The following is a 115343-nucleotide window of genomic DNA, read 5'->3' on the forward strand; positions in this document are numbered from 1 at the left end:
TCAACAAGGCCAGTACCGGCATCAGCATCATGACCGCACCGGCTGAGGCCAGCGCCAGGTTTGCACGGCCAAACAAATGGTCCATGATGAATTTGGCAGGTACCTCACTGGCTGTACCCGGACCACCCTGCGTCATCGCCTCAACCGCATCAAACAGCTTGACGACCGCCGTAGTCAGCAACAGGAGCACGGTCGCAAACTGCGGCATCAGCATGGGAATGATGATGGACAGGTAGACGCGCCAGACAGGTATCCCGTCCATGCGGGCAGCTTTCCAGATATCTTCATCTATACCGCGCAAACCGGCCAGCAGCATCGCCATCACCAGGCCGGACGCCTGCCATACCGTGGCGATCACGATGGTGTAGATGACCATGTCCTGATCAATGATCCAGTCAAACTGGAAATTGCTGAAACCCAGCTGCCGTATGCTGTTTTCCACGCCAATACCGGGCGTCAGTATCCATTGCCAGACCAGACCGGTAGCTACGAAAGACATCGCATACGGGTACAAGAAAACCGTGCGCAAAATACCTTCACCCTTGACATTCTGGTCGATAAAAACAGCCAGCAAAAAACCAATGAGCAGACAGGCAACAATGAACAGCACGCCATAGATCGCCAGGTTATTGAGCGACATGATCCAGCGTTCATTATCAAACAGACGGGCATACTGACTGAGTCCGATAAAATTATCGACTGGCAGCGTACGAGAACTGCTCAGCGATACCTTGACCGTCCAGGCTATCGTCGCCAGATAGGCAACGACCACTGTCAGGGTCATGGGCAGCAGCGCCAGGTGTGGCACTAGCCTGCTGCCCAACTTGCCAGCTTTGCTGATCATCTGCACGCCCGTCTAATTGCGCAATGCTGAAGCAATGCTCTTCTGTACTTTCTCTACCGGTATATTGGTATTCCAGTAGGCCGTCAATGCATCAGTCAGGGCGCCATTCTGGTCCGGCGTCAGATAGACTTCGCCAATGCCGACATGACGGGACTTGTCTTTCATGATCTCCATCCCTGTCCGTGCGCAGAGGTTCATTTGCGAGGCATCCAGATCACTGCGCACCGGAATCGAGCCCTTGAGTTTATTGAACTCCACCTGTACAACAGGGTTGACAAGTACACCGGCCAGCAATTTCTGCGACCTGAGCTGGTCAGCATTCGCCGTTTTCGGGAAGACAAAGACATCGCCCTGTATCAGGTAAGGAGCATTCTGCCCCAGGCCAGGTATGCAACCGAATTCGCGTCCGGCAACCTGCCTGGCGGCGACAAATTCTCCCATGACCCAGTCGCCCATGATCTGCATGCCAGCCTTGCCACTGATCAGCAAGGCAGTGCTGTCATTCCAGTTGCGCCCCGGCGAACCGGTATCGACATAGGACTTCAGTCGTTTGAAGCTGAGCAGGACCTTGCGAAAAGCTTCGGTGTTCATCGCTGCCGCATCCCTGTCGCGTATCACACGCAGGTACAAGTCCTTGCCGCCGACATTGGCCAGCATGGCCAGGAAGACGATGGTTTCCTGCCAGGGCTGGCCGCCATGTGCCAGCGGTATCAGGCCTGCTGCCTTGAGTTTGTCGAGGGCGGCGAACATCTCATCAGGCGTGGCCGGCTCCTTGTCTATACCGGCTTTCTTGAAAGCCGATTTCGAATACCAGATCCATGCAGGCATGTGGATATTGACCGGCACGGCGTAATAATGCCCCTTGATGCGTATGGAATCACGTATCGGTTCCGGCAATATCTTGTCCCAGTTTTCTTTGCTGGCAACCTCATCGACATTGCTGAGCATGCCCTGATCAACGATATCCTGGAACTGTCTTGAGACATTGAATTGCGCTGCCGTCGGCGGATTGCCGCCGACCATGCGGTTGATGGCCACCGACCTGGCCTGATCACCACCGGCAATCGCCGTATCTGTCCATATGCCACCGGCAGCACGATAAGCGCCGGCAAATTTTGCCACAGCTGCTGATTCACCACCCGAAGTCCACCAATGCAAGACTTCAGCCTTCTCACCTGCCGCGTGTGCAAAAAATGCAGGGGCAATCAACAGCGTGGCCAGCAAAGACCTCAGCACCGGTTTTTTGACCGGCTTGCGTAAAGAATACATCTTGTCTCCAGTATGGGTGCGCCACATGCAGTTCTTGGCCTGCTTTGCCTGGCTATTTTTTGTTGCGCACTTGTTTTCTCTGTTTGCTTCGTTGCGCTGGAAACCTGACCCCGGTCCAGCGTCATTCTATCAATGCCAGCCCTGCCTCACCGCTGGTTACTGCCAATTCATGCCGGACTTGTCCCACCGCAGACATGCAATACAACTGCTACTGCATTGCTACCGCACTCGACAGACACTCAATGAGTGCGGCCAGAGTGGAGCTAATTGATTGAACGGCAGTTCCCTGTTCCGGTTTCTTGCATTTTGAAATTTGACTACAATTGGAAACGTTACCAAATATGCCGGCCAATATACCACCCTGTGTTTTTGAGTGTCAACATGCACATTCAATAAATGATACACAAACTGTCGATGGCATATCAAAGATATGGATGGATTTCAGAGCGCAGCCATTTTTTCCCGCAACTGCGTGACGATAAGATCAACGAAGCTGCGCACCTTGGCAGAGGCATAACGGCTTTCCCTGTGGACGACATGGACTGGCAGAGCGGCGGCTTCATGGTCCTGCAGCAATCTTGTCAATTCCCCGCTTTGAAAGTGCGCGTTGACCTGGTAAGACAACAGACGACTGATGCCCAAACCGGCCAGGCTGGCAGCGATGGCAGCGTCATTACTGCTGACTGTCAACCTGGGTCTGACCTTGACAGCACTATTCTGGCCGGCATGAGTGAAGCGCCATTCCACCATGGGCGTGACACTGGTGGCAGCGATGATACGATGAGCGCTTAACTGGTCCGGCGTCTGTGGCGTTCCATTCTGTGTCAGATATGCCGGCGAAGCACAGAGTACCCTGTGTATCTGACCTACCCGTATCGCTTTCATGCTGGAGTCTGGCAACTCGCCTATACGCACGCCGACGTCAACGCCTTCTTCCAGTAGATTGACTACACGATCGAGAAACAGGGCTGACACGTCCATGTCGGGATAACGCTGCAGGTAGTCGACAATCGTAGGCATCACATACATCTTGCCAAACAGCACGGGGGCAGTCACCGCCAGATGGCCGCTTGGCTCAGCATTGATGCCGGCAGTTGCTTCGTCAGCCGCCTCGACATCAGCGATGATGCGGCGCGCATCGTCAAGATAGCGCTGGCCTGCCTCAGTCACCCGGACAAAGCGGGTGCTGCGGTTCAAGAGCTTGACCTTGAGTCGCGCTTCCAGCGCTGCAATTGCCCGCGTGACTGCCGGCGGCGACATGGCCAGACGCCTGGCAGCCGCTGCAAAGCCCTCTTCTTCAGCTACGGCGACAAAAACTGTCATCAGATGCAGTCTATCCATGTGCTCTTTCGTTGATTATTCCGCCATTCATAATAATCAATTGTAAATGACGGCTATTCTGGTGACCAGGGGAATTCTGTACAGTTCACTACGGATCATCTGAAAAGGAAGCATAATGAACACACTGGATAAATCTGAAGAAGTTGCCCGGCCGCCTTTGCCGCCGTTCTCGCTGGAAACAGCGATGCAAAAGGTCCGCATGGCAGAAGATGGCTGGAACACCCGCGATGCTGATAAGGTGGTGCTGGCCTACACCGTTGATACCATCTGGCGCAACCGCAATGAATTCCCGATGGGACGTGAGCAGGTCAGGGAATTTTTACAACGCAAATGGGCTGCTGAACGTGAATACCGGCTGATCAAGGAATTATGGGCCTTCTGCGACAACCGTATTGCCGTGCGCTTTGCTTATGAAAGCTGCGACCATGAAGGCATCTGGACGCGTTCCTATGGCAACGAGAACTGGGAATTTGCAGACAATGGCCTGATGCATAAGCGCTTTGCCAGCATCAATGACCTGCGCATCAGCACGGATCAGCGCCTGTTTCACTGGCCCCAGGGCCGCAGGCCGGATGATCACCCCGGGCTCAGCGCCCTTGGTTTGTAGGCGAAACCGGCATCAAGTCCAAACAAGGGGCGCAGCAGAAACACGCGGCGTATGATCTCGTAACTGAGGAAGCAGCCTGCGGCCGTCAAGGTAATCAACAAGATACCTTCCGGCAGAGCGGGCAAGGCCAGCGGTTTCATGCTGTGCGCCATGATGACGATATAAGTCTGATGCAGGATATACACAGGAAACACTGCCTGCGTCAGATAGCGTCTTGCCGGGCTATCGAAGTTCAGGTGCTGCTTTGCGTAACCACAGGCTGCAACAATTGCCGACCAGGCCATGCAAACCCATACGCCGCGCTGAAACATGATCAGCCATTTGGGCGTCGCATCATACTCAAAGCTGAAATAAATGATCAGAAAAAGCCAGCCACATGCGGCGATTCTGAGTGCCAGCCAGCGCATGCTGGCAAGCTCTTGCCAGAACGCCTGGGAATTGGCAATCAAGGCACCGAATGTAAAGATGAACAAATAGCAGGCGTGGTTATACCAGTCAGCCACAAGGCCATTATTGGGCGGGTAGGAACTGAACAGGCCCATGCGCAGCAGCGCCAGATACGCGACAGGCAAGACCAGAATGCGCCAACCCTTCATCTGCTTTTGCAGCCAGTTGCGCGCAGCCAGGAACCATGCCGGTTTAAAAGCCAGCCAGAACCACAGCAAAACACTGTATACCCACAGGTAAGCGACAAACCAAAGATGATTCCAGGTTGGCAGGTCCAGCACCTTGCCTTCGATCTTGAAGCCACGGTAGTGGTGCAGGTAGAGCTGCATGAATTCGCTGTAGCTGCCGGCGTAAGCCAGTTTCTCCACGACTTCGAGATAAGCCTGGGGCGGCACCACGAAGAACATGCCGAAGATCAGCGGCAACAAAAGACGCAGGCTGCGGCTGCGCAGGAATTTGCCGGTAGAGATCTTTTCCAGCATGAAGGCAGATGCCACACCAGAGATAAAAAACAGCAGGCTCAGACGCCAGGGGTTGGTCAGCATCATCAGTGGCTGTATCGCACTGCTGGCATGCGGGCTTTTGACGTGCCAGCCCCATTCCACATAGTACATGCCCACGTGATACAGGATCAGCAGGAAGAAAGCGATGATCCTGACCCAGTCCAGGAAATACAGACGCTGGGATGGCAAACCTGGCATTGCAATGCTTGAATTTGACATGGTTCTTTTTTCTGTCATTGATGAACACAGGCGCAATACTAGGAGCATGATCAAATTCACGCCAGAAAAATGTGGCGGACTGGATGTGAACAGGGGTGAAATGGAAAAACAGGCCGCTTCCTTAACTGGCAAGAGCTTGCACGACCTCATCCCTGTGCTGACGACTGCATGGCAGGCGCAAACCATCTTGCAGCACCAGTTCTGCATCGCCCTTTTGCGCTGGCAAAACCTGTGTGATCTGATCCAGTCTGACGATATGGCTGCGGTGGCAACGAACAAAGCCCTGTCCCAGCTTTTCCTGCAAACCCGACAAGGTCTGTCGCACCATGTGCTGCTGCTGGCTGGTATGGATCATGACATAATTGTCCGCTGCTTCGAACCGTATGATATCGGCCAGCCTGATGACGGTGACGCGGCCTTTTTCATTCAGCAGCAAATGCTGTTCTGTCTGGACTTTACTTGCCCTGCGCTCAGCCACTCTTTGCAGGGCACGCAGGAACCTGGCTTCATCATAGGGCTTGAGCAGATAATCTATCGCATTCGCATCAAAAGCCTGCAAGGCGAACTGATCATAGGCGGTGACAAAGATGATCAATGGCAGGGGCGCGCTCAATTGGCTGGCAACCGTAACACCATCCATTTCCGGCATTTGTATGTCAAGGAAAACCAGGTCGGGCTGCTGCACCCGTATGCAGTCCAGCGCCTCCCTGCCATCCCTGGCTTCAGTTACAGTTGCGCCAACCACGTGCTCGGCCACCAGACGCCGGAGTTTATCCCTGGCATAGGCTTCATCATCGACAATGAGGATTTTCATGCTCATGCGTGCCTCATTTCGAATGGCAGGCGCAACTCGGTCATGACACCGGCGGGTGCAAGATCACTGAGCCGCAAGCTGGCCTTATCCGCATACAAAACTTGCAAACGCTGACGCAGATTGCTGATACCTACGCCTGAGCTATGCCGTCCCTCGTCGAGATATCCTGCGTCATCCTGTATCCGTATGACTACCTGCCCCGACTCGATGCGGGCGTTGATCTGTACGCGGGTAAGCTGGCTGCGTTTTTCCACGGTATGCTTGAAACTGTTTTCCAGTATGGTTTGCAGGCTCATGACTGGCACTTTATTGTTCAGTACCTCATCAGCAATATCCCAACTGATTTCTACCCGGTCGACAAAACGCAAGCTCATCAACTTCGCATAAGCTTGCAGCAGTTTCAATTCCTCTGCCAGCGTGGTTTCACTATGTTGCCCCAGGTCCATGCTGGCACGCAAAAGCACAGCAACCTGGCTCAAAGCCGTATCCGCAACCTTGACATCGGTATACATCAGCGATGAAATGGTATTGAGTACATTGAACAAAAAATGCGGCTGCATCTGTTGCGTCAGCCTGTGCAGCTGTGCTTCACGCAACAGGGCCTGGGACTTTTCTGCTTTCTCTTTTTCTTCCAGCAAAGATGCATAGGCTTGCAGGCCAAAGATCACGACATAGAACATGCCGAAGAACAGGAATATCTTGCTGCACTCATAAAAGTACACCCTGATCCAGCCATCATGCTGATAGCTCAAGCCCAGCATCGCATACACTGCATGGCGCAGGCCATATACGAGCACCACGAATACGGTACTGAGCAAAGGCAGTGGCAGGATTTGTCGCCAGAACCACTTGGCCGGCGTCTGCAGCAAATGCCGGTCAGTCAGTTTACGCCTTTGCAGCAAGAGCAGGGCTGTGCCAACGAGCGCAGATGAACTTTCCCAGAATACCGGCTCCCATAGATGTTTGCCTCCACCTTTGAGGTGATCCTGCATAGCAACGGCCACCATCAATATCCAGAACAGGAACCAGCCTGCCAGTACCGGCTTTTTGATTTTGTCCCAATACGCCAGTTCTTCGATCATGGTGCGACCAGGTTGCGGGTGCCCAGCCATTTGCCACTAATGCTCAATTCCCGGGTCAGTTCCAGCACCAGTTTTTCGACTGCCATGGCAGCATTGGTCAACGGTATATTCTTTGATGCACACAGGGTCACGGTACGCGAAAGCTGCACATCGCTGATGGGGCAGGCACGCATTTCACCGCGTTCGATTTCTGCCAGCATGGGAGAAACCGGCAGGATGGTGGCTCCCATATCGGCCAGCAGAGCAGATTTGAGGATGGCGATGGACGTGATATCGATGACTTTCTCAATACGCAAACCCTGCTGCCTGACCACCTGCTCTATCCGGGGCCGAACGCCATGCTGGATGCTGGGCAGTATCAGGGTAGCCTGCAAGGCCTGTTCCAGGCTGATGGATTTGCGCTTGCAGGCAAACTGTGAATCGCTACGGGTAATGTACATCATCTGCTCTTCCACCAGGGGCCTGGTGGCAAAGCTGCCAAGCTGGCCATCATCAAACAGTATGGCCAGGTTCAGGCGACCAGAGCGTAATTGTTCGGTCAGGTTGCCGGTCAATTCTTCTGTCAGCTGGAACGCGATGTCAGGGTAAGCCGCCCGCACTGCCTTGAGCAAGGGAAAGGCCAATGCCCCAGATGCACTTTGCGGTATGCCCAGCGCCACGGTGCCTGTCGGCTTGTCGGTCGACTGGGCCACTGCTGACCTGGCGTCGTTGACCTGTTTCAGTATTGCCTGGGCATGTTCGTAAAACAGCTTGCCGGCATCGGTAGCCTGCATGCCTTGTGCTGACCTGTGCAAAAGCATGGCACCCAGCTCTTCTTCCAGTTGTTGCAATTGCTGGGTCAGGGCAGGCTGTACGATATGCAGTACACGGGCGGCACGCGACAGCGAGCCATGATCGACTATCGCAACAAAATAACGTAGCTGGCGCAATTCCATGTCTTTATTCCACCGGTTTGATGGCCCGTCTTTCTATGGACGAAGACAATATCAGTGAAGTCGAGGTGACGCCACAACGGGCCAGACTGGTAATCACCCGTTCCAGTTCGCGTACGGATGGCGCCACGACCTTGACGATGACACAGTCTTCACCAGTGATCGCATGACACTCCACCACTTCAGGCACCTGCTCGGCAATTTTCAGTACCGGGGTATCGGTGGCGCGGCTGGCAATACGCACAAAAGCGGTAATACCGTAACCGAGCGCCTCCGGGTTGACACGGGCATGGTAGCCGGTGATGACATGCGCCGCCTCCATCCGCCTGACCCGTTCCGCTACGGCTGGCTGGCTTAAATGAATACGCCGTCCTATCTCTGCCAGGGTCACCCTGGCGTCCGCCTGCAAAATGTCGAGGATTTTGCCATCCATCAGGTCCAGATCTATCTTCATGGGAAAAACCTCTATTTTCTGTGAGATTAAAAGAAATGTACCTGATTTACCTTTGATTATCCATTCAAAAGCGAAACTGACTAACATACACTATTGCCAGACATCAATGCATCCATGGAATGAACATGCGCCACCTGCCCCGCCAAGTCCTGCTCGCCTTACTGACCGTGTACATCGTCTGGGGCTCCACTTATTTTGCGATTCAACTGGCCTTGAAGGCTTTCCCGCCTTTCATGATGATAGGTACGCGCTTCCTGGTAGCCGGCGCCATCCTGTTTGCCTGGCAAAAATGGCGTGGTGCTGCCAACCCGACTTTGCGTGAATGGCGCGACGGCGGCCTCATCGGCATCCTGATGCTCGGTGGTGGTACCGGCCTGACGGCGGTAGCGCAGCAATATGTCTCTTCGGGACTGACTGCGGTTTTCATCGCCTGCTCACCGATGATCCTGTCCGGCTTGTCCGGCCTGTTCGGTGACTGGCCCAAGCGACGTGAATGGACAGGCATACTGTGCGGCTTTGTCGGCGCCATGCTGCTCGCCTCTGACGGACAGTTCTCTGCGCAGCCACTGGGCATACTGTTTTTGCTGGGCGCCATCCTGAGCTGGGATGTCGGTTCAATTTTGTCACAAAAGAAACTCAAGATGGCGGCCGGTGGCATGGGCTTTGCCAGTGAAATGCTGGTCGGCGGCCTGTTCCTGTTCATCATCAGCCTGTGCAAGGGAGAGCAATTGACCGGTGAAGTCACCGTCAACGCCGTTGCCGCCTGGGCTTACCTGGTGGTTGCCGGTTCCCTGCTGGCCTTTACTGCGTATATGTACCTGTTGTCCAAGGTGCCAGCCGGACTGGCTGCCAGTTATGCCTACGTCAATCCTGTGATTGCCGTCGCACTCGGAGTAGTGTTTGGTGGTGAGCACTTGTCAGGCAGGGAAATGCTGGCCATGGTCATCATCCTGGGCAGCGTTATCATGATGACCAACGCGCACAAGAAAAACCAGGAAAAAACCGCCAGCCAGGAAAACAATCAAGCCTTGCAAGCTGCCGATTAAGAAGCGCACGCAACAAAGCTTGCACAGACTGAAAAAATATCGCTCCGGTCAGCATGCTGCCGAAGCGATGTCTTTCAAGTGTTCATTAAAAGAATTCGGCCGTATCGTTGGATACTTCGGTCTGCAGGTCACCACTCGATACCAGAGATTCGTAATAGCAGGTACGGTTGCGACCATTGGTTTTGGCAAAGTACAAAGCCTGGTCAGCACGGCCAACAATGGCAACGGCTGGCTCGAACGGGTCGATACGGGCATAGCCTATGCTGATGGTCACCGTGCCCACCTGCGGGAAGTGATGCTGTTCGACATTTTGCCTGAAGCGTTCAAAGATGGTATGCGCGTCTTGCTGTGAAGTGGAACGCAGCAAGATAACGAATTCTTCACCACCAAAGCGGAACAGGCGATCAGAGGGGCGGAACGAACTACGTAACAGATTGGCAATCAGAATGAGCACTTCATCGCCATACAGATGACCGAACTGGTCATTGACACGCTTGAAATGATCGATATCAAGCACAGCCAGCCAATGCTGACGCTCGGGCTCGCGACTGCGGCGTTCTTCTTCCTCACGTTCGGCCTCGGTACTGGCTTGCTGCTGCAAGGCGCTGCTACGCAAAACTTTGGAAAAATTATCGTCAAAGGTCTTGCGGTTAAGCAAACCAGTCAATGAATCACGCTCACTGTAATCAAGCAGGTTCTGAAAATTGCGGTAGACAATCAACATGCCATTGACCACTTCCATGGTGGTGGCCGTGTAATTGGCAGGTTTGTATATTTCCAGACAGGTATGGAGCTTGTCATTGACCCAGATAGGCAGCCAGACTATCATGCCGCCCTCTATCTGCTCTTCTATCACCTGCTTCTGTTGCGCAATGCCTTCCGTCAGGCGCGGGTACAGGTCTATCGAGTCGCCCGGAGCAGGTGCAGTGTGCGTTTCATCAGCGATGACCACACCGCCGCTTTCTATACTGATATGGGGCTTGATAAACACTTGCTGGGCAACGGAAACCACATCAAGCACCCGAGCCGACTCTGCGTTGGTCAATTGACGCAGTGCAGTAATTACTGAAATATTCAGTAAGTCGTGGTCGCGGTGCCCGGTAATTTCTACCAGGTGTTTTATGATTGATTCCATGCCCTGTATTCCTGCATCTTCCTGCCGATTCCAGCCGATCCCTGCACAAATTACCCAGTACGAACGCTCAAGTCACAAATCTGCGTAATGGTGAAAAAATCCAGTACGGAATTGCCCTTCTACAATAGTATATCAAGTCGCGGCTGGCTTTACCTGATAATCTGCAAACAATTCTGAAACGAAATAAATTGGAAAAAAGACCAGGGGATTTAAATATCGCAACAAATTTAGCAGGAAATAAGTAAGGCGTTCTGTCTCTTACCGAACTAAAGTAATATAGAACGCAATTCATGTATCTTTTTGAGACAGGATAAATCATGCGCAACCAGGTTTTGCATTTTTATGCCCGTGCTCTGGCAGGTTTCGCTGCCATCTTGCTGGCCCCGGGCCTGGCGTTTGCCGATACCCAAATAAACGTCAGCGACAATGGCGGGCAAGCCGTACAGGACGCCGTGGTCTACCTGGAATTACCTGCCGGACCACAAACCGCCAAATCAGCAAATGCCGAGATCCAGCAAAAAGACAAGAAATTCATCCCCTTTGTCACGGTCGTCCAAACCGGCACATCCATTTCCTTCCCCAATAATGACACGGTCAGGCATCATGCCTATTCGTTTTCGCCGGCCAAGCCTTTTGAATTGAAACTGTATTCTGGCAAACCGGCTGCCCCTGTGATATTTGACAAGGCGGGTACAGTTATTGTTGGCTGCAATATCCACGACCAGATGGTTGCCTATATTCATATCGTCGATACCCCCTATTTTGCCAAGACCGATGGCAGAGGCATGGCAAAACTGCCAACCGTACCGACTGGCAAATATATACTGAAAACCTGGCACCCGAAACTGCCACCGAACACCACAATTCAGGAGCAAAGCCTGCAAATTGACGGTAATCCGGCAACAGTCAATGTGAAGCTCAATTACAAGGCAGGATAGACCCGCACTCATTTTCTCAACACACTTCAAGGAAAGCTCATGCGTTTGCATAGTTTGGAAAGCCGCGTAGTCACCTTGTTCATTGGTTTGCTTTTAACTGTACAACTCGCCAGCTATTTTGCCATTGGCAACGCCATCGACCAAAATGCGCGCAATTCGGTGGAAGACAGCCTGAAGATCAATGAAAAAATCCTGTTGCGCCTGCTTGATCAAAACGCACAAAAATTGATACAGGGCGCCATCGTACTGGCCAAGGAATATGCATTTCGCGAAGCCATCGGTACGCATGACACCGAAACCATCGTCTCTACCCTGTCCAATCATGGCAAGCGCATCGGTTCAGACCTGACCATGCTGGTCGGCCTGGACAGAAAGATCAGTGCTTTTGCCAAGGTGAATAATGCCAGCAATACGGTATCGGACGTCAACCTCAGTGACAGTCTGCAGCAATCGGTCTCTACGTTGATACAGACTGCAGAAAAATCAGGCAGCGCAGCCAGTACCGCCATCGTGGATGGCAGGCCCTACCAGATGGTTGTGGTACCGATAGAAGCGCCGGTTACCATCAGCTGGGTCGTCATGGCCATCCCCATTGGCAAGGATCTCGTCACGGACATGCATGAGCTGTCACGCATGCAGATCAGTTTGCTGACCTCGGAAAAATCGGGACACTGGACTGCCAATGTATCGAGTCTGGAGGATGAAAAAGCGGCGAAACTGGCGCAACTGCTGCCTGGTACGGACAAACAGATCAATTATCTGCCTTCACTGCAAATCGATGACGACCAGTATAGTGCCCGCATACTGAAGCTGGCGCAAAATGCACAATTCAATACCATCGCCGTACTGCAGTTATCAATCAGCCAGGCCGTCGCCCCCTACAAGGAATTGCAACGCAATCTGTTGATCCTGACCGTACTAGGTGCCGTGGTCGCCAGCATCATCAGCGCCATTACTGCACGTCGCATCACCGGCCCGGTCAGGCAACTGGCGGAAACCGCGCGCAGCCTTGGTGCCGGTGATTACACCGCCACCATTGATGTCAAACAAAAAGATGAAATCGGCGATCTGGCCCGTACCTTCATGACCATGCGTGATGGCATCGCGCAGCGTGAAAAAGAAATCAGTCGACTGGCCTACTGGGACACCCTGACCAGCCTGCCGAACCGCGCCCTGTTCACCGACATGCTGGAAGAAGCAATCACCAGTGCACGGGCACATGAAAAATCCTGTTTTGTCCTGATGATGGACCTGGACCGCTTCAAGCATGTCAACGATGTCATGGGCCATCGCTTTGGCGACATCCTGCTCAATCAGGTTGCCATACGCCTGTCTGCCGAATTGGGTGCCGGTGGCACCAAACCAGCCCGCCTGGGTGGCGACGAATTTGCCATACTTTTGCCTGATAGCAGCAAGGAAGATGCGCTGGATCTGGCCAACCGCATCCTGCGCTCACTGGAAAAACCGATTTCCATCGAAGACCAGACCGTTGATCTTGGCGCCGGCATCGGCGTGGCCGGTTTCCCTGCTCACGCAACAGATGCCCAGACCTTGCTGAGCCGGGTCGAAGTCGCCATGTATGCTGCCAAACTCGGCAATAGCGGCGCCATCCTGTATTCACCTGACATTGATAAATCCAGCCAGCAAAGCCTGTCACTGCTCAGTGAATTGCGCGCCGCCCTGGAGCGACAGGATTTCCGTCTGTATGTGCAGCCCAAGGTCGGGCTCGATAATGGCCAGGTGATTGCCGTGGAAGCACTGGTACGCTGGGCTCATCCTGAGCGCGGCTTTATTTTCCCTGACCAGTTTATCCCCTTTGCCGAGCAAACCGGTTTCATCCGGCAGTTGACCTACTGGGTCGTGAATGAAGCCGCGCGGGTCTGCCATCTCTGGAAGGAACAAGGCATACACCTGAAAATCTCGGTGAATATTTCCACCCGTGATTTGCTTGACCAGGACTTGCCAGCCAAATTCGAGCATATCCTGCAGAAGCATGAAGTCGGGCCTGCTTCATTTTGCCTTGAAATTACCGAAAGCGCGATCATGGACGATCCTATCCGTGCCTTCCAGACCCTGGACAAATTACATGCCATGCGCTTTGATTTGTCGATTGACGACTTTGGCACCGGCTATTCCTCACTGGCCTACCTGAAACGCCTGCCGGTACATGAACTGAAAATTGACAAGTCCTTTGTCCTGAAAATGGAGAAAGATATCGATGACACCAAAATCGTCAAATCGACAATCGATCTTGGTCACAATATGGGTTTACGGGTAGTGGCTGAAGGTGTGGAAAACATTGAAGTCATGAACTTGCTGAAAGAACTCGGTTGCGACCAGGCGCAGGGTTATTACATCAGCAAACCCATGCCCTCGACAGACTTACCCGCCTGGATTACGACCTGGCAGCAAAGCGTCCATGTTTGAAGGGTTACAGGAATTTTATATCTGCACCTGAAATCCGGGATGCAAGACCATGTCAGGCCAGGTGCACGATCCCGGCTTTGCGATCACGCTTGCGGTTATACATGCGGCTGTCAGCAATCTTGAGCAGGCGCACATAATCCTTGCCGTCTTCCGGAAAACAGGCCCAGCCTATAGAAACGCCAACACTGACAACAGCGTCTTCAATTGAAATTGGCTGCTCCACGATGCTGCAGATTTTTTCGACCATGTTATTGATATCGATGGAATTCCTTGTGTCCTTCAGCAGCAGGACAAATTCGTCACCACCATAACGCGCCACTTCATCCGTATCGCGTATGGCTGAACGCAGGCGGGCAGCAATGATTACCAGGACCTTGTCGCCAGCATCATGTCCATGGTTATCGTTGATGAACTTGAAACGGTCAAGATCGATGAACAGCAAGGTAAATCCTTCACTGCCTCCCGGGTTTTCCAGTGCCTGTTTTTGCAGGTAATTAATCTGCGTGAACAGCGATTCACGATTGGCGACCTGGGTCAACTTGTCGTAACGCAGTTTATTTTCCATCTCGACAAAGGTTTGCGCCAGAGTGCCTATCTCATCGGTACGGCGGATCTGCAGACTGGGCATGGGTTCACCATTGCCAAATTTTTCTGCCGCTGCCGTCAGTTTGCGAATATCACGAATGACGCGCTCAACGATGGTCAATCCTATGGTCAGTGCAAAGATGATGCAGGCCAGCGCAATCACCATACTTTGCAAAAAACCCTGGTTGATTGAACTCATGAAGTCGGCACGTGGCACCGCCACGACCGTCATCCAGTTCAGCCCCTGGCGATTACCCAGCGGTGATATTGCCACGTCTGTCGTGCCACTGCTCAACTCCATGGCTTGTGTCTGGGTTGCGGACAATTTCAGGTTGGCCAGTTTCTGGAATGTTTCGCTGATCAGCGGTGTCTTCATATCAACGGCACGCATGCGCTCAGGCACACCATTGACTGTTCTTTCAGGCAGTTCCTGCCCTGATGTCGCAATAATATAACCATCGGCGTCAACGATGTAGGCTACGCTGTTTTTACTGATTTCGAGCTTGCGCAAAAAGTTCGACAGCTCTTTCAACGTCAGATCGGTCGCCATGACGCCGGCAAATTCATGATTTTCCTGGTAGACCGCTTTGGCCAGGGTAATAGTCGGGTAATGGAAAGAGAAATTGTTGTATATCTTGGACCAGACCGGTTTTTCCGAATCCTGTGCAGCCTTGTACCAGGGGCGCAAGCGTGGATCAAAATCGTCTGTACGCAATACATTCGAACGGTCACCGACATGGTTGACGCGAAAAACCATGCGTTTGTTCCAGTCAGGTTCGCGCCAGAACAGTTGCACCATTTCCTTTGATATGCGGTAGACGCCGACAAAACGGCCGTCCCTGCCGCCAAAATACACATAATTGTTCACATCCATGAACAAGCCGCTGGCAGCCCAGAATTTTTCTTCCAGTGATTTCAGATCCGGCGAGAAAGCCTGCGCCTTGGGAAGATTGGTCGTACTCGGCGCAACGGACTCCAACGCAATGATGGCGCCGTCCAGGTGTTTTTCTGTCGCATGGTTGATGCGCATCACCATATCAACCAGAATACGCTGCGTCAGGGTGTACACGGCATCCGTCCCGGCCTTCATCGAGACCCATCCTATGGCGGCTGACACGCCTATCACCAGGACGGTAATAGGTATCACCAACTCACGACGCAAAGACGAACGACTCATACTATTTTTAGAAAATTCCTAGTGTCTATCGGTTCCACTATCTCAGCCTCACTTCAACTTGCTGTCAGCAAATACCATTCATATAGTGTGGCAAGGAAAAACCGGGGGGCTTTAGTATATACCGTTAAAAATTGTTAAAACAAACTTATGTAACAACATAGAAATTAAATCTTGCGTATTGTGGTAAGTGGAATAAGCAAACAGAACAAGATACCCAATATTGCTTGGTTTTTCATCCTTTCTTTTTTGAATCGGTTGCTTTGAAATGTTTCTTTTTGGCAACCAGCATACTATGGACTTATACGCCACCGATAGCGAAGTTTTGCAGTTAGAGCAGCGTTTAACCGAAATGGTGGCGCAGGAACAACTGAACGAACTGCTCACACTCGCCTGGCATCTGCGTCAGCGTGACACTGGGCGTGCATTGAACCTGTGCGAGCATATCAGCAAACTGCTCAATACTTCGACCATTTCGGACACCGATAAAGCCCTGGTCTATCTGCGCTTGCAATCGATACGTGCGGAAGAAAAATGGTTACATGCCGATCTTGATGCCGCCGCCGCCATCGTGCAAGCCATGCTGCGCCATCCCGACATTCATCTTGACCCGGCCTGCCTCAGTGACGCCCATCGCATGCTGGGTTTTATCCTCTCGGACCAGGGCAAGCATGTCGAATGCGATATAGAGATGGCGATTTCCATCGATGAAGCCAGCAAGGCCGATGACATCTTGCGCAAGCAATGTACTGCCGCCGCCTTGGCCAGAATTGCCGTGTTGCGTGATGACCGTCTGGCCAAATCATATTTCGACCGCCATTTTGAAGGCAGGAATGCCCCGCGTGACGTCCATCCTGGGCTGGCAGCACTGCTTAACGATTTTCTTGGTGTACATGCAGGTCTCAACGGGAATTATGACGAATCCGTGGAATTTCTCGCCAGGGCTTACACACATTGCCTCGAATCAGGACAGATACGCCGGGCCATATTGACCGCTGCCAATATAGGTTACACCTACAATAACACGAATGATTTTGAAGCTTCGCTGGAATGGCTGCATAAAGCCCTGAAACTGGCCAAGCCGACAGGGTGGGCGCCCAGCATAGGTAATTGCCTGACGCAGATAGGTGATACCCTGCGCAAGATGGGTTCACTCGATGCAGCTGAACATATGTTGCATGAAGCCTTGGAACAATTGTCCAAGCTGACCAATTCCCGCAATTATGCCCTGACCATCAGCGTGCTGGCAGACGTGGCTCTGGACAGGCGCGACTATCAGCTAGCGCTCAATCTGTTCACCCAGTTGGCCATGCTGCCTGGCGCGCAAGAACAGGCTGATCTGCAAGAAATATCTCAGGCTGGCCAGGCCAAAGCCCTGGCTAAATTAAAGTCCCCTGCACGCGAGCCTATCAGCAGGTCTGCATCCCCGCTTGTTGCAAAGCGTTAAACTCCCGTTGTTATTACCCGGTATTGGCTTGTATTGCGGCAATTTTGCTTGTATAAATTGAATAGCGACGACCTCTTTGTATCCCGTCGCAGAAATTACCTGATCAAATACACCCCATGCTGATCAAACAATGCAGCCTCTTTGCCAGCTTTGCTCTGAGCAGTCTGATGCTGACAACTACCTCCACGGCCCAGAACCTGTCCACACCTGATCAGGGCAAGCTGCTGGCCACCAGCGGTGTGAGTCAGGTCGAAGGAGCCGGCGGTGGCGGACTGACACCATGGGCAACCATTACCAGCTACGGCAGCGAAGACAGCTATGGCATGAATGCCCATATCACCCAGGTGACTACCCAGGATTATCGCTTGCAGACTTATGGTGTCGCCGTCGGTATCGCTGACAGGATCGAACTTTCATTGACGACGCAAAAGTTCAGTGGCAACCTGGCCCCTCTTGACAAACTGGTATTGCAGCAGGATATCGCCGGTATCAAACTGAAAATTTCCGGTGACCTGGTGACAGACCAGGACAACTGGCAGCCGCAGGTGGCGATCGGTGCCATGTACAAACACAGTCAGGCAGTAAAGGGACTGGAAGTCCTGGGTATCACCCATGTCAGACAGCTGGGGGCCAAGGATGACAGCGGCATCGATTACTACCTGTCCGCCACCAAGCTCATCCTTGACCACAGTCTGCTGCTCAACGGTACGCTGCGGCTGAGCAAAGCCAATCAGATGGGCCTGCTGGGTTTTGGCGGCGACATGCGCAATCAATATCAGGCCCTGCCGGAAGTATCAGCCGCTTACCTGATCAATCGCAAGCTGGTGGCCGGACTTGAATACCGCCACAAGCCGCAGAACCTCGCTATCGATAATGAAAAAGCTTATTACGACGCCTTCCTGGCCTGGTTCCCCAGCAAAAATGTTTCTGTAACCCTGGCCTATGCCCGCCTTGGTGATATCACGGTATTCAATCCCAGGAATCAACGCGGCTGGTATCTGTCGCTGCAAGTCGGCAATTGATTGTACGAAACGGTGACTGAGGAAAAGCCGATGAAACACCTGAAAACAAGCTGCATTTCAGCTTCGACCTTGATGCTGGTACTGGCACTGACTGCTCAGGCGCAACCTGCCAGGTCAAGCCTGTATGCCGACCTCGGCGGTGACACCGGTATCAGCAACATCATCGACGAAAGTGTGTTGATTTTCCTGCAGGATGCGCGCATCAGGGCATCGTTCAAGGAAACCAATATGCAACGGCTGGCGATTTTGCTCAAAGAACAATTTTGTGTCATCAGTGATGGCCCCTGCAAATACACTGGTGACGATATGAAGACCGTGCATCAGGGCATGGGGATCAATGCCGCACAATTCTATGCCCTGGCAGAAGATGTACAGATTGCCATGGACAAACTGGGTATTGCTTCATCCGTGCAAAACCGCCTGATGGCCAGACTTGCTCCCATGAAGCGTGACATCGTTCTGCCCAAGACCGTCAGTCATTAAAATCTCCAAATTTTGCATCCATACTGAATCCGGTTTTCAAATCCCTGCGTACAAGTAACAGTCAAGCGAACAGTTCCATCGTCACTGCTGCACAACGAAGAGGAGATACAATGCAAATCAGCAAGAAAATCATTAGCCTGGCCCTGCTCGGCAGCGCGACCATGCAAGCCGCCCAGGCACAGAGCATATTAACGCCCGACATGGGCAAGTTAGCCGCCACCGGCGGCGTCAGTCAGCTGGAGGGCGCCGGTGGCGGCGGTCTCACCCCCTGGGCACTGATTACCAGCTATGGCTCGCGTGACAGTTATGGTGCGAATGCCCACTACACCCAGGTCAATACCCAGGATTACAGCCTGAAAACCTATGGTGTCGCCGTTAGCGTCGCCGATCGCGTCGAGTTGTCGCTGGCCAGCCAGGAATTCAGCGGCAGCCTGGCGCCACTGAACGCACTCAACATCAAGCAGGATATTCTGGGTGTCAAAGTCAAGCTGGCTGGCGATGCAGTTTATGATCAGGACAGCTGGATGCCACAGATCGCCGCCGGTGTCATGTACAAGCGTAACAAGGGCATAGGCGGCCTGGGTGCGCTTGGTGTCACGAATGTCAAACAGCTCGGCGCCAAGGATGACAGCGGTGTTGACTACTACCTGTCCGCCACCAAGATATTGCTTGAGCAAAGCCTGTTATTGAACGGCACGCTCAGGCTGACTAAGGCAAATCAAATGGGAATACTCGGTTTTGGTGGTGACAAGAATGACGGTTACCAAGCCATGCTGGAGGCGTCTGCCGCCTACCTGGTCAATCGCAAGCTCGCCGTCGGTGTCGAATACCGCATGAAGCCACACAATCTTGGTGTCGACAATGAAAAGGATTACTACGATGCCTTTGTCGCCTGGTTCCCTAGCAAGAATCTGTCACTGACGGCAGCCTACGCCAGGCTCGGTGACATCACCATCTTCAATCCCAAGAATCAACGCGGCTGGTATCTGTCCTTGCAGGCAGGTTTCTAAATTTTTCTGAATCAGTCGTTCTCATTCATTCAGTTCAACAATCCCATACAGGAATCACAGATCATGAAGATATTTTCTTTTACCGGCAAAGTGCTGGCCGGCCTTGCCTTGTTTATCAGTCTGTCCGCCCATGCCCAGGGCAGCGACGACGCGCTGTACCAAAGCCTCGGTGCAAAACAGGGTATCAGCAATTTCGTCAATTCTTTTGTGACCATCATTCTTGCGGACCCTCGCATCAACAAGGCGTTTGACGAAACAGACATGGAAAGGCTGTCTGTCATGCTGACGGAGCAGTTTTGTCAGCTCAGCGGCGGCCCCTGCAAATATAGCGGCCGCAGCATGGACGATGTACATAAAGACCTGGCAATAACGAACATGCATTTCAATGCCCTGGCGGAAGACCTGCAAATCGCCATGGAAAAGCATCAGGTACCGTCATCCGTTCAAAACAAACTGATCGCCAGGCTTGCCCCCATGCAGCGCAACATCGTGACCAAATAAGCGTACCCCTGTTCAGGAACACAAAGTCAGACAATGACAGAATCGCCAGTTGCGAATATTTACTAGCTGCTGCCTGGCGATTGTCCTCATGAAACAAGTCAGGCTGGTTTGACCAGACCTTCCAGCCATTGCGCAAATTCCTGATCCATGCTGGTGCCCCATGAACGCACCAGAGACTGATAACGCGGATAATCACCGCTACGCGTCAACACCAGCATACGCTCAACTTCCGGCCTGTGCTTTTCCATCATGAAGCGCACGGCCAGATAGCCCCAGCTATAAATCCGGGTGACACCATTATTGCTTTCATAACCGGTATCGAACAACTGGCTCAGGGCAAAGCTTTTTTCGGCGGCAGCCTTGATGGCGGCAGGATTATCAGTACCTTTGGCCACATACTCGGCTATCCCTTCCGTCCACCAGACCAGGTAAGGTGTCAGTGGCGCAGGCCTGGCGCAGTTTTCCGGCGGTGAATGCGAGTCTTGCAAGTTCGCGCAAAAATCACCATAGAGATTGAAACGACCATCAAGATAGTGGATATATTCATGACCCAGGTTGTGAATGCTGCCATCTTTTCTCTGGTTGGCGACAAATTCTGCCTGGTTGCCTGGCCTGTCCGGCAAACCCTCCAGGTACATGCCGCCATTATTGGTTGGCATATCAAAATGCTGGCCCGCATATTTTTCGAAATCTTCTTTCGATTGATAGATATTGGCGCGCAGGCTGGTGTTGAAATCGTCTTTGACCGGCTTGCCGCCAGTGGCAAACATATCGTGGAATTTTTTCTCAAGCACACCCAGCATCTGGCAAGTCTGATTTTCCTGCTCATGGCTCAGTGCCTGTGAGCGCAGACTCAGACTGTTGCTGCACTGGTGTACATGGCTGAGTACCTGCTGGATTTTCTTGTCCTGTTCAGTTTGTACAGACGGCGGATTACTCGCACATCCAACCAGGTAAAGCGCCGAAGCGGCGACGACCGCCCCCCTTATTGTCAAACGCATCTCATTTTCTCCTTTTATTAATTAGCTGACATCAATGCTTGTCAGGCTTAATGCCAAGTTCGTTGTAAATATGCCGAATATATTTTATAAATATACCGTAAATATATTTAAATTGGTACATTTGAGTCCCGCTGCTTTTTGCATCTGCACTTTTCTTGCAAATCAGCCAGGGGATCAAGGCAAGGGACCAGGTATCACACCTGCGCCAGCACGGTGACCAATATCAAGCTGCCAAGCCCTCTGATCATATAAAGAGAAGGCCACCCGGTATGCCAATACCGGAGTCAGGCCCGGCAAATATCCATTTCTGTCATCAATACACGCCGAAATGGGGGGGGCTGTTCATTCGAGGGATTGGATAGCGAGACTGGGGGCAACCTCAAAAACTATGGAGCATATTTTGAAAAAATTACCCACAATGAAAAAATCCGCACTGGCAGTATCCCTGGCGATCATGGGCCTGCAAGGCGGATTCCAGAACGCCTGCGCACAAGACCCGGCACCGGTACAAAAAGTCGTGGTCACCGGTTCGAACATCAAGCGCCTCGACAGCGAAACTGCTTCGCCGGTGCAGATCGTCACCCGCGAAGAGATCATGCAAAGCGGCGCCAATACCGTCAAGGATGTCCTTGATAACCTGACCAATAACGACCATGGCGCAATCAGCGACCTTGGCGGCGCAAACTCCTGGGCCAGCGGTGCCTCTGGCGTATCGCTGCGTAACCTGGGGCTGACAGCCACCCTGACCCTGCTCAATGGCCGCCGCCTGTCCAGCTATGGTTTCGCTGACGGCTTGCAGGCAACTTTCGTCAATATCGACGCTATACCTGCCCATGTCATTGACCGTGTCGAAATCCTCAAAGATGGTGCTTCGGCGATTTATGGATCCGATGCCGTCGCAGGCGTCATCAACATCATCACCCGCAAAGACTATAAAGGCGTCACGCTCAACGCCAGCGCCCAGCAGTCCCTGCGCAACAGTTTCCTGAACAAGTCACAAACCGCATCGATCACCGCCGGTGCGGGCGACCTCGACAAAGACGGCTACAATGTCTTCGCCCATCTGGAAGCCTATCATCGCGGCGCTTACAAGGATCGTGATATCTTCCCCCTGCTGCCGGACTGGTACCTGAAAATGAATCCTGACCGTGCCGCACTGTCGACTGGTTCTTTCCCAGGCAACTACACCGGACGCTATCCGGCCAATTATGCCGACAAGACCCTGGCAGGCAAATCGTTCACAACAGCAGCCCCCGGTTGCGCACCGGAGCTGTTGATAGGCGGCCTGTGTCGCTATGACTACTGGAAAGACAGTGACGCCAATCCCGCAGCTGACCGCGTCGCCTTTTTCAGCATGGGACGGAAAAAATTCGCCGACAACCTGACTGGTTTTGCCGAAGTCAATTTCTCGAATACCAAAAGCACTTACTATACTTCCGTGCCGCGCAGCAATATCACTGGCGTGCCCCTGACCTGGTATGACTCCATCAAGGGCGAGATGCAGTACTTCACCGATCCGCAATTGCCGGTTGGTCATCCTTTCAACCCCTACTCATTCCCGGTGGGACTGAACTACCGTTTCTCTGACAATCCTGACATGTTCAAAAACGTCGGTGAATCCCGGCAGTACCGTGTCATGGTTGGCCTGGAAGGCAACCACCTGGGCTGGGAATGGGACAGTGCACTCGGCACCATGAGTTCAACCGCGACCCAGAAACAGCATCTTTATCGTGATCGCTATGGCTACTACAACGCCATCGTCAACGGTGAGTACAAATTTGGTCAGGTCAATCCGCAATCGGTGCTCGACAAGATGTTCCCGGAAATGGGTTCGCACGGTACCTCCACCCAGACCTTTTTCGATTTCAAGGCGTCGCGTGAACTGATGGCGCTTGGCGGCGGCCCACTGCAACTGGCGACTGGCTTTGACATACGTCACGAAAGCTTTGAACAAGCCAGCAGCGACAATGTATTGAATGCGCAGATTGTGCAATTCAGCGGTGTGTCCATCCAGGGATCGCGCAATGTAGCCGCTGCCTTTGCCGAGCTGAATGCACCATTCACCAAACAGCTTGAAGGCAGTTTTGCCCTGCGTGCAGATAAATCCGGCAAGACCGAGGCTGCGGTCGTGCCCAAGCTGGGCCTGTCCTACAAGGCAACTGACTTCCTCATGCTGCGTGGTACTGCGGCAGAAGGCTTCCGCGCACCGAGCTTGCCAGAAACCGGCAATGGCGGCGCCTCCTGGTTTAATAACGGTTATCTTGATCCCAAACGCTGCGCCATGGGCACCCAGATGTCTGATGCCTTGAAAAAGGGAAATGCCATTGACCAGTCTAACGCCAGCCTGGCATACAACCTTGGCTGCTCAGTCAGTTTCCCGGCACGGGTATTGCCGAACAAAGACCTGAAACCGGAAAAATCCAATAGCTACACCCTGGGCCTGGTCTTGCAGGTGACCAAGGACACCAGTGTCACCGTAGACTATTACAACATCAAACGCCGTGACGAAATCTCGGTACTCGGTGTTGATGAAACCCTCGCCAATGAAGACAAAAAAGCCGGTCTGGTCGAACGCGGTGTCATTACTTCGCAAGATATAGAACTGGCCCAAAGAGCCAGTGAACTGGCTGGAAAGCCGCTTGGCTTTACGGTTGGGCCTATCGCCACCATCGGTGCGCAATATGCCAACCTGACCAAGACCAAGGTCGCCGGCGTGGATGTGGATGTCAACAGCAAATGGAATCTCGGCAGCTGGGGGAAACTCAATACTGGTCTGGAAATGAATTACCAGCTTGACTACCGCAGCTGGAGTTCTTTCACCAATGACTACAGTGAAAACTATGTCGGTCGTCGCGGCGTGCCTAAAATACATGCAGTCGGCAAAGTCAGCTGGGATACCGGTGACTGGACCGCTGGTACACGCATCTATTACACCAGCGGCACAACACTGAGCTGGGGTGACCTCGACAGCGCCAATACAACGGAAGGCTGTAATGATCGTGGCGTCTCGGCAGACCAGTGCAAGATCGCGGCTGATACGACAGTGGATTTCTCGCTCAATTACAAGGGTTGGAAAAACACCTCAGTATCGATGAATCTGTTCAATGCCTTTGGTCGCGATACCGTCATGCAGATGCGCCCCGGCGGTCCACTGCCTTTGCGTGGCCGGGTGTTGAAAGTGTCACTGGAACACAAGTTCTGATCGGAACTTTGACCAGGATTTTGATCCATGCAGGCAGTACTACAATAAAAAACTGATCAACAAACCCTGATAGACCATCCCTGCCAGTGCACCGCTGGCAGGGATTTTTTATTTCCTGCCCCTCTTTCATCAAAAGGCTATGCCAATTTCGTCATGCCACCAGGCAGAAATCATCCAGACTGAGCAGTTTATTTATACTAAGCTGACAGAGTAAAGTTAATAAAGGAATGGTTTATGAGTTCAGGTATAGGTGGCTCCAGTGCAGCCGTGGAACTGGCAGGCATACAGGCCGACATGACAGATGTGCAACCGATCAGTAATGATGAACGCCGCAGTCGTGTGGAAAAAGCCGCCAGGCTGATGCAGGAAAACGCCGTTGACGCGATGATACTGACTGCCGGCAGCAGCCTGTATTATTTCACTGGACTGCGCTGGTACCCAAGTGAACGCCTGACCGCAGCAATACTGACACCTGACGCCCGACTGATCTATGTCTGCCCCGGCTTCGAAGAATCCAAACTGCGCGAGACCCTGGGCGACAGTGCTGATATCCGTCTGTGGCAGGAAGAAGATGATCCCTGCCTGTTGATCAGGCGCTGCCTGCTGGGCGACAGAAATCCGGCAAAGACCATCGCACTTGATGAGAGTGCGGCTTTCTTCATTTTCGACGGCTTGCGTCAGGCGCTGCCGTTGGCACAGATCATCAATGGTAGCCGCATCACGGCCGAATGCCGCATGCACAAATCAGCCACCGAACTGGCACTGATGCAAAAAGTCAAAAACATCACGCTGGAAGTGCAAAAGAAAGCAGCAAAGATCCTGCACGAAGGTATCTCTTCATTTGAAGTAACGCAATTCATCGACCAGGCCCATCGCGCCTATGGTGGCAGCGCCTCGACTTTTTGCATCGTCAGTTTTGGTATGCCAACCGCCATACCACATGGCCCGGATGGTGAACAGTTCCTGCGTGAAGGCGATATGGTCCTGATCGATACCGGCTGCAAACTGCATGGCTACAACTCTGACATTACCCGCAGCTATGTCTTTGGCCAACCCACGCAAAGGCAAAGAGATGTCTGGGAACTGGAAAAAGCCGCCCAGGCTGCTGCCTTTGATGCCGCCCAAATCGGGGTGCCCTGCGAACAGGTGGATGCAGCCGCCAGAAAAGTCCTGGCAGCAGCCGGCTTTGGCCCCGACTACCAGTTGCCTGGTCTGCCACACCGTACCGGTCATGGCATAGGACTGGACATTCATGAATGGACTTACCTGGTCAAGGGTAACCAGCGTCCGCTGGCGGCCGGTATGTGCTTCAGCAATGAACCGATGATCTGCATCGAAGGCGAATTTGGCATACGCCTGGAAGATCATTTCTATATGACAGAACAAGGTCCGCGCTGGTTCACCGGGCAGAGCCATGCGGTCGATGCGCCATTCGGTCAGCATTGACACCTGCTACCGGCATACAGAATGTCGGTAGCAGGTGCTCACTTACTGCTTATTTGCTTACCGCAGTGCTGTCTTTTTTCTTGACGGGTGCTGGTGCCTTGACAGCATTCTTGGATTTCAGGAATACCGGACCCCAGACAGGGTGGCCAATTTCAGCGGCCGAAAGGCTGAAACTCGGGTCCAGCTTCAGGGCTTTGTCGAATTGCTGACGGCATAACTGTGTCCTGGAAGTGACGCAATAACTGAAAGCCATGATCTTCAGCGCACTGATCTGCACGTCCTTGTTATGGCCATTCCAGATGTCACCGGCACCTGACAGCTTCTTGATCGCGCCATTGTAATCACCACCGTCATACAGGGCGGTACCATCTTTCAGGGCCTGTACATCAGGACTGACCACAGGAACGGCAGGCTCGACAGGTGCTGGCGGTGGCGCTGGTGGCGGCGCTTCCTTGGCTTTGACGACGGGCTTGGGTGCGGGTGCCTGCTTGGGCGGTGTTTCGCAGCCGAGCAATACGGCGCATACCATCACCAGACTGGTGACCGATGCAGGTTTAAATAGCTTCTTCATTTTTCTTGCGCTTTATTCGTGAAATCATATTCTATGGTCGCAGAATTACTTTTCCCTGCATCCACTTCGGTGACGAAATCAGGAAAGCCGGGATTCGTGACCCTGATCTTATGCTTTCCTGTCGCCAGACTGATCTGTTTCAGTGGCGGGCTGGCACCATGCTGTATGCCATCCACAAACACAGTTCCCCAGGGTTTGATGGCCAGTTTCAGGCTCAACTTGTTCTGCGCTTTTTCAGCTGCGGCTGCGGCCTTGGCCTGGTTGGCCTCCTTCAATCGCGCCTGCGCCGCCTCGGCAAATTTGCCAGCGGGATATTGTTTAAGATAAGCATTCAGCGCTTCAGGCGTAACATTGGCATCATCTTTCAATTTGTCCCAGGCCAGTTTTTCCTGCTCAGACTTGCTGTCAGACTTATTTTCAGGCTCGGTTGCCGCCACGGTCGACGCAGTGGCAGCCGCTAGCGGCACGGCGTCAGCTGCCTTGGAGGCAGATATATCCACCTGACTGCTGGCAGGACTGGCCGCTGGCCCGGCAGGTCGGCTTGCCGCCAGCCCGGTGGCGACCGGTTCAGTCAAGGCAGGGTTCTTGCTGAACTGATGCGTAGAAAAATACAGCGCCGCGGCTACCATCACCGTAGCAGCTATGCTGCCTATGACCAGCAAGGGCGAGAACCGTGATTTATCCCTGCTTTCACCACTTGCATCGACCTCTTTTTCCTCACCCTGCACCATTGTCCTGCTCTTGCTACCGTCAGGATTTCTGACCGTGACCACTTTTGCGGCGTCACCATTCTCAGCCTGCATGTTCGCGCTATGTTCATCCTTGCCTTTACGCGACTTGCGGGTCGAAGTAAAGGCGCTGATGCCCAGCAGGATGCGGAATTCTTCTATGCTTTGCGGCCTGTCCTGTGGCTGTATCGCCAGCGCCTGGTCTATACCCTTGAGAAATTTTGCGCTGAAACCAGGATGGTCACCGTCCTGCAAGGGTAGCATGGTGTCCCTGACGACACGGCCGACCGAAATCGGCGGCGGCGTCTTCATGATGGAAAAATACATGACCGCTGCCAACGAATAAATATCCGTCCATGAACCCTGTTGCTGTTCAGTATCGTCGGAATATTGCTCTACGGGCGCATAACCGGGTTTCAATATCACCGTCAGTCCCTGGGTCATGTCACCGATGATCTGGCGGGCAGAACCAAAATCGAGCAAAACCGCCACGCCGTTTTTCTGCACAATGATATTGTCCGGCGATATATCCCTGTGCAGTATCTTGGATTTGTACAGGGTATCAAGTGCTTCGAGTATCTGCTTGAAGATAAACTTCAGCCAGGCTTCAGTGACCAGTTTGGGGCGTTTGTTGACGATTTCTTTCAGGGTATGACCATCGTAATGGCGCATCACCATGTAGGCAGTCCGGTTTTCTTCCCAGAAACGGTAAACCTTGACCAGTGAGGGATGATCAAACTGGGCCAGCAGGCGCGCTTCATTGATGAAGCTCTTCAGGCCAGCTTCAAATGTAGCCTTATGGCGCTCTGACCTCAGGATCACACTGGTATCTGCCGAGCGACCAGCCAGTGCACCGGGCATGTATTCCTTGATGGCGACTGTGCGTTGCAGGGAATGATCAAAAGCCAGATACACAATGCCAAAGCCTCCCTCACCGAGGACGCCGGTAATTTCAAAGTCATTGAGCCGCGTACCGATAGCGAGACTGTTCTCGGTAGCTGTCAGGAACGTGGCTGGTGCTTCAGTGGCGAGTATAGGTTCAGTGTTCAAGGCTTACTCGGATAAGTGTTCTGGTACAACAGTATTTGCTCAAATTCTATTCGGGACGGGAAAACCCGGCGTCATTTGCAGCCGCGATCTTCCATGATTTCAGTTTTTTACCGCGTCTTCATGCACGCAAATGGCAAAAGCTGAGAAATTATCCCTGTTAATTGCTTTTGACGTACTAATATTTTTTTCTGCGATGGCGTTCATTTTACTCAACCAGGCCTCACTGCTGCCAGCCGTCGCCAGGCAAAATTCCATTTCATGCTCGTGTACCCATTCCCAAAACCCATCGGTACACATGAGAAAAGCATCGCCGTCACGTAATTCTATGGCTTCTGCCGTCACTTCGGGGCTGCTTTCACCTTCTGCACCGATGGCGGCAAACAGCATATTGCGCTGGGGATGGCGGCGTATATAAGCATAGTCGGCGCAACCGGCGTCAACCAGGCGCTGAGCCTGGCTGTGATCCTTGGAAACCGCCTTGATACGCCCCTGGCGAAACTGGTAAATCCGGGTGTCACCCATGTGCGCCCACAGGGCTGAGCGATTGCTCTGGTCTATCAGTACCGTAGCGATGGTGGTACTCATCAGTTTTTGGGCGCCGCTGATGCGTTTGCTTTCAGCGACTTTGACGATCGCCCATTCAAGGTAAGAACGCAGTGCACGGGCACTGAAAGAAGCATCCTGCACAAATTTCTCCATGATGGCATCAATCGCCACCTGGGCTGCCAGTTCACCACCGGCATGGCCACCGGTACCGTCAGCCAGCACAAAACAGGCGAGCTCATCCTCATACGCCCACGCCAGTGCATCTTCGTTGGTTTCTCTTGTGCCTATGGCAGTAAACTGCGCAGTATCCAGATGCATTTGTAATGGGTGATATAAGTTTGCACAAAAAACTAGCGGTTTAATTCTGCTTTTTCAACTTCTTTCTCATAAGCAAGGAGGAATTCCTTTCCAAACAGCGACTGGAACTCATCTTTCTTGCCAGCAGAAATAGTATCAAATAATTCACTAAATTGATCCCACATGGCAGCTTTGCGCCGCGCGGGATTAATCTGGTCCAGCAATCCGGGCGCACCCAGATGTGCTTCGACACTGGCAGGCTGCAAGGTTTTCAGGATGGATTCTGTTACCGCACGCGTACCGGCAGCCACCCCCATCTGGTGGGTGCGTATGTCAAAAAATGCATCTTCGATTGCTTCTGCGGGTGCCATAAAACCTGGCATCTTTTTACGCAGCATCTGGGTAAGGACGGTTTTGCTGTCAGGGAAAAATTTTAAGGGATTGTTTTCTCTTAACACAACCATCGTTACTTCTGCTTTCACTTCGCGCTTGAGCAAGGCCCGCTGAGACAGCTCATCCATTGCTCCCTTGACCGAACTGGCCATGAATTTACCGAGTGTTTCCATCAATTCCACGGTCAGGCCAGATGCCAGGTTAACCTGTTGTAAGCCAGCCCCTTGCAAAAAGGCCTGTACCAGTTCATTGGCATTGCTGAGCGGCTTGGCTGCTGCACCTGCTCCCGGCTGCACAGACGGCTCATCGGCGACCGTAGTGACAGGCACGGCTTCATTGTTGGTCTTGTCGGCAGCTGCATCGGTGGTCTTTTGACTGACAACCTCAGGGCGCAACAAGAATTGCGGCGGTTGCGGCCTGGGATTGATACGGCCAGGAATCAACCTTGCCGGAGGTTGAGTGTTTTCTTTCATGGCGTCGGTGTCTGGATCAGCAGTCGAATTCAGCGTCGACTCCATGGGGACTTGCAAGACATCTCCTGTCTCGCCATCTATCGCTTCTGCTCTCAACAAATACAAACCTATCTGCAACTGATCACCCGGATGAATTTCTGTTGCCACTTCCGCTTCGATTTCTTTGCCATTCACCAGGATAGGGTTGGCAGCACTCAAATTGCTGACAAAATGCTGGCCGCCAGTACTCCATGCCTTGGCCTGGGTACGTGAAACCAGATGTTTGGGGTCAGGCAGAACCAGGAAATTTTCTACGTTTCTCCCTATGCTTGCCGGCTCCGGGCCAAATACAGCGGCGCTTTGTTCGGCAGGTGCTTCATTATTATAAGAAACGACGACAATCTTTATCATTAGTGGCACTCCAAACCATTTTGTTTCGACTGTAAAAAATGTATCCTGCACAAGCAGTTTGAGATAATCTTACGACAGTGCTTTTTCTCTTGGCCTATTTTGAAATAAGTGTGAGGTTATTATCAACAAGGTTTAGGCAAAATTGCTACGGCATGATGACGGCACAAACTGCCGAACAGCATCCGCAGTTTCTCCTGAACCGGGAACAAGTTGAAATCTTGCCATGGGCTAGCAGCTTACCCGATTATCATCGAATCGGCGACCTGAGGAGTGCAAGTTTCCGGCTTTGCCGGGCAGAATCGTGCAAGCCTGCGACAAAAATGCCAATCAGGTAATAAGCTGACAATTATCGACAAAAAGCAGACAAATTTTGTTAGTAGCGGACTGTAGCAATGAAATCGAGAGTGAAGGACACCCAGTGAATCAGGGCAAAACAAGGTGCCAACAAATAAGCGCAGCTGTTGCGAGCACTTGTAACGCTGCCATGATATTCACGCACATGGCAGGCACTTCAATCTTCACTATTACAGTCCATTAGTACCAACATTTTGGCTGAACGCAAACTCCATGCCAGGCCAGATGACAATCAGTTGCTGCAAAGCATGAAGATATATGCAACTATTTGCATTCCGCTTTATTTTATGAAACTAGCATTTATATAGAGGCCTGAGGAAATGAGTGATTCTGAACGACGAGAATTGCCCCCGCCAGAAGTGACGGGAACATTTCATTATCAGCAATTAATTGAATCCCGTCTGGGACAACCCATTGCCAGTGACTTGCTAGATGCCGAGGTGGAAAGGCTGGCTGCCTCACCTGGCGCCAAGCTGGCGGCAGGTCGTAGCGCGATGGGCTGGACGGTTGAGCAGGTCGCTGCGCAGTTGAAGATGTCAACGCGCCAGATCACGGCGCTGGAAAAAGACGACTATCCTGCCCTGCCAGAGGCAGCGATAGTCAAAGGTTTCGCACGCGCCTATGCGAAATTGCTGAAACTGGACCCCGCCCCCATTCTCGCCCTGATGACAGCGCAAATGGAGGGAGCGGGGCTCAAGTCGGCCACCAGGCCTGCTGAAGGCAGGCGCAGTGTCCAAGGTAAAACAGGCCAGCCCGGCAGCAATAACAAACCTTTTCCACTGGGCTGGATATTATTTTTTTGTGTAGTAGCTGCCCTGGCTTATGCCTATTTCAACCTGCCACATTAAAGGCCAGTACACTGATTAAAAACTGTACGAACCTGTCATGTAAAAAGTACGGCCCAGCGCATCGGTATAACGACCGTCATAACCGACCTGATCACCGTTGCCTTCTTTCAATGACAACGGTGGATTGACGTTGAACAGGTTGTGTATACCAAAGCTCAATGCCATTTTCTTTTGCAATTGCACCCGGGTTTGCCAGTTGAAAGTCGTGTAAGACGCCACATCACGCTTGACCGTAACAAAATCGCCAAAGCTGCCATTGGCATTCACTTCACGCACTGAAGCGGAGGCATCGTGATAGCCAGAGCGGTAATTCATGCTCAGGGTGTGACTGAACATGTCGGAAGTCTTCAGGGTCGCCACCAATTTGCTGATGATACGGAAAGCCACAGCATTGTTTTCGTCATAGCGACCTACACTATGTACAGTGGGGCTGCCAGGGATATCAAGATCGGACATCAGCAGATAGGTGCCAGTCCAGTTGACGTTGAGCTTGCCTAGGGGGGTGCTGGTCTTGAAATTATGGTCCCAGTCTATGCCACGGTAGTGCGCGCTGGCGATATTGTAGGAGGGCAGGGTACCAACCAGAATATTGCCGCCCTGCCCTTGTTCGTAAAAAGTCGAAAACAGGTTCTGATAACGTTCCGGATGTCCGAACACCAGTGCTTCTGGCAACTGGGCGATCTGATTCTCCATCTTCACGTCCCACAAATCGAAACCCAGCGACAGATTGCTCAGCGGTTCCAGACGCATGCCCAAGGTAGCCTGCTTCGATTCTTCTGGCTTCAAGCCGTTTTCACCTGTCAAACGATTGCCACCGGTCAGCACATCATATTGCGTGGCTCCCATGCAGTTGACAGCACGCGGATCAGGCGCCTTGACCGGGCAGGGATAGGTGCCACCGGTATTGCCGCTATGTGTCAGCGGCGAAGTGATGTCACTCATGCTGGCCATCTTGAAGCCGGTGCCATACGAGCCGCGCAAGAGGAGATTATCGAATGCACGGTAGGCTGCTGACAGTTTGTAAGTCAGCTTGTCTGCCTTGTTACCCTGGGTGGCCGAGGCAATCGGTTTGCCCTGCTCATCAAAATTCGCACTATTGGTGACAGCACTATAATCATCGTAGCGCAGGGCGGCCGTGACGTCGAATTGCTTGCTGACTGGCAGCAAAAGCTCAGCAAAGCTGCCCCAGTTTTTGCGGCTGGCGGCAATCGGCAAATCACCTGGAGAATCGCCCAGCGGTGCATCCGTGTAATTTGGTTGCAGGGCGTTGGTACCCATTCCTATCGGTGTGGCAAAATAGTCATAGCGCTGCTTGCTGAAGTCCGCACCCAGGCCCAGTTGCGACTTGCCGCCACCCAGCTGGAATAGTTCACGTGAACCACGCAGACTCAGTACATCAAGTGTGCTTTTTGAACTGGACCAGTTTTCATGCAGGACTGCCGGCGCCAGAATCGCACTCGAAGAACCGGCGGGGGCGAATGGATCATACTTGCCACTGTCAACGATGGCATAGAATTTATCCTTGCTCAGAAAGCCGCCAGCGAAGTCACGGCTACGTTTGGAAATGGAATGCGTATACGACAGGTTGTAATCAAAACCAAATGCATTGCCGTCAGCACCCAGCACCAGATGCTGTGCTTCGGTCGTGTATGCGGTGTTGCGCCCACCTGCATCTGATATCCGCAAGCGCATGCGTGCTGAATCAAGATCGGCCGGATTGACACCCAGCGTGCCCAAATAAGGTGTCACGTATTTGGCAAACAGAGCGCTGTCCAGGCCCAGGCTCAAAGGCTGGGCTGCTGGCGCATAGCGACCAGTCTGTTTGAAGTTGGAAACCACTGCTTCTGCAAATAAATTAGTATCGCTATTGAGCCTGTAATTCAGCGAAGAAAACAGGCTGTCGCGTTTGGACTCAGGTATAAGTTGGACAGTCGACGCATAGTCAAAACGGCAGCGATTTTCCACTTGGAAGGTATTCGGCGCGCAAGTCTTGTCTTTCAGGTAGCTCGGTGAAAACAGGATGGGATCAGCACCGTTCTTGAAGTTCAGTTGCGCAATGGCGGGGCTGGAATTATCTGACAGGAACCAGGTCGCATAATTTTTTCCATTCGCTGAAAACCGTCTGACGCCCGTATCAGCAAACGAACGTTGACCCGCGTTAAGCATGCTCTGTTCGTCATGGCTATATGACAGTAAAACGTTATAGCCATCTTTTTCAAGCTCGCCAAAACCCTTGGACAAACCTATCCTGTAGGACTTGCCGCCAGACTCCTGTGGCCTGGCATAGCTGACGTCAATGGCGGCATCCGTCTGGTTCTTGCGCAGGATGAAGTTGACCACACCGGCAATCGCATCCGAGCCATACAAGGTAGACGCCCCGTCAGTAAGAATTTCTACCCGTTCCACAGCTGACAAGGGAATACTGGCCAGGTTGACCGTACTGCCTGCACCATACGAAGCCAGCCTGTGGCCGTTCAGCAGCACCAGGGTATAGGCAGCACCGATGTTATGGATGGATGCGGTCTGCAAACCACCACCACCGCCATTGATGGTCTGGTTGGCGGTGGCAAAACCCTGCATGCTGGGCAAGGCTGCGATCAGGCTTTCGACATTGGTCGCACCACTTTTTTCTATATCTGCACGTGTCAGGGTTTGCACCGGTAAAGCGGTTTCCTGATTGATCCTCTTGATTGAAGAGCCGGTCACTTCCACACGCTGCATGGCAGCATTGTCGGTCCTGTTGTCCTGCGCCTGAACGCCACTGATCAGGGCGAGGCTCATGCCACTGATAGACATCATTCTTAGCGAATGAGATAACACTTTTTCTTTCATTTTGTCTGCTCCGGAATGGATTTCATCATTTGTTTTTTTAAAGGCGAATTGATTACCGCCAGTCATCGTGCCTTGATTAATATGGGGAAAAAATCTATACATGACCCGGGCCAGGCCGATTGAAGTACCTGGGACAGGGCCGTCCAGATTACCCGGCAAATTGCGTTGCTTGAGTAACGGAAAACTTCACCGTACAAACAGAAACGCAAACACTTTCCGCGCTATTTTTTTTATGCATGACACCCAGAAATGCAGTGTCATTTTTAAATATATCATAAATATATTTTAAATATACGTATACTTTTTGCTGAAATTTTCAGCAAAAACACTGGCCGCTCAGGCTGTGCCAATTTCGATGAAAGAGGGCTTGTAAACCGTCAAGACAGTACCTGGCATGCTCACTAAGCTGGCGCTTTTATGGCAGGAGCATGCATGTACAGCGCAGCAAAAAAACCACACCAGGATGTCAATGCAGATGAAAAAAAACATGCGGTAAAGCAGGCCGTCAGAATCAATGCCTTTGCCAACTGGAAGCCGTCGCAACAGGTATTGCAGATCAATAGCCTGGACTGTCATACCGGTGGCGAGCCCTTGCGCATCATCACTTCAGGTTTTCCGGTATTACCGGGCAAACGCATCATGGACAAACGCGCCTACTGCAAGCAATACTATGATCACCTGCGCACCAGCCTGATGTTTGAACCACGCGGCCATGCCGATATGTATGGCTGCCTGATCGTGGCAGCAGAAAGGGAAGATAGCGACTTCGGTGCGGTGTTCATGCACAACGAGGGTTACAGCACCATGTGCGGTCACGCCATCATTGCCCTTACACGTGTCGCCATCGAATCCGGTGCCGTGGAATGTACAGGGCCACTGACCATGCTGAAGATAGATGTGCCAGCCGGGCAAATCACCGCCTATGCTGAAACCGACAACGGCAAAGTCACACGCACCTATTTCGATAATGTCCCTTCCTTTGTAGCAACCCGCAATGCCAGTGTGCATGTGGATGGTCTGGGCATGGTCAGGCTGAATCTGGCCTACGGTGGAGCCTACTATGCCTATGTTGATGCAACTGACATAGGCCTGTCACTTGATGCCAGCAACTACAAACACATCATCGCCACCGGTCGCCGCATCAAGGCTGCAGTACAGGCCAGCCTGCCCATACAGCATCCATACGACCCGGACCTGGGTTTTTTATACGGCACCATTTTTTCTGCCCCATCCAGTACGCCGGGCGTACACAGCAGGAATGTCTGCGTCTTTGCCGATGGCGAACTCGACCGCAGCCCGACCGGCAGCGGCGTCTCCGGTCAGGCTGCCATCCTGTATGCAAATGGGCAATTACGCCTGGGCCAGAGCATCACCATAGAAAGCATCATCGGCAGCCAGTTCAAGGTCAGTGTCTATCACCCGCAAAGTTTCGGCTTTCACCAGGCTATCATCCCGCGAGTGGAAGGCAGCGCCCACGTCACCGGTCGCAACAGTTTCTTCATCGATCCGGAAGACCCGTTAAAAGAAGGTTTTATCTTCAGATGAAAGCACAGTACGAACAAAGACTGGCCAAACTGCGTCAGCAAATGATCACTGACGGACATGATTGCCTGCTGGTATTTTCACTCGACAACCTGCGCTATCTCGCCAATTATTCAGGTGAGGCCGCCTGTGGCCTGATCACCGCAGAGCATGTTTACCTGATCACTGACTACCGTTTTGTCGAACAGGCGCTGGAAGAATGTATCAATAGCCAGGTCATTTGCCGTAACCGCGACAGACAAAGCCTGGGCCAGGCCATCCGGCAATTGTTGGAACAGGAACACATCACCACATGCGCATTTGAAACAGCACATATCAGCGTGCAGGCGTGGGCGGCCATACAGCTTGACCTGCCTGCAATCAACTGCCCTGCCTGTGTGGGGCTGGTGGAAGAATTACGCAAGATCAAGGACGACTGGGAAATCTCCCAGATCAGCATGGCAGCCGCCATCGCCGACCAGGCCTTACGCGACAGCCTGCCGCTGCTGACCATAGGCGTTACTGAGCGCGATTTTGCCGTAGAGCTGGAATACCGGATGCAAAAACTGGGGGCAGAAGCCCTGTCTTTTCCCAGCATAGTCGGTTTCGGTGCGCGTTCGGCATTGCCACATTGCATACCGTCAAACCTGTCATTGCGCCATGGCGATCTGGTTGTCATCGACTTTGGTGCTGTCATCAATGGCTATCGTTCGGACATGACGCGCAGCTTTGTCGCCGGCAAGCCCAACGCCAAACAGACTGCCATATACCGTACCGTGCAAAGAGCTCAACAGGCTGCGTTTGAGCAACTGCGTGCGGGCCAGGCAGCAGTCGACGTCAGCAGTGCGGCGGCAGCAATCATACGAGATTCGGAATTTGCGGCCTTCACCAGCACAGGATTGGGCCACGGTGTTGGCCTGCAATTGCATGAACCACCTTTTATCAGCCCTGTCTGCCAGGACATCCTGCAGCGCAATTATGTCGTCACCATCGAACCCGGCATTTACATCCCTGGCTATGGCGGCATACGCATCGAAGACGATGTCGTCATCACCGGCGACGGCTACTGCTTCCTGACCCATGCCCCCAAGGATTTTGAACTGGCCGTCTGAATACCTCACTGCAAAACACTATGTCAATATCCACTTCTACACCCGGCCGCAGCCCTTTTCATAGAAATTTCTATGTCGCCAACAGCATGGAAATTTTCGAACGCCTGGCCTGGTACGGTTTCTTTACCCTGTCTTCACTGTATATGACCAGCCCGCGATCACAAGGCGGTCTGGGCCTGAATGACCAGGAACGTGGCTTCTTGCAGGGCATGATCCCCTTCCTGCTATATCTGCTACCAGTCATCACCGGTGCACTGGCGGACCGCTATGGTTACCGGCGCATGTTCCTGATTGCCTTCACCATCATGTGTCCCTCTTATTTCCTGCTGGGCCAGGTACACGGCTTCTGGAGTTTTTGCGCCGTGTTCCTTGCTGTTGCCATCGGCGCTGCCTGCTTCAAGCCAGTGGTCGTCGGCACCATAGGGCGCACGACCGATGACAGCAATCGCGGTCTGGGGTTTGGTGTGTTTTACACCATGGTCAACGTCGGCGGCTTTCTTGGCCCCCTGGTGGCCGGCTATGTACGGGCAATCAGCTGGGACACGGTATTTCTGATGTCATCGCTGTGGATATTGCTGAACTTCATTCCCGCACTCTTCCTTTACAAGGATGCGGATCAAACAGACGCTGCCAGCGACCAGCGCGGACTGCGCCAGGTCTTGCTGGAAACCCAGGAAGTGCTGGGCAATGGCCGCCTGGCCCTGCTGGTGGTGCCAGCCATCATAGGCATCATGATCGCGGCCAAAGGCGGCATGACTTATACGCATTACCTGCTGGTGATGGCTATCTGGCTGGGCATCAACCTGGTCTGGAGCAGCATCAACAAGGGCGGGCGACAACAGCATTGGTATCAGCAAAACATACGCGTGGGCAATCTGCAATTTGTCATTTACCTGCTGATCATGACGGGTTTCTGGACTATCTATAACCAGCTCTTCCTCACCCTGCCTCTGTATATACGCGACTTTGTCGACACCGGTGACCTGGTCAGCATGATCGCTCATATTAGTCCTTCCGCCCTGGATTTTCTGGCCGCCGTCAATGCCGAACAACTGGCAGCAGTATTACCTGCCATGGCGGCCAAGCTTGGCCCTTATGCGGATACCCAATTACTGACACAATTACGACTGGAACTGGTCAACTACAAGGTGATGCCGCCGCCTGATGTCATGCAGACAGGTCTGCATGCCCTGCAGACGGGCGGGACCAGTGCACATCAGCTGGCAACACAATGGGCCCAGTCCTATCGCCAGGTCAACCCTGAATATATCGTCAATCTCGATTTTGGCGCAGTGGTACTCTTGCAGATCGCCATCAGTACTTATTTGCAGCGCTTCAAGGCCCTACCCATACTGGTTTTTGGCACCCTGGTGTTGAGTGCAGGTTTATGGATGGCGGGCTTTTCACATGCGGTCCTGCTCGGTGGTGTCAGCGTCACCATGGCGGTTTTTGTATTTGCCGTTGGTGAAATGATCGCTTCACCAAAAAGCCAGGAATATGTCGCCGCCATCGCTCCAAAAAGAAAAACCGCGATGTTCATGGGCTATTACTTTGTATCGATGGCCCTGGGTAATCTGTTTGCCGGCCTGCTGTCGGGCTGGGCCTACACTGTGCTGGCCAGGCAGATGCAGCAACCCATGCTGATGTGGAGTCTGTTTGGCGGCATAGGTATCGTCACCTCGATAGCCTTGCTGGCATTCAATCTGCGCATACGGTCCAGCCAGACCTATGCAGTAACGGTTTGATATAAAAATTCCCGGCATGCCGGGAATTTTTATATGATTGACGCTGGCAAATCAGCGCAGGCCCATGAAATCTTTCTTGCCAATTTCTATCCCGTTGTGACGCAAAATCCCATACGCAGTCGTCACATGGAAAAAGAATTGCGGCAAACCATAATTGAACAGGTAAGCTTGTCCTGAAAAAGTCTGTTCCTTTGGAGTACCAGGGCGCAATACTACGTCACGGCTTTCGCTTCCTTCAAACTTTGCCGCATCGAGGGTAGCAATAAATGCCTTGGTCTTGGCGATGCGTGCCTGCAAGTCAGCAAAACTCTGCTCATTGTCTTCATAAGCCGGCAATTCTGCCTGCGCCAGACGTCCTGTTATACCTTTGGCAAAATCCGCAGCAATCTGTACCTGGCGAGTCAGTGCAAACATGTCAGGAAACAAACGTGCCTGCAAAAGATTCTCTGCAGGAATATTCTTGGCAACGGCATGTGCTTCAGCCTTTTTCAGTACTTCACTCAGGCTGTCAAGCATCTGGTTGATCACGGGAACAGATGCGGCGTACATGGAAATGGACATGGGACTCTCCAGTCAGGTGGATAAACGGAGCTAGATTATAGGCCGTCTGCACTTTTTGCGTTTGGAACAGGTGATCAGGGACGGTTCGCATGAAAACTGCCGTCCATTAATAGCCAATCATTATTTCAAAGCTGGTCTCACCACTATCATTGAGCATCAGCTTGTGGCTGTAGCCGTGCCGGTTCAATACCTCACGCACAAACATCAGGCCTATGCCCTGCCCGCCCCTTTTTGTCGTAAAAAATGGTGAAAACAACTGGCCCTGCGGCACGTCTGCCAGCAAACCGGCAGAATCAAGAATTGACAATTTGATGGAGCGGGAATCAGCATCACACTGCAAGGCCAGATGTACATAGGCTGGTCCGCGATGTCCGCTTCTTACAACAGTCTCCACCGCCTCGATCGCATTCTTGACGATATTCAACAGGGCCTGTTCCAGCAAGTGGGCATCGAACATCAATGCCGGTATGGCAGCACGTTCAGTCCAGGAAAACTCTATCCCCAGCTCATGACATTGCTGCCTGTACAGATGAACAATGCCATCCAGCATGGCTGCCAGGTCATGCGGTTTCAATTCCGGCTCAGGCATTTTGACAACACGGGTGAATCTTTCTATGAACTCACCAAGATTGCCGTTGCGCTTTTTCACAGCCATGATGGCTGTACAAAAGTCTTCACTGTCTTCACGTCGCAATTGTCCACTGTAATACAGCAATGACTCCAGTACCGAGCCCGTAGCCGCCACCGTATTATTGACTTCATGCGCAAGCACGCGTATCAGTTTTTCATACGTGGCTTTTTCTGAATTGGCCAGTTCTGTCGTTATTTCGTCGACAAGGACAAAATCACGCCTGAAACCACGGTCAAGAAATTGACTGCGCTGGCAACGATAACGCCTGCCGCTGCTGTCAGCAAAAACCGTACTGTCACCTGACGCCAGTTCATTTAACCTGGCTATCAGGGCATGCCCCTTACCTTCTTCAGTCTCCAATAACTGCTGCAGGCTATGCGCTTGGGCATCGCATATACCCAGTAAATCCTGGGCACTGGCATTCATCAGGCTGATCTTGTCATCGAAATCGAATACCATAACAGCAGTCGGTGTCGCCTCGAGCAGGCGATCGAGAAATCCGCGTTGCTCACCCAATTGCAGCCTTTCCTGGTACAGGGCTTCCAGCATGCGGTTGAACAGGGCAACCAGGCTGTTGATTTCGGCATTGCTGTCTGGTTTGATGCGCGTCGCGTAATGCTCGTCCTGCAACAGGTCGTGGAACTGGCGGGCAAAGTCCATGGGCTGCAAAACCTTGTTGAGCAGCCATATGCCGAGACTCAGGCTGATCAGCAAGCCGGCCTCTATCGCAACGAGCAATAATGGCTGGTTCATATAATAGCTGAACCCCAGTATCAGGAAAACAGCATGAATGACCAGCAGGTAAGTCAGCAGGCGCCAGCGCAGGCTCATGGCTGTTCCCTGCCATCTCCATCATGCTCGTCCATACCGTCATTGCTGCTGATCTGATGTTTTTCCAGCCGCCGGTATAGAGAAAAACGACTCAGTCCCAGGGCTTTGGCAACACGCGTGATATTGCCCTGGTGTTGTTCCATGGCTTTTTCTATCATCAGTTTTTCTACCTGGTCCAGGGTCATGCCATCGATAGTCAGTGCAGTCCCCTGCTCGTCTTCATGTTGTTCGGCAAAAAGAAAGTCCGCTTGTTCCAATACTGGTTTATCAACCAGCAAGAGCGTGCGCTCCAGGCATTGTCTGAGCTGGCGTATATTGCCTGGCCAGGCACGTGCACTGAGCCAGTTCAGGGCAGAAGGAGCAAGTCTGACGCTGCCCATGCCGTAACTGACCACCAGACGGTTCAGGAGCTGGTTAGCCAGCAGGGGAATATCGCTGCGTCTTTCGCGCAATGGCGGCAGACGCAAGGTAATCAGGTTCAGCCGGTAATACAGGTCTTCGCGAAACTCATTGCCGGCCACCAGTTCTGCCAGTTCACGATTAGTGGCTGAGATAATGCGTACATCAGCCTGTTCAATTTTACTGGCGCCCACGGCCTGGTAACTCTGGTTTTGCAAAACCCGCAGCAATTTCACCTGGTCATTACGATTGAGTTCGCCGATTTCATCAAGAAATAAAGTCCCCTGATGCGCCGTGGCAAAATACCCTTTGCGGTCACTTTTGGCATCAGTGAATGCGCCTCTGACATGACCGAACATTTCACTTTCAAACAGACTGCTGGCGACCGCCCCCATGTTCACCTTGATGATGGGTTTGGCAGCACGTGGGCTGTTGCGATGTATGGCGTCTGCAATCAATTCCTTGCCGGTACCGCTTTCACCAAGTATCAGGACCGAGGCATTGGTCCTGGCGACCCGTCCTACTGTCGCCAGCACTTTCAGCAATTCAGGGTGCTCACCGATGATGTCGCTGAAATTGTATTGCTGGTCCAGCATCTGGCGATCAACACTGCCAGGTAGGGCGCCTTGTGCCAGATCCAGGGTGGATCTGATCAATTCCTGCAGCTGGGTGTTACTCCAGGGCTTGGTAAAAAAGTCTGCTGCCCCCAGTTTGACTCCGCGCACAGCCAGGGCAATCGAACCCCAGGCTGTCATCAATAACACTGGCAAGGCGGGATAAAGGCGCTTGATATTTGCCAGCAGGGCCAAACCCTCTTCGCCCGTAGTCTGCAGAGAAAAATTCATGTCCTGCAAAACCAGGTCTATCTCCTGGGTCGCCAGTATCCGCATGGCTTGCTGCGGATCATCACAACTGATACTGGCATAGCCTGATTGTTTCAGCAACAATGCCAAAGACACCAGCACCGAGCTGTCGTCATCTATGATCAGGATACGTGGGTTCGCTAATGCTGCTGACATGGCCTTCAATTGCAAATGAGTAAAAACAGGCTGCCTATCTTAAACGGTTTAGCGCCCGACCAAAACATATTATTCATAATGCAAGGCCTGGGTTGGGCTAAGGCAGCTGGCGCGCCAGGCCGGATACAGGGAGCATAAAATGGAAATTGCATAGATCACCGCCATGGAGATCACGATAGCAACAGTGAATACCGTCCAGTTGATGGCTTCGCCCAAAACCCCGGTCAATGGCAGTTGTATCAGTAATACCATCCCCGTCAGCATGGCGATGGAACTCAGCAATAATTGTTCTGTGACGATTTGCTGATAGATATGCCCGCTATGTGCACCGATAGCACGGCGCAAGCCAATTTCAGGAATGCGTTGCGTGGTGTTCTGCCACAGTACGCCGAACAGGCCGAAACTGACCATGATAAGCAAGAAGGCTGCAATCACAGCCAGGATCACCAGGGGTACGGTGTCTTCTGTTATCCTGGATTGGCGCATATCTTTCAGTGGTGAAATCCGGTAACCCCAGTCGTTGCGTATCAGCTTCAGTTGCTGACTCAGTTTTTCTTCAAAAGCGCGAGAGGTTCCTGGCTTGACCTTGATCAGGACAGTCTCCATGCGCCGTCCTTCAGTTGCCCTGGAGAAGCGCATGATGGAAAAATTTGTCGGCACCATGAATTCGCCTTTATTGCGAAAATCTTCAAACACGCCTGTGATGCGCAATAACTGGGCCTTTTTTGAACCTGGTTCAGTGTCAGAGACCAATTGCCCGACTGCGCGCTTGCCTGGAAACATGCTGTCAGCCAGGCGCTTGTTGATGATGATGGCCCTTTCTGGCCTGCCTTCGTCCTCCGACGAGAACCAGCGTCCATCGAGCAATTTCATTTTCAGGAGTGTCGGGGTTTCATCTGCCATTTCCGTCACATTCACATGGTATTCGGTTTTACTGTCAGGCAGGTACAGGTCAGAACGCCAGGTAGAATTGCTGTAAGGAGAATAATTGATAAAACCAACCTGTTCCACTTCAGGCAAAGCAGCCAGGCTGCGCTGGAAGTTTTCTGTCACGACGGGATCATTTTTTGGATTCATCTCGCCGGGACTCAACATCCTGACTGACCACACATCCTGGTATTCAAATCCGGTGGGCAAATGATAGAGCTGGAGATACCGGGTAGTCATCAGCGCCAGTCCGAAGACGACACAAAAAGCCAGCATTATTTCCAGGCTCAGCAAAAGATTCTTGAACTTGCGCTTCCAGATAGGTTTGAGTATATGAAAAAACATTATGCTGTTCCTTTCAGGGCAAGCACGGGATCAAGGCGTGACATTTTCCACGCCGGGATTACGCCGGAAAAAACGCCAAACACAACGGCAATCGCAAAACCGTATACAAACACCATGAAACTCAAGTCGACTTTCATGTATGGGACCAGATTGGCGTTGCTGAGCCAGATCAGTGTCAGCTTGGTGAATACCAATCCCAGCGCACCACCAAACAGGCACAGCAGGATGTTTTCCATGACAAACTGCTTGACCAGTTCACGGCTGCTGGCGCCAAAGGCCTTGCGTACACCTATCTCGGCTGCCCTCTCCATGATGCGGCCAGAATTCAGGTTGACCAGGTTCAGGGCCGGCAAGAGCATGAACAGCAGCATGGCAAGCACTACTCCTGCCAGCAATTCTGCGGCGCCTGAATCAGCAACTTCACTGCGATTCATGATGCCCCTGGCAAAAAAATCGAGTTTGCCATCTGCCCAGAGATAGGTGTGCTCCCAGTGATTGGGTTCGTCGGCATTGATTTGCTTGACGACCTGGAGAAGCTCATCCTTGATCATGGGTAAATCTGCTGCACTTTTACCCATCAGCATCGCTGTGAAGTCCCCGGTATATTGATCACGGTATTGTGAGGAAGGGAAAGTAGTCACGGGCACCCAGATGTCAGCATAGGCATTGAGATGCATGACGTCTTCGACGACCCCGATGATTTCAAAATGCTGGCTGCCGACATTGATTTTCTTGCCCACTGCAGCTTCATGCCCGAACAGTTTTTTTGCCGTGCTCTCATTGATAACGGCAACAAAGCGCCCCTGCTTGACATCCCCCTCATCAGGAACTCTTCCGGACAAAACCTTGAAGTCGAGTATCTGCCAGTATTCTGCATCCGCGCGACGCATCATGACCTCGTTGACGCTATCTCGCTGATAAACAGAGACAGGTTCAGGGCCGGTTACTCCTGCCACTTTTTCCACTGTCTTCATTTTGCGCAGATATTGATCAATCACTTTGTAACCTAATGGGCTTCTCATCGTATTGTTCTTGCTGCTCTGTGTAATCGCATCTGTTTGCAGGAAACGTACACTCTTGCCTTCAACACCTGTGGGATAAAATGTCGTTTGTAAAATCGCTGTCACCACCAGCAGGACTACCATAGTCAAGACTATGCACAGCAGGTTGATGGCGGTGAACAGTTTGCGCCGCATATACACCTTGCAGGCGATCTGGAAATAATTCTTCAGCATGGCTAACTCCTAAGCAACCAGCTGGCCGTCGAATACCCGGACTATGCGCCCACCCTGCTTGGCCTGCTGTTCATCATGTGTGACCATGACCACGGTCGTCCCTTCATGATTGAGCTTGAGCATGATATCCATGACCTCTGCCCCCATATGGCTATCCAGGTTGCCGGTAGGTTCGTCCGCCAGCAAAACACCGGGACGCCCGACCATGGCCCTGGCAATGGCTACCCTCTGCTGCTGCCCGCCCGACAATTGATTCGGGTAATGATCGATGCGCGCAGAAAGCCCCACTTTTGCCAGTGCCTCTTCTGCCAGCCTGCGGCGCTCTTTTGCGCTGCTGGAACGGTACAGCAGAGGCAGTTCCACATTATCGATAACCCGCAAATCATTGATCAGGTGGAAGCTTTGGAAGATGAAGCCAAAAGTACGGTTGCGAAAACTGGCCAGTTCCTTGTCACGCCAGACTTTCATTTCTTTACCATCCACGGCAATCTTTCCCTGACCCGGCCTGTCGAGCAAGCCGATCAGGTTCAGCAAGGTGCTTTTACCGCAACCGCTGGGGCCCATGATGGAAACAAATTCCCCTTTCTTCACATGCAGGTTGATATCGCGCAAAGCCATGGTTTCCACTTTGTCGGTCTGATAGGTCTTGCTGATGTTTTCCAGTCTGATCATTGCCTTGTCCTTGTTTTCTTGTCTTTGTTTTCTTGTCTTTGGTCATTCATGCCAGCCACCGCAGCCTATGGCGGCAGCGTTTATGATTCATTGTGAAACACGGAAATTTTCAAGATGCTTGAGATGACTGACATCTGAAATCACCAGCCTGTCACCAACTTTCGCCCCCTGTAATACCTCTACCACTTTACTGTCACCGAGACCGATTTCCACACTGCGCTTTACTGCCCGCCCCGCTTCCAGCACATACAAATCCTGTCTGCCCCGGCCATTGATGGCAGGCCCGCTGTCGACTATCATGCTGCGGGATTTCTGTTCGGTAATGATATTGACTTCCACCCGCAATTTATGACGCAAGGCAGGGTGACTGGGTTGCACCAGGCTGACGATCAGCTTCACGGTGCCATTCTGTATCTCGGGCAGGATGGTTTGCACTTCACCACCCAGAATTTGTCCACTGTATTCCACCCTGACTTTCTGGCCAGGGTTGAGGTAGCGAGCATAAAAATCAGAAACGGTAGCCTCCACCTTGAAGTTGCTCAGCTCCGACACTTTCGCAATCAGTTGCCCGGTATTGACGCTGGCTCCTTCATCGGCCAGCATCCAGGTCAGCAGACCGTCAAAAGGCGCTTTGACCTGGGTTTGTTCCAGCAATCGCTGTTGCTGCTCCATCTGTTTCTGGAAGATCGATTTTTGCAGGCGTCCTGCTTCTATATTGCTTTGCGTGGTGCGCCGGGTATCAATCAGGGTTTCCTTGTGCTGGCGTATCTGTACTTCATTGCGCTTGACTGCCAGCTCTGCCGCCTGCAAATCCACAGCTGAGGTGATACCTACCGGGCCGAGTTTCTGGTAACGCGCGAGTTTGACTTTATTGCTGGCAAGATCAAGCTCCAGCAATTCAATCTCGCTGGCGACTTTTTTCAGGCTGGCGTCCATTTCCAGCGCCAGTACCTGACTCTTGATATCCTGCTGGGAAATCTGTTCACGCAAATTGTCTATGGCCAGGCGTATGGTATGGTCGTCCAGCACCATCAGCAATTCACCTGCTTTTACTGTCTGGCCAGCCTTGGCAACGACTTTGCTGATGCGTGACTGATGCGGACTGGATAATTGCTCTTCATGCACCGGGATGACCACACCGGCAGCATTGATGGTATTGTCGACCGCGCCCATACGCACCTCGGCAATACGGATTTCCCCCAGACTGACGCCCGGACTGATGACACGATTGAGTCCCCAGGCCGCCCCCGTCAAGCCAATAGCGGCCATAGCCAGCAGCAAGAAAGTTTTGCGCCGGCGCTTATTGAGCGTGTTCTTGCTGATGAGCTGATCCATGTCTGCAACCTGATATAAGTAAATTCCTGCATCAGGTTTGCAAGCGCTGTGCCTGCACGCAAACATTAAATTAAATTATTTAAAATCAATAACTTAATTCAACATTTCAGATTCATGACAGATACATTGCATGCGGATTTTGTTCGCAGGCGAACGCGGATGTGCGAATTAGCACACCGGACGTAACAGTAAAAAGAAAAACCCCGGCGCCATTGAAGACAACCGGGGAAACATGAAAGCATTTTTTGTCGTTTATAAATTCAGGAAATCGTCGCTCGATCAGAAACGATAACCAACACCAATGCCGACCAGCCATGGATCGACTTTGACCGCACTGACTTTGCTGCCATTGATCATCACGTCACTGCGTATCTGTACTTTTTTCACATCCAGATTCAGTGACCAGTTCTTGTCGAGCTTGAAGTCGATACCTGCCTGTACAGCCAGACCGACACTGCTGTTTTCCAGATCGCCGGTGCCCTTGAGCAGGTTGACGTCAGAAATGCGTGTGTAATTAATACCAGCGCCAATATATGGATTGATTTTCGCGTCTGGCGCAAAATGGTATTGTGCAGTCAGCGTTGGCGGCAGGTGCTTGAAGGAACCGATGATGACGCCATCGAGCTTAACGTCATGTTTCTGCGGATAAGTCAGTATCAACTCTGCCGACCAGTTTGGTGTGAAGTAATAAGTGAAATCGACTTCAGGGATTTCTTTGCTGTCCACACTGATGCGGTCTGCTGCGCCAACACCGGCGACAGGATCAGAGCCATTGGCCGGGGCAATATTGACCAGGCGGGCACGTACTTGCCAGGGACTTTGCTCTTGCGCCATCGCTTGTGTTGCAGTAAAACCGATGCTAGCCAGAGCAATTGCCATTACTATTTTTTTCATTTTGATTTCCTTTGGTTTCGTTATCAACAGTGATGGAGAAAGTGTAAATCCCTGCTAACTGCATGGGATTGAGCTACATCAACGATGGTGCGCAGCACAAAATTTGCATAAATTTGGCAAAATACGCCTGTCCCTGCCTGCTTGAGGTATCCTTGCAGGCATTGTCATCACCTCTGAAAAATCAACAAAAATGGCTAATTACGTCTACACCATGAATCGCGTCGGCAAAATCGTGCCGCCCAAGCGTCAAATCCTCAAAGATATCTCCCTCTCCTTTTTCCCTGGCGCCAAGATAGGCGTGCTGGGTCTGAATGGTTCCGGCAAATCCTCGCTGCTCAAAATCATGGCAGGCATAGACAAGGACATACAGGGCGAAGCCGTGCCCATGCCTAACCTGAACATTGGTTACCTGCCGCAAGAACCGCAACTTGATCCTGAACAAACCGTGCGTCAGGCAGTTGAGTCTGCCCTCGGTGAAGTGTTTGAAGCCAAGGCCAAACTCGAAGAAGTGTATGCCGCCTATGCAGAAGAAGATGCTGACTTTGATGCGCTGGCCAATGAGCAGGCGCGCCTGGAAGCCATCATCTCCGCCTCTGCCGGTGACAATGTGGAACTGCAACTCGAAATGGCAGCTGACGCCCTGCGCCTGCCTGCATGGGATGCAAAAATCGGCGTATTGTCCGGTGGTGAGAAGCGCCGCGTTGCACTGTGCCGTTTGCTGCTATCCAAACCTGACATGCTCTTGCTGGACGAACCTACCAACCATCTGGATGCAGAATCGGTCGACTGGCTGGAACAATTTCTGTTACGCTTCCCTGGCACCGTGGTGGCGATTACCCATGACCGCTACTTCCTGGACAATGCTGCCGAATGGATTTTGGAACTTGACCGCGGCCATGGTATTCCCTGGAAAGGCAATTACTCTTCCTGGCTGGACCAGAAGCAAGCCCGTCTGAAACAGGAAGAAGCAACCGAATCTGCCCGCCAGAAAGCTCTGCAAAAAGAACTGGAATGGTCACGTCAGAACCCGAAAGCGCGTCAGGCCAAGAGCAAGGCCCGTCTGGCCCGCTTCAATGAAATGAGCGAGCATGAATACCAGAAGCGCAACGAAACCCAGGAGATTTTCATCCCTGTGGCAGAGCGCCTGGGTAATGAAGTCATCGAATTCAAGAACGTCAGCAAAGCCTTTGGCGACCGACTGCTCATCGATAACCTGAGCTTCAAGATTCCTCCTGGTGCTATCGTCGGTATTATCGGCCCTAACGGTGCTGGTAAATCTACCCTGTTCAAGATGATCAAGGGCCTGGAAACACCAGACAGCGGTGAAGTTGTGCTGGGCCAGACAGCAAAAATCTCTTTGGTAGATCAATCGCGTGAAGACCTCGGCAATACCAAGACCGTGTTTGAAGACGTGGCCAACGGTGCCGACATTTTGACCGTCGGCCGTTTTGAAATGCCTTCACGCGCCTACCTTGGCCGTTTCAACTTCAAGGGTGGTGACCAGCAAAAGATCGTAGGCAACCTGTCTGGTGGTGAACGTGGCCGTTTGCACCTTGCAAAAACCCTGCTGCAAGGCGGCAATGTCCTGCTGCTCGATGAACCGTCAAATGACCTGGACGTGGAAACCCTGCGTGCTCTCGAAGATGCCTTGCTGGAGTTTGCCGGCAGCGTCATGGTCATCTCGCATGACCGCTGGTTCCTTGACCGTATCGCCACGCACATCCTGGCGTTTGAAGGCAATTCGCAAGTGACTTTCTTTGACGGCAATTATCAGGAATATGAAGCCGACAAGAAAAAACGTCTGGGTGAAGAAGGTGCCAAACCCAAACGCATCCGTTACAAGCCACTGACTGTGTAAGTAGAAGTAAATCCTGGCGTATTTCTTGCTGTTGCCTGTTTAAAATCTGTTCAAACAAGCAGGCAAGGATTACGTCAGGAAAAAATCGTTAGTTCCCCGGTAGTAAGTTTCTTTAACAGTCTGTTTTTTCCAGATACGCTAAGCTGTCGGCTTTATGCTGGCAGCAAGTATCGGTACGTATCGGTTTGATGTCTGTGACAGCAAAGGATCGAACGCTATGCAAAAAAAACACCTGTACGCTGCCCTGTTCTGCCTCGCCCTGAGCATGATAACGGCAACAGCCTCAGCCAACTCCGGCGGTAGTGCCAGTGCCACCGGCGGTGCAGCAACAGCCAAGCTGGAACCCTTTGTCGTGAACCTGTCCACGACTGACCGTTATCTGCAACTGAGCCTGACTTTACAGATTGCCACGGCAGAGGTCACCGACAGGATCAAGATGTTCATGCCGAAGGTCAGACATGTACTGATCGTCATCCTAAGCAGCAAGGAAGGTGAACAATTACAAAGCCTGGAAGGCAAGCACAAACTCATGGAAGAAATCAAGGATGGTGTCAACAAGACACTGGACATGAAAGAACATGACGGTGTGACTGACGTATTTTTTGAGAATTTTGTTATCCAGTAAGCAATTACACCCTGTCGGATAATCAGGTAGTCAGCTCAGTGCCCAGGCCGTTTCCAGGGCGAGCTCTGTCATCGCCCCAAAACTGTTTTGCCTGTCATCTGCTGAAAGGCTGGCATGGGTACGCAGATTGTCAGCCACCGTCAATATGCCCAGTGCCTGTACAGCATGTTCCGCCGCCACGGCATACAAACCGGCCAGCTCCATTTCCACTGCCAGCACCTGCATTTTTTCCATCACATCAAATAACTGTGGCTGGACCGAATAAAACAGGTCGGCAGAAAACACATTGCCCACACTGACCGGTATCTGCAAGCGCTGTGCCGTGTCAACAGTACGCGCCAGCAAGCCATAATCAGCAATGGCGGCAAAATCGTGGTCCAAGAAACGCATGCGATTGACCTTGCTGTCCGTGCAGGCTCCCATGGCAATCAGGACATCCCCCAGGGCAATGTCTGGCTTCAAGGCACCGCAAGAGCCCAGGCGTATCAAGATTCTGGCACCGTATTCGCGTATCAGCTCGGTGGCATAGATACTGATGGATGGTATCCCCATGCCATGCGCCATCACTGATACGGGCTTGCCACGATAAGAGCCGGTATAGCCAAACATATTACGCACATTGGTCACCAGCCTGGCTTCCTGCAGGTACTGGTCAGCAATCATCTTCGCCCGCAATGGGTCGCCAGGCATCAGCACGATATCGGCAAAATCACCGGGAACGGCATTTATGTGGGGAGTGGGCATGCGTTTTCCTTGGTGGGCTGGTCGCCGTCTTCTCCCAGCTCTGAATCCTGCCTTTTTCCACGCAGGGTCTGGTATACCTGTTGCGGGTGGTCTGCCACCTGCCTGCCGATGTCAAATGCCGCCAGCAATCTGGTGCGGGCAATGAGCAGACTGGCTTCGTCGCGGGCATGGATAATGGCCAGGGGCGTGTGTGCATCCACTTCCTGTCCCAGTTCGGCCAATTGCGTCAAGCCCACACCGAGATCGGCTTGCTGACCCGGACCTCCCCTGCCTGCCCCCAGTGTCAGCACCGCCATGCCAACGGCGCGTGTATCGATCTGCCTGAGCCAGGCTGTCTGTCCCTCTGGCACCGGGGCATACAAAGGTAATTGCAAAGGCGCCTGCGGCAGATAGCGATCAAATTTGTCCAGCAGGTCAGACGGCCCACCCAGGGCAGTGCAACTGCGTGCAAACACCTCTGCAGCCCTGCCAGAACGCAGAGCCTGAAGCAGGCGTACCTGTGCATCCCGCTCATCATCTGCCAGTCCGCCCAGTAACAGCATTTCACTACCTAGAGCCAAGACTGTCTGATGCAATCTGGCAGGACAGTTATCTGACCGCAGATACCGTAATGCCTCACGCATTTCGATGGCATTGCCAACACTGGGTGCCAGTGGCTGATTCATGTCGGTGATCAAAGCCGAACATGCCATGCCCGCCGCATTGGCAGTGGCTATGATGCTGTGCGCCAGTGCCTGGGCTTGCGCCAGCTCCGGTGTCTGTGCACCGTTGCCGCATTTGATATCCATCACCAGCATCTGCAAACCCGCTGCAAACTTTTTTGACAGTATGGAAGCCGTGATCAAGGGCAGACAGTCAACAGTACCCGTCACATCGCGTATCGCGTACAGACGCCGGTCCGCTGGCGCCAGGTCGACAGTCTGGCCGATGATAGCCATGCCACACTCACGGACCACGCGTTTGAAACGCGCCAGATCAGGTGTACTGCAGTAACCAGGAATGGACTCCAGCTTGTCTTGCGTACCGCCAGTATGACCAAGGCCACGACCCGTGATCATCGGCACCACACCGCCGCAGGCGACCACCATGGGGGCAAGTACCAGTGACACCAGGTCGCCCACACCGCCGGTAGAATGCTTATCCATTACCGGACCTGGCAAATCCATCTCGCCCCAGGCCAGCACCGTTCCCGAGTCACGCATGGCCAGCGTCAGGGCAGAACTCTCATTGGCAGACATGCCCTGGAAGCAGGTCGCCATGCAGAACGCCGCCAATTGTGCATCGGACACAGAACCATTGACCATTCCAGTAACCAGTGAAGCAATTTCATCACCCGCCAACGGCAGGCCGGCACGCTTTTTTTGTATCAGTTCTTGCGCCAGCAACATGTCAATAAGCTGTTGAGGTAATCGTTTGCGTATCCTGCAGGCAGGCCAGAAGACTACTCAGGAGGCCAGATGCACCAAATCGAAAGTGTGCAGGTTGCACCCAGTCTGCTCCCAGTAGTCTGTCTGCCAGCGCCAGATAAACAGCCGCGTCTACTACTGTTTTCACTCCGCCAGCCGCCTTGAAGCCACAATGCCCTCCGGTTTCCTTGATGACGGTCAGCATGGTTTCTGCCGCTGCCAGCGTGGCATTGACCGTCACTTTACCGGTGGATGTCTTGATGAAGTCTGCCCCCGCTTTTATTGCAATCAGGCTGGCACTGCGTATCAACTCAGCACTACGCAACTCGCCACTCTCTATGATGACTTTGAGTAACTTGTCGCCGCAGGCCGCCTTGCAGCTGCTGACCATCTCCGCTCCTATATCGGCATCACCCACCATCAAGGCGCGATAAGGGAAAACCAGGTCTACTTCGTCCGCCCCATAGGCAACGGCGGCAAGGGTTTCTGCCACGGCAATATCAACGTCAGCATCACCATGCGGGAAATTGACCACCGTCGCAATCCTGACCGCAGCAGCCCCCTGTCCGGATAAAACTTTCCTGGCATGTGGAATAAAGCGCGGATATATGCAGATTGCGGCGACCGTTCCGGCCGGGCCATGAGCGGCCCTGCACAAATCAGAGATCACTTCACGTGTATCACTGTCATTGAGGCTGGTCAGGTCCATCAAACCCAGGGCGCGGCTGGCAGCCTGCTTCAAATCTACATCGGTGGCAGATGGCATGAACTACTTCCCTTAATAAAAAGAGCTTGCCGGGAGCGCCATGCCCCCGGTTACTGTGGCCCTAAGATAAAACGCAATTCGTTTTTAGCGCTTGATGTATATCAGCTATCGAGCGACCAACAGACAGCTTCACCACTGAACTATGGGAGTTTGTCTGGATTTTCAGCAAACTATCGCTTTAAGCAGATTTCAGCGATTTCCCCTGTACCTGAAGCCAATAAATACGCACAATAGCGGATTACCCTGTTCTTCAAGTCGCCCTTGTCCATGCATCAACTCGCAGCCCCCGCCTTTGCTGAAATTGAAATCAAGAAAAGCCGGTTCCTCGGGCAACTCTATCCTCTCAATAGCCGCGCCGAAGCCATCCAGAAACTAAACGAAATCCGCGCCCGCCACCCCGACGCCGTACATGTCTGCTGGGCCCTGATCTGCACCGGCGACTCCGGCCTTGATGATGATGGCGAGCCATCCGGTACCGCCGCCAAACCCATGTACAACGTACTGGTACATAAAGGTGTCAGCAATGTGCTGGCCGTCGTCGTACGCTATTGGGGTGGCACCAAGCTGGGGGCAGGCGGGCTGACACGCGCCTACGGACAAGCCATATCAGACGCCTTCAAACAGGCGACACTGGTCGAAATCGAGTATTTTGTTGCCTGGACCGTCACCTGCGCCTATAGCGAAGAATCCCAGGTCAGGCACCTGTGCAACAAATTCCAGGTCACAGTCAAAGAAGTCAGCTACACCGACTCCTGTAGTATGGAAGTCAGCATCAAGGAAAACCTGAGTAACAGTTTTGAGTCTGAGCTGGTCAGCCTGCTGAAAGGGCAAGTCAGGATCGGCAAACCAGAAGCCGTGCAATATAGATAGACGAATATACAATACAATCTACCCTGCTTGCATCAACTCTGAAGAAGCGGGGTTCTGCAAAGCGTTTTCTTTCCATCATCAGGCAAGTAATAGTTTCCCAAGTGAATTTACATGTAAATTGTTGTCAATTGTCATGTCATTTACATATAAAATAAGCTCACTTGTCACTCTGAGTACATAGTTTTGTAATAAAGTTTGTCCTTGTCTTGCCGTTACAACTGGTTACGATTTGCCTTATCCTGTCAATTCATTACATAGTCGGACCAGGCTCATGCGGTAAAAGAATCAACAATAAGCAAGAAGCCAATGCAAAACATTACACTCAACAGCGGAACTGAAATTGGAATAAATGATTTACAACATGACGCTGTTAGACTGAAACATTATGAATTCAAGCACCGCCTTGGCGAAGGTGGTTTTGGGCATGTCTATGAAGCCTGGGACAGCAAGCTGCATCGCGCCGTCGCCATCAAACAGTTAAAACACCTGGAAGGTATAGCAGAGTCCATCAGCCTGATCAAGGAAGCACGTCTGGCAGCCTCGCTCAAGCACCCTGCTTTTGTCAAAATCTTTGCGATTGAAGAAGAAGGTGACAACCAGTCCATCGTCATGGAACTGGTGCCCGGGCAAACCCTCAAGCAGATACTGCAAGCCCAGCCGCAACAACCGCTGCCCGAGCAGCAGGCGATAAAGATCATCAGCCAGGTAGCGGAAGCCATGCAGGAAGCCCATGCATCCGGCCTTACCCATGGTGACCTGAAACCGTCGAACCTGATGCTCGAACCCGATGGCAAGGTGCGCATACTGGATTTCGGCCTGGCGACACAGGCAGACACCCAGGCCACGACATCCATGAGCCAGCTTGACCCGCAGGGCACCATCGCCTACATGGCGCCAGAACGCATGATGGGCGCAGCAGCCAATGCCCAGAGCGATATCTATGCGCTGGGCGTAGTCCTGTACGAAATGATCAGCGGCAGCCGCCCCTTCGCCAGCGCCAGCGGCCTGGCCCTGGCCGCCTCACTGATGCAATCGAATTCGGACAGCTGGGAATACCCGGCCAATACCAGCCAGGCCCTGGTCAAACTGATACTGGCCATGACCGCCCGCCAGCCGGAAAAACGGCTGGCCAGCATGCAGCAAGTGCTGGAGCAGTTGCAGACGCTGACAGGTACGTCTTTGCCATCCATGACAAATACAAAAGCTGCGCCCCTCCCCACCTCAGCAAGCAGTCGCTGGCAGAAGTTGAGCAAACCACAGCGTCTGGGCCTGGCGGTTTTATTAGTTATGGCCCTGGGATATGGCGCATGGCAGGCAGCGCCTTATCTTGAAATTGACAAGATGTCGCTGAAGCCCTACTCAGAATCCCTAACGATGAAACAGGGCCTGGAAGCCTTGAAGCAATTTGACAGGCCAGGGAGCCTGGATATAGCCGAAGCGAATTTTCAAACAGTGCTGAAACATAACCCTGAACAGGCGGGTGCTGTTGCAGGCCTGTCTATTGTCTATACCTTCCGCTACAGTAGCGACAAGCAAGACGAAATCCTGTTGCAAAAAGCCGATGCCAGTGCTCAGCAGGCACTTAAATTAAATGACAAATTAGCCCTCAGTCATATTGCCATTGCCCGAGTGAAAACACACTTAGGTAAAAATGACGTTGCTCTTAGCGAATATGAAAAAGCACTAAATTTGGACCCTGACAATGTCTTCGCGTCTTATGGACGTATCACCGTGTTGCGTCAATTAAAACACTATGATGAGGCTGTGAAATTCGCAACAACCGGGTTAGAAAAATTTCCAAACGAACGAATTTTTGCTGAAGAATTAGGGGTTATTTTTTTTGAGCAAGGTAAGTACGTAGAAGCAGAAAAATACTTCAGATTAAGCATAAAAATTCAGCCGGACTCAGTATTTGCCTACGCAAATGTGAATAATGCCCTAGTCAAACAAAATCGGGATGAAGAAGGTTTGCAAATTCTTCAGCAAGGTTTATTAATCAGACCTAGCGCCCTGCTTTATTCAAACCTTGGTAACTCTCTATTCAAAAAAGGGGACTATATTGGAGCTGCCGATGCATTTGAGCTTGCCGTAACGCCAAACAAAGGAAATCCTTCTTTCTATCTTGGCTGGGCAAATTTAGGCGACAGTTTGCTGTGGATACCTGGGCGCGCAGAGGACGCAAAAAAAGCTTATCAAAAAGCACTTGATTTACTTGCTCCACGTGTCGCCCTCACTCCCAAAGACGCTACTCTCATTTCAAGATACGGCCTGTATTCAGCACGCATCGGCGATAAAGTAAAAGCTGAGGAATATTTAACACGGGCACTGAATTTGGAGCCTAAAAACAGTAGTGTTCATTTTCGCGCTGGTCTAGCTTACGAACTACTTGGTCAGCGAGATAGTGCCTTACATGAAATAACCAAATCAATAGAATATGGTTATTCCATCAAATCGATTGAATCAGAACCCGACCTGATCAATTTAAGGCGCGATCCACGGTTTGTTCAGAAATAATCCATTTTATTGCAAGACATGGAACGGTTTTTGCAACATATCTTGATAGTTTCAAAAATCTCTTTAATCAGTGGTCAATGATTATTGAATCGCAAAGCATGAATACCAAGTCTCTTCATGCTTATTTATTTCGTTCAACAAATTTAGGACTTGAATATGAGTGAATCAGTAAATTACACTTTTACGACTTTTTTTAACCAAGGTGACCCACAAAGTCGGGGGACGATCTCAGCAACCGGGAAATTCAATCCTGAACCTCCAAGAGACCCAGTAAGCCATAAACATGTACTGAATGTCGGCGATACTGTGCTTTTTAATTTTCAAGGTACGCCGACTTATCCCAGCAATACCTTTACCGTAACGGCAAGCGCATTCATCGCTATTTGCAAAGGCATCTTGAGCAATGGCCAGAGCGCTACAATTGGAACAACAAAAACTGCGTGTCCAGTAGACGGTGTGACGATGACAATGACAGAAGATAGCCTTGGTTTCTGGGGTTTTACAATCTCATTCACAGCAGATTTTACAGATCCATCTGGCAACGTTGTCAGTTCAGAGTTCTTTTACCTTCCAGACCCGGAGGTTGATGTGCAAACCGGCGGTTAACCAATGAAAACAATTGGTTAGTAACACTGTCTAAACGCCCACCACCTTCAAATACCGCCTGAGCGCCTCGCTGGGCGTTTTCAAGGTGGCGGCACATGCTTCTACATCGCCAGCGCTGGCTTCCAGTGTCTGGCGAATTTCTTCCGCCGGAATCTGTTCGGCACGACGTATCTGTTTGTGGCTGTCCAGCAGCTTGTACATGGATGGTCTTGATATGCCCAGTTCCTGCGCTGCCCCCTGTATATACCAGTCATTGTTTTCCATCGCACGCACTACATCGTCGTCACTGAGTTCGGCCAGCTTTTTGCGTGGCTGGGCCGGTACCGGCTGTTTGCTGTCCGTGATCAGGTTGGCTGGTTCCGGTATGACACTCGATGGCTTGTGGCTGGTCTTGACCAGGCTGGACAGGGGCGGTACTTCGCCAAGTTGCAGCGACAGCAGTGCACGCTTCAAGACATGGGCCAGCTGGCGGATGTTGCCGGGCCAATCGTAATTGGCCATCTCGCTGACCAGTGCAGCAGGCAGCTGTTCACCGATGGGGCTGGGAATACTGCTGGTATTGAGCAGATGCAGTAACAGTACACCAATATCTTCACGGCGCTTGCGCAACGGTGGCAAATGAATGACGAAGCTTTCAAGCCGGCGCAGCAGAGCCTGGTTGAAGCCTTCGCTATACAGGTCCTGGTCCGTGGCGGCGATCAGGCGGGCGCTGGACTTGTGGTCTTGCTGGGCACCAAGTGGACGGTAATCGCCGGTTTCCAACACACGCAGCAACATGGGCTGTATGCTGGCCGGAGTATTGCCGATTTCATCAAGGAAAAGGCTGGCCCCTTCGGCTTCGGCAAACAGGCCTTTGCGGGCAGTCTGCGCGCCGGTATACGCTCCCTTGACAGCGCCAAACAGGTCGGCAGCAGCCAATGATTCATTCAGGGCGGCCATGTTGACTGTCACCAGGCTGGCATCTGCACGCTTGCTGAAACCATGGATGGCACGGGCGGCGATTTCTTTGCCGGTGCCGGTTTCTCCCAGCAACAGGACCGGCATGTCGGTACCGGCCACCTGGCGTATCTGGTCACGGGCGACAATGGCGGCGCTGCCGACCCCGATAAAGCCTGGGGCGGGATTGTGCTTGGGCAAGCAACGCATCCAGTGCAGGCAAAGAATCACGGCACGGCCCAATCCCAGAATAACACCAGCTTCTATCTGTTCACGGCCCAGGGCAATGGTTGAGCTGATTTCTGTGCCATTCACTTCAACCACCATGCGGCTGGCCGGCGGTGAAATGATGATGCCCTGGTCATGATCCAGACTGATACGTACCGGTTCACGCGATATGCCGCCATAGCCCAGCGGCAAACCCTCTTTGGCCGGATGACGAAACAGCGGCAAAAAGCGGCTGACTTCAACCTGCCCATCAGGGTTGCTGACAATAAACTGTTCACCTACACGCTGGGTATCCGGGTGCCAGATGATGGTCAGCCCGAGCAGGGCAGCATCATTCTCTGCCAGTTTGGACAAAGGGGAAGTCAGCGTGTAATCAAGGTCAGTCATCGTGTGTAAAGATCTGTAGCGTGTAAGGCAGTTGTAAAGTCTCAATGTAAATTTACATGCTTTACATGTCAACAAGCATGACAGGATACTACTTTTTGCTATTTTCGCTGATAAAAACACATGGCACGCCGTTTGCAATAAAGCTCACATGAGACAGATGTATCAATGTCTGTGAATATGTGGAGATAAAAAATGCCAACGACAGAAATCTTGCTTGCTGCGGCCAATTTCCTCTTACTGATCGGTATGAGCCGCATGGTCTGGAAAATCAGGGCAGCGCGCGATATTGCCATGCGTCTGCTGACAGACGATTTGTTTTACTATGAAGCCCGTGGTGAACTGATACAAAAGAACGTGGAAAGCGCCCGCCTGGTCTGGGGTCGCGTCAGGGTCAGTGCAGTCGCGCAGATCCCGGTGACCATACCACAAAACCCCAAGGCTGCCTGGAATGCCGCCCTGCACACCTCGACCCGCCTTCCCAAACGTGCACGCACCGTGCGGGAACCTGCTCCAGCCACGCTGGATGTACCACATTCACTGTGGGTCAGCACTTTTGCCTCCGGAGACAGCCCCTGGTCGGCAACAGTAAAAACCAGCGACGACAAGGATATTGGCAGTCACGCCAGGTCCGACACAACAAAACGCAATACCAGCCCACATCCGTTGAAAACCGGTAGAGACATGCTGGAACTGGGTTTCATGTCACGTGCCATGTAGATAAAGAAGGGAAAGCTCATGTTGAACCAGATTTGTGTATCGAAGCAGGCTTATTTCTTTGACGGCAAAGTGGGGGCAGGTATGAAAAGCATACAGAAGATCACAACTGCGGACATGTTGATCAAACTCGACCCGGTCACCGACTTTGCCCGCTTCCAGGATTGCCTGCCACCCTTGCTGCGTCTGCAGGCGAATTTATTTGGTGACCGTACTGCCAGCGAAGCGGAAGAAGTTGTCGCAGCGAACAACTTCAGGGCCTTGTACGGTACCGTCCGCTCAGGTTTTGACAGACGGAAAACCGATCGTGACCACAACCTGCCCAGACCAATGCAGGACCATACCGATACCGGCTTTGAAAGAAGAAGCAACGAGACGGACAGTGAAAACCTCCCTGATGCACGCTTTTGAGCAGACTGACCGACTGTAACAACCCACCAAGCTTATCACTGGACAAAAACATGATTTCACAAGAAAAAAATATCCCAGTTCCGTTAACCGGTAGAACTCTTGATCTTGCGAAGGACGCAGAGGGTTTGCAATGGCAAAAAATGGGGGGTATGGCCGTACATGAGGATGCTGACTGGAACCAGGAAGTCTGCCGCGTGTCCTGCATGACCCTGAAAGAAGCCAAGGCATTTGCTGCTGCCGATGACCGTATCACTTTTTTCTTTTATGTGAAGCACTATGCAGTCATGTCACGCCATCAAATCTTGCATGCTGGTGATGTGGTGTTTTTTACCGGTGTTCCCATACTGGGGACAGAACCGGGTGCTGATACGTATGAAAAACCGGCGGCCAATCAAAGCATATTCAGTATTTCGGCAGCGCCGGACAATAGCTGGGTATCGATACAGGCAAAACTGAAAGTACCTGACCATGCAGGTGACAAATCTTTATCTTATCTGTGGCCAGGCTTGCAGCCTGGTGGCAGGCACAGTCCCGCTGTGCACGGCGGTTTGCAACCGGTACTGAGTTTTTGCGTACCACAGGAAGCGGGCATATCTGATCTGCCCGTCACACCAGAATCAGGCTGGTGGATCAGCGGACAATACCTGCATGCCGAGCATCGTCAGCAAGCCACCTACACCTGTTACGGCGGGCCACGCATGGAAGTTAGCCCTGGTGATGTTCTCACCAGCAGCATCGTCTACGATGCATCCACCAAGACCTGGATACAAACCATCCATAATATGGCCAACAAACGCAGTGTCAGCTACCCCATGTCACTCAAGCAGCAGGTGGGGCAAAACCTGGAAAAAAATACCCTGCATTTCTTCCTGAAAAACCTGGCCCAACATGCCGGGGCACACCTGGGGCAATGCCTGAGCCTGTTCAATGTGGTCGCCAAAGTGGCGCAGCCGCAAAGCAATCTTGGTCAGGATTTGCTGGGCTTGCCACATGTTGACTCAGTCAGCCTCAGTGAAGACCAGACTACACTGAGTATAGGTCGCATCATCCTGTACAGTCCATCCCTGAACGCTGGCTGACTGGATTGGATTATCTGGTCGCAAAAAAGGTCGTAAATACAGCAATGACCTTGTCGATGTCGGCCGCGGAAATATCCAGATGCGTGACCATGCGCATATGTGGCGTGACCCTGGCCAGTATGCCGTGCTGCTTCAGGTAGTCAGCCAAATCTGCACAGGCTGTAGCGGGCATGTCTACATAAACGATATTGGTTTGCGGTGTCTGCACCTGCAGGGCTGCGATCTGCCGCAAACCGTTCGCCAGCCGCTCGGCATGCTCATGATCTTGCGCCAGGCGGGCAACATTGTGCTGCAAGGCATACAGGCCGGCGGCCGCCAGACTGCCGGCCTGCCGCATGCCGCCACCAAGCATCTTGCGCCAGCGCAGCGCCTCACTGATCAACGTCTTGTCACCACAGAGTACAGAACCTACTGGCGCTCCAAGCCCTTTGGACAGACAGACTGAAACACTGTCAAAACCCTGTACAGCCTGTGCTGGTGTAACACCAAGCTTGATCATGGCATTGCAGATGCGGGCACCGTCAAGATGCGTAGCAAGGCCTTTCTGATGCGCCAGACTGGTTGCTGCCTGGGTATAACTGGTACTGAGCACACGGCCGCCTATGGTGTTTTCCAGCGCCAGCAGGCGGCTGCGCGCAAAATGAAAATCACGCGGTTTGATCGCCGCTTCAATGTCCGCCAGACTGATACTGCCGTCAGCCTGGTTGTTCAGCGGTTGCGGCTGTATGCTGCCAAGTACTGCTGCACCACCACCTTCATATTTATAGGTGTGCGCCTCCTGACCGACGATGTATTCATCACCACGCCCGCAATGCGCCAGCAGGGCCAGCAAATTGGTCTGGGTGCCGGATGGTGCAAACAGTGCCGCTTCAAAGCCAAACATGTCTGCTGCATAGGCCTGTAAATGATTGACAGTAGGGTCGTCACCATACACATCGTCACCGACTTCGGCTTCATGCATGGCCATACGCATGGCGGTACTGGGCCGTGTTACGGTGTCGCTGCGTAAATCTATCCAGCTTGTCTGGTTTTGCGTCATGCTGTTTCCTTATGGTCTGAAGTTGTCAGATGCTTGCCGAAATAACTGATGAGATACCGGTCTTCATGCAGCAATTAACGGGCTACAATTTATACCATAATCCTGCCTGAGCTGCGCCGACAGGCATGGTAACAAAATCCGCGAGAACCAAGCGTAACAGAAGTCTGTACACGCTCTTGTACCAAACTTTTAGCATGCATTTTTTCAGTGCTGATCTTTAATAGCTGACAAATAAACTTCTGCGTCTTCCACGGCGAAAGCACCTGATTGTGTTGCAAACTGACGCAGCGAAAAGGCGTGGCCGTGACCATAGATGACCAGAACACGTTCATCCGGCGAATTCGCCAGCCTGACCAGGTTGGCGAATATCTTCAGGTTGCGGCCATACCAGTTGGCGACCCAGTTGGCGCCGGGGCTGTTGGCAGCATCACCAAGCATGGCGAAATCAAAATAACGACGATTGGACAGAGCCAGCCGCTCTGGCGTATTCAGTCGCTGCAACCATTGTGTGACAGTCGTGCCACGCATGTAGTCGGTATCGCGCAGGCTGGCATCGGGCTTGCGTATTTCTGCCAGTTGCGCAGCAGCCCCATGCTGTTGTGCCCATTGTGCATAGTCAAAGTCTGCGATGACACCGGGCGGCATGTCATTCCAATTGATGGCGGTGACAGCAGGCAGATTCAGCATGGCAGCCAGACGCAAGCCCAGTTGATCAATTTCATCGCGCTGCAACTGATATGTACCGGCACGGTACTGGCGATAGCGTTCATCAAGCTCGTCCTGCTTGGCAATCGACCACTCCAGCGCTATCCTGGTTGGCCGGAATTTTGCCAGTGCCAGCACCAGTGCTTCCACCTGTCGCTGACGCTGCGGTTCCAGTACATCAGGCACCTCCGTGTTGATGACATCGGCTCCGCGATGGGCAAAATGCGGCACCCCCAGTATCAGCATTTGCGTGCGCTGCTCAGGTTTACGGTCGCGCAGCAATTGTACTTTATCGTCCGCGCACGCCAGATTTGCCATGCCATGTGCAATCAATGACATTGCAAAAAAACCAAGGTAAATGAAGATTTTCAATTCCAGGTCCCTTTATCATCAACACGAATAAGTAGAATAAGACTGGCTGCCTTGTCTGCTACATGGACAGCAAAATTGTTTTTTGGTTCACATGATGTATCTGCGCCAGCATGCAGCAGTGCATAGGTGTTATCTGGCAGTCCAGACATCCACTAAAATTTTTATAACACTTCTTCCCATGACAAATGCCGCGATAGCGGCGCCATAATGACGCCAGAAACAGCTACACTGTTGCTCTTACCCATATTCACCAGATCAAACATCCATGCGCGGTACCGATGCAAAAATCGCTGCCAGTCTGTTTTTGCTGCTAGGCCTGTTCAGCCCGGTGGTGTTGTCTGGTCTGGTCGATTTTTCACCGGGTCTGATCGAGCATGTGCACAAACGTTTTGGGGTGGAAGGGCCTCGTCGCCTGGCCCAGATGCAGCTTGCAGTCAACAGGATAAAAGCGACGGCTGGCAAGGACTTTGGCAAAAATGTCTTGCGCTCTACCGATGGCCAGTTTGAGATGCCCATCTTGCGACAAGTGAATGACTATTATAATCGCGTACCCTATTTCACCGACCAGGAACACTGGGGCGTCAATGACTACTGGGCGACACCGGTGGAATTTGTTGCATCCTGGGGTGGTGATTGCGAAGACTATGCGATCGCCAAATACATGACCCTGAAAGACCTGGGCATACCCGCTGAGCGCTTGCGTATCACCTATGTCAGGGCAACCCGCATGGGCGAAACCCACATGGTGCTGGCCTACTATCCAACACCAACTGCAGAACCCTGGATACTTGATAACCTGGTCGATGAAATACAGCCAGGCTCAGCCCGCAGTGACCTTGTACCGGTGTACAGCTTCAATGACGAAGATTTGTGGCTGGCCAGCGGCAGCACCCGCAAAGGCGGGGCCTCTACCGTACGCCTGTGGAAAGAAATGATCGAAAAGATGGAAAAAGAACGGCGCATGTAAGGCAGTCTGGTTGCCAGCGCCTGAGCTACCTTATTCTCCCGACGTGAGTATTTTTTCCGGCGCCCCGAAATAAAACCCCTGCCCGCAATCAATCTGGTCAGCCAGCAATAATTGCAGAGTGGTTTCGCTTTCCACATTTTGTGCAATCAATGGAATACCCAGCGATTGAGCAAATTTGACGATGGCGCGCAAGTGCGCATGACTGCTGTCATTGGTTGCTATTTCCTGTATCAGGCCACCATCGAGCTTGATGTAATCGGGCGGTACTTCGCGTATGAAGTTCAGGGCATGCGGGTCCAGTCCAAAATGGTCAACACCAAAACGCACGCCGGCCTCACGCAAGGCAGTCACAAACTTCCTGGTAACAGCGTGATCTTTGGCGCAGCCGAATTCACTGATCTCGACCGAAAGGCGAGCCGCCAGTTCTGGCGAAAACTTCAGGCGCGCCAGCAACCAGTCACAGAAATCCTGGCTTTCCATCGATTGCAAAGAGATATTCACAGCAATATTTTTATAAACGGGCTGCGTTTTCAGGATGCCGTCCATGATCAGGGTAATTACCGCCTGATCAATCTCTGGCATCAATTGATGACGCAGCGCCATGGGCAGGAATTTATTGGCAGGCACCAGGTTGCCCTGGATATCAAGCAGTCGGGAAAACACTTCGTGATGCACTAGCTGGCGCAATTGCAGGCGCATCACAGGCTGAGCAAACAGAACCCAGCGATTCTCTGCCAGAGCATTGCGTATCAGGGTACGCCAGCCATGTGAGCCGGCAATATTGATTTCGCTTTCTTCCATATGCGTCAGGCTGATTTGCCCTGTACCTGATTGCCGCATGGTTTCTATGGCCAGATCGGCACAGGCAAGAATATCTGCGCGCGTATGCGCTGGTCCGAACACCACGGCGCCGACTGCGACACGTACCTGTCGCGAGGCGCGCAGCAAGACCTGGTTCAGGCGGTATTGCAGGGAGTCGATCAACAGCCCCATGGCTTTTTCATCAATGTCTATGCAGACTGCCGCAATCGAACTACCACCTATACGGCCAAGTATGTTGGTGTATTTGCTGGCAACTTCACGCACCACCGTCGCCACATCGGCCAGTAATGCATCGCCCTGCTGATAGCCATACTGATTGTTGTAATCCTTGAGTCCGTCAAATTCCAGAACGAAGATAACGGCAGTGTCAAACAAACCGTCTTCTGCCAGCAGGTGATTGAAACGCAGATCAAAGCCATGACGATTTTCCAGGCCGCTGACTTTGTCGCTGAAAGCTTCGCGCCTGAAGTTTTCAGCCCTGCCTATCTCTTCGTCCAGCAGGCTGGATATACGGTCTGACATATGGTTCATGGCCACCACCACACGCTTGAGTTCACGCGTTTGCGGCAGCACGTCTATACGCTGGAAGCGCTTGCCCTGTATCGCGATGGCAACCTCTTCTATCTTTTCCAGCGGGCTCAGGACGATTCTGAGCAGGAAAACTGTCAACCCCCAAATCACCAGGTAGATGACCAGCATCCACATGGCCATGTCTTTCATGGAACGCCACAGGTATTCATAGGCATAGGCAGGATGACTGATAACGATGACCTTGCCGAGCTGACGCCAGCCTGAAGAGATAAAGGCTTCACCTGGCGGCGTCTGTAAATCAATCATGACGGGTAACCAGGACGGTACTTTTTCCCTGTTATTGCTTAACTCTTTGCTGATGACAACCTTGCCGGCCGGATCAAGTACGACTATCTTCTTGTAATAGCCGCGGTCAAACAGGGTGGATATCTGGATGTTGGCCAGAGTCTGGTCGTTTTTTACCAGGGCCTCTTCCAGCGGGCGGGACAAGGCAGTCGCGGCGTCCTGCGCATGCGAAGCCAGCTGCTGTTGCAGATAGTCCCTGGTGGTCAGCACCGACAGCATCTGCAAACCAATGAAAACTGCGAAAAAGATAATGGATATAGCGAGCAGTAATTGGCGTCTCAGCGTCATATGGTCTCTTTTTGTGTTGTCATTCGCGATTTTCTTCCTGAGATTGTATGCGACGTGCAGTCCAATGGCGACTTTAACAAGAAAATAGCATTTCCAGCATAATTCTTCTGTTTTTTCTGTTTTATTTGCAGTTTTACGTAAAATTGTATGCGTGACACCTGTTTCATGCAATTTGATGATTTTTATTGTATTTTTACTTCGTAATCCATGTCTTCCAATACCGATATTTTACGCAACAAGATCAACCTGGAAACTGCCGCCTATCCGTGGAGTGAGCTATTGCGCCACTTTGCCGGCGGCACCGTGCTGGTCGTCGCCAAGGGCCAGGACCTGGTGGAAGTCGCCTTGCATATGGCGCAAGATCAGACCAGCGAAATCGCAGCCTTGCTTGCAGCAGGCCACCTGGCCAAAGTCAGCGATGAGCAAGCCCAGTCCTGGCTGGCTGCGAATAGCCAGCTATGGACGGTGGTGGTAAAACCCTGGGTGCTGGTACAGGAACGTAACTGACCAGCACAGACAAAGAGAGGGCACCAAACCGGCAATGATGAACTTTTATCAAGCAGAGCCGGTCTGAACGTGGAATTCGTTTGACGGGAACCACTATGCAAATTGCGCCGACATGGGCAGACCAGACCACGGGCAAGCTGAGAAGTGCCGGCCCGGTACTTGTACTGGTACTGTTTGCCCACCTCATCTTCTGGCAGCTATTGCGCTGGCAAAACACGGATGTGTTGCGTGCAGGCCGGCATGAAGGCAATTCCGCGGTGCAATATTTGCAATTGTCAACTATCCGTCCAAAACCACACACCATAGCCCGGACTGAGATAGAAACCCGGCCTGCACAGGTCAGCCAGATCACCAGCAGTGTACCCAATCCGCGCAAGCGCCCTGCGGCTTCACCGCCGCGCGCAAGCAACAATGACAACTTGCCTGAGGCCGTCAATACACCGGCCAGACAAACTTTTGATGAAGCCATCAGCCAGCCCGGCCTGAATCTCGATGCCTTGCGCGGATCAGCGCTGGTCATGGAACGTCAGCGCAAACCTTCAGAAATAGAGCAAATGCAAGCCAGCCACAGGCGCGCAGACAACATGGAAAAACGCCTGGGAGAAGGGGTAAAGAAAGCCGAAAAAACAGACTGCCTGAGAGCCTATTCGGGCATAGGCTTGCTGGCTGTCATCCCCCTGGCCGTCAGCACCGTTGTAGACACTGGCTGCAAATGGTGACGCCAGGCCCGGCTCAGCTATAATGCCGGATTGCGCACCGAAACTGTGAACAAGATTTGAACGGAAAAGGGCTGAAGGGCTTGAGCTCTGGCAGGGTATGAGATGCAGGAGGCATACTTAGAGGCTGTTGCGAAATTAAGATGGCTAGGCTAACGCGCTATGGAAGCACCCCTTGCAAGGGGTGCCCGTTACGTCGGCAGACAATATATTGTCTGAAACCCCGACTACACCGTCGCCGACGCAGGCAGTACTTTAGTACCGGGTTTTACGTTCGGGAGGCGCCACAACGCCAGGTTAATTTCGCAACAGCCTCTTATATTACATCTCCCTGAGGTAATGTAATATATGCCACAATTTGCTGCGGTCACAGTTTGCCGCGGTTGTCGCAGCCGATGCCGCCGGGCTCTTGTCTCGCCTGGGTGTGCCATTTGTGCCGTTGATTTTTTATCATCTGGCGATTTTCATTTTTTTATCTGGATCATTCATGAAAAAAACTTCTTATCTGTTCGCCGCCATGATGCTGGCAGCACTTGGATCTGGCTTTTCCCCTGTGACCGTCTTTGCCGCTCAGACACAAGAAGCAGCTGATCCCGCCAAGCAGCAGGTCGTCCGCGCTGAAATGGGCAAGCCCATGAATGAAATCCAGGAGTTGCTGAACAAAAAAGACTACGCCCAAGCCAAGGAAAAAGTAGCCGTCCTGGAAGCAATGGAAAAAAAGACGCCATTTGAAGTTTTTGCCATCAATCGCATCTATGCCGTCATCGGTTCCGGCCTCAAAGATTCTGACATGATGGCCAAGGCAATCGATGCAATGATAGGTACCGAGTTTTTGAAAGAGTCTGAAAAACTGCATTTCATGGAAGCAACAGCAGGTACTTTGTTCAATGAAAAGAAATATCCGCAATCACGTGAATGGGCCAACCGCATGCTGGCCAAAGACCCGGGCAACACTGGCATGAATAACCTGGTGGCACGTTCCTACTATCTGGAAAACGATTATGCGAATGCCATCAAGGTATTGAACGCACAACTGGCTGAAGACGCCAAGGCAAAACGCACGCCAACAGAAGAAAACCTGCGCCTGCTGGCAGGCAGCTATCAGCAAACCAAGGACAATAGCGGCTATGCGTCCGTGCTGGAACGCATGCTGGAACTGTATCCGCAAAAAGAGTACTGGGGCGACCTGATCTATCGCATAGAACGCAAGCCTGGTTTCTCCGAGCGTCTGCGCCTGGACCTGTACCGTCTGCTGCTGGCAACCGACAAGTTTGACGACGGCGCCCAGTACATGGACATGGCTGAACTGGCTTTGCTGGCAGGCTTGCCGGTTGAAGCAAAAACCGCCATCGACGCAGGTTATGCAATCAACCTGCTGGGTACTGGCAAGGACGCGGCCAAGCACAAGCAATTGCGTGACAAGGTCTACAAACAGGCTGCCGACGATATCAAGAATCTCGATGCCGGTGAAGCCGCCGCAAAAAATGCCAAAACCGGTGTAGGTATGCTCAACTACGGCTATAACTATGTGATCAATGGCCAGTTCGACAAAGGCGTGGCATTGATGGAGCAAGGTCTGGCTAAAGGCGGTTTGAAATCGGTCGATGAGGCCAAGCTGCATCTGGGTATCGCTTACCTGAAAGCCGGTAAACGCGACAAGGCAGTCGAAACCCTGAAATCCGTACAAAGCACAGACGGCGCCTCCGACATCGCCCGTCTGTGGCTGCTGGTGCCGACAGAAAACCTCAATGCCGTGCCTGGCGCCAAATAAGCCTGGGCAGGTGATGATGTAACAATCCAGAAAAATCTGCCTGCATGAGCATCACAACGCCACCTTTAGGTGGCGTTTTTATATCTGTTTAATCTCCTTTGTCACACTCCGACAGATAAAAAAAGGCTGTTTTGCGTGATGCAAAACAGCCTGTCAAATTCAGGACCGCAAGCTCTGATTACGGTACTGACGGTACTCCTCTGGAAACTTTCTCAGGCTCAGCTCCACCAGGGAGCTGAGCAAAACTTTCAAATTACATCAAGAATGGTAAGCAGACTCGCCATGGCTGGTGATGTCCAGGCCTTCGCGCTCTTCATCTTCAGGTACACGCAAACCAACAACCAGATCAACCAGTTTATAAGCCACGAAAGAGACGATGGCAGACCAGAGTATGGTCACACCAACTGCCGTTGCCTGGGTGATGACCTGACCAAAGATGTCATAAGGATCAGCCGACATCTTGTTGGTCACATAGTCCATGATGCCCTGACCGCCAAGGGAAGGCGCAGCGAATACACCGGTCAGCAAGGCACCGAGGATACCGCCAACGCCATGCACGCCGAACACGTCGAGGGAATCATCCGCACCCAGCATGCGCTTGAGGCCGTTGACACCCCACAGACAGACAATACCTGCCAGCAGACCAATCACCAGTGCACCCATAGGACCAACGAAACCGCAGGCTGGTGTAATCGCCACCAGACCGGCAACCGCACCGGATGCACCACCGAGCATCGAAGGTTTGCCTTTGGACATCCATTCACCGAATACCCAGGACACGGTCGCAGCAGCTGTCGCCAGCAAGGTATTGACGAAAGCCAGGGCGGCTACGTCACCGGCTTCCAGTGCGGAACCGGCATTGAACCCAAACCAGCCCACCCACAACAGAGAAGCACCGATCATTGTCATGGTCAGCGAATGTGGAGCCATCGATTCTTTGCCATAGCCTACACGTTTGCCAATCAGGAAAGCACCAACCAGGCCGGCCACCGCTGCATTGATATGGACAACAGTACCGCCAGCAAAGTCGAGTGCGCCTTTCTGGAACAGGAAGCCGCCTTTGGCAGTTTCAGTCGCCAGTGTCGCTGCATCCTTGATCGCATCAGGACCCGTCCAGAACCAGACCATGTGTGCAACTGGCAGGTAGCTGAAAGTGAACCACAATACGACGAATAACAATACAGCAGTGAACTTGGCACGCTCGGCAAATGCACCGATGATCAGGCCGCAAGTGATAGCTGCAAACGTCGCCTGGAAGGCCACATAGGCAAACTCAGGAATAACCACACCCTTGCTGAAAGTCGCTGCCGTAGCAAATGTCGCCTTGGCCGGATCCCATATCCCCTTCAGGAAAAGACGATCGAAGGAACCGATGAACTTGCCGCCTTCAGTGAATGCCAGTGAATAGCCATAGATGCACCACAGCACGATGATCACGGCAAAGATCATGAACACCTGCATCAGGATGGACAGCATGTTCTTGGAACGGACCAGGCCACCATAGAACAAGGCCAGGCCAGGTATGGTCATCAGGATGACCAGCAGGGTAGCAACCATCATCCAGGCCGTATCGCCTTTATTTGGAACCGGCGCAGGTGCAGCCGGTGCACTGGCTGCGGCAGAGTCAGCCGCCGGAGCGGAGGCTGGCGCTGCGACTACCGCTGCTGCCGGTGCCGAAGCAGGTGACGATGCCGCAGCGCTGGCTGCAGCACTGGTCGCCACGGCGGCAGAAGCCGGAGCAGCATCTGCCTTGGCGGATGCATCCTGCGCGCAGGCAACAGACGTGAAACCAACAGTCACCAGCAAGGCCGTCCCCGCCAGCATATTCTTAAGCAGTTTTTTCATGTGAACTCCCTGTTTGGCCATCAGAGTGCGTCGTTGCCGGTTTCGCCGGTACGGATACGCACAACTTGTTGCAAGTCATAAACAAAAATCTTGCCGTCACCAATCTTGCCGGTACGGGCCGCAGTTTCTATCGCTTCAATGGCACGGTCAACGATGGCATCATCAACCGCCGCTTCGATTTTTGTTTTTGGCAAAAAGTCGACCACGTATTCAGCGCCACGATACAACTCGGTATGACCTTTTTGACGGCCGAAACCCTTGACTTCGGTAACAGTAATCCCTTGTACACCGATGGTGGACAAAGCTTCGCGAACTTCATCGAGCTTGAAGGGTTTGATGATTGCAGTAATCAGTTTCATGCTGACCTCGGGTGATTAAAATGTTTTAACTGCCGTCAAGACCAATGTGGTCTTGCCAGTAAATTTGCCGGCAGGCGTCACGTACAACTTGCTGTCTGCATTGGTACCAAGTGCAGCCAGACCAAAGTTGACACCAAAAAATTCCTTGTTGACGCCGACTTTCCAGTCCGAATAAGAATAGGCACCATTGTTCTTGATGGTCTGACGGCCAACATGCAGACCCAGTGTGTAGCCTTCAGGCAATTCGATATTCGCTCCCAGATCCAGATAACCGCTGTTTTTGCTATTCACGAAACCGAACAGGTTGGTGACAGAATGCGAATACTTGGCATAAACCGGGCCGGTGCCGATCTGGCCATAGATTTCGGTCGTATTGGCATCCACAAAACCGGGAACCTTGTTCAAGCCATTGGATGGATAGACGTAAGAGAGCACACCGACGTCATAGGACACATCCTTGACGATTTCCCCTTTTTTACCGGCATACAGATCCCATTCGATGTCACCGCCACCACCGGCATCCTTGGTCCATTTGATGGTGGACAACCAGGTCCCTGCGTAAAAACCGCTGGGGTTATGTGTGTAGTCTGCCCCGCCTTGCAAGGCCGGGTCCATGCGCGACTGAGCAATCGCACGATAGCGGTACTCGCTGGCCAAACCAATGTTGAAGCTCACTTCATTGTCAGGCTTGGCTTCTGGTTTGGCATCTTCTGCCTGGGCAAAGCCCCCCAGGAATGTTGTGGCTACAGCAGCGGCGATTACTAATTTTTTCATTGCGCTTCCCCCTAGTGATTAAGATTTGATCAGTACTAAACCTGTACAAAGACCTATAGTGACCAGCCCTCTTGAATTCTTCTTTCCATTCACTGTTAGCAGGAGTCGTGCCAACTTGAACACTTATATACTGGCAAGCGCAAATCCCCTGTACTTCACATCTACAGCAAGCGTGGTAATTGCTTCAGCAAGGCTTGCCAGATGCGCTATCATTCCCATATAAGTAAAATCGCAAGTTGCAAAGAACCGGCGGCGCACCAATACAGAGCAAAATGAGGGCTGCACAAAAAAGCTGCAAAATCTAAAATGCACCAATACTGTGCAATTACAAAATAGAGGATAAATATGGATAAGCAAAATTTCTTTAATGACATGCAGGCAAAAATCAACCAGGTACTGGAAAATTCACCTGCCAAAGACATAGAAAAGAATGTCAAGGCCATGATGTCCCAGGGGTTTTCCAAGCTCGACCTGGTCACCCGTGAAGAATTCGACATACAAGCACAGGTACTGGCCAGGACCCGCGCCAAACTGGAAGCCCTGGAAGCCCGCGTCGCCGCGCTAGAAGCACAGCAACAAGACCAATAAGCGACCAGATGTCGCTCGCAGTCCTGAAAAGCCGTGCCCTGAATGGCATGGACGCACCGCAAGTTACAGTCGAGGTGCATCTGGCCAATGGCCTTCCCGCTTTCACTATTGTCGGCCTCCCGGAAACCGAGGTAAAAGAATCCAAGGACAGGGTCAGGGCCGCCCTGCAAAATGCCCGCTTTGAATTCCCGGCAAAACGCATCACGGTAAACCTGGCCCCGGCCGACCTGCCCAAGGTGTGACTAACATCGGTAAATGCGAATGCACATTGATAGATGCGAATGACACATCGATAAATGCAAATAAAGAATACGGACCGCTCGCTATATTTCCCACACCTTTACGTAATGGGATTGGCTCGCGTCTTGTGGATCGGGAAAGTTTCAAAACTTCCCGAGACGAATCAACCAACTTTTATTCAAGTGTACTGGGTGGAAATTCAGAGCGACGTAACCCATCCCGACTTCAATCATTGTGCACCGATTTCAAATACAAGAGTCCGATGCACCAACTTACCGATAGGCTATCTCACTTTGCTTCATGTCAATGCTATCTTGCACAAAGGCAAAATTGTAGACCCTTGGCCAGGTGCCAAACTACCCTTCGAAAAATCTACTTGTGGTCTTCGCCGAGTCGATTTCTCAAGAAGCAACTTAACTCTTTTCAATAGAAGAGACACAGATCAGTTCAACGAGCCAATATTAAAAATCAAAACGGATCGATTAAAAGATTATCCGGAATCAAACACCAAGTGCCTAGGTGTAAGGGTTGGTGATGATCCATATGCAATAATATTTTCGTGCGCGGAGTTACTGCGTTTCTTTTACTGCACATCGACAAAGATGGCCAGTGTCATTTTTGACGGCCGTATTGATCAACCGAGTAAGTATTTATATGACGACTCTGACAATAAATCATTCGGTCCGATAAATGGTCATGTTTTTATTACATTACGTCGAGGGATGCTAGACAGTGATGCTCACTTAATAGCATCAATGTTTTCAGATCCTGAAGTTTTACAATGTGCCCAATCAATCAGGAGAGAAGCTGCTAAAGATGAAGGGCAATTCCGTAACTTTTTAGCCTACCCTCCTTTCGATGGTGCTGTTGATCTAGAATTCCTCTACATCCCCATTCAGTCTAAAGAATCAGAACGTATTTTTGTAACTCGCATCACAAAAAGTTACCACAAAAGCAATTTCCAACACCTAAAATTTGATCGCGAACTCAATGAAGGCAATGGCGGTGTCGAAGACAGTCCAGACGAGCAAAAGATACCAACGCATGACGAAGAGTCCAAGAACAAAGAAGAGCCGTACGCATTAGAAAATGAAACTTATAGTGATCCCCGACTGGCGTTCGACTTCAGAAAAATTGAGCTAGGCAACCGATTTCCCGAAATTGCGCGAATCCCCGTCACCAAAGTTCCACCATCACAGCCTTCCCAAAAGAATAAGCGTCGAGTACTTGAAAAAATCGACCACTCCGCCAAAAATCTCTCTTCAGCGCATGGTAAAGGTGACGACAAGCGGTGTCGCAAAATTGAAATCCAATCGCCTGCCAATTTTGAGGTCGGACCAACTAATTCCCGAGACATATCTATCGACATCGGAGCCAATACCTATAAAAAAACAATCAAGCTATTACGTCTTGCTAAAGAAAAGAAAAAGTCGGAGGTATATTTTCTGGAAAATATACTTCCTCACTTTGCCATCGTCGATAACACTTACTTCAATGTCTATGCCGTCAAATCAAATGATTACCGAGCTCAGCAAAAATTCCACTTGATTGATAAATCCGAGGGGAAGGCCAGGATGGTTCTGGTCGTCAAACTTGTATCTGGAACAAAAACAAGGTTCTTGATAGATTTTCAGCAAAAGCAAGAAAACGAGGTTAGCTACCAAGTTTTTTGGTTTAAAGACGAAAAGGAACCAGAAGATATAGCCCCACTGCTGAAAGAAGCCCTGTACTGCTACGCAGCGACAAAAACTGCCGGTGGAAAAACCTACATCAACATTCAAGGCCTTCTATGGGGCTCGTTCAAACATAAGCAAGATGAAGTAAGCGATACCTGGATCATTGAGGAAGTCTTCGGTGCACAGCCCAAACCCGTTTAATTTTGGCAGCTTTAGAAAATTAACTGTTGTAATCAATAGCATAGTAGCCATGCACAAGTTCTACAGGTAGATGGCAAGTATCAAACATGACTTGTGTTCTTGTGTGGAAAAACGAGATACTTAGACTAACTAAATCTGGAATTACTGAGATTGACACATGAAATGCACTGGCTCAGACTTGACCTGACACGAACTGTCAGATGAGTTAGAGTTCTGAGAGCTCGCTACTGGCCAAAAATGAACCCCTGTTTTCAATTATCTTGCTAAGAAGCCTGAGTGAGACGATGTCAATACTATTAAACAGCCGATTTTCCTGCAACTCTGTAATTTGGATTAGCAGCCTTCCCAATGCAGAAATGTCTCCGACCAATCGCATGGTAGAAACTATGGCAGCTCACTCTAGGGAATTGGGGTTTTTATTTCAACACTTTTCTGTCTCAAGAATAGCAAAGCTCTGGGATCTTCTCGATGAGATTTCTATCCATGCGAGGGATTACAGTTTGAAACCTATCGTTCATTTCGACACGCACGGACACAAGGATGCTGGTATTTATGTTGATGGCGAAGGAGCTTACGCTGATTGGAACACCTTGGCTGAAAAGCTTCGAGCGATCAATATCAATACCAAGAATAACCTTGCCGTTGTCGGAGCAACTTGCTTCGGCTTGCAAGCCATAAAACCGATTTCGATCCAAACAGAAGTGCCCTTCTTTTTGCTTCTTGCGCCAGAAGACGATGTTACGGTCGGATTTCTTGAAGATAATGTTCCGAATTTTTATCGAACGTTGTTTGAACTTGGCGACATTGACGAGGCACAATTCCGACACCTTTCTAAGAAGTTTAAATACTTCCATTGCGAAAAAATGTTGTTCATCGTTATAGCACGTTACCTAAAAGAACAGTGTAAGGGGAAAGGCGGGGCAGAAAGAAGGGAGCGGCTGATCACGGAGATATTTTCCCAGGGTATGGAAAAAACGCCCGATAATCTCAAGCTGATTAGAAAAAAACTTAAAGAAGGCTTGCGGCCTGATCAGGGTCTGCTTGACCGTTTTACCGGAATTTTTCTTATCGGTCGACCATGCAGCTTCAGCATGGAGGACCTTGAAAACTTCATTGAATCGAGCAGCTTGCTGTCATAGCTTGTCAGACGTACAAACCATACTCGACCGTAGACGATGCCCGACCGCTTACCGGCAGTAACCGACCAGAAGTTACCGCTTGGGTGGCAAACTGATTTATATAAACGGGTATATTTGCAATTTTATTTCCACCGAAAAAATCAAAAAATCATCGAGTTTGCACATAAGTGGACTGATAAATTAACCGTACTGAACTATGAGGCCACACACGAAATGCTCCACTACGTTGCAAAGCATTCTGGACGCTCATTGGTTTACAGTCCGACCTAATTAAGAGATAGGATATAACAATGCAGTTAAATTAGCTTACTCTTGCATTGGATGGGAGTTTATTGAACGTTGTTCCGCCTTAGCCTACGGTGCGTCCAAAACACGGCGTTCTTGGCATGAATATGTTCAGGCCGGGGAGGAGTGTCTTAATGCTTATTTCCTGTCGGAGGAAGCGTTTAATGACTGATACCTATATTTTAGAGCCCGCCAGGGGAGTGTTAGCCGGTTAGTTATAACGTATGAGACTTTCGCTTATCCCAAAAACCACTTGTCATATCAAATTCATTCTCGCTAAGATTAAGAACTATCGCTTCTTCTGTGACTCTATTTTCGCTTGGTTTTGAGAAGGAGGGTGAGGAATTCATTTCCGACTGTAGCTGTGCTAATGTCACGTTTGATTTCAGATAACAAATTTGATGACCATAATACCCATTATGATCTTTTGAAAATAAAACATTTAGGCTGCTTACAGCCTTAAGCGACAGCCATAGATATTCCTTTTTTCCTGTATGCACAAACCCACAAGACCAATTATAGATTTTTTTAAGCTCCTCAAACGGTAAGGGTGATTCGATCAAGTTAGATGAGATAAGAAAATTTATAATTTTTAATGCAGGAAATTCGTTAGAAGTCCTTTTTTGCCCATCGCTTAGTTTAATTTCTGATGACTTGAAACCGACCATCCCTTTTAGCTTGCTTTCAATTGCGAGCCGAACAATAAATGGCACAGAGTAAAGAGAGAATACATTTTCTTGATCAAGAAAATCAATGTTTTTGTGATAAGTATCCGGTAGCAGCTTTGAAAGAGAAAGTCTAAATAATGTGTAACTAGGCAACTGGTTTTGCGCAACATAAGAATTATTTTTTATCAATTCCAGATCGGGATTCTCACTCGCAAACTGCCTAATATCACCAACAAATAATCTAGCAATTGAACCTAAGTCTACCGGCGATGGAAGAATCCCTATGTGATCTACATACAGGTTAGGATCATCAATCGCCGCAATAATAAGTTCGGCCTGTTCTACGATAATATTTAAATGCTGTTGAGGTTTAATTTTTATTGATGAGGGGTTGGGGAAATTCCCTTTGAAATCCTTGCTTTTGTACTTCGGGCTACGCTTTATTTGATCAATATAGTTTTTAAGTTCCATCGGAGCCTCAAAGGTTTTGCTAGCGATAGCTAGACATGATAAAAAATAACTTTGTTTTCTGTCGAAATTTCTGCCGTATAACATGCGAACGTCGAATTACATGTCGTGCAAGTTGCTGTTTAGAAGCAGCAACTTTGCGGACGGTAAATAACAAGACAGGGAAGCGGCGGCTGCACATACTGGGTTTATCCGACTCATACAAAACGTAGCTGTAGACAGGGGGCATGCCGCCTTGCACGGATAGCTAACATCTGGAGCTCGCGACGGCTGGCTGCTCTTCGTGGTGGTCTACCAAAGACTCCAACTCATCTGACGGTTCGTGTCAGATCAAGTCTGAGCTAGTACACATGAAAAGCACAAATTACGGAACGCTGCCAAGATAGTTCTTTGCCGGACGTGCCACCAGCCAAGCAAACAACCCTGGAGCATCAAGACGGTTCTCAGTAAGCGCCTGAACAGCTCTATCACGCCAAACTAAGTCCCCAGGCTCTTGGAACTCTCTGTGCAATTCTCGAATTATACCGAGGGCTATCTCGGACCATTGACGAAAATCCTCAATATCCCAGTGTGCTACGCGCACCAGAGATGGTATAGCCCCTTCCTTTGCTTTCTTGACTGGTGTAACCAGCACAGACTGAATCTGAGTTCCTGCGGAAGCAGGCACGTGCACACGCATCCAATCTGGGTGTGAAGCAGCCTGGCGTGCTTTTTTTGCATCAATAATAGACGTGTCTTTGGCGTCTGCATGATCTTCGAAAACAATAGTTATGTCCCCAACAATCCACCATGGGTCAGGAGATGCGTCAGTTTCCATTTTTCCCGCATTAAAACCTAGATGTTCCCCTAACAGTACCTGCGCTTGTTCAAAGCTAGTACCTTCTTTAAGTCCATCACGGATTTGCTTCTCACGCGCAGAGAAATCACGATTATGCAATGTGCCCAGTCTTACCAACTGCGCTTCCAATTGCTCTACCTGCATGAGTAAAGTGCGATTGGAAACTTCATCTGGACTAGGCTCCTCGGCTATGCTGCCACGTGCCAATCCGATGAGCCAAGGTATTCTGTTAGCCGCATCTTTGGCCTTACGATACTGGCTTCGAGCATGTGCATCGAAACCAGTGACTCCTGCACGTGCGGCTGCTTCTGCTGCAGAACCAGCAAGGTAATGCCATAGAGCTCTATACCCACGCAAACCTGGGTCAGTAAGTCCACCCAGTACTTCTCGTGCTGCATCGTAGGCTTTTACGTAGTCCTCATTCCATATTGCTGTCTGCCAGACAATTTCATGGCTAACGATACTTTCGAGCTGATCCATCGCAGGGAATCTTTCTTGAGTAGCTGCCTCACGCATGTCCAGAATACTTTGATTAGCCTCCTCCCAATCTTCCTCATGCTCCAGGAAACTATCAAAGTTGTCCAGGAAATCCTGGCTGCCTACCTTGGTCGATTGATCTACACCGAATTCTAGTTCAGCTTGAAGTTCAGGATGAAAATATTTACGTCGCTTGCGATCCGTCAAATATGCAGGAAGTTCGTCACCTGTAACTACGACTGCAGAATAGTCATTCAACCCACGAGTACAACGACCAATGGCCTGCAACACCCGTGTTTGAATGCGTTCGTTGAACAATAAATTTGCCCCCATACGGTTTATGAGAAACCGCTCCTGCAGGTTTGTTGTACTAGACAAACCCTCAACAAATAGCAACCGGCAATCATCATTAGGGAAATCTATACCATCGTACCTGTTCGCTATTACTGCAACAGCATTCTCGGTTTTAGTGAACCCCGCTTTACTGATCTCAAGTTCATCCGCGGTAAAGATCGCGTGCTTTAAATTCTGCTCAAGATCTTCGATCACCGCATCAGCGTCAGGCGTATTCGGAGTCAATATTAAGCTGCGTCCAGCTTTACGAATCAGCTCCCTGCGTAGCTGTAAAGTCTTGTCTTCAGTTAATGACTTCTCAGGAAATAAGAAGAATCGTCGGCCAATGCCTTGTTTGTCCCAACCTTCGGGAATCGGCAATCGCTTAATACCTGGACGCCCTGTCAAACGCTCCAAGTCACCACCGGCGCCGAGTGTAGCAGACATAAATATGCGCTGTCTTGCCCCAATGAAAGGATCATGTGCCCATGTTGGAGGAATCAGTGGACGCAACATAATCTCACTTGATGAGACGTAAAGCTGACAAGCGTGAAGATGATTGACAAGCATACTCCAAGGGTAGCGGTGTTTTGACCCTCTTACATTCGCACTGATTGTTGCATGCAATTCGCTTGATATCTCGGCCAGTATATGGCTTGGAATTTTATCTACCCAACTCACATCGTCAATACCATGCCAATTGCCTGTCAGCCGAGTGTAGTTTTGTGCGCTAAGGACCGGTTTCAGCACAGTAGCAACTGCCTTAAATAGCGTTTCGTCTTCAGGCTCAAAACGGTTGATGCGTAGGGTCCACTGGCTCGCCATATAGTTTTCGGCGGCGTGGGCGTCATCGATAATAATGATGTCTGGATTTTCAAAGAATGGATTGGTATTGAACAAGCTATTATAAGTTGTCACCGCCACTCTCTCGCCATCTTGATAGGATGTTTTGGCTTCAGGTGTATAACTTTTTATTGGGCCAGTAAATGGTTCGATGGTCAGTCCATATTTCGATGAAGCTTCCTCCGCAACCTGATTGACAAGCTGTCGAGTAGGACACAGATAGACGACACGCTCATGAAATTTCCGTCGGCGCCATTCTGCCAACAACAAGCCGACCAAAGTCTTACCACTACCCGTAGGTAGTTGGAGTGCCACATCAGGCACATCTACGGCTTGCGCAACGTAGTTACGTAGCACCTGTCCTTGATGATCGAATAAGCTCGCATGCTTACGGCGTGGCAGGTCTCGAAATAATCTGTCTGGACTATCTGGCACGGCAGTATGGGTAGTTGGTTTTTTAAACGCCATGAGAATTAGACCTTGAAATTATTAATTTAATAATATATCAAAAACTGCAATCTTATTATTTGCCTAAGTTGTTGATTATAAAACACCATCGCCAAAATATAGACTTATTTACAATATTTAAATAATTGAAATTTAATATGGCAACATTTAGACGTTCTATAGGTCGCTTTTCCCTGTAAATCTGCGATAGCTGGTACCAGTGCTCAGATCAATCGAAGCACGCAATAAATCTCACGCATTCGATCTGCAATTGGAATTGACAGACAAATCACGCACGTTTCAGTACTAGCTCGTCTCCCCCTCAGATCAAAATAAGTCTTCATATTCATCTGGGGTGCTTAAATGAAAACGAGCAGCAGTCATAATCTCGGCAATCTTGCCAAATGTTCAATTGCAGCAACAGGTACAGAATTCAATAAATCACGTCACTCAAAACATAAAGAGGGAAAAGCATTTAAACGGATCACCAAATTGCTGTTACGCGATCTAGTGAGGACCTTGGAAAGAAAATTTGTTGACAGAAGCTTGGAGCATTGGGGATACAAACAAGCTGCCGCGCAATTTCACTATGAAACTGGCTGCTCATTACGGTCTGCCGAAAAATATTTTTATCATATTCAAGATATCGCAGAATGGCGCCATATCTTGGGGAGAGACATAACCTACAGTGATTATTATTCAAAAATAGGTCGGCCAATTATCCGCTTACCCTAATTTTAATGCTTCTAATCCAGGCCGGAACCGACACACCCGGTCAGAGGCCCAGCTCTACACAGAAGCGAAAATTGCAGTTAAAGAGTGGGCACCTCTCAATCACTCATGCTTACTAAAACCCGCTTTCTTTAACTTAGCGTATGGGAATTACGAACAATTGCTCTTTTGTTTTCTTACCGAGTTTGAAGTATTCCACCAATATCTCATGCCGTTCGCGACGAATTTCCATAAATACTCCGACCGAATAACCGCAAACGTGCTCTGGATGACCGCCCTCCCAGGCCCAAACCCCGTCATGGGGTACACGGGTCATTGCGATTAGCCGAGCCACGTCATCATCTTTTTCGTGAGCCGGACGTGATGACTTCTTAACTTCTACTGCAATGAGATTATCATTGGGAGCAAGTATCTCGCCACGGGAATGAACAATTAAGTCTGCAGTTATTGAGACAACCTGGAACTGATCATTGATAATCGTCTTAACTTTATCACGCTGCTTCCGATTGTATTCAACATCTGCATAGTAACCGGACACTCCCTCCTGCTCTAATTGTCGTTCAATGAAGAGGGCCAGGCGGCCGCATGTGTTACGCTCACTCACATTAGTGAGTAGCGAGCTGCCTTCTCGTTTCAAGAATGCTCTGAGTGCATCATCAAAAATGAGTTCTGGGCGGCGCATACAAGTCTCTATTAGTAATATTTGTTCGCTGGCTGGCTATATCCAATTATTGAATATACCAAGTACGAGTGATGTACTCAGCTTGAACTCTAGTTTATCCGGCAATTTCTGGCATGTCAGTCCCAATAAGTATCGTCTAAGCCCCGATAACCAGATTCTTTGGGCACTCAAGAGACATTTCTCTCCAACTTGAGTTTTTAAAAATACACGATTGATTATCACCACTCACTGAACAGCTCAAGTATTTCCTAGCTTGAGAAGCTGCTTGTCAAGCTCAGCATTTTTTGCTAACGAAAACGCGTGCGCTCCTCAATTCTTTCGATCGCTTTCAATGAACTGGTACCATAACTTCCGTGGTCACAGAGGGTCCTAAGTATGCTTAAGTCGCTGATATCTCCCATATCGCCCAATACCCCTATAGCGAAGCAGATAATGTCGTGCGTATCGTCCCGGATTTTGTGCTGAAAATACGATACCTGCTTATCCCGGCGCATGAGTGCTTCCCTGCAGATCACTAAACATAACTCTGGAAATTGACTAGTCAGCAAAATTTGATCTCGGTCCGAACGGAACACACAGGAAGTAACTAGCTGCAACGTACCAGCACTTGCGCACAGCGAATGATCAAGAAGAACGTCTCTGGCGGCGGCTGTGTACGTTGAAATCAGGGCTTCATCCAAGTCCTTCCTACTCGACCAATATATGAGTTCACCGCAAGCTAACATAGCGTTTTCCGCGGCAGACGATGATTCACCTCTGTATTGGGGCAATGCCACCTTAATCACGCCGAGCGCTTCATGGGCGTTGATGAAAATTTCGATGGCCTCTTGAGGCATGGGGCTGTGCCGATCAGGTAATGCCGTCCATCTAAAAAGTACCTGTGCCATCGCAGGGTCATTAAATTGGGACAGCCTTCGGATAAGTGTTCCTAAAAACAAAAGAAAGCCTGAATTAGCACCGCGGCATGCCTTGTAAAAGAGTAACTTCTGCCGAGACTCATCTAGTTCATGAATTTCTTCCCAATAGGCAGTATCGAAAGGGTGATCAAATTGTCGAGAATAGAGACTCCAGGCTAACGCATCTGCTTTGCTCCCATCCGTATTCAATGCTTGCTCGATCTCGAGGCGAATTACTAGAACATGATTTTGCGCCTCTTCTTCCAATGCACCAAATGCATTGAGCGCTTCAAAAATACCGGAATTCAACATGATACCTAGCTTGTCAATCAGCATATTAAGTATGGTGACAATCTCCTTACGATATGGCTCCCCGACATTGTGAAGGTACTGAGAAAAATCGATCAAGTCCAGTTGAAGGTTGTAAGGGTAATCCTTAATGTTTTGTAAGAGCCGAACAATATGTGGTGCCGCAATATCATAACTTTCAACATGCCTTGTCAGTCCGATGAGAAAGTAATATTGACCTGGTGTTGCTGCACTAGACCATGCCGTTTCAAGCACTTGGTTGCAACCGATACCTACCTGACCGCGGAATGATAAACCTCCACTGTGTGCAAACCTGATCAACTGCGATATAGCAGCTTCATGAGACGTGATGTAGACGGTCCAGAACATCGCATCTCGAAGAGGTATCTTCTTCGCCTTGGCTTCAGCCTTAAATTGCTCCGAAAAAACTGCTATCGCCTCATCCATATTCTTGCATGCGGCCATTATTACATCCACATAGTGGCCGCCCATCAAGCCTTGTCCAATTGCTGCAAGATAAGGACTGAACTTCTCCAATTCAGATAAGCAAGATTCTTTGTTAACCGCAACACCGGTCCATTCTTCTCCAACAATCTGAAAATCTATACGTTTTGACTCAACAAGCATACCCGCCAGCAGGTCATCAATTTTATGTTTTACTTCAATTTGCGCGGTAACACCACATTCACCCCGAACGCACGCAACAATCAGGTCGGAATCATTTGTGTTTTCAAGTACGGCCTGCAGTATTTGCTCATCCTCAATTGCACCAAGAATAAACGTCCTTGATATGAAATATCGTGGTGAGGCTAAGGCAGTAAGGATATGATTTATATCTCTGTTCGCTGCTCTGATTACAAACTCAGCGGCAAATGCTGTGAAAAACAACTCGTGCACGAAACTTATCCTGTCGCCACGAATCTGCAGCAGCTTGGACCGCAGCAAAACCTGGCGAGTTTCATCATCCAAATTATCGATATCACACAGTCGATCAAACTCTCGAATGGAAATACTAAAACAGGCCCGTTGAACGAGGGTTCCAGCAAATGCGCTTAAGAAGCGAATATTTTTTGAGGCTGTACTACCCAGTTTTTTCCTGGCATAGGTATCAAACAGCACGAATCGACTTGCGCCCGCCGGCAACAATGCTCCGACCTGCCCTACCAGACCAGCTTCTAGACCAGAACTCACCACCTCAAGTAGACTGCGGAAATTTTCAGCCTGGCCTTCTTGTCTTTCAAGCCCGGCAAGCAAAGCTTTGAGTTTCTCTGTCGGCCTATCTATAACGACAGATTTCATTCTGAGCAGATCATGTCTTACAAGGTTTTGCTGGGTGGTGACAACAATGCCAGCGCGATAGCGTTGCGCGAATACCTTGAGACTTCTTGTCAAGTGAGCCTTGAGGCCATCAGGACATTCGTTATAGCCGTCCAGAAACAGAACGATACGTTTGCCAAGAAATTTACCAGCGGTGATAAGGTTGCTTGCTGAAGGCATTCCTAATAAAGCCGCTTCTCTATCTAAAAGACGTTTAACTTCACCATCAAAGTTCTTGGCTGAAACGAAAATGGGTAGGTACTCAGCTGCTGTACATGCAGCCGCACAAGATGTCGCAAGCAGCGTTTTACCACAGCCCGCTGGTCCATGGATCAATAGACCAGTCTCGCCTTCCTCGACCATTGATCGTACTTGGGCAGGAGTAATTTCAAGATCAGAACATTTATATTGATCGTCAACAAGTTCTGCAGCCACAGGTCCATAAAATTCGCTAAAGGCTTTGATATATGCCTCGTATGACCTTTCCATTGCGAAAACCTGGGGACTTATCGCGGCATCAATGCTTCCCACCTGATCAAGACCCAGTCGCTTGGCTAAATTCTCACATTTGTCCTGCGTGAGCAAAGCATCTGACGGTTGCAGTAGCAGACTCTCAAGTTGAGCAAGCCCAGCAACTGCAACCTTGAAGTCGCCCGGTGGCAAAGACGAACCTTTCGGAATAACGGGCACAATCACTAAAAGCCCGTTGAGATATCCGTTGACCTGGCATACGCCCTGCATCTCATCACGGAATGCGTTTTTGGCATCCAGTGTCTGATTGTACGCATTGCGGATCTTCCGGGTTCCGGGGCCGATTTGCTCCCATAGACCGTTCACAGTCCCTCGTACCGGCAGTGAGTAACCTTTTACTTCAATCACCACTGTCGTAGTTTCAGTGAAAACGGCAAAGTCTATTTGTCGGCCATTCGCATTGAAATTGGCAAATACATAAGCCCATTTGCCATTTTTGATCAACAAATCACAGATAGCATGGAGACAGTCATCTTCAGATTTATACTGAATCGGCGCCCCAATGAAGATTCTAACTAGATTTGGGGTATTCAAACCATCAGTCATTTCTTCCCTCTTAGCATTCTTTTAGATGAATTTCAGCAACATAAGTTACCTCTGCTGAATGACGTATTTTCCGTCCGAATTGCGATGATTATTGGTACCGATTTAGGAATCACGCCAGCACTGCTTCGTCTAAAAGAATTCAAAAGGAGAACTAGTGCTCTTGCATTTTCTCAATTTGAAAGCGTGCAGCAGCTCCGATACCTTTTGATTTTTCTTTTTTTCCTTCGATGAACCAAATTACCCTACGCATTCCTCTTGTAGTAGCAACATAAGCAAGCTGTACTGCTTCGTCTGACTGTGCCTTGTCGTACGTAAAACCCTCCGGGAGCCAGTCAACGCATTCATACACGCGGTTTCTCAATTTGTGAGTATTTTCGTATACACAGTCTTCTATCAATACTGCGACTTCTCCCTGTAAGCCTTTTGCACGATGATATGTGTAGAAAACCACGCCAGGTAAATCCTTAATTAAAGGTCTGATAGCATTCAAAGTCTCGTTTCGTCGGCTCATGACGATGACTTTATTTTTATATGTTTTTTTTAAACCGGACACATATGCATGTTGCTCTGTGATTTTTTCTACAATCCTCGCCTTGGTTTCTTCATCAAGGTCTTTATAGGGCTCAAACTTTATCCCATGATCTCCTGGCTCAGACAATCGTCTCGTAGTGCATTCCTTTTCACGACCATAGCCATTTGATGAAAGTAGGATTTCAGATCCACGTACGATTGGCTCAATTGACCTGAAATTCTCTACCATAGGAAGCCTGCTAGCTTTACCAAGCCATGGATGTGACGGAAAATGTCTGTCAAATTCCTTGAAAAAACTTGGTACACTCCCTCGCCAGCCATAAATTGATTGCCGATCATCACCAATTGCCATAAGGCTGACAGAAGGATCAACATCTTCGCTGCCCATAGCAAGATCTCTTCTTTCCACAATGCGTCTCTGATTTTTAAGTAGCCACGCAACAATTTGTGGTGAAATATCCTGAAATTCATCGATAAGAAGATGTGAAAACGGCATCAACATCCTATCGTGTATGCGTTTCTCCTGCATATTTTCGCTTGCGAGCTCCAGGAACGCAAAATTGAAAGTTGCCATTTTTCGAGTGCGTAAGTCATTTTCAAACTGCCGCCAAAATCTAGGCAACGCATTACTAAAGTGATATTCGAGGCATTGAGACCGATATGGCCTCATCTTTTTAATCGCTTTGGAAACTTCCAATCCCATGCTTTCTATAAAACTTGCCTGACTATAGAAGGCCTCAAAAATAGGACTAGGTATAATTTCCCCATCAAGTTGAATATTAAAAATGGGCGCACTGATTGGCTCAAGTACTTTTTTAGCATATCCGTCCATGTCAAACCGGGCCGTCATGCCCTTAAAATTCTTCATGCTATCTGGGCTATTGATGTAATAATGTTTACTTCCAAGATATCGCGAAATGATGTTTTTTTTCACCTTGATCACATGATAAATTCGCCGCTTGCTATTATCACTCGGGTCTAAAATAGTTTCTTCTGAGTCAAATAGTCTATCTTCATAGAAAAATCCTCCTATGAATACAAACTTTCCTTCGGATGGAACAAAACCATTCGCAAAAAATTGGTAACCAAATGCCTCAAATGCGAATAGGGGTCCAATTTCGAAATTGGATTCTGGAAATCCACAAGAGATTCTGATTTTCTCGTTGATTTTTTCAACAATGCTCTTATCCCTGGCGCTAGCAATTTTCGTCACAATAGAATCATAAATATTTTCCGGTATATCGTTATTGACCGATCGCTTTAATTCCATTTGCCGCATTGCGTCAATATGCAGCCTGAAAGTCTCGTCAGAATTGTAGAGAGCAATATATGATTCCTTTAACGCAGTGACTTGGAGATCGCTCAGCTTCATTGAGGAAAATGGGTTTTCAACGTCTTCTAAACCAAATTCGTCATCCAATATATCTTTATCGTCAGTGCTGGTCACCACTTCCACAGGACCCTGTTCATTTTTTACTTTCAAATTTTCGAAGAAATCGATTTTTCCAAGTATTCGCTTCGACATCTGAAGTAGCATCGAATGAAATGTCCGCACAAGCTTTTTTGCATCTTCATATTCAAAGGAAGAGTCCCCCCAATGTTTGATGACTTTAACTAAGGTGTACCTCAAATCTTCGCATGCTGCTGTGGTAAAAGAAACGACAGTTATCTCGTTCTTTTGAATCTTAAGATGCTTCAACATGAAAATAACACGCAGTATCAAAGTCGTGGATTTCCCTGAGCCGGCTCCGGCAGTAATACAAGTCGCAGGGCCATCCGCAAAAATCATCTTCCATTGATCATCAGTTGGTGGCGGAATTATTCTTTTTGCGACAGCATCAGCAACTTCTTTTTGCATGTTGCGACGCATCTCATCGGTGATTTCAAATTTCTGTGGCCCGTAAACGGATTGATCTATTGATGTCGAACCGATTGCGCGCTCGTCCGTAATGACCCAGATATTTTTCCCTTCTTCAAGCCCTCTTTGATATCCACTCTCCTCGCCGGCAAGAGACCCGTTTTCGTACCCAGTCTTTTCGCCCAATGCATATCCAACTTTATGACCGGCCTCCTTACCCACTTTGTAACCTTTTTGATGCCCAGACTTGTATCCGTCCTCATGAATTTTCCTGATATGACTGGGGATGGTCTTTGCTACCAACGGCGGTGCATTTCTCAGTACCCAGGCATAAGTTCCTCGAAAGAAATCCGCCATACTTTCAACCAGTGATCGTATATCCATGTACTAGGCCAAGTAAAAATTGAGAAAATTAAAACCGCCCATGCTCGGGCTAACAAGATTCAATTCAATAATCAGCCTATTATGCTATTAATGAATATTTTTATTTAATCAGACAACAAATCGCCAAGTCAATCAGTCACCCATTCGCGTCTCAAACTGGACACCCTGCCGCATTTCAAAGTGGACACCTAGTCGCCTGATCAGACAGGGTGAGTTTAAAGACATGAACCTTGGTTACTGCCAGGTAAATCGGTTTATGCGACAACTATCTTGACTCGCTCCGGCAGCGACACTATCGCTGCACGGTTGAGTTTGTAATGACGGTATTCATCCATAGTAGCCAACCTACTTCAAATGCCTGTATTGTACCTGTGGTTACTATTGCGATCCGTAAAAATGGTACTGATGAGGCGCTTACCATGCATGCAGCATGCATTAATAGTCTCTAGAAAGATCTATCGCGTCAAACTATTCAGGGTCAATTACAATGCCATCTTGCACACAATGGAGCCAATTTTGAAGACTATTCTTAAACATCTGATGATCATTGGAATACTGCTTACTGCATCCTTAGCACAGGCAGCAGCACCGACACCAGAGATGAAACAAGCTTTAAAGGAATTTATTGAAGTTCAAAATTTGGAACAAGCCTGGATAATTATTATTGAGAATGCTGCAAAAAATGGCTCTGAAGAAGTGGTCAAGGGGGCAATGCGAAAATTAGAGAGTAGTAGTTCTTTATCTGAAGTTGAGCGCACCAGGATTAAAAACGTCATCTTGGAAATGACACCAAAAATCGCGAATGAGGTGACTGCCTTTCATAAAAATTTAGATGTAAAAACCATGGTCACTGAGATGATTGAAGCGATTTACCCCAAATATTACAATGTACAGGAGATACGCGATTTGACCATGTTCTATGGCAGCATGGCTTTCAGAAAAACTGCAATATTTGGTCGTGAAATTGCCACAGAAAGTGCCATCACTGGTGAAAGTAAGAGAGTACTCTGGCGTCGCTATGACAGCAAATTCACACCACAGGAAACCAAGCAAAAACTTGAATTCGCCAGCTCGGCAATTGGACTTAAGCAAAACGCAATCGGTGCGAAAGTCAATGCTGAATGCCTAGATTTTTTCTATAATCGTACTACGCCGGAACTGTTAAAGATCGCAGATAGATATGGCGAGGTGCTGGCAAAACGACTCAACCCGTAGGACACCCTGTAGCACACTAAGCCCCCTCGTGAGATAAGGCATCCCTGAATTTATTAGTAATTAAGCTCTAGAAACAATTCGTCGTCACCGTACTACCAAATCGTGTTGAGGTACAGTTGACAGAAGTATTAGGTCTTGGCTGTACCTGGGGTTTCTGGTTCAACATTTGCAGCAACTGCAAGCTTTGCTGGAAATTATTTTCTTGCTGCTGTTGCTGTGCTTGTTGTTGCGCCTGTTGCTGTGCAAGCCGCATACGTGCTTCTTCGATTTCTAGCTGGCGGCGGGCTTCTTGCTGCCTTTGCAGTTCAGCTTCGCGCTGCTGCTGGTTTTTTGCTTCAGCATAACGCCTTTGTGCTTCTGCTTCCTGTTTTCTTCTCGCTTCTGCAAGTTCTTTCTCTTGCACGCTGCTGATGATAGCGCTGATTTTTTGTTTGAAATCTAGGTCAAGTCTGGCACGTGTTTTCGCCAGGTCGCCATAGGTGGTCTTGCCGCCATACAGGTCAGCAACGGCTGACTTCAAATCCAGTCTGTAAGCATTGATGACTTGTGTCACTTCAGGCATAAGCATTTTCTTTCTCGGCTCTTCCTGTATGTCGGTGCATCTTTCCCACTCTGTAAATACATAGGAGAGTGCCGCTTTTTCCTTGGCATTGGGTTTAGACGTATTGCCCAGAATTTCTAATGTGGCTGTTTTATTGGTATCAATGATCACCTTGCCAGAGAGTGATTTTGTTCGTGGATCTCCATATAATCTGTCGAGACAAGCCAAAGATTCCGTTCTCGTGCGTTCATCTTGCGCTTGTCGTTCTTTTTCCTGCTGCTGGGTAAGGGCTTGCTGGCGATTGTATTCGACTTCTGCTTCCAAATATTGTTTGATTTTTTCTTGCAAACCTGGATTGGCCTTGTAGAGATTGGATAAAGCAGCAATCGAATCGCTGTCTTGTTGTGCTGCTGCTTTTTCGTACCAGAAGGCACCCCGGACGATATCTTTTTTATGGTAGACATAGAGCCAGGCCAGATGCTCCTGCGCCTTGACATAACCTTGCTGAGCCGATTTAAAAAACCATGCCTCAGCCTCTTCGAAGTCTGTTGCTGTTCTCGATCCACTCATGATGTAAACGCCTGCATTGAATTGCGCCACGGCATTTCCCTGGGCCGCCAATTTTTTGTAAATCTCGTATGCCTCTTTTCGGTCACCGCGTTTGTCAGCAATTTCTGCCTCTTCTATCGTTTGCGAAATCCCAGGGAAACTGGCTAGTGTCAGGGCTGCAATCAGGCAGAGCTGTATGGTTTTTTTCATAGCATCAATATTGGAAGAGAACATTATTGATGGTAGCAGATGAGATGATGTTTATGCAAAACAGCGCTTTTACATAACTCGACAAGCTTACAGTCCCCCATTATTTCTCGCCCAGTCTGGTTGCTGCGACGAGATTGCTTGGTAGCGCGGACTACGCCATCAACATCCATACTGCTTATAGCCGTTCACCAACTGTAAAATTAATTCTTTTTATTACATAGCTACAATTTTGCATTTACTTGCAATAAATTCAAGCCATTGATATCATCCATAGCTTGCATAATTGTCACTTAGAACAACCGCTTTCTAATCTGACTCTGCCTGTTGGCAACTCTGGATGACATTTCCTTGCGCAATTCAGGCTTCATCAGTCGAATCCTATACCAGTTATGCAGCCATTAAATGGAAACAGCTTCCATTGTTTTCCGTACCCATGAGTAAGTAAACAATTCTCCTTATAAGCCCATGTTTCGTCATCGCCACGTCCAGCAACTCACTGCCTGTATCGTATTGACAACCTTCAGTAGCTTGACACTCTATCCCTGTTCGGTCTCCGCTCAACTGCATGCCATCACAGAACAGGTAAATAACCAAGGCAATACAGGGTATGCTGGAGGCTTAGGAAAACTGCCCATATTGGCTGCTAGCACGATGGCCGTCACCAAGTCTGGCAGTCCAGAAGAGCGTCTGAGCCAACTGCTTAAGCAAATTCAGGATGACGTCAAGGCCACGACACCAGTCACCAACACTAGCGCCAAGCCCGGCGTGCTCGCGTTGATGGCAACAGCCAACAGTAATACTGCATTGCTCAACCAGCGTGTCAGCAGCATACGCAACGCCAATAGCCAGATCAAAGCAATCTACAACGACATTGACCAAAGCTTCAAAGACACAGAGCAGCACCTCAAAGATGCTAAGTTGCCGTCAGAGATCCTGGCGCGCCATCGCAAGGCTGTTAGTGACTATCAAAGCCGCCAAACTGAATTCAACAAAATCATGGACCGGGTAGTCCTGGCTGACGACAAGGGGCAGACCGGTGACCGCCAGACAGCCTTGACTGATCTGAGCGGTTTCATGGACAAATACCCCAATGCCAAACCGCATCAATATACTGACCCCAATAAACTGCCATTTGGCAGCCCCAGCAACAAAGTCAGAAAACCCAATGAAAGCAAGGCCCAGTACCAGGCCAGCCTGTTTCCCCCCAAGTACGACAAGGTCATGCTCGCAGGCAAGATGCCAGATGGCCTGCAACTGGCCCAGGCAACTTTACCAGCCCTCCCCACTGCACAAGACACCGCAGAGACAGAAGAGGTACAACTGACTCCGGCCATCAAAGCCCAGGCAGCAGCCTTGAACAACAACCCAGTTCAGATTTACAACTGGGTCAGGAACAACATCAGCTTCATTCCCAGCTACGGCAGCATTCAAGGCAGTGAACTGACCCTGCAAAACAAACGCGGCAATGCCTTTGATACGGCCAGTCTGCTGATCGCCCTGTACAGGTCAGCAGGCATACCAGCACGCTACGTGTACGGTACCATTGACGTGCCAGCGGATAAAGTCATGAACTGGGTCGGTGGTGTCACCAAGATAGAAGCAGCACAAAGCCTGTTAGGACAGGGCGGGATTCCTAACACTGGGCTGATCAATGGTGGACAGATCAGCACTATCCGAATGGAACATGTCTGGGTGGAAGCCTTTGTGGATTACACACCTAGCCGGGGCGCGATCAATAAAAATCCAAATACCTGGGTGCCGATGGATGCGAGTTTTAAGCAGTACGAATTTACTGCTGGCATGGACATCAAAAACAAAGTCCCGGCCAATAGCCAGGACTTTCTTGCGCAGATGCTGCAAGGTGCAACTGTTAATGAAGCAGGCGGTTACGTACAAAACCTGAGTCAGGTTAATTTGCCAACGCAGATCAACAACTACCAGACTCAGGTACAGAACTACGTGAAGAGCCAAAAAGCCAATGCTACCGTTGGCGACGTACTGGGCATACAAAAGATAAAGGTAGAAGCGTATGGCATCCTGTTGGGAAGTTTGCCGTATAGGGTTGTTGCCACAGGAAGCGAATTTCAGACATTGCCTGATAACCTGCGCTGGAAGTTTAGGACTAATCTCTATTTAGCAGATGGCATCAACACTGCAGACAATCCCATTCTTGAGCTCAATCGAGGCACACCACAACTGGCGAGTAAAAAAATTACATTGAGCTTTGCTCCTGCGACACAAGCGGATCAAGAATTGATCAATAGTTATATGCCCAAGGCACATGCGGACGGCACACCCCTACAAGCAAATGAGCTCCCCCCGTCCTTGCCCGGCTACCTGCTCAACATGAAAGCGGAATTCAGGGTCGATGGCCAAGTAATAGCTACCTCTGCAGGCAGCTTCACAATGGGTAGCTCCATCAAGCAGCAGAATCAATACTTCAACCCAGGCACTGGCGCATGGGAAGGCGGCGATGACAATGACATCACAGTGGGGGAGTATGATGCGATAGGCTTGGATTTACAGGGGATGGGGACGCAGCAATTGAAGGCCTTGCAAGACAGGATGACGACAACCAAGGCTAAACTGGCGCAGTTTCAACTGAATCCTGGTGACCTGACTAAAGAAGACATCACGGGCGATTTAATGCTGACAGGGATTCTTAGTTACTTTGTGCAGGTGGATAGCAGCGATAATTGGATTGCGCTGACTGCGGGTAATGTAGTCAATTATCGACTTCCGAGTTATGGACGATTTCTGACTGCCGCACAACCACATTTCTTCTTTGGTATCGTGAGAACAGTGAGCTTTCCTGGTGTCATGATGGATGTGGATTATGTACGTGGCCATGCTGAGACAAAGGACGGAGATCAATCGAAACATGCAGCGTACATACGCCAGGCTGGATCAATTGGATCTGCAGCGGAACATGCAGTGCCAGAAGCAATGCTCCAAAATACAAGTCTTGCGGCGAATGATCCCTCACAACCGCAAGGTGTTTCAGCAGTCAAGGCTTTGGCAATAGCTGCTGCCCAAGGGCAAAAAATCTATACCTTAAATCAGAGTAATCAAGGAATACACAGTGCAGTTCTCCAAAGCTTGCAAATTAGTACGGATGTGAAATTAGAGGTTGCTAATGCTCTTTCAGCCGGTAAGGAAGTGACTGTCCACGAAAAAGATATCGCTGCAAATGGTTGGGTTGGAAACGGCTATATCATTCTCGATCAGGATACAGGAGCGGGTGCATATAAAATCGCGGGTGGTTCAAATGGCGGCATTTTAATTGCAACTGGTGTAACGATTTTAGCTATTGCGGCATTGGCACTTACTGTGCTCATGGAAATGGGGCCTCCGGGACTAGCTCTGTTCACCGTTTTTTTACAACTGGGCTCAGCGTTAATCGCGGCCGGTGTTGCTCTTTTAACTGGCTATACTGCAATTTGCGCAGCATCTATGTCGATCGCGTTTGCCGCTATTTGGGAATTGGCTGCCATTGCCGAGCCATATTCGTTTCTGTTTGCCAATACAATTGGAGGCACGTTGTGGAGTACAATTACCGGAGGCGGGTCGCTAAGCATTTGTGGAGTTCCATAGAGTAGCTTTATATCAGGAAGACGGCAAAGTCATGGCGCAATTCATTCCTCCAAATAGGGAAAAAGGACCTCTCGATGTTGGGCCACGAGCTGGTATAGCCGGGTTGCTTATTGGCATTCTAATTGGTGTGCTCCTATGTGCACTAGCGTTTTGGTTGACAGACAGCTACTGGTGGTCTTTGAGCATACCGGTGTTTGCTTGGGGCGGTTATTTCATACGCCTCTGTCCGCCCCTATCTTCGCAGCGGCGCAAGGCTCCACGGAATGTACTATGGTGAGGTTAAAACTATAGTTTTTGGATTTATAGTCGTTCCGCTGTTAACCTCAGCGAATATTGTGGCGACCTCCCATACGGAAGTAATGCAGGTCGTCAAATCAATTGAATGGCTAGTTTGTGGCAGGAAATCCTAAAATCTCACGTAGATACTCAAAAAGTAAGGCTTAAAAATTTGGGCGAGTTAGGCTATCAGTTCGTATTTTTGCTACTTTACTGATATGGGAAACGAGGAGTCTAATGACAATAACTGCTCCTTACGATGCTTTGACACGTACCAACGGCCTAATAGTTTTCTCACATTGTTTCTTTTAGCCGGCAGTCCTTGCCTCTCAAGATACAGTCTGACGGTTTCGCTTTCTTCTAAATTTGGTACATACCAGGCTCTATCGAGATGCCATTTGATCGGCATATCAATCCAATAAGGAAGAGGGCCTCGATAGATCCTGAGATACGAACTTGATAGCTTCGCCTGCTTGGCAGACTCAACAAAATTGGATGGCCAGGACTGCAATATCCACCCAAGAATTCCGCAGAATTCGAATCGCCAATGCAAATCAAGCCGCTCACAAAATTTTCCGTTCTCAAACCTGGTTGGTTGGTACAAAAATTTGTTCTTGGCGACAATAACTTTCTTAAGTCCCCTGCAGTGCGAATTAGTGGCTATCGCACGCAACAAATGACGGATGCCGTTAAAGAATAGAATTGCGTATATTTCCTCTCGCGCTGACACACGAGCCCAGTTATCCTCCATTGCAGACTCGGCAATTTTCTGAAATGCCTCAACAAAATGTCCCCATTGGCATTTTTCATATGGCGCCGTGGGGATATCTCGATAGTCTCTTCCACATCGATGACAAATCGTCATATTGAGCGTATCCGGTATACGATAGCTCCCGAAGTCAGATTCATGAAATGAAAGTGGTGAGCCGCAACAGTCACAGCGGTCAATCAGTACTTGATGATGCTTTAAGCAGACGGTAATAAAAGCCAGTCTCCATTGACGCCGATAATATGGTTCGGCGTCTTCCCTCAAACACGCTGGGCAGCATTGCAGACCATACAGAAACCGGTGCCGTTTCCTGCCGCCTAACGGCATAACCCAATGTGCTGCACCAAGAGTAGGAATGTCGTCGAACAATATGCCTTTGTAGGCTGCCAGCGTCGTCTGCCAGGCGCGATCATGAGACACGCCACATTTATCAGCAATGATCTCATATCGGCCTAATAGTGCAGTGCGATCAATATCTGCATTCAAAATCTGGCTTCGAGTTCCCCACAATTTAGAACATAGGGATTCAAGTTTCTCTACGTTGTGCCAGGCAATTCTTACCATCCATGAGGACAATAACTCGTCATCAAAGGGCTTGGGACGAATCAACCACAGGTTGGTAGTCATACTTACACTTAATTAGTCAGAGCTTCTATTCCGGTTTGATGGTGATGTCCACTCGGCAGCTTTCAATATCTCTGCTTTAAACATATTTTCTGTAATTCTTTCCTCACCGGAATTGATCGCGTATGTCGCCAGCTTCCTGAGCAGAAAACACAACTCTCCGATGTTGCCCTCGCACGTTGCAAGCAACAAGGTAGCTAATTTTTCCTGGGCTAAATTGGAGGTTTCTTTCAGCCCAAGTAAACTCTCAAGAGTAACGAGCAACCTTAAGAAATCCGCATCTAATTTCCATTTTGGTAAAAATACCGGTTCAAACCGGTTGGCGATCTGTGGGTCAGCCTGTAACGCATTGAGAGTCTCCGGAGTGCCGGACACAACACATGATATTTGCAAAAGGTTACCAAGGTACTTTATGGCGTTTAGAAATTTTCTTTGCTTCAAGAGACTTCCCGCCAGCATATGCTGAAATTCATCAAAGATGAGTAAACGCGTTTCCAGTACTTCAACCAATTTTGCAAACCGTGCTTTCTTGGTCGTAATTGGCTCTCGTGGTGACCCATTTGCGAAAAGTTCTGTCAAGAGCTCATCATATAGCCTGTTTTCATCCGGTTCAGGTGGCGTCTGAATCATCAGAACCGGCAGCACTGTTTTCTTGTCCAATGGACTCGTTTCTGGATTGGCTCGTTTGCAAAAGTTATTCAACAGCATTGTCTTACCGTTATTAGACTCACCCACGATGGCTAGATTAGGCATACGGTGCATGCGTTCATACGATAGAAGTGAATCGAGACGTCCACGAATATGAATTGCCCGTGGATAACCTATCCACACTACTTTTTCCAAGGCCTTTATTCTCAACTCTTTGTCTGACTTGTCAATCATGGTATATCCTAGGCCTTGTCAACTTCGTCGAAGGGCAAGATAGTCTCCGAGAAAATGGATGATTGTGGCCCCTCAACTGGCTTTACTTTCTGCGGTATTGACAGGGGCGTTGGATGTCGCAGTACAGTAGACTTGCGCTCTGCCGCTAGTCTGGTATTCTGGACCTGCTTTGTTGATGCCTTGGCTCCTTCAGCTATCTTCTGCATTTCTCTGTAAGCCTTGAATAATTCATCTTCGTCGTTGGCATTTTTTCCCTGGTCATTGAGGTATTTATGCACAACTCGTAATTCCCATAAACTGATTGATGGATGGCTCACATTGGCATAGGGAATTCTAAAATAGCGACGTAAATCAGGATCGTAAAATAAGATATAACTGACATCACGCGGATCACGGCGGATGAGAAATTTCCTGGCCTCTTTCGATTTTCCAGGCTCCCTCGAACCAATCCAGCGTGTAAGTACATCTGCGAAATAGAAAATGTTATCAAGCTGGATTCCATATGGCTGTACGCTACGGCGCTCCATAGGAAGAAAATCGATTCTCAATTTATCTGCATCTTGTACAGAAGGAAGGACCCCAACACCAGGATGTTCATCATCGCCACTTAAACCCTGTAAAAACTTCTGCAAGGGCGACATATTCAATTCGCTGTGGTTTCTGTTGTGATACGCACGAATCACATTGAGCAGCCATTTCTCGAATTCAAACAATGTCATTGCCGCTTCTTTCTCAGGCTCGTAATCTTCCAAATCACCTGAATTCGAAAAAGTTGTCCCTGGCAAAGCGTGTACTTCCGACATGAACGTACCCATCATGCGTTCTATGTGCGCACCATATTGAGGCCTCTTAACTTGCCTGAACTTGAGTTCTATGTTGTACTCGTTGCACGCCATCTTCAACGTATTACCGCGAAACTCTCTCGCATTATCAAGATGAATAATCCCTGGTATGCCCTGGCACGGCCAGTTTGTCTGGATACCAAATTTTGCGAGTAGAGGCTCTTTCGGCAAAATCAGGTTAGAAACACAAATGCCTGTTCCGAGAGTACCTGGGGAATCAAATGCAATGTAATAGCCCGCTACCATTCTGGAATTAACGTCGATGGCCAGGGTAAGCCATGGTCGCTTAAGTGGAAGACGATGAACGCTGTCGACCAAGATAATATCGACGGGAGTATGGTCAATCTGAATCAAACTATACGGCGTATCCTGCCATGGAATTGTTCCAAGAATCGGCCGCAAGGCAAGCGCTGCGTTCTTTCCATGGCGTTTCTTCGCCATTAAGACAGGACTGATCTGGCGGACTCTCGCTAAAAAAGTATTTTCATGAGGAACTTCATATCCAAGATCCTTGCATTGCATTTCAACTTCTCTGAAGGCTTTACTCGGCTTGAGCTTCTGGTCTGTGAGTAATTTACTTCCAATAACATGAGCGATGATCTGCTCAACTTCCGCAGACAATTTGGTTGTGCCTTTATCGTTCCGTGGTGCTCTCAGGAACACTGATACCCGGGGTGTCGCCTGGAATTTTTCAATCCATCTATAGACGGTAGAGGTATGAACCAATGCTGCAGTTGCAACGGCTTTCACGTCATCTTCTGTGCGCTCCGGCAAGGCAAGCAAGGCTCTCACTAAGCGGCACCGTTCGAGCGCTATGTTCCAGTCATGAGGATCAATATGATCCAGATCCAAGGAGGGCTCCATATTATTCGGGTGCTGATGCCCGGTCATTTCTTCAAATGAAAAATCAACCTCTTCGCCTCCTGGCTGGTCGATGCTGACAACCGTAACCATTTTTCTGCGTTTGCTTACACGACGGATGCAGTAAGTTATGCCGTCTTTCTCAAAGACAAGCCCTGGGTAAAGTTCTTTGGCAGGATTAGTCATTGATGTACCCACTGCAATACCATATTGGCGTATTCATGTTCAGCGGCTTTGTCAGGTCGGCATCAATAACTCCAATGTGCATCATCTGCCACATCATGGGAATCAACTCCAGTTGCTGTTGTTCATTTGAGGTCACCAGTCTCAACAATTCTTTGGGCGTAGAAACGGAAACCTTCTTGAGTGCTTCCCGTAACGCTACATGTTTAACTGGATCCCTGGACTCATCTCTCGTCAGAGAACGTTCACTGAAGCGAGTGAGAAACCGAACGTTGTTCAAGTAAGGTGTCCTGATCTGAGTATCAGTAATAATTTTGAAGCGGAACCCATATTCCCTGGCCCATTTCATGGCGCTTTTGAATTTGGGACGCAATTTTTCCCAATCACGCTTCAAGACCGCAGCAGGTTTGACCTCGAAAATAGTAGGTGGATGCAAAGGCACCATTTGAAGATGGGCGTAATGGTAAATGACTAGGACATCCGGGGTGTACTGCCTTTTCTGGCCAGCATCAGTTTGCCAATGCACCGTCATTGGCTGGACGCCATATCGTGCAACTGCTCTGTCAAACTCCAGCAGTAACAAAAAATCCTGCTCTAACCCAGATTCCGCATCACGTCCGGATCCATTTTTCGCTGAAGGAACTCGCCCAGTAACACTGTAGTGGCTTGGTCCAATAACACGCTTTGGCATAAGTAGCTCCTCAATACCGTCCGAGGGCTGCCAGCGCTTCTGTCTGTTCATATCGTTTGTACCGTGCGTCTCCATCACTAAACGATATTAAGGTATTTTCAAAATGATTTAAATTCCGCGAGGCAACTATTTTAAAAATGTTCATATCTTTATCTCATAAAGGCCTTGAATATGAGCATTGTGAGGAATGCCAATAAACCGTCGCCTTTGAATCGATATCAGTTTTCCCAACCATTTAGAATGAACGGCTACATAGAGAAGCTTGCGCCGTGTAAAAGTATTCGCCAATCCGGTATGTGGGTTGTCATCGGCCAGTGGTTCCACGCTCCTGCTTTGCAACTTACTCCTCCTTCGTCAGATGTGTTGCTAGTTAACTAATTTAGCTACAATAAGAGGAGAGATTTAAGCAAATCCGGTCAGCAAACTGGATGATCCTTACTTGATTTGGTTAAAAATAATTTCAATATTGGCAATATTGAATATAGCCCTTATTTGGAGGCATAAATGTCGCAAGCATTGGCATACTGTGAGAAGGCGGAGAAGAATATCAGCATCCAAGATGCGCATTCTTTGTATTTCAAACAACCCGAAGAAAAGCGGGAGCGGTTTATTTTTCGCTGCGGAGATCCGAAATGCCGGGAAGAAAAGAACCCTCTGATCGTCGCCGCACTGTACGACAGGCCCGATAGGCCCGGTCAGAAACGTGTCTCACCTTATTACCGCGAACATAAATTGCATGCCCACATTCCCAATTGCACCTGGATAGGTGTTGCTGGTAAAAAGGGAGACAAAACACCAACCGATACTGTCGATGGTGATATGTCTGGCTCCACGCTGACGGCAGCTGGTCTGTTATTCAAACTCAAGTCAAGAAAAAAACGCAGCACAAACTCGTCAACGCCAATAAGTGCCAGCGATTCTGGCGGAGACGACGGGGGCGAGAATCCGCAGGGACAAAAGCCAGTTAGATCTAGGATTCAGCCAACAACATCAAAATTCATGGCAACAGTCGCTGCCAATTTCCTGATGTTCACAAAAGAAGAACGCCAGGCCATTCCTTTAGCCATTGAAGGGAAGGAGAAAGGTACATTCGATAGCATCTGCATGTCAATTCATGGATATCATCCGTTTTATCAACCGAGCCGCATCTATTATGGCCGCGTCCAGGTACATGAGCTGACAAACGTCTTTTTTATAAAATTCTTCAAAAAAGTCAGTCCGACCGGAATTAAGGCGGATAGAACAAGCACAGCAGCCGTTAAGCTTTCGAAGCAATGGCTGGAGCAAAATGACCGGGCTGTCATGGAAAGGCTGCGTGACTTCGCAAGCAACGAAAGAGTTGCCTGGTGCTTTTTCTATACAGAGACCCAATGTACCGTCAAAGAAAATAAAGCGGTGTTCACAGTTGAAGAGGTCGACTACTTCGCGATCAGCGACGACCCCGAAGTCGAAACCTTGGAAGACAGTGTGGCTGACTAGAAATCTCGTAAATATCACAGTCCATTAGTTGCAGTAGTGTCTTTCACTTCTTCAATTTCAGAGGAGCGACAAACACCCAAGTACAGGTAAGCATTCGTACCTCGCTGATCAGATTTTTTCCAGGTGATGGGACCTCTGCCATTACCTTCATCTTTAGTTGCGTTATAGCTGCCATTGTTACAGCAAAAAGGATATTCGTTCAAAACCTCGTTAATTTTCTTGAGAGCTGGTACACCCGACTTTACCTTGCTTTGGTTAAACATATGCATGAGCGTTGGAGTGGTCGCGGAATTCCAACTATTCAACGAATCATCAGGTGGAAGATCCTGGGCCAGCTTTTGTGCCACAGGATTCAAATGTTCGTTCATCATTAAGTCTTTTCCATGCTCCATTGCTGACCGTAGAATTATCGCCAAGAGTAACCTGGGATGCGAATTCCCTCTAGGGAGAGGAAGATCTATCCCATCAAGTTCAAACCAAAAACAGTTCTCCCGAATACCAAAACGAAATCTTTTAAGTTGAGGAAACTCCGCTGCTCCCTGACTCTTCGGTAAACCCTGACCACATAGGATTTGATCTGAGAACTGAGATTTGCAAACTTCTGATTTCATTCTGGCATCATGCAAAGCGACTGTCATGCATGGATGCAGGTAGAAGCAATCTTTGGTTGGAATGCGAATATCAGAAGCTGGGAAAGTATTTGGTGGAAGAAAAAATTGACGCTGCTCTCTGTTGGTACCAAGTAAACCGCGTTGATAATAATAGCACCCAGGGTGCGTCTTATCAGAATATTTGAGCTCAAATGCGTTTGCCATCCTGTTCATTTGAGCCCTGGTCACCACATTGGACGGGAAAAATTCGAGGAAAAGGTCATAAGAATCATCCCATCTCGGAAAACTCTCCCCTTTGTATTTTTCAAATACCTCCGCAGCACCGGCACGAATCGCATCCCTGAGTTTCTTGTCGTTAGAACGTTCGCTAGGGAGGCAATGTCGGGCTATATAACCGCCAATCCGCATCAGATCTCGTGGGCGGCCCAAGGTGTGCCGCAGTATGCATTCAAAGATGCCTTCTTCAACCGGGACGTTTTCGTTTGACACAACTCGGTCATGAGAAAAACTTTTCCGTCCAAAAAACCTGGTGATCATATCGGTTTCTGAAGGGCAAGCTACCGATTTTTCATCTTCCATCTCGACATTCAGATCAAAGATTTTTCTCAGGTCATGAGTGTTATATTGAAGAATTTCGCAAAACTCATCCAGGTTTGACGTTCTTTTATTGTATGCTTCAATCCTAATTGTGGCAGAGACTTTGATTTTAGGGCTATGTTTCTTATATTGAGCTATGGCGTCTACGAGACCTAGTTGTGAGCTCACCCATATGTTAGTTGTGTCAATTCCGGCAGCAATATCGCTGAAATGAAGGGGATCACAAAACTCCTCCAGTGCCTCATCAATATTATCAATAAAGACGCCAATTTCTTCGTTCAGTTTTTGTACATACTCCCGTACGAGCGGAAGTGCTTTCCTGGCAGCCTCAACATTATTATGGCTCTGGATTAACCACAGCGCATAGTTCGCCACGTTCTCGGAGTTAATGCGTTGATTTGTCGCAGTCCGAAATAAGGTTCCGAAAACACTATCCTGATTTCCGTCGTCTTTGAAGAGGCACATCAGTGCGGCAGCAATTGATACCTCCCAGATTAATCCCCAGTCTTCTTTTTCACTCAGTGATTTAATTAGTTCGTGCTCGGTCGGCTTCAGATGAAAACTTGGAATTCGCTCAATTAAATTGTCCCCCGTCGGTAAGCACTTGATATCCTCCTTGCGGTATTTGGAGGATTTATAGAGCAGTGCCAATGTTTTTCCTTGTCCTTTGCCTGCGACAAGCACTGACCGATGCTTGTCTGGACTGATCTCCAGAAAACGTTTCAACGCATCGTTGAGAATGAGGTCGATGTGATTGAGATCTTCGACCCCACCTACACTGCTCGCATCAATGGTCCATGGCGATCTGTTTCGATGCAATTTAGTCCCCTTTTCTGATTTGGCATTTATCCACACCTACCAGACTTCTACATCCAGACTGGTACCTTACTACCACACATAATACACGCTGCTTTGGTCACGCTATGTCATTACCCCAAGGAGACTTAAAAACGTATTATCTTTCTCGATCAAACCAAGACAGTATAATCTTTAAGCTTCAAAAAATTAACCACACAGCTAATCAATTAATGCAACAACTACTTTGACGCGCACTGTTTGAATTTCACAACCCACTCCTAATGTCTCTAACTTCTTCAATTTCAGAGGGGAGGCAAATGTCAAAGTAGACGACAGCATTCGTTCGCTTATCAGATGTTTGCCATGTGATGGGGCCTTTACCCAACCCCACACTACTTTCACTTGCCTTATAGCTACCCTCATTACAACATAGAGGGTATTTGTTCAAAATCTCGTTAATTTTTTTTAGAGGTAACTTTGCTTTGCTTTGGTTAAATAAATCCATGAGCGTAGCGGCAGCTTCGGAGTTCGAACGGATAGACAAAACATCACATGAAAGGTCTTTGGCCAGCTTTCGTGCCATAGGATTTAAATGTTCATTCACGTTTAGCTGTCTCCCATGCTCCATTACAGATTGCAGAATTATCGCCAAGAGCAACCTGGGCTGAGAATGACCTCCTGAGAGTGCAAGATCTATTCCGTCAAGTTCAAACCAAAAACAATTATCCCGAATACCAAAACGAAATCTTTTAAGTTGAGGAAACTCTGCTACGGCCTGACTCGTCGGTAAACCTTGACCACATAGGATTTGATCTGAGAACTGAGATTTGCAAACTTCTGATTTCACTCTGGCATCATGCAATGCGACTGTCATGCATGGATGCAGGTAGAAGCAATCTTCGGTTGGAAAGCGCTTATCAGAAGCTAGGAACGTATTTGGTGGAAGAAAAAATTGGCGCTGCTCTCTGTTGGTACCAAGTAAACCACGTTGATAATAATAGCACCCAGGGTGCGTCTTATCAGAAAACTTGAACTCAAACGCGTTTGCCATCCTGTTCATTTGAGCCCTGGTCACCACATTGGACGGGAAAAATTCGAGGAAAAGGTCATAAGAATCATCCCATCTCGGAAAACTCTCTCCTTTGTATTTCTCAAATATCTCCGCAGCGCCGGCACGAATCGCGTCCCTCAGCTTCTTGTCGTTAGAACGCTCGCTACGAGGGCAATGTCGGGCTATATATCCCCCAATTCGCATCAGATCTCGTGGGCGGCCCAAGGTGTGCCGCAGTATGCATTCAAAGATGTCTTCTTCAACCGGGACGTTTTCGTTGGACACAACTCGGTCATGAAAAAAACTTTTCCGTCCAAAAAACCTGGTGATCATATCGGTTTCTGAAGGGCAAGCTACCGATTTGTCATCTTCCATCTCGACATTCAGGTCAAAGATTTTTCTTAGGTCATGAGTGTCATATTGAAGAATTTCGCAAAACTCATCCAGGTTTGACGCGCGGTTAGTTGGATATTTTTTGTACGCTTCAATTCTAATTGTGGCAGAGATTTTGATTTTCTTGTTCAACTTCCGATACTGGTCTATCGCATCTACTAGTCCGAGCTGTGAGCTAACCCATATCTCTGTTGGATCAATTCCAGCTGCAATGTCCCTGAAGTGAAGGGGATCACAAACCTCCTCCAGAGCCTCGTCAATATTGTCAATGAAGACGCCAATTACTTCGTTCAGTTTTTGTACATACTCCCGTACGAGCGGAAGTGCTTCCCTGGCAGCCTCAACGTTATTGTGGCTTTGAATCAACCACAGCGCATAGTTCGCCACGCTCCCAGAGCTAATGCGTTGATTTGTTGCAGTCCGAAATAAGGCCCCGAAAACACTATCCTGAGTTCCATCGTCTTTGAAGAGGCACATCAGTGCAGCGGCAATTGACACCTCCCAAATTAATCCCCAGGCCTCTTTTTGGGTCAGTGATTGAATCAGTCGGCGTTCGGTAGGCTTTAAGTGAAAATTTGGAATTCGTTCAATTAAATTGTTCCCCGTCGGTAAGCACTTGATACCCTTCTGATGGTAATTGAAGGATTTATAGAGCAATGCCAGCGTTTTTCCTTGTCCTTTGCCTGCGACAAGCACTGACCGATGACTGTGAAGACTGATCTCCAGAAAGCGTTCCAGCACGTCGTTGAGAATGAGGTCGACGTGATTGAGATCTTCGACCCCATCTACGCTACACGCATCAATGGTCCATGGCGATCTGTTTCGATGCAATTTAGTCCCCTTTTCTGATTTGGCATTTATCCACTTCTACCAGACTTCTACCAGACTTCTACCTCCTGGCTGATACCTTACTACCACACCTTCTATGCGTTGCTTTCATGACGCTATGTCGATACCCCAATCTGCATTTGAATTCAATTTATGTCAAGCCTAATCTTTCCTCACCAACTTTCCATCACCGCCTGGAGGTAATCATGAAGAAGGATTCAAGCAAGTCTCACAAGTGCAAAAAACACCCTTTCGCGTCCCACCTCGTAGCGTATATTCGTCAGTTGCATGTAACTGATAATTATCACGGCTTCCTTGAATTGCTCAATCACTGGTTCTTCATCACCAGCGCGATCTTCTTGTCTTCGATGGCCTGGAAGTATTTTTCTACTCCCGGTGCTGCGCTGACCTATCTCCTGGTGTTGGTCCATATCGGCGGCCGCCAGAGGAGCCTGGCCGATGTTTTGCACCAAGCCTCACATTTGACGCTGGCAAAAAATAGGATGCTCAATAATGTGCTGGGAACCATCTTCTCTGGCTATTTCGTTTTCCAAAGCCTCACAGGCTATCGTGCAACTCACGGCAAAGGTCATCACGGGCACTTTGGTGACCCTGAAAACGATCCTGACTTTAAGCATCTCACCGAGGTCGGATTGTGCGGCGTAAATCGTACACCCGTGGCAGTCATTAAATTCGTCATAGGTCTGTTCTCGATCAGTTCTATTTATAAATACCTGGTCTACCTTACAAAAAATCGCATTTTCCCGATGGAAGAAAGTCGTGCGGAACGCACCGGCCGTTTGCTGTTCTACACTTCCATCACCGTTGCCTTGATCTACTACGACCTGATGTTCATCTTCTTTTTCTACTGGATCATACCCTTGATCACTACGCAGGCCTGGATTGGCGCCAGTGCTGAATTGTCAGAACACTTCCCGATGATCGACTGCGAAGACCGCATTGACATCATCACGACACGAAACAGGCACTGCGGGAACATCACAAACTTCATTCTGGGCTTGCGAAAGGCTGAGGGCTTACACCTGGTGCATCACTTGTTCCCTGGCCTGCCGGCATGGCATGCTGTCAAAGCACATGAGGTACTGATGGCCGATCCGAGCTACCGTTCCGTGAATCTGGCGATCGGACACGGATGGAAGCAAATTTTCCTGGAAATCATTTCGGCGCAGACCAACCTCAGTGAAATATATGCAAATTCCCAGATAAGCGACGTCGATACAATGAAGTAAGTGACCATAATTCAAGTGTCGGAATTCCACCTATTTATAAATGACGTAATTTGAAGCCTCATATGCTGCGCCCCTTGTGATCTCTGCAGAAATCACAAGGGGCGCAGTAGTTTTTATGGATCACCAGAAACAGTTATGTCAAATCATGTATTAAATCCACCTCAAAAGACGCTAAATGAAGTTCTGATGGGCATACATCGGCAATAATCTAGGTACGCAATGTGGCAAAAAAGATACTAAATTATGTTCCAGAGCGGTATTTTGGAAATTCTACTTGAAGAAGCGACAATTCCAAGAGAAACTAAGCGAAAGCATAATCATATAACTTACTCTCAAGCATAGTTGTCATGGCCCCAGAAGATATTATTGCCATTCGAAAATCGATCGGTCTCACCCAGGCAGACTTCGCACGTCTATTTGACGCTCATGTGATGACTATCAGTAAGTGGGAGCGTGGTGTAGTCACACCGTCACCATACCAAATTGGATTGATGGAGCATTTCAGACAAAAAGTGAGCGCAGAACAAGCACGGGCTAGAACTGAAGTAAAGCAGTTGCTCATTAATGCAGGGGTCATTGCTGCATTAATTTGGCTGCTGTCTCAAACAAAAAAATGAAGGAGAATTAATTTGATGAATTTCACCAACCAATTCGCGGACCTGGCAATTATTGCCAGACAAAAACTGACTGGGTTGGGCGAGCACTGTGGCGTACAGCTGTCTGATGGGCATGTTCTGCATACCACGTCAACATCTGGTGTTCAGTTGGTCACATATGAGAAATTTGCAGCGGGGAAACCTGTGCGGCAAGTTCGCCCGATTCCGCTTGCTGAACAACCCAATGTGCAAAGACGTATGCTGGAAGAATTGGCCAGCCGAAAACCATACCATCCACTGGAAAATAATTGCGAGACACTTGCCAACCGGGTTGCTGGTTTCGAGCCTTCCAGCCCACAAGCGCAGTTTTGGGTTGTAACGGCTCTCTTGGCAGGTTTTCTTTTCTTGGCAAACCGCTAGACGTTACATATCACTGGCTTTACGCCGAGGCAGGCTCAAAACATCATTGAGCAGATCTATCTATGGCGACTGAATAAACTCAGCAAGGATAATTAAAGGAATTGCTAATGGCAAAGTTTCTCAATACGAGTGCGACCAACTATTTTCTGGAAGAAATGATCAAAGAGGCGCAAGAACGCCTGATTCTTATTAGTCCATTTTTGAAGCTGAATGATCGCATGAGAGAACTGCTCGAAGATAAGAATCGTCTAAAAATTGATGTCCGCATTATTTACGGTAAGAGCGAGCTGCCGCGCAAAGAGCTGGAATGGCTAAATAGCCTCACTTATATCCGCACCAGTTTCTGCAAAAATCTTCATGCCAAGTGTTACATGAACGAAGAACTCTGCATCGTCACAAGTATGAACCTCTATGAGTTCAGTCAAGTCAACAACAACGAAATGGGAGTTTTATTCAGCCGGTCAGAAGATACCCAGCTCTACAAAGATGCCTACGAAGAAGCCCAGCGAATCATTCGTATCAGCGACGAAGTCAGTTGCGCGCAAGAGCAGGTTTCAATTGAACCCGAAGACACCAGTAACTCATCTCCAGGCAAGGCAGATACTCCAGACAGTCTTGGGAAGCTCACTTCATCAAAATTCGGACAGAAGCTTGGAATCAAAGTGCATGTGCTCCTGGAGCGTGCAATTGTTTCTGGTCATCTTGTACTTACTGATGACAAACATGTTCTTACCCAAAAGGGAACAGATGCCGGTATAGAATTTGTAGCCAAGTCTCGATTTGGCCCGTATTTTCTGTGGCCGGAGGGCTTTCAACTGCCCTAATTTTACCCGACACTACGAGGAGCTGAAATTGACTCCCGTTTATCAAGGAAAATAGTTTAAAGACAAAATTTAAGCAACATAATAGGGAAAAAATGTCTGACTTTCGACGCGGAGCCTTGAACGATGCTTGTGTTGCACTTGCGAAAAGTGTTTACCCAGGCTCGATGGAACTTTCTCCCGATGTAATAGAAACGCTGGCGTATAAGTACGAAACCATCGCCATTCAGTATCTTGATTACATCGTTATGCAAGGTAGGGATCCGAATATCTTAACCAGAGCTGTCACTTACCTTTGCGACGCACATGGAATTCCACCAATGGGAACCGAGATGTCTTGGTTTGAGAATACGTTCCAATGCGTGATCGAATTGGCAGTTCCTAACAGCCTATACGGCGGTGATGCATTGAATTTTCTCAATGATGTGCGTGATGGCATTGTCGAAGTTATCGAAGCGTCAGACTCTGATTGAGAAAATCGGCGCCAGCATCAAAACCTAGCTGGAAGCCAGAAAAAAGAGTAACGAAATCATATCAATATTTTGTAGACATCGATTTAATTTATCTGCGCAGCTAAACTAGCGAAAATAGCTAAAGAAAGCTGAATCAAAGGTGATCTCTACGATAATTCTTTAAAAGTATCTTTGAACATAAACTGCGGAACCTGAGAGAATATGTCAACAGCTTGTCTCATTTTTATTTAGGTTGTGAAAATGAATAATCAAGAACCAAAGACTACCGAGTCGGAAATCAGTAAATTCGGTGAGGTACCTGCTGATTTTCCGATGACAGCACTACTAGGAGCAATTTCTGGAGCCCAAGCCAAGCAGTTATTGACAGAATACGAAGGTAAATTCTATTCGCCAGGTACTTCGCCTCCGGAACGCTTCCAGCGATGGGATATATGTGAAGATTTAGCCAGGCAGTTTAGCGAAAAATCTCTGGAGTCCAAGGCCGGCAAGCGAGCGCACATGTCTGAAACCGAGATTCTTCAGCAATACTATGCACGGCTTTTAAAAACCGGCTGGGTATCCGATGCCGAGGGTGTTTGGGTCATCCATAGAGTTTCTGCCATACTTTCCTGGCCTAAACTGGCACTTTGAAACCGACGACAGGTTCAGGTTGCCACAAAAAATAATTGATCATTTTTGATCAAAGGGCGTTCCTAACTATGTAGCCGAAAGCGATCCCACTCCCGCTCCTTCAATGAGGAACCTAAGCCGGCGATGCCATCTTGGCAATAGAGTCAAAAGCCACCTTAAGGTGGCTTTTGACTTTAAGGACTAGTTGTATTTCCTTGCAATGTTATCTGTACTTTGGACTCACGGAGCGAGCCTATACTGATCGCCGTATAGCTGTGCCGATAAACATAAGTTGCGACTTTAAAGTCAATTTAAAACCGGAATTGGTAAAAATCACAAAATTCCAAAGAAAAGCGGCATGCTCGCATTCAAACAGGAAGTGATTAGGCAAGCTGAGCTAAAGGGTATGCACTAGGTATTTTTCTCGATCAACATAGTGCTTGCGTAGAATTCGATTTTACTTCGATATTCTGCTTGAGGCATTCTTGGCAATATGCTACTTTAATGAAGCCGCATTCTCGGTCAAATATGATGGAGCATCCAAATGATAACAAAAGCTATTCTGATTAGTGCTGCACTATTTTTTGCTTCTTCCGGAATGGTTCTCGCGGACACTCGGTGTACTAGAGACGCTTACGGCAACACAACATGTAGGGACTCTTATGGCAACACCGTAAGGGGCACTACCGATGCATATGGCAATTCAACTTATCGGGACAACTACGGCAACACCGTCCGTGGTACCACAGACACTTACGGTAATTCCACATACCGCGATAATTACGGAAATACTGTTCGCGGCACTACAGATGCCTACGGAAACTCCACCTATCGAGACAATTACGGAAATGTGACGCGAAGCACTACTGACGCGTATGGCAATACAACTTACCGTGACAACTATGGAAACACCACTAGGTCAAGTACGGATGCATACGGTAACTCAACTTACCGTAACAATACGTATAACCAACCCAGCAATCTGTACAACCAAAACAAGGTCTGCACGAAAGACTATTACGGCAATGTCACTTGTCGTTAAGATTAAATTTGAGATGTCAGATTACTCGCAAACTTTAGTTACTTGGTTTTGAAATCAGGCAGAACTCATGTTTGCCATCACAGCACTGTTGTTTTCAATGGTGCGATCACATAGAGCATGAGGTTAGTACAGCTCAACGCGATAGCAGTGCTCAAAGATCCCCTTGAGCCCGGGTTGCAGATAGTATTCCTAGTTTGAAGTTTTGAAGGTCGTCACCTTTACATTTGCGCCGAATGCCAAGCAGAAATGTCGGGCTGGACAAACTAACCTTTAAGACCTGGCGAATGCCTCAAATGCCAAGGCTGTTTGCTTGGCTAAAAAAAGTCAGGCATGAAATTCGTGCTGACGCTATCAAGGTATTTGGAAAATAGAAGGGTGTAGAATTTTCCGCGATTGGATGATTTTTATTAACTTTGGTCGAGTCAAATTATCCGAAGGAGGTACTGCTTAAATTCGGGCAAATTTGAAGAGCACAAGGTTCTGCGCCTTAAAATATTTAATCTCTAGATCAAGTTTTTACAGTAATCAGAGAGTTGCAATTTAAACAATATAATCAATTAGAAAAATTGTCAGGGGACTAGCTAGTGCATATTGAGTCTATCAAGATTTCAGGCTTCCGATGTTTTGGTCCGATCCCAATAACAGTGCCGATTTCGCCGGAAGTCACTGCGATTGTTGGTCCAAATGCAGCAGGTAAAACAGCACTCCTGCACGCACTATCGAAAGTATTCGGCGTTTCACGTGCGCACCGTACCATCCTGCGTTCGGATTTTCATTTGGGAGCAAAAGACTCTCCTGACGATGGTAAAACCAAAGATCTGTTCATCGAAGTGCTGATAGGGTTACCCGAACTTACCGATGATACAGCAACACCTGAGACGATTGCCCCTAGTTTCCGGCATATGCTAATAGAACGAGAAGGGGAAGATCCAGTCTGTCGTGTGCGTCTCGAAGCCCGATGGGAAGACGACGGTACGATTGAGGGCGATGTTTCACAAGAACTCTTCTGGGTTGACACGCTTGATGACAATCCGGCGAAAGATAACTGTCAACCTGTTTCTGCGGCAGATCGTGGCCTGATCCAGCTGTACTACACACCAGCCAGTCGCGACGCGGCAGCTCAGGTTCGAGCAACCAGCGGCGCACTTGCTGCGCGGCTACTCCGTGCGATCGAATGGTCCTCTGAGACAGAAGACGCTGTTCAAGAGGCCAGCGAAAATCTCACCACCGCATTCGAGGGAGAATCAGCAATTGCCTCGATCGGTAGCGCCTTGCAAACACGCTGGTCGGCCCTCCACGACGACATGGTCGATACGAAACCTAGGCTTAGCCTGGTCAGTCGTCGGTTCGAGGAAGTCGTCAACAAGATTGCTGTCATCTTCGAGCAAGGACCAGACGGACAGGAGCGCAATATTGATGCTTTAAGTGATGGACAACAATCGCTTTTTTACTTCGCTTTGGCCGCAGCCGTTTTCGATCTCGAACGCGAGGTAGTAGAGGGCACAGTTAAAGGATTTCGTGACGACACCCTACATATCCCCGCACTCACACTTTTCGCTTTGGAAGAGCCGGAAAACCATCTTTCGCCTTATTTCCTTGCCCGCATCATCCATCAAGTTCGCTCACTGACCGACGAAGGTAGTGCTCAAGCCATCATCACCAGCCATTCGCCCGCAGTGCTGAGTCGCGTCGATCCAGAGGAAGTTCGCTACTGCAGATGTGATTCAAAAACACGTGTATCCTCCGTCAAGAAGATCAAGATTCCACCTAAGGCTGATGAGGCTGCCAAGTTCGTTCGCGGTGCTATGCTCGCCTACCCGGAACTCTACTTCGCCCGGTTCGTCTTGCTTGTAGAAGGCGATTCAGAACGGATCGTCTTACCTGCTTTGGCAGAGGCGCTTGGTCTGCTGATAGACCCTGCTTTCGTTGCAATCGTCCCTCTTGGCGGACGGCATGTACAGCATTTTTGGCGATTGTTGAAACAGTTAGGAATCCCACATGCAACCCTGTTAGACCTTGATCTGGGACGTGAAGGTGGTGGCTTCGGTAGAGTTAAAACGGCGATAGAAAAGCTCATCGAATTTGGAGCTCCCAAAAATCAGCTATTGGAAATCACAAATGGCATACTATCCGACCCAGATTTTGCAGCAATGCACACCTGGAAAGATCACACACATTTAGAAGGCTGGGTTAATAGCCTTAAGCCACACGGCGTCTATTTTTCGGCACCACTCGATCTTGATCTAGCTATGTTACGCGCCTTCCCAAGCGCGTACGCAGCCATAATCCCTAAGGGAGGTGGTCCAAGAATGGCTGTGGATAAGGCAGCGGAGGTAGTGCTCGGCACTGCGGGACCAGGGCTCACACTGTACACGGATACGCTCAAAGACTATCCCACACTTCTGCCAGCCTACCGCTATCATTTTCTCACCAACAGCAAGCCTGCAACACATCTGGCGGCCCTGGCACACATCAACAAAAAAGACTTAAAGGAAGGTATGCCTGCCTTACTAGCGGAGGTTCTCAAGCATATTGCTAAGACCTTGCGGAGAGATTAGATATGCCAGTGTCGTCGAGAAGGATCCGCTCAGAAGATTGGAAGCCCATTGGAGTAGATGAGCTAGAAAAGAATGCACTTATAGTCGTCCAGTCGGCAAAAAACCGATCAGTCATTGCTGGTCCTGGCGCTGGGAAGACGGAATTACTTGCCCAACGCGCCGCTTACCTCCTTCAAACTGGTAAAGCTCCAGCACCGCGGCGCATACTTGCAATCAGCTTCAAGCGCGACGCTGCTACAAACCTCACTGCACGCGTTCGCCAACGCTGCCATCGCAACCACGCCGATCGCTTTGACTCAATGACGTTCGATGCCTTTGCGAAGGGGTTGATTGACCGTTTCGGTCAGGCGCTACCCCAGCGCTGGAGACCCCGACCTAATTACGATATTATGTTCCCGGTTGAAAGGGATTATCGGGAATTCCTATCTCAGTTAGTTGGAACGCCACCAGCTACAGTCGGAACCTATGCCGATATCCAGGCGATATCGGTAAAAACCTTCGAACGCCGGTATTTAGTCGGATCGCCACTTCCGGTCGACGGTTTGCCGAATTCGACACCTGTCCAGTGGGCTGCAGATAGATTTTGGCAAATGTCACTCCATACAGGCAATAAAAGCGTCTTGTCATTTCCTATGATCGGGCGACTCGCCGAAATTCTGTTGCGAGTTAATCCAATCGTGCGTGATGCACTTCGGTTGACCTACTCACATGTGTTCATGGATGAATTCCAGGACACGACACAAATCCAGTATGATCTCGTTCGCACTATCTTCCTTGGCACCGACACTGTTATTACCGCGGTTGGGGACAACAAACAGCAGATTATGCGCTGGGCAATGGCAATGGACGATCCATTCACCGCCTTTGACGAAACCTTTGGAGCAACGCGAACGCCGCTTTCCAATAATTACCGCTCATCACCGGAACTGGTGCGTATCCAGCACATCTTGGCGCAGGCTTTGGACGCCCGAGCCGTTGCCCCTGTGTCAAAAACCGTTGGTACAATTACAGGGGATAGTTGCGCCATATGGGATTTTTCGACGCCAGAGATTGAGGCAAAGCGTCTCGCCGCTTTTATCGCAAGCGAGATGAAAGCACATACGCTCGCTCCGCGCGATTTTGTCTTACTGGTGCGGCAGAAGGCCAACGAATATGCCGCGATTCTTGGCCCAGCCTTTGCGACTGTGGGAATTCATTTGCGCAATGAAGCGGGCATGGTTGGATCAATCATGCTCCAAGACTTGCTTGTAGAAGCCGCGTCAGAATTGATCGTAGCAATTCTACGTCTTGCCATAACCACTAGAGCAGGACGACATTGGAGCAAGTGCCAAGTGGCGCTAGTCACTTTATGGGGAATAGCATATGACGATGAGGTTGCACAGGCCAATCTCGCCAGAGAATTAGATGCTTACGTACTCAAGTTCAAAGCGAATCATAACAATCCACCAAATTCAAAAGCGGAATCACGGCAGATAATAGACGACATTATAGGATTTATCGGTTGTGACAGATTGATCTCGACACATCCTGCTTACGGACAAGGGGAGTGGCTCGAAAAAGTCCTTGATTCAATAGCCGAGCATTTGTGGATGTCGGCAGTTGCTGGCACTAAATGGGTTCCAGCTCTCGATATTTACGAAGGTATTCACGCAGTTCCACTGATGACGATTCACAAAAGCAAGGGTCTCGAATACCATAGCGTCATATTTGTCGGACTAGACGATGGCGCATGGTGGAGTTTTTCCAACGATCAGATCGAGGCAACTGCGGGGTTTTTTGTGGCTTTCACGCGCGCAAAACAGCGCGTTGTTTTCACATATTGTGCGCAGCGCGGCGCGCGAACAAATATCGCCGTCCTTTATCAACTACTCATAAATGCTGGCGTCAAAATCGTCAACATTGCTTGAATTTGCAAGCACGCCACTGCTTAACCAACAATAATCGATTTACTTTATCTGTACAGCTAAACTAGCGAAAATAGCTAAAGAAAGTCGATTGACAACTATCTAGCCAGTATCGAAAAAACGATCACATTGATCAAGCATGCCTCTTCGTATCTTAGCCTCAACCTAGAAGCGTATTAAAAATCATGACCCGTTTGTTCGATTCACCCTACATGCATGGAAATTGTGTACCCTTGTTTGACGTAATACCTCCAACACAAAAGATAAAGATAATTTTTCTGCTCAACACTTAATTAAGTTAATTCAACAACAATTTGACAATTGTTTAATAATTTATTCGCATTTATGATTTAAATGCAAAAATTACAAGTTACCATCAAACCTATCTTGAATTGATGTTTCTCAAACTGACTATCTACCAAGCTCTTTAAGGGTCGGATATGACCCGAGTTTCATTAATGCGTTAGAGTGCCTGCGAACTGCGGCAAACTAATTCGAGGAAATCAGCGTGGGGTCAAGGCAGTATTGCATTGTCGTAGACTGAACTGTAGAACGAATTTTTATGGACTGACCGATCGTGATTCAAGGATTGACGCAACCTGGGTGACTGTAGTGAAATCGCGACCGAACTGATGCAGCACGAAGAATTTCTGCTCTCGCAATTGAGCACCGGGTTGAATGTTGCAAAACGCGATTCGATTGATCTGGTTAAATAAGATAGGGAAAATCTGTATGGCTACTAAATCTGATCATAAGAATTCACCACTTATATTTGAAATCGATGATGTCAACGGGGTCTACAGATTCCCTGTAATACAAGCGTTAAATTTCAGTTTTGAGCAAATACAGAAGTTTGATGACCAG

89 protein-coding genes and 1 pseudogene (2 of these 90 only partly in view) are annotated in these 115343 nt (G+C 49.7%); 44 read left to right on the forward strand and 46 right to left on the reverse strand.

From position 1 onward, the window contains the following. The 3 genes from LZ463_RS02400 to LZ463_RS02410 form a co-directional block, all read right to left on the reverse strand. Window positions 1–844 carry the 5' portion of a carbohydrate ABC transporter permease gene (locus tag LZ463_RS02400; RefSeq protein WP_241453475.1) on the reverse strand. It extends 41 nt beyond the left edge of the window, so 844 of the gene's 885 nt are visible here — the first part of the coding sequence; it begins with the start codon at window positions 842–844; its stop codon lies off the left edge, out of view. Window positions 845–856: 12 nt separating this feature from the next. After that, window positions 857–2113 carry an ABC transporter substrate-binding protein gene (locus LZ463_RS02405; protein WP_241453476.1) on the reverse strand — a complete coding sequence of 419 codons (1257 nt, stop codon included), beginning with the start codon at window positions 2111–2113 and terminating at the stop codon, window positions 857–859. 441 nt (window positions 2114–2554) lie between these two features. Next, entirely contained in the window at window positions 2555–3454 is a 900-nt protein-coding gene (locus LZ463_RS02410; protein ID WP_241453478.1) for a LysR substrate-binding domain-containing protein, read from the reverse strand. A 115-nt stretch (window positions 3455–3569) separates the two neighbouring features. Here LZ463_RS02410 and LZ463_RS02415 point away from each other — a divergent pair, with 115 nt between their 5' ends. After that, a complete protein-coding gene (locus LZ463_RS02415; RefSeq protein WP_489686074.1) occupies window positions 3570–4061 on the forward strand; it encodes a nuclear transport factor 2 family protein in 492 nt (163 codons plus the stop codon). Here the strand turns inward: LZ463_RS02415 and LZ463_RS02420 are convergent. The 5 genes from LZ463_RS02420 to LZ463_RS02440 form a co-directional block, all read right to left on the reverse strand. After that, entirely contained in the window at window positions 4031–5230 is a 1200-nt protein-coding gene (locus LZ463_RS02420) for an acyltransferase family protein (protein ID WP_241453480.1), read from the reverse strand. The two genes, LZ463_RS02415 and LZ463_RS02420, sit on opposite strands and share 31 nt — an antisense overlap. Window positions 5231–5351: 121 nt before the next feature. Next, on the reverse strand, window positions 5352–6050 hold the full coding sequence (locus tag LZ463_RS02425) for a LytR/AlgR family response regulator transcription factor (protein WP_241453481.1): 699 nt from the start codon (window positions 6048–6050) through the stop codon (window positions 5352–5354). Further along, the gene (locus LZ463_RS02430) at window positions 6047–7156 is read right to left on the reverse strand and encodes a sensor histidine kinase (protein WP_241453482.1); all 1110 of its coding nucleotides are present in this window, start codon (window positions 7154–7156) and stop codon (window positions 6047–6049) included. The genes LZ463_RS02425 and LZ463_RS02430 overlap by 4 nt, the downstream gene beginning before the upstream one ends. Next, a complete protein-coding gene (locus LZ463_RS02435; protein WP_241453483.1) occupies window positions 7123–8061 on the reverse strand; it encodes a LysR substrate-binding domain-containing protein in 939 nt (312 codons plus the stop codon). Before LZ463_RS02435 ends, LZ463_RS02430 begins: the two co-directional genes overlap by 34 nt. A 4-nt stretch (window positions 8062–8065) precedes the next feature. Further along, window positions 8066–8512 carry an Lrp/AsnC family transcriptional regulator gene (locus tag LZ463_RS02440; RefSeq protein WP_241453485.1) on the reverse strand — a complete coding sequence of 149 codons (447 nt, stop codon included), beginning with the start codon at window positions 8510–8512 and terminating at the stop codon, window positions 8066–8068. A gap of 125 nt (window positions 8513–8637) precedes the next feature. Here LZ463_RS02440 and yedA point away from each other — a divergent pair, with 125 nt between their 5' ends. Then, a complete protein-coding gene (yedA, locus tag LZ463_RS02445) occupies window positions 8638–9558 on the forward strand; it encodes a drug/metabolite exporter YedA (protein ID WP_241453486.1) in 921 nt (306 codons plus the stop codon). A gap of 85 nt (window positions 9559–9643) precedes the next feature. Here the strand turns inward: yedA and LZ463_RS02450 are convergent, their stop codons facing one another. Then, the gene (locus LZ463_RS02450) at window positions 9644–10693 is read right to left on the reverse strand and encodes a GGDEF domain-containing protein (RefSeq protein ID WP_241453488.1); all 1050 of its coding nucleotides are present in this window, start codon (window positions 10691–10693) and stop codon (window positions 9644–9646) included. A 317-nt stretch (window positions 10694–11010) separates the two neighbouring features. Between LZ463_RS02450 and LZ463_RS02455 the strand changes: the two genes are divergently transcribed. Both LZ463_RS02455 and LZ463_RS02460 read left to right on the forward strand, forming a co-directional pair. Further along, window positions 11011–11631 carry a methylamine utilization protein gene (locus LZ463_RS02455; RefSeq protein WP_241453489.1) on the forward strand — a complete coding sequence of 207 codons (621 nt, stop codon included), beginning with the start codon at window positions 11011–11013 and terminating at the stop codon, window positions 11629–11631. Window positions 11632–11670: 39 nt separating this feature from the next. Further along, window positions 11671–14058, forward strand: a complete 2388-nt coding sequence (locus LZ463_RS02460) for a bifunctional diguanylate cyclase/phosphodiesterase (protein WP_241453491.1) — start codon at window positions 11671–11673, stop codon at window positions 14056–14058. A 52-nt stretch (window positions 14059–14110) separates the two neighbouring features. Here LZ463_RS02460 and LZ463_RS02465 read toward each other — a convergent pair whose 3' ends face one another. Beyond that, window positions 14111–15820: a sensor domain-containing diguanylate cyclase gene (locus tag LZ463_RS02465; RefSeq protein ID WP_241453494.1), complete on the reverse strand. Its 1710-nt coding sequence runs from the start codon at window positions 15818–15820 to the stop codon at window positions 14111–14113. Between the two features lie 292 nt (window positions 15821–16112). Here LZ463_RS02465 and LZ463_RS02470 point away from each other — a divergent pair, with 292 nt between their 5' ends. The 5 genes from LZ463_RS02470 to LZ463_RS02490 all read left to right on the forward strand — a co-directional run bounded on the left by LZ463_RS02470 (window position 16113) and on the right by LZ463_RS02490 (window position 20280). Further along, complete coding sequence (locus LZ463_RS02470; protein WP_241453496.1) at window positions 16113–17264, forward strand: tetratricopeptide repeat protein; 1152 nt, start codon at window positions 16113–16115, stop codon at window positions 17262–17264. A gap of 167 nt (window positions 17265–17431) precedes the next feature. Then, the gene (locus LZ463_RS02475; protein ID WP_241453497.1) at window positions 17432–18286 is read left to right on the forward strand and encodes a DUF3034 family protein; all 855 of its coding nucleotides are present in this window, start codon (window positions 17432–17434) and stop codon (window positions 18284–18286) included. A gap of 30 nt (window positions 18287–18316) precedes the next feature. After that, window positions 18317–18769 carry a group I truncated hemoglobin gene (locus LZ463_RS02480; protein WP_241453499.1) on the forward strand — a complete coding sequence of 151 codons (453 nt, stop codon included), beginning with the start codon at window positions 18317–18319 and terminating at the stop codon, window positions 18767–18769. Window positions 18770–18930: 161 nt separating this feature from the next. Next, window positions 18931–19779, forward strand: coding sequence for a DUF3034 family protein (locus LZ463_RS02485; protein WP_241454274.1), 849 nt, complete (start codon window positions 18931–18933; stop codon window positions 19777–19779). Window positions 19780–19842: 63 nt separating this feature from the next. Then, complete coding sequence (locus tag LZ463_RS02490; protein WP_241453501.1) at window positions 19843–20280, forward strand: group I truncated hemoglobin; 438 nt, start codon at window positions 19843–19845, stop codon at window positions 20278–20280. Window positions 20281–20378: 98 nt separating this feature from the next. Here LZ463_RS02490 and LZ463_RS02495 read toward each other — a convergent pair whose 3' ends face one another. Beyond that, window positions 20379–21281 carry a collagenase gene (locus LZ463_RS02495; RefSeq protein ID WP_241453502.1) on the reverse strand — a complete coding sequence of 301 codons (903 nt, stop codon included), beginning with the start codon at window positions 21279–21281 and terminating at the stop codon, window positions 20379–20381. A gap of 400 nt (window positions 21282–21681) precedes the next feature. Between LZ463_RS02495 and LZ463_RS02500 the strand changes: the two genes are divergently transcribed. Further along, window positions 21682–24483 carry a TonB-dependent receptor plug domain-containing protein gene (locus LZ463_RS02500; RefSeq protein ID WP_241453504.1) on the forward strand — a complete coding sequence of 934 codons (2802 nt, stop codon included), beginning with the start codon at window positions 21682–21684 and terminating at the stop codon, window positions 24481–24483. A gap of 234 nt (window positions 24484–24717) precedes the next feature. Next, entirely contained in the window at window positions 24718–25929 is a 1212-nt protein-coding gene (locus tag LZ463_RS02505) for a M24 family metallopeptidase (RefSeq protein ID WP_241453507.1), read from the forward strand. Between the two features lie 49 nt (window positions 25930–25978). On the opposite strand, the gene LZ463_RS02510 is transcribed toward LZ463_RS02505, so the two are convergent. From LZ463_RS02510 to tagH, 4 genes are all read right to left on the reverse strand, one after another. Further along, complete coding sequence (locus tag LZ463_RS02510; RefSeq protein WP_241453509.1) at window positions 25979–26500, reverse strand: TssQ family T6SS-associated lipoprotein; 522 nt, start codon at window positions 26498–26500, stop codon at window positions 25979–25981. Next, entirely contained in the window at window positions 26497–28278 is a 1782-nt protein-coding gene (locus tag LZ463_RS02515) for a serine/threonine-protein kinase (protein ID WP_241453517.1), read from the reverse strand. The genes LZ463_RS02510 and LZ463_RS02515 overlap by 4 nt, the downstream gene beginning before the upstream one ends. A gap of 99 nt (window positions 28279–28377) precedes the next feature. After that, window positions 28378–29142, reverse strand: a complete 765-nt coding sequence (locus tag LZ463_RS02520) for a PP2C family protein-serine/threonine phosphatase (protein WP_241453520.1) — start codon at window positions 29140–29142, stop codon at window positions 28378–28380. A 32-nt stretch (window positions 29143–29174) separates the two neighbouring features. Next, complete coding sequence (tagH, locus tag LZ463_RS02525) at window positions 29175–30377, reverse strand: type VI secretion system-associated FHA domain protein TagH (RefSeq protein ID WP_241453521.1); 1203 nt, start codon at window positions 30375–30377, stop codon at window positions 29175–29177. A 674-nt stretch (window positions 30378–31051) separates the two neighbouring features. On the opposite strand from tagH, the gene LZ463_RS02530 reads away from it, so the two are divergent. Next, on the forward strand, window positions 31052–31579 hold the full coding sequence (locus tag LZ463_RS02530; RefSeq protein ID WP_241453522.1) for a helix-turn-helix domain-containing protein: 528 nt from the start codon (window positions 31052–31054) through the stop codon (window positions 31577–31579). Window positions 31580–31594: 15 nt separating this feature from the next. Here the strand turns inward: LZ463_RS02530 and LZ463_RS02535 are convergent, their stop codons facing one another. Then, the gene (locus tag LZ463_RS02535) at window positions 31595–34411 is read right to left on the reverse strand and encodes a TonB-dependent receptor (RefSeq protein WP_241453524.1); all 2817 of its coding nucleotides are present in this window, start codon (window positions 34409–34411) and stop codon (window positions 31595–31597) included. A 432-nt stretch (window positions 34412–34843) separates the two neighbouring features. Here LZ463_RS02535 and LZ463_RS02540 point away from each other — a divergent pair, with 432 nt between their 5' ends. From LZ463_RS02540 to LZ463_RS02550, 3 genes are read left to right on the forward strand one after another with little or no spacing between them, the layout of a single operon-like run. Next, complete coding sequence (locus LZ463_RS02540; protein WP_241453525.1) at window positions 34844–35956, forward strand: proline racemase family protein; 1113 nt, start codon at window positions 34844–34846, stop codon at window positions 35954–35956. Beyond that, on the forward strand, window positions 35953–37044 hold the full coding sequence (locus LZ463_RS02545; protein WP_241453526.1) for a M24 family metallopeptidase: 1092 nt from the start codon (window positions 35953–35955) through the stop codon (window positions 37042–37044). The genes LZ463_RS02540 and LZ463_RS02545 overlap by 4 nt, the downstream gene beginning before the upstream one ends. Before the next feature lie 20 nt (window positions 37045–37064). Beyond that, complete coding sequence (locus LZ463_RS02550; protein WP_241453527.1) at window positions 37065–38789, forward strand: MFS transporter; 1725 nt, start codon at window positions 37065–37067, stop codon at window positions 38787–38789. A 51-nt stretch (window positions 38790–38840) separates the two neighbouring features. On the opposite strand, the gene LZ463_RS02555 is transcribed toward LZ463_RS02550, so the two are convergent. The 8 genes from LZ463_RS02555 to LZ463_RS02590 all read right to left on the reverse strand — a co-directional run bounded on the left by LZ463_RS02555 (window position 38841) and on the right by LZ463_RS02590 (window position 47638). Beyond that, window positions 38841–39350: a DUF1993 domain-containing protein gene (locus tag LZ463_RS02555; RefSeq protein WP_241453529.1), complete on the reverse strand. Its 510-nt coding sequence runs from the start codon at window positions 39348–39350 to the stop codon at window positions 38841–38843. 106 nt (window positions 39351–39456) lie between these two features. After that, window positions 39457–40812, reverse strand: a complete 1356-nt coding sequence (locus LZ463_RS02560) for a sensor histidine kinase (RefSeq protein WP_241453531.1) — start codon at window positions 40810–40812, stop codon at window positions 39457–39459. Then, entirely contained in the window at window positions 40809–42230 is a 1422-nt protein-coding gene (locus LZ463_RS02565; protein WP_241453533.1) for a sigma-54-dependent transcriptional regulator, read from the reverse strand. Before LZ463_RS02565 ends, LZ463_RS02560 begins: the two co-directional genes overlap by 4 nt. 69 nt (window positions 42231–42299) lie before the next feature. After that, window positions 42300–43502, reverse strand: a complete 1203-nt coding sequence (locus LZ463_RS02570; RefSeq protein WP_241453535.1) for an ABC transporter permease — start codon at window positions 43500–43502, stop codon at window positions 42300–42302. After that, window positions 43502–44737 carry an ABC transporter permease gene (locus LZ463_RS02575; RefSeq protein ID WP_241453538.1) on the reverse strand — a complete coding sequence of 412 codons (1236 nt, stop codon included), beginning with the start codon at window positions 44735–44737 and terminating at the stop codon, window positions 43502–43504. The genes LZ463_RS02570 and LZ463_RS02575 overlap by 1 nt, the downstream gene beginning before the upstream one ends. 9 nt (window positions 44738–44746) lie before the next feature. Then, window positions 44747–45409, reverse strand: coding sequence for an ABC transporter ATP-binding protein (locus LZ463_RS02580; RefSeq protein ID WP_241453540.1), 663 nt, complete (start codon window positions 45407–45409; stop codon window positions 44747–44749). Window positions 45410–45496: 87 nt separating this feature from the next. Then, entirely contained in the window at window positions 45497–46744 is a 1248-nt protein-coding gene (locus LZ463_RS02585) for an efflux RND transporter periplasmic adaptor subunit (protein WP_241453542.1), read from the reverse strand. 279 nt (window positions 46745–47023) lie between these two features. Beyond that, on the reverse strand, window positions 47024–47638 hold the full coding sequence (locus LZ463_RS02590; protein WP_241453544.1) for an OmpW/AlkL family protein: 615 nt from the start codon (window positions 47636–47638) through the stop codon (window positions 47024–47026). A 190-nt stretch (window positions 47639–47828) separates the two neighbouring features. Here LZ463_RS02590 and ettA point away from each other — a divergent pair, with 190 nt between their 5' ends. Together ettA and LZ463_RS02600 are read left to right on the forward strand one after the other, a co-directional pair. Beyond that, on the forward strand, window positions 47829–49496 hold the full coding sequence (gene ettA, locus LZ463_RS02595; protein WP_241453548.1) for an energy-dependent translational throttle protein EttA: 1668 nt from the start codon (window positions 47829–47831) through the stop codon (window positions 49494–49496). Between the two features lie 217 nt (window positions 49497–49713). Then, window positions 49714–50121 carry a flagellar basal body-associated FliL family protein gene (locus tag LZ463_RS02600; RefSeq protein WP_241453551.1) on the forward strand — a complete coding sequence of 136 codons (408 nt, stop codon included), beginning with the start codon at window positions 49714–49716 and terminating at the stop codon, window positions 50119–50121. A gap of 30 nt (window positions 50122–50151) precedes the next feature. On the opposite strand, the gene deoD is transcribed toward LZ463_RS02600, so the two are convergent. From deoD to deoC, 3 genes are read right to left on the reverse strand one after another with little or no spacing between them, the layout of a single operon-like run. Further along, window positions 50152–50865 (reverse strand): purine-nucleoside phosphorylase, encoded by a 714-nt coding sequence (gene deoD / locus LZ463_RS02605; RefSeq protein ID WP_241453553.1) that lies wholly within the window; start codon window positions 50863–50865, stop codon window positions 50152–50154. Then, window positions 50847–52253 carry a thymidine phosphorylase gene (deoA, locus tag LZ463_RS02610; protein WP_241453556.1) on the reverse strand — a complete coding sequence of 469 codons (1407 nt, stop codon included), beginning with the start codon at window positions 52251–52253 and terminating at the stop codon, window positions 50847–50849. Before deoA ends, deoD begins: the two co-directional genes overlap by 19 nt. A 1-nt stretch (window position 52254) precedes the next feature. After that, window positions 52255–53037 carry a deoxyribose-phosphate aldolase gene (deoC, locus tag LZ463_RS02615; RefSeq protein ID WP_241453559.1) on the reverse strand — a complete coding sequence of 261 codons (783 nt, stop codon included), beginning with the start codon at window positions 53035–53037 and terminating at the stop codon, window positions 52255–52257. 267 nt (window positions 53038–53304) lie between these two features. On the opposite strand from deoC, the gene LZ463_RS02620 reads away from it, so the two are divergent. The 3 genes from LZ463_RS02620 to LZ463_RS02630 all read left to right on the forward strand — a co-directional run bounded on the left by LZ463_RS02620 (window position 53305) and on the right by LZ463_RS02630 (window position 57027). Beyond that, entirely contained in the window at window positions 53305–53907 is a 603-nt protein-coding gene (locus tag LZ463_RS02620) for an IMPACT family protein (RefSeq protein ID WP_241453560.1), read from the forward strand. Window positions 53908–54213: 306 nt separating this feature from the next. After that, complete coding sequence (locus tag LZ463_RS02625; RefSeq protein WP_241453563.1) at window positions 54214–56421, forward strand: serine/threonine-protein kinase; 2208 nt, start codon at window positions 54214–54216, stop codon at window positions 56419–56421. Window positions 56422–56577: 156 nt separating this feature from the next. After that, window positions 56578–57027 (forward strand): hypothetical protein, encoded by a 450-nt coding sequence (locus LZ463_RS02630; protein WP_241453565.1) that lies wholly within the window; start codon window positions 56578–56580, stop codon window positions 57025–57027. 30 nt (window positions 57028–57057) lie between these two features. On the opposite strand, the gene LZ463_RS02635 is transcribed toward LZ463_RS02630, so the two are convergent. Beyond that, window positions 57058–58578, reverse strand: a complete 1521-nt coding sequence (locus LZ463_RS02635; protein ID WP_241453571.1) for a sigma 54-interacting transcriptional regulator — start codon at window positions 58576–58578, stop codon at window positions 57058–57060. A 192-nt stretch (window positions 58579–58770) separates the two neighbouring features. Here LZ463_RS02635 and LZ463_RS02640 point away from each other — a divergent pair, with 192 nt between their 5' ends. Genes LZ463_RS02640 through LZ463_RS02650 form a run of 3 tightly spaced genes read left to right on the forward strand, consistent with a single transcriptional unit; the run spans window position 58771 to window position 60782 of the window. Next, a complete protein-coding gene (locus tag LZ463_RS02640; protein ID WP_241453572.1) occupies window positions 58771–59295 on the forward strand; it encodes a hypothetical protein in 525 nt (174 codons plus the stop codon). An 18-nt stretch (window positions 59296–59313) separates the two neighbouring features. After that, window positions 59314–59703 (forward strand): hypothetical protein, encoded by a 390-nt coding sequence (locus LZ463_RS02645; RefSeq protein ID WP_241453574.1) that lies wholly within the window; start codon window positions 59314–59316, stop codon window positions 59701–59703. 50 nt (window positions 59704–59753) lie between these two features. Next, window positions 59754–60782: a hypothetical protein gene (locus tag LZ463_RS02650; RefSeq protein ID WP_241453577.1), complete on the forward strand. Its 1029-nt coding sequence runs from the start codon at window positions 59754–59756 to the stop codon at window positions 60780–60782. A gap of 10 nt (window positions 60783–60792) precedes the next feature. Here LZ463_RS02650 and ltaE read toward each other — a convergent pair whose 3' ends face one another. Further along, the gene (gene ltaE / locus LZ463_RS02655; RefSeq protein ID WP_241453579.1) at window positions 60793–61821 is read right to left on the reverse strand and encodes a low-specificity L-threonine aldolase; all 1029 of its coding nucleotides are present in this window, start codon (window positions 61819–61821) and stop codon (window positions 60793–60795) included. Window positions 61822–62025: 204 nt separating this feature from the next. Continuing rightward, complete coding sequence (locus LZ463_RS02660) at window positions 62026–62844, reverse strand: DUF5694 domain-containing protein (protein WP_241453580.1); 819 nt, start codon at window positions 62842–62844, stop codon at window positions 62026–62028. Between the two features lie 319 nt (window positions 62845–63163). Between LZ463_RS02660 and LZ463_RS02665 the strand changes: the two genes are divergently transcribed. Continuing rightward, window positions 63164–63865 (forward strand): transglutaminase-like cysteine peptidase, encoded by a 702-nt coding sequence (locus tag LZ463_RS02665; protein WP_241453582.1) that lies wholly within the window; start codon window positions 63164–63166, stop codon window positions 63863–63865. A gap of 30 nt (window positions 63866–63895) precedes the next feature. Here LZ463_RS02665 and LZ463_RS02670 read toward each other — a convergent pair whose 3' ends face one another. After that, window positions 63896–65851, reverse strand: a complete 1956-nt coding sequence (locus tag LZ463_RS02670; protein WP_241453586.1) for a bifunctional diguanylate cyclase/phosphodiesterase — start codon at window positions 65849–65851, stop codon at window positions 63896–63898. Window positions 65852–66058: 207 nt separating this feature from the next. Between LZ463_RS02670 and LZ463_RS02675 the strand changes: the two genes are divergently transcribed. The 3 genes from LZ463_RS02675 (at window position 66059) to LZ463_RS02685 (ending at window position 68845) form a co-directional block, all read left to right on the forward strand. Continuing rightward, window positions 66059–66358, forward strand: a complete 300-nt coding sequence (locus LZ463_RS02675) for a DUF2288 domain-containing protein (RefSeq protein ID WP_241453587.1) — start codon at window positions 66059–66061, stop codon at window positions 66356–66358. 80 nt (window positions 66359–66438) lie between these two features. After that, window positions 66439–67077, forward strand: coding sequence for a hypothetical protein (locus LZ463_RS02680; protein ID WP_241453590.1), 639 nt, complete (start codon window positions 66439–66441; stop codon window positions 67075–67077). A 484-nt stretch (window positions 67078–67561) separates the two neighbouring features. Then, on the forward strand, window positions 67562–68845 hold the full coding sequence (locus LZ463_RS02685; RefSeq protein WP_241453593.1) for a tetratricopeptide repeat protein: 1284 nt from the start codon (window positions 67562–67564) through the stop codon (window positions 68843–68845). Between the two features lie 258 nt (window positions 68846–69103). Here the strand turns inward: LZ463_RS02685 and LZ463_RS02690 are convergent, their stop codons facing one another. The 3 genes from LZ463_RS02690 to LZ463_RS02700 are packed head-to-tail and all read right to left on the reverse strand — an operon-like array spanning window position 69104 to window position 71823. Next, the gene (locus LZ463_RS02690) at window positions 69104–70690 is read right to left on the reverse strand and encodes an ammonium transporter (RefSeq protein WP_277623919.1); all 1587 of its coding nucleotides are present in this window, start codon (window positions 70688–70690) and stop codon (window positions 69104–69106) included. A 20-nt stretch (window positions 70691–70710) separates the two neighbouring features. Then, a complete protein-coding gene (locus tag LZ463_RS02695) occupies window positions 70711–71049 on the reverse strand; it encodes a P-II family nitrogen regulator (RefSeq protein ID WP_110254759.1) in 339 nt (112 codons plus the stop codon). Between the two features lie 15 nt (window positions 71050–71064). Beyond that, a complete protein-coding gene (locus LZ463_RS02700; RefSeq protein ID WP_241453596.1) occupies window positions 71065–71823 on the reverse strand; it encodes a TorF family putative porin in 759 nt (252 codons plus the stop codon). A 345-nt stretch (window positions 71824–72168) separates the two neighbouring features. Here LZ463_RS02700 and LZ463_RS02705 point away from each other — a divergent pair, with 345 nt between their 5' ends. The 4 genes and pseudogenes from LZ463_RS02705 to LZ463_RS02720 all read left to right on the forward strand — a co-directional run bounded on the left by LZ463_RS02705 (window position 72169) and on the right by LZ463_RS02720 (window position 75667). Continuing rightward, window positions 72169–72411: an accessory factor UbiK family protein gene (locus LZ463_RS02705; protein ID WP_241453598.1), complete on the forward strand. Its 243-nt coding sequence runs from the start codon at window positions 72169–72171 to the stop codon at window positions 72409–72411. An 8-nt stretch (window positions 72412–72419) separates the two neighbouring features. Then, window positions 72420–72647 (forward strand): annotated as a pseudogene (locus LZ463_RS02710) (magnesium chelatase domain-containing protein); the annotation flags it as partial. A 60-nt stretch (window positions 72648–72707) separates the two neighbouring features. After that, window positions 72708–74528 carry a hypothetical protein gene (locus LZ463_RS02715; RefSeq protein ID WP_241453599.1) on the forward strand — a complete coding sequence of 607 codons (1821 nt, stop codon included), beginning with the start codon at window positions 72708–72710 and terminating at the stop codon, window positions 74526–74528. Window positions 74529–74812: 284 nt separating this feature from the next. Continuing rightward, window positions 74813–75667, forward strand: coding sequence for a hypothetical protein (locus LZ463_RS02720; RefSeq protein WP_241453602.1), 855 nt, complete (start codon window positions 74813–74815; stop codon window positions 75665–75667). Between the two features lie 500 nt (window positions 75668–76167). On the opposite strand, the gene LZ463_RS02725 is transcribed toward LZ463_RS02720, so the two are convergent. Together LZ463_RS02725 and LZ463_RS02730 are read right to left on the reverse strand one after the other, a co-directional pair. Further along, window positions 76168–77091, reverse strand: a complete 924-nt coding sequence (locus LZ463_RS02725) for a hypothetical protein (RefSeq protein WP_241453605.1) — start codon at window positions 77089–77091, stop codon at window positions 76168–76170. Window positions 77092–77452: 361 nt separating this feature from the next. Next, the gene (locus LZ463_RS02730) at window positions 77453–80047 is read right to left on the reverse strand and encodes a DEAD/DEAH box helicase (RefSeq protein ID WP_241453607.1); all 2595 of its coding nucleotides are present in this window, start codon (window positions 80045–80047) and stop codon (window positions 77453–77455) included. Window positions 80048–80389: 342 nt separating this feature from the next. On the opposite strand from LZ463_RS02730, the gene LZ463_RS02735 reads away from it, so the two are divergent. Beyond that, window positions 80390–80761: a hypothetical protein gene (locus tag LZ463_RS02735; RefSeq protein ID WP_241453609.1), complete on the forward strand. Its 372-nt coding sequence runs from the start codon at window positions 80390–80392 to the stop codon at window positions 80759–80761. A gap of 133 nt (window positions 80762–80894) precedes the next feature. On the opposite strand, the gene LZ463_RS02740 is transcribed toward LZ463_RS02735, so the two are convergent. The 3 genes from LZ463_RS02740 to LZ463_RS02750 all read right to left on the reverse strand — a co-directional run bounded on the left by LZ463_RS02740 (window position 80895) and on the right by LZ463_RS02750 (window position 87812). After that, complete coding sequence (locus tag LZ463_RS02740) at window positions 80895–81440, reverse strand: hypothetical protein (RefSeq protein ID WP_241453610.1); 546 nt, start codon at window positions 81438–81440, stop codon at window positions 80895–80897. 287 nt (window positions 81441–81727) lie between these two features. After that, the gene (locus tag LZ463_RS02745; RefSeq protein ID WP_241453611.1) at window positions 81728–85039 is read right to left on the reverse strand and encodes a nuclease-related domain-containing protein; all 3312 of its coding nucleotides are present in this window, start codon (window positions 85037–85039) and stop codon (window positions 81728–81730) included. Between the two features lie 151 nt (window positions 85040–85190). Then, window positions 85191–87812 carry a UvrD-helicase domain-containing protein gene (locus LZ463_RS02750; protein WP_241453612.1) on the reverse strand — a complete coding sequence of 874 codons (2622 nt, stop codon included), beginning with the start codon at window positions 87810–87812 and terminating at the stop codon, window positions 85191–85193. Between the two features lie 516 nt (window positions 87813–88328). Between LZ463_RS02750 and LZ463_RS02755 the strand changes: the two genes are divergently transcribed. Beyond that, complete coding sequence (locus tag LZ463_RS02755) at window positions 88329–89027, forward strand: DUF2059 domain-containing protein (protein ID WP_241453613.1); 699 nt, start codon at window positions 88329–88331, stop codon at window positions 89025–89027. Between the two features lie 67 nt (window positions 89028–89094). On the opposite strand, the gene LZ463_RS02760 is transcribed toward LZ463_RS02755, so the two are convergent. After that, the gene (locus tag LZ463_RS02760) at window positions 89095–90327 is read right to left on the reverse strand and encodes a hypothetical protein (RefSeq protein ID WP_241453614.1); all 1233 of its coding nucleotides are present in this window, start codon (window positions 90325–90327) and stop codon (window positions 89095–89097) included. A gap of 528 nt (window positions 90328–90855) precedes the next feature. Between LZ463_RS02760 and LZ463_RS02765 the strand changes: the two genes are divergently transcribed. Further along, complete coding sequence (locus LZ463_RS02765; RefSeq protein ID WP_241453616.1) at window positions 90856–93921, forward strand: transglutaminase-like domain-containing protein; 3066 nt, start codon at window positions 90856–90858, stop codon at window positions 93919–93921. Between the two features lie 481 nt (window positions 93922–94402). On the opposite strand, the gene LZ463_RS02770 is transcribed toward LZ463_RS02765, so the two are convergent. Genes LZ463_RS02770 through LZ463_RS02785 form a run of 4 tightly spaced genes read right to left on the reverse strand, consistent with a single transcriptional unit; the run spans window position 94403 to window position 99049 of the window. After that, window positions 94403–95593 (reverse strand): TniQ family protein, encoded by a 1191-nt coding sequence (locus tag LZ463_RS02770; RefSeq protein WP_241453618.1) that lies wholly within the window; start codon window positions 95591–95593, stop codon window positions 94403–94405. A gap of 12 nt (window positions 95594–95605) precedes the next feature. Next, entirely contained in the window at window positions 95606–96472 is an 867-nt protein-coding gene (locus tag LZ463_RS02775) for a TniB family NTP-binding protein (RefSeq protein ID WP_241453621.1), read from the reverse strand. An 8-nt stretch (window positions 96473–96480) separates the two neighbouring features. After that, on the reverse strand, window positions 96481–98361 hold the full coding sequence (locus LZ463_RS02780) for a Mu transposase C-terminal domain-containing protein (protein ID WP_241453623.1): 1881 nt from the start codon (window positions 98359–98361) through the stop codon (window positions 96481–96483). Then, complete coding sequence (locus LZ463_RS02785; protein WP_241453627.1) at window positions 98354–99049, reverse strand: TnsA endonuclease N-terminal domain-containing protein; 696 nt, start codon at window positions 99047–99049, stop codon at window positions 98354–98356. Before LZ463_RS02785 ends, LZ463_RS02780 begins: the two co-directional genes overlap by 8 nt. Window positions 99050–99553: 504 nt before the next feature. Between LZ463_RS02785 and LZ463_RS02790 the strand changes: the two genes are divergently transcribed. After that, complete coding sequence (locus LZ463_RS02790; RefSeq protein WP_241453628.1) at window positions 99554–100528, forward strand: hypothetical protein; 975 nt, start codon at window positions 99554–99556, stop codon at window positions 100526–100528. A 14-nt stretch (window positions 100529–100542) separates the two neighbouring features. Here the strand turns inward: LZ463_RS02790 and LZ463_RS02795 are convergent, their stop codons facing one another. Together LZ463_RS02795 and LZ463_RS02800 are read right to left on the reverse strand one after the other, a co-directional pair. Then, window positions 100543–102591 (reverse strand): hypothetical protein, encoded by a 2049-nt coding sequence (locus LZ463_RS02795; protein ID WP_241453630.1) that lies wholly within the window; start codon window positions 102589–102591, stop codon window positions 100543–100545. A gap of 208 nt (window positions 102592–102799) precedes the next feature. Next, window positions 102800–104809 carry a hypothetical protein gene (locus LZ463_RS02800; RefSeq protein ID WP_241453632.1) on the reverse strand — a complete coding sequence of 670 codons (2010 nt, stop codon included), beginning with the start codon at window positions 104807–104809 and terminating at the stop codon, window positions 102800–102802. 203 nt (window positions 104810–105012) lie between these two features. On the opposite strand from LZ463_RS02800, the gene LZ463_RS02805 reads away from it, so the two are divergent. The 9 genes from LZ463_RS02805 to LZ463_RS02845 form a co-directional block, all read left to right on the forward strand. Continuing rightward, window positions 105013–106056 (forward strand): fatty acid desaturase, encoded by a 1044-nt coding sequence (locus LZ463_RS02805; RefSeq protein WP_241453633.1) that lies wholly within the window; start codon window positions 105013–105015, stop codon window positions 106054–106056. Window positions 106057–106403: 347 nt separating this feature from the next. Next, window positions 106404–106673, forward strand: coding sequence for a helix-turn-helix domain-containing protein (locus tag LZ463_RS02810; RefSeq protein ID WP_241453635.1), 270 nt, complete (start codon window positions 106404–106406; stop codon window positions 106671–106673). Between the two features lie 12 nt (window positions 106674–106685). After that, window positions 106686–107072 (forward strand): lecithin retinol acyltransferase family protein, encoded by a 387-nt coding sequence (locus tag LZ463_RS02815; protein ID WP_241453636.1) that lies wholly within the window; start codon window positions 106686–106688, stop codon window positions 107070–107072. A gap of 107 nt (window positions 107073–107179) precedes the next feature. Further along, window positions 107180–107896 (forward strand): phospholipase D family protein, encoded by a 717-nt coding sequence (locus tag LZ463_RS02820; protein ID WP_241453637.1) that lies wholly within the window; start codon window positions 107180–107182, stop codon window positions 107894–107896. 92 nt (window positions 107897–107988) lie between these two features. Then, complete coding sequence (locus LZ463_RS02825) at window positions 107989–108366, forward strand: hypothetical protein (RefSeq protein WP_241453639.1); 378 nt, start codon at window positions 107989–107991, stop codon at window positions 108364–108366. A 240-nt stretch (window positions 108367–108606) separates the two neighbouring features. Further along, window positions 108607–108996, forward strand: a complete 390-nt coding sequence (locus LZ463_RS02830; RefSeq protein WP_241453640.1) for a hypothetical protein — start codon at window positions 108607–108609, stop codon at window positions 108994–108996. Window positions 108997–110601: 1605 nt separating this feature from the next. Beyond that, window positions 110602–112575, forward strand: a complete 1974-nt coding sequence (locus tag LZ463_RS29190; protein WP_241453642.1) for an ATP-dependent nuclease — start codon at window positions 110602–110604, stop codon at window positions 112573–112575. A gap of 2 nt (window positions 112576–112577) precedes the next feature. Beyond that, window positions 112578–114482 (forward strand): UvrD-helicase domain-containing protein, encoded by a 1905-nt coding sequence (locus tag LZ463_RS02840; protein ID WP_241453645.1) that lies wholly within the window; start codon window positions 112578–112580, stop codon window positions 114480–114482. Between the two features lie 729 nt (window positions 114483–115211). Beyond that, on the forward strand, window positions 115212–115343 hold the beginning of the coding sequence (locus tag LZ463_RS02845) for a radical SAM protein (protein WP_241453646.1). Its footprint extends 981 nt past the window's final position; only the first 132 of its 1113 coding nucleotides appear in the window; the start codon lies at window positions 115212–115214; its stop codon lies off the right edge, out of view.

Source organism: Undibacterium paludis, from assembly GCF_022568815.1.
GTDB lineage: Bacteria > Pseudomonadota > Gammaproteobacteria > Burkholderiales > Burkholderiaceae_D > Undibacterium.

Excerpts from the sequence above, each read along its gene's own strand:
- LZ463_RS02405 (WP_241453476.1), bottom strand. The coding sequence starts at position 2,113 with ATGTATTCTTTACGCAAGCCGGTCAAAAAACCGGTGCTGAGGTCTTTG.
- LZ463_RS02410 (WP_241453478.1), bottom strand. The coding sequence starts at position 3,454 with ATGGATAGACTGCATCTGATGACAGTTTTTGTCGCCGTAGCTGAAGAA.
- LZ463_RS02415 (WP_489686074.1), top strand. The coding sequence starts at position 3,570 with ATGAACACACTGGATAAATCTGAAGAAGTTGCCCGGCCGCCTTTGCCG.
- LZ463_RS02420 (WP_241453480.1), bottom strand. The coding sequence starts at position 5,230 with ATGTCAAATTCAAGCATTGCAATGCCAGGTTTGCCATCCCAGCGTCTG.
- LZ463_RS02425 (WP_241453481.1), bottom strand. The coding sequence starts at position 6,050 with ATGAGCATGAAAATCCTCATTGTCGATGATGAAGCCTATGCCAGGGAT.
- LZ463_RS02430 (WP_241453482.1), bottom strand. The coding sequence starts at position 7,156 with ATGGCTGGGCACCCGCAACCTGGTCGCACCATGATCGAAGAACTGGCG.
- LZ463_RS02435 (WP_241453483.1), bottom strand. The coding sequence starts at position 8,061 with ATGGAATTGCGCCAGCTACGTTATTTTGTTGCGATAGTCGATCATGGC.
- LZ463_RS02440 (WP_241453485.1), bottom strand. The coding sequence starts at position 8,512 with ATGAAGATAGATCTGGACCTGATGGATGGCAAAATCCTCGACATTTTG.
- yedA (WP_241453486.1), top strand. The coding sequence starts at position 8,638 with ATGCGCCACCTGCCCCGCCAAGTCCTGCTCGCCTTACTGACCGTGTAC.
- LZ463_RS02450 (WP_241453488.1), bottom strand. The coding sequence starts at position 10,693 with ATGGAATCAATCATAAAACACCTGGTAGAAATTACCGGGCACCGCGAC.
- LZ463_RS02455 (WP_241453489.1), top strand. The coding sequence starts at position 11,011 with ATGCGCAACCAGGTTTTGCATTTTTATGCCCGTGCTCTGGCAGGTTTC.
- LZ463_RS02460 (WP_241453491.1), top strand. The coding sequence starts at position 11,671 with ATGCGTTTGCATAGTTTGGAAAGCCGCGTAGTCACCTTGTTCATTGGT.
- LZ463_RS02465 (WP_241453494.1), bottom strand. The coding sequence starts at position 15,820 with ATGAGTCGTTCGTCTTTGCGTCGTGAGTTGGTGATACCTATTACCGTC.
- LZ463_RS02470 (WP_241453496.1), top strand. The coding sequence starts at position 16,113 with ATGGACTTATACGCCACCGATAGCGAAGTTTTGCAGTTAGAGCAGCGT.
- LZ463_RS02475 (WP_241453497.1), top strand. The coding sequence starts at position 17,432 with ATGCTGACAACTACCTCCACGGCCCAGAACCTGTCCACACCTGATCAG.
- LZ463_RS02480 (WP_241453499.1), top strand. The coding sequence starts at position 18,317 with ATGAAACACCTGAAAACAAGCTGCATTTCAGCTTCGACCTTGATGCTG.
- LZ463_RS02485 (WP_241454274.1), top strand. The coding sequence starts at position 18,931 with ATGCAAGCCGCCCAGGCACAGAGCATATTAACGCCCGACATGGGCAAG.
- LZ463_RS02490 (WP_241453501.1), top strand. The coding sequence starts at position 19,843 with ATGAAGATATTTTCTTTTACCGGCAAAGTGCTGGCCGGCCTTGCCTTG.
- LZ463_RS02495 (WP_241453502.1), bottom strand. The coding sequence starts at position 21,281 with ATGCGTTTGACAATAAGGGGGGCGGTCGTCGCCGCTTCGGCGCTTTAC.
- LZ463_RS02505 (WP_241453507.1), top strand. The coding sequence starts at position 24,718 with ATGAGTTCAGGTATAGGTGGCTCCAGTGCAGCCGTGGAACTGGCAGGC.
- LZ463_RS02510 (WP_241453509.1), bottom strand. The coding sequence starts at position 26,500 with ATGAAGAAGCTATTTAAACCTGCATCGGTCACCAGTCTGGTGATGGTA.
- LZ463_RS02520 (WP_241453520.1), bottom strand. The coding sequence starts at position 29,142 with ATGCATCTGGATACTGCGCAGTTTACTGCCATAGGCACAAGAGAAACC.
- tagH (WP_241453521.1), bottom strand. The coding sequence starts at position 30,377 with ATGATAAAGATTGTCGTCGTTTCTTATAATAATGAAGCACCTGCCGAA.
- LZ463_RS02530 (WP_241453522.1), top strand. The coding sequence starts at position 31,052 with ATGAGTGATTCTGAACGACGAGAATTGCCCCCGCCAGAAGTGACGGGA.
- LZ463_RS02535 (WP_241453524.1), bottom strand. The coding sequence starts at position 34,411 with ATGAAAGAAAAAGTGTTATCTCATTCGCTAAGAATGATGTCTATCAGT.
- LZ463_RS02540 (WP_241453525.1), top strand. The coding sequence starts at position 34,844 with ATGTACAGCGCAGCAAAAAAACCACACCAGGATGTCAATGCAGATGAA.
- LZ463_RS02545 (WP_241453526.1), top strand. The coding sequence starts at position 35,953 with ATGAAAGCACAGTACGAACAAAGACTGGCCAAACTGCGTCAGCAAATG.
- LZ463_RS02550 (WP_241453527.1), top strand. The coding sequence starts at position 37,065 with ATGTCAATATCCACTTCTACACCCGGCCGCAGCCCTTTTCATAGAAAT.
- LZ463_RS02555 (WP_241453529.1), bottom strand. The coding sequence starts at position 39,350 with ATGTCCATTTCCATGTACGCCGCATCTGTTCCCGTGATCAACCAGATG.
- LZ463_RS02560 (WP_241453531.1), bottom strand. The coding sequence starts at position 40,812 with ATGAGCCTGCGCTGGCGCCTGCTGACTTACCTGCTGGTCATTCATGCT.
- LZ463_RS02565 (WP_241453533.1), bottom strand. The coding sequence starts at position 42,230 with ATGTCAGCAGCATTAGCGAACCCACGTATCCTGATCATAGATGACGAC.
- LZ463_RS02570 (WP_241453535.1), bottom strand. The coding sequence starts at position 43,502 with ATGTTTTTTCATATACTCAAACCTATCTGGAAGCGCAAGTTCAAGAAT.
- LZ463_RS02575 (WP_241453538.1), bottom strand. The coding sequence starts at position 44,737 with ATGCTGAAGAATTATTTCCAGATCGCCTGCAAGGTGTATATGCGGCGC.
- LZ463_RS02580 (WP_241453540.1), bottom strand. The coding sequence starts at position 45,409 with ATGATCAGACTGGAAAACATCAGCAAGACCTATCAGACCGACAAAGTG.
- LZ463_RS02585 (WP_241453542.1), bottom strand. The coding sequence starts at position 46,744 with ATGGATCAGCTCATCAGCAAGAACACGCTCAATAAGCGCCGGCGCAAA.
- LZ463_RS02590 (WP_241453544.1), bottom strand. The coding sequence starts at position 47,638 with ATGAAAAAAATAGTAATGGCAATTGCTCTGGCTAGCATCGGTTTTACT.
- ettA (WP_241453548.1), top strand. The coding sequence starts at position 47,829 with ATGGCTAATTACGTCTACACCATGAATCGCGTCGGCAAAATCGTGCCG.
- LZ463_RS02600 (WP_241453551.1), top strand. The coding sequence starts at position 49,714 with ATGCAAAAAAAACACCTGTACGCTGCCCTGTTCTGCCTCGCCCTGAGC.
- deoD (WP_241453553.1), bottom strand. The coding sequence starts at position 50,865 with ATGCCCACTCCCCACATAAATGCCGTTCCCGGTGATTTTGCCGATATC.
- deoA (WP_241453556.1), bottom strand. The coding sequence starts at position 52,253 with ATGTTGCTGGCGCAAGAACTGATACAAAAAAAGCGTGCCGGCCTGCCG.
- deoC (WP_241453559.1), bottom strand. The coding sequence starts at position 53,037 with ATGCCATCTGCCACCGATGTAGATTTGAAGCAGGCTGCCAGCCGCGCC.
- LZ463_RS02620 (WP_241453560.1), top strand. The coding sequence starts at position 53,305 with ATGCATCAACTCGCAGCCCCCGCCTTTGCTGAAATTGAAATCAAGAAA.
- LZ463_RS02625 (WP_241453563.1), top strand. The coding sequence starts at position 54,214 with ATGCAAAACATTACACTCAACAGCGGAACTGAAATTGGAATAAATGAT.
- LZ463_RS02630 (WP_241453565.1), top strand. The coding sequence starts at position 56,578 with ATGAGTGAATCAGTAAATTACACTTTTACGACTTTTTTTAACCAAGGT.
- LZ463_RS02635 (WP_241453571.1), bottom strand. The coding sequence starts at position 58,578 with ATGACTGACCTTGATTACACGCTGACTTCCCCTTTGTCCAAACTGGCA.
- LZ463_RS02640 (WP_241453572.1), top strand. The coding sequence starts at position 58,771 with ATGCCAACGACAGAAATCTTGCTTGCTGCGGCCAATTTCCTCTTACTG.
- LZ463_RS02645 (WP_241453574.1), top strand. The coding sequence starts at position 59,314 with ATGTTGAACCAGATTTGTGTATCGAAGCAGGCTTATTTCTTTGACGGC.
- LZ463_RS02650 (WP_241453577.1), top strand. The coding sequence starts at position 59,754 with ATGATTTCACAAGAAAAAAATATCCCAGTTCCGTTAACCGGTAGAACT.
- ltaE (WP_241453579.1), bottom strand. The coding sequence starts at position 61,821 with ATGACGCAAAACCAGACAAGCTGGATAGATTTACGCAGCGACACCGTA.
- LZ463_RS02660 (WP_241453580.1), bottom strand. The coding sequence starts at position 62,844 with ATGGCAAATCTGGCGTGCGCGGACGATAAAGTACAATTGCTGCGCGAC.
- LZ463_RS02665 (WP_241453582.1), top strand. The coding sequence starts at position 63,164 with ATGCGCGGTACCGATGCAAAAATCGCTGCCAGTCTGTTTTTGCTGCTA.
- LZ463_RS02670 (WP_241453586.1), bottom strand. The coding sequence starts at position 65,851 with ATGACGCTGAGACGCCAATTACTGCTCGCTATATCCATTATCTTTTTC.
- LZ463_RS02675 (WP_241453587.1), top strand. The coding sequence starts at position 66,059 with ATGTCTTCCAATACCGATATTTTACGCAACAAGATCAACCTGGAAACT.
- LZ463_RS02685 (WP_241453593.1), top strand. The coding sequence starts at position 67,562 with ATGAAAAAAACTTCTTATCTGTTCGCCGCCATGATGCTGGCAGCACTT.
- LZ463_RS02690 (WP_277623919.1), bottom strand. The coding sequence starts at position 70,690 with ATGAAAAAACTGCTTAAGAATATGCTGGCGGGGACGGCCTTGCTGGTG.
- LZ463_RS02695 (WP_110254759.1), bottom strand. The coding sequence starts at position 71,049 with ATGAAACTGATTACTGCAATCATCAAACCCTTCAAGCTCGATGAAGTT.
- LZ463_RS02700 (WP_241453596.1), bottom strand. The coding sequence starts at position 71,823 with ATGAAAAAATTAGTAATCGCCGCTGCTGTAGCCACAACATTCCTGGGG.
- LZ463_RS02705 (WP_241453598.1), top strand. The coding sequence starts at position 72,169 with ATGGATAAGCAAAATTTCTTTAATGACATGCAGGCAAAAATCAACCAG.
- LZ463_RS02715 (WP_241453599.1), top strand. The coding sequence starts at position 72,708 with ATGCAAATAAAGAATACGGACCGCTCGCTATATTTCCCACACCTTTAC.
- LZ463_RS02720 (WP_241453602.1), top strand. The coding sequence starts at position 74,813 with ATGTCAATACTATTAAACAGCCGATTTTCCTGCAACTCTGTAATTTGG.
- LZ463_RS02725 (WP_241453605.1), bottom strand. The coding sequence starts at position 77,091 with ATGGAACTTAAAAACTATATTGATCAAATAAAGCGTAGCCCGAAGTAC.
- LZ463_RS02730 (WP_241453607.1), bottom strand. The coding sequence starts at position 80,047 with ATGGCGTTTAAAAAACCAACTACCCATACTGCCGTGCCAGATAGTCCA.
- LZ463_RS02735 (WP_241453609.1), top strand. The coding sequence starts at position 80,390 with ATGAAAACGAGCAGCAGTCATAATCTCGGCAATCTTGCCAAATGTTCA.
- LZ463_RS02740 (WP_241453610.1), bottom strand. The coding sequence starts at position 81,440 with ATGCGCCGCCCAGAACTCATTTTTGATGATGCACTCAGAGCATTCTTG.
- LZ463_RS02745 (WP_241453611.1), bottom strand. The coding sequence starts at position 85,039 with ATGACTGATGGTTTGAATACCCCAAATCTAGTTAGAATCTTCATTGGG.
- LZ463_RS02750 (WP_241453612.1), bottom strand. The coding sequence starts at position 87,812 with ATGGATATACGATCACTGGTTGAAAGTATGGCGGATTTCTTTCGAGGA.
- LZ463_RS02760 (WP_241453614.1), bottom strand. The coding sequence starts at position 90,327 with ATGAAAAAAACCATACAGCTCTGCCTGATTGCAGCCCTGACACTAGCC.
- LZ463_RS02770 (WP_241453618.1), bottom strand. The coding sequence starts at position 95,593 with ATGACTACCAACCTGTGGTTGATTCGTCCCAAGCCCTTTGATGACGAG.
- LZ463_RS02775 (WP_241453621.1), bottom strand. The coding sequence starts at position 96,472 with ATGATTGACAAGTCAGACAAAGAGTTGAGAATAAAGGCCTTGGAAAAA.
- LZ463_RS02780 (WP_241453623.1), bottom strand. The coding sequence starts at position 98,361 with ATGACTAATCCTGCCAAAGAACTTTACCCAGGGCTTGTCTTTGAGAAA.
- LZ463_RS02785 (WP_241453627.1), bottom strand. The coding sequence starts at position 99,049 with ATGCCAAAGCGTGTTATTGGACCAAGCCACTACAGTGTTACTGGGCGA.
- LZ463_RS02790 (WP_241453628.1), top strand. The coding sequence starts at position 99,554 with ATGTCGCAAGCATTGGCATACTGTGAGAAGGCGGAGAAGAATATCAGC.
- LZ463_RS02805 (WP_241453633.1), top strand. The coding sequence starts at position 105,013 with ATGAAGAAGGATTCAAGCAAGTCTCACAAGTGCAAAAAACACCCTTTC.
- LZ463_RS02810 (WP_241453635.1), top strand. The coding sequence starts at position 106,404 with ATGGCCCCAGAAGATATTATTGCCATTCGAAAATCGATCGGTCTCACC.
- LZ463_RS02820 (WP_241453637.1), top strand. The coding sequence starts at position 107,180 with ATGGCAAAGTTTCTCAATACGAGTGCGACCAACTATTTTCTGGAAGAA.
- LZ463_RS02825 (WP_241453639.1), top strand. The coding sequence starts at position 107,989 with ATGTCTGACTTTCGACGCGGAGCCTTGAACGATGCTTGTGTTGCACTT.
- LZ463_RS02830 (WP_241453640.1), top strand. The coding sequence starts at position 108,607 with ATGAATAATCAAGAACCAAAGACTACCGAGTCGGAAATCAGTAAATTC.
- LZ463_RS02840 (WP_241453645.1), top strand. The coding sequence starts at position 112,578 with ATGCCAGTGTCGTCGAGAAGGATCCGCTCAGAAGATTGGAAGCCCATT.